Genomic DNA, 107,084 nt, shown 5'->3' with positions numbered 1-107,084 from the left:
ATGACAGTGATAGTTCTTGTGATATTTTAGTTCACAATGCATTTTCACCTAATAATGATGGGGATAATCAAGTCTTTACTATTGATCGTATAGAAAACTATCCAGAGAATACCGTAGAGATCTACAACCGTTGGGGTGTATTGGTTTTTGAAGTAGAGGGTTATGACAATGCATCGAAAGTGTTTGTCGGAATTTCCGAAGGTCGTGTAACGGTAAACAAAGCCGATGCTTTGCCTAATGGTACCTACTATTATGTGGTAAAATATAAAAAACCACTTAGTGGCGTGATGAAGCAAAAAGCAGGATTTTTATACTTATCACGATAGTTAACTCAAAAAAAAGAAAAAAAAGCCTGAGAGCTTGCTCTCAGGCTAAAAATAAAAGCATATGAAAACAAGATTAACCTCTTTCATTTTATTGTTAGTAGCGGCGGCGAGCTATGGTCAACAAGACGCACAGTTTACCCAATACATGTACAATACCATTAACATCAATCCAGCCTATGCCGGAAGTCGTGGTGCTATGAGTATTTTTGCCTTACACCGTACCCAATGGGTAGGGCTCGATGGTGCACCCACGACCAATGCCGTTTCGATAAATACTCCAATTAGCAATAGCAATTTAGGATTGGGCGTGTCGTTTGTGAATGACAAAATAGGACCAACCAATGAAAATACTATCTCGGCAGATTTATCCTATAGCATTCAAACATCAGCGGATTTCAAATTGTCTTTTGGAATGAAAGCTACGGCTAATCTGTTTAATTTGAACGCGAGTAAATTGAATCCAGTGAACCAAGGCGATGCACAATTTCAAAATTTGCGAAATGTATTTACTCCTAACGTAGGAGCGGGGATTTACTACCATTCCGACAAAGCCTACTTGGGACTTTCGGTTCCAAACTTCATTCAAACCAATCGCTATAATGATAATGAAGTAGCGATTTTCAAAGAAAAAATAAATTACTATTTCATTGGAGGTTATGTTTTTGATTTGTCGAACGATATCAAATTCAAACCCGCTTTTTTAACCAAAGTAGTAGAAGGTTCTCCTTTGCAAGTGGATGTTTCGGCTAACTTTATGTTTGTTGAAAAACTCACGCTTGGAGTGGCTTACCGATGGAGCGCAGCCATGAGTGCTATGGTTGGTTTTCAAGTTAGTGATGGAATGTATATTGGCTACGGTTATGATTTAGAAACGACCAATTTAGAGAATTACAATTCAGGCTCTCATGAGATATTCTTACGCTACGAGATTTTTAAGAACAGTAACAAAATACTAACGCCTCGATTCTTTTAAAAATTGATTATGAAAAATACTATCCTCTTCACAATATTGGCGCTAATTTTTTCTTCATGGAATAGTTATGCTCAAAAAGCCAAAGTTTCTTCGGCCAACAAAAACTACGGTAACTATGCCTATGTAGATGCGATTCAAACCTACGAGCGATTAGCTAACAAAGGGTATCAATCTGCCGAGATGTTCGAGAAATTAGGGAATGCCTATTATTTTAATGCTGATTTTGAGAAAGCAAAAAACCAAACTTCATTCAAACCAATCGCTATAATGATAATGAAGTAGCGATTTTCAAAGAAAAAATAAATTACTATTTCATTGGAGGTTATGTTTTTGATTTGTCGAACGATATCAAATTCAAACCCGCTTTTTTAACCAAAGTAGTAGAAGGTTCGCCTTTGCAAGTGGATGTTTCGGCTAACTTTATGTTTGTTGAAAAACTTACGCTTGGAGTTGCTTACCGATGGAGCGCTGCCATGAGTGCCATGGTTGGTTTTCAAGTTAGCGATGGAATGTATATTGGCTACGGTTATGATTTAGAAACGACCAATTTAGAGAATTACAATTCAGGCTCTCATGAGATATTTTTACGCTACGAGATTTTTAAGAACAGTAACAAAATACTAACGCCTCGATTCTTTTAAAAACTTTACCCTATGAGATTACGACCATCACAAGTCACGGTTCTTATACTCATAGCTCCCATGTTGTTGTGTGGTCAAAACAATCTAGTCCCAACGATCCATTCCGATAAAGAAATTAAGTCGAAAAGGTATGAAGTAACAGAGACCATTCATTCTGGATTTGGAAGTACCAAAGTCATGTATACGGTGAGTAATAAAAACTTGATTAATACTAATGATTTGGGACCCAATAACACTAGAGAAGTTAAAGAAATCATAGTGTACAAGAAAAAAAGTAGAGATCAAGAATCTATTTACAATACAAAAGAAATAAAAGAAGTCGACCAACCAAAAGTAATAAAAGAAGATGTGCTTGTTGTGGATCAACAAATTAATGCTGTAAAAACGATATCCATTGATCCCTTGGATACCTATGAACGAATGGTAGATCAGGGAATACGTTCAGCAGGATTATTGAGTCAACTAGCCGATGCTTATTTTTATAAAAATGAGTATACAAAAGCATCTCAATATTATCTTGAGTTCTTTAAAATTGGCAAAAAGATTAAACCTGAATATTACTTTAGATATGCCATGACCTTAAAGAACATAGGGCAAGAGAAAAGATCTAAAGAATTATTAGCAACATATGAAGCTTTGTTACAAAGCGAAAACAAAAAATAAACACACCCGATTTATACCATTAGATCATGAAAAAAAGAGTACTTTTTTATTTAGTCCTAACCACTGTTTTGAGTAGCGTAAGTTATGCTCAAAAAGCCAAAGTTTCTTCGGCCAACAAAAACTACGGTAACTATGCCTATGTAGATGCGATTCAAACCTACGAGCGATTAGCTAACAAAGGGTATCAATCTGCCGAGATGTTCGAGAAATTAGGGAATGCCTATTATTTTAATGCTGATTTTGAGAAAGCCTCTCAATGGTATGGACAATTGTATGAAATGGCAACAGAATTGGCGCCAGAATACTACTATCGTTATGCACAATCGTTAAAGGCCGTGGGCAAGACCAAAGAAGCAGCGCAAGTTTTATCCAAATTTGAAGCAAAAGCTAGTAACGACAGCCGCGCCAAGCGCTTACAAAACAACACGGATTATTTAGAAGACATCAAAGCCAATGTAGGAATGTATACCATTGCCAATGCGGGTATCAATTCTAAATATTCAGATTATGGCAGTGCAGTTGTGGACAATAAATTGGTTTTTGCTTCAGCTAGAGATACCGGCGGAGTAGGCCAACGCAAACACGCTTGGACCGGAGAACACTTTACCAATTTGTACGCAGCAGCCGTAGATGGTGAACTGGTGCCAACCCTTGCACAACGCTATGATGCGAATGTGAATTCTAAATTTCATGAAGCTACCCCTGTGTTTACCAAAGATGGGAACACCATGTATTTTACCCGAAACAACTATTTGGATGGTAAAAAAGGTAAAGATGCCAATAAGGTTACACTACTTAAAATATACAAAGCCACGCTAGTGAACCAAAGATGGACCAATGTTACCGAATTGCCTTTCAATAGCGATCAATTCAGTACGGCTCACCCAGCGTTGAGTCCTGATGAGCAAACCCTTTATTTTGCTTCAGATAGACCAGGTACTCTTGGACAATCTGATTTGTATAAAGTAGCTATTAATAGCAATGGAACTTTTGGCGAACCGACCAATCTAGGTCCCGAGATCAATACCGAGGGGAGAGAAACGTTTCCTTTTGTGACCAATGACTTTTGGCGAAGTAGAGAATGATGGAGCAGAGGTGAATTCTCCCAAAGATGATTTTTCATATTACCGCGATAGCGAGACCAATAAAGGATTTTTCACCTCGAATCGTGAAGGAGGTATGGGTTCCGATGATATTTATCGCTTTACCAGCAAGAGTCGTTGCCAACAAGTTTTAAAAGGAAAAATCACCGATAGCGATACTGGAGAAGTTTTAGCAGGAGCAGCAGTTACGTTGCTCAACAAGCAATACAAAGTTATTGGTACCACCACCTCAGATGATCAAGGTAATTATACATTTGCCATTGAGTGTCGACGTACCTACAACGTAAGAGCAAGTAAAACCGACTATAAAACCAATGAAAGCAAGATAAAAATCCCAGCCACATCAGGTGAAAGTATGGTGAATTTGGCATTAGAAAGTGCTATATGCAAAGTCGCTATTGGCGATGATTTAGGGAAATGTTTTGGGATCAAAATGATTTATTTTGACTTAGACAAGTCTAATATTCGTAGTGAAGCGGCTTTGGATTTGGCCAAAATACTCGATGTTTTGCAACAAAACCCAACGATGAAATTGGATATTCGTTCCCATACCGATTGCAGACAAACAGCCAAATACAACATGGCTTTATCTGAACGTAGAGCCAAAGCAACAATTGCTTGGTTGGTCTCAAAAGGTATCGACAAATCCAGATTAACCGGACGCGGATACGGAGAATCACAATTGGTAAACGACTGTGGTTGCGAACCAACAAACCAGTCTAACTGCACCGAAGAGCAACATCAAATGAATAGAAGAAGTGAATTTATAGTGACAAGCTTGTAGCTTTTTCAAAACAATAAAAATGCCCTCTGAAATACATCATGAGGGCATTTTTTATGGATTGAATTTTTTATTCATGAACTAAATCGGCAAGTAGTTTTTTATCTCCAACAATCCAAAGAATATCATCTTGTTCAAGTACAATATTCGATTCTGGATTTAATAAACGTTTGCCTCGTTTTTCAATTCCCACTACAAGTCCTTTGGTTTTTTCTCGGAGTTTGGATTCTTTGATACTTTTGCCAATAAAAACATGGTTTTTAAGTTCAATTTGTCGTAGTACAATATCGGGTTCTGAGATTTCTGGAGAAGCTTCAATTTCGTGCTGATCCAAGTATTTTTTGAATTCCTGTACTTGAGCATCGGTGCCAATAACGTTGATTTCGTCGCCAGGAAACAAGCGCTCATTAGCATCAGGAATATGTATGGTAATTTCTCCTCTTTTTATGGAAGCAATATTAATTCCGATACTTTCTCTTAATTGTAAGTTTTTTAAGGTTTCTCCAGCTATATTCGACTCAGCCGCGATATCAAAGATAGCCATGTGTCCGTCCCATGGTGATAAATCGCTTCGGCTTCTTTTGGCGAGACTTATTTCTCTATCATTTAAATTGGATAAAAAATGATTTTCTATTTTGTGATAGTGATGATTTAATCTTTTTTGAAACAGAAAATAAAGGGTAATCGCTACAACAAAAGCCACCAATGCAATTTTCGGAGAAAAGAAAATATTAAGTAAAAAACCAATATAAACCACCGCAATTAGGATTCGTAGCAGGAACAACATTGCCATCGGTCCTCTTGATTTTCGATCTTCTAATAATAGCGTTACTTCAGCAATCGCCACTCTTCTTAGCGATAAAGCCCAAAGAAAAGGAGCTAAAAACAGCAGCGTTATAAGCGCACCCAAAACGGAACCAAAAGGGAAAGTTTTTACCAAAGGTAAAATATAGGAAGACGATAGCAGTATTACAGCTATAATGATAATGGAATGTACAATAATTTGCATTAAATAAGCATTAATTACCGTTTTCCAGTTGTTTACCGTTTTGATGGCTTGCGTACTTGCACTGTATCGTTCGATTCGTTTTAGCCATTTTCGAGGTAATTTTAAGCTTAAATACTCAGAAAACGGACCAGAAAATTTAATCATATAGGGAGTCGTGAATGTAGTAATCGCCGAAACAGCAACGACTATTGGATACAAAAATGAACTCGTAACATTTAAGGTAATTCCCAAGGTGGCTATAATGAATGAAAATTCGCCAATTTGAGACAAACTCATACCAGTTCGTACCGATTCTTTTAAGGGCTGACCTGAAATAAGGGATCCAATGGTTGAACTTATGGATTGTCCAAATATGGTTACTACTGATAAAATAAGTACGGGTATTGCATGTTCTACTAGCGTATTTGGATCTATTAACATTCCGACTGAAACAAAAAATACGGCACCAAATAAATCTTTTACGGGTTTTAGTAGATGTTCAATATGTTCAGCTTGAGTAGTTTCGGCAATGATAGATCCCATAATGAAAGCACCCAAAGCAGGAGAAAATCCAACTTTTGCAGCCAAAATTACCATCATTAAACATAAAGCAATCGAGATGATTAGTAACATTTCGTCGGTTAACAAGTGTTTTGCTTTTTTAAGTACGGTTGGAATGATGAAAATTCCGCTCAAAAACCACAACACTAAAAAGAAAACTAACTTTAATATGGATTGTAATAACTCACCACCAGAAAAATTTTCGCTTACAGCTAAGGTGGACAATAAAACCATCAACAAAATTGCCACAATATCCTGAACAATCAACGAGCCAATTACATTTCCTACGAAGCGTTGTACTTTTACTCCCAATTCGTCAAAACTTTTTAGAATAATGGTAGTAGATGAAATTGATAATATCACTCCGAGAAACAAACAATCCATTCTGGACCATCCCATTAAATCGCCTATGGTATAGCCAAAATAGACCATAAAGCCTATTTGCGTTAGTGCCGTTATCGAGGCGGTTCCGCCAACTTTTATAAGCTTTTTAAAGCTAAATTCAAGTCCTAAACTGAACAACAAAAAGATGATACCAATTTCGGCCCAAACTTCGACACTTTTAATATCTTGAACCGATGGAAAAAAATCAAAGTGATTGCCAGCCAAAAAACCAGCTACTAAATATCCTAATACTAAAGGTTGCTTTAGTTTTTTAAAGATAAGTACTGCTATTCCAGCAGTCAGGAGTATTAAACCCAAATCCGTAATCAATGGTTCTAGATGGGTTGATGCTTCTGCAACTGCACTCATTGTTTTTTATTTTCAAAGTTATACAATCTCTATTTTTGCTAATTTACAAAAATCGTTTTTGAAATCCTGTTTTTGAGCTACAACAAAAAGTTAAAACTAAAAAAAAGCTATCGATTAGGATAGCTTCTTTAGGTAAAAATATTTTTTTGGACGATTAAATCCCAATAAAATTACTTGGTGTGATTTGTAGTAATTCAGCTTTTATAGCATCAGAAACATCTAACGTAGCAATAAATGCATGCATAGAATCTTTAGTAATTGCCTCATTCGTTCTGGTCAAACCTTTTAGCGCTTCATAAGGATTTGGGTAGGCTTCGCGACGTAAAATCGTTTGAATAGCTTCTGCAACTACAGCCCAATTGTTTTCTAAATCTTCGTGGAATTTACTTTCGTTCAATAACAATTTGTTCAATCCTTTCAAAGTCGCTTCAAAAGCAATAAGTGTATGGCCCATTGGCACACCAATATTTCTCAAAACCGTACTGTCTGTTAAATCACGTTGTAGTCTTGACAAAGGTAATTTGGCAGACAAATGCTCAAAAATCGCGTTGGCAATGCCTAAATTTCCTTCAGAGTTTTCAAAATCGATAGGGTTTACTTTATGTGGCATAGCCGAAGAACCAATTTCGCCCGCTTTGATTTTTTGTTTGAAATACTCCATCGAAACATACGTCCAAATGTCACGATCCAAATCGACAATGATAGTGTTGATTCTTTTTAAAGCATCGAAAAATGCAGCGAAATGGTCGTAATGTTCAATCTGAGTCGTTGGAAAAGAGTGGTGTAATCCCAAAATATCTTCCACGAATTTTTTACCAAATTGTCTCCAATCAATTTGTGGATACGCTACATGATGTGCGTTGTAATTTCCAGTAGCACCACCAAATTTTGCCGCAAACGGAATGTTGAACAACAAACGCATTTGTTCTTCCAAACGCTCCACGAAAACCCCAAGCTCTTTTCCTAAGCGAGTAGGAGAGGCAGGCTGTCCGTGCGTACGTGCTAACATAGGAACGTGAGCCCATTCTTGACTTAACTCTTTCAATTTGGCGATTAAACCAATCAAAGATGGCATATATACTTTTTCAAACGCTTCTTTTGTAGAAAGCGGAATAGCCGTGTTGTTGATGTCCTGAGAAGTCAATCCAAAATGAATAAACTCTTTGTGTGCTGAAAGACCCAATTTTTCAAAAGCGTCTTTTATAAAATATTCAACCGCTTTTACGTCGTGATTAGTAACTTTTTCAGTTTCCTTAATCCAAAGCGCATCTTCGGTACTAAAGTTTTTGTAGATGTTGCGTAAACTCTCAAATACATTTGGGTTTACTCCAGTTAATTGTGGTAAAGGTTGTTCGCATAAAGCAATGAAATACTCAATTTCAACCAAAACGCGGTATTTAATCAACGCTTCTTCTGAGAAAAAAGGCGCTAATGCAATTGTTTTATTTCTATATCTTCCGTCAATAGGAGAAATGGCATTCAATTCGTTTAAAGTAGTCATTGTTGTGTTTTTTGTTCGAAAGGCACAAAAATAAGCATAAGTGTTCAGTATTCAGTTTTCAAGACTTAGTTTTTTTTCTCTAAATTCAATAACTTTTGTTGCAATACAAGAATTCCTTCAGTAGCCTTAATTGCAATACAAGTCAGCGGATTTTTTACATTCGAAATCTTGGTCGCTTTGGGGTCAATATAAAAAATAGGAACATTTTTGGGCGCAAAATCCGTCAGTCCCGCCGCAGGATATACTTGCAACGAAGTCCCAATAATCGCGATATAATCCGCTTGTTCTACCAAATCAATCGCAGCTTCTAGCGCAGGAACCGCTTCGCCAAACCATACAATATGTGGGCGCAATTGGTTGCCACTCGCATCACAATCCCCAAGTTGCAAGTCACCTGTCCAATCCAAAACATAGGACTCATTTCGCGTACTTCGTACTTTAAGCAACTCACCGTGCAAGTGTAATACGTTTTGACTTCCCGCACGTTCATGCAAATCATCTACATTTTGTGTGACAATATGAACTTCAAAATCCTGTTCCAAATCCACCAAAACCTGATGCGCCAAATTAGGATGTACTTCCAACAATTGTTTTCTACGTTGATTATAGAAGTCCAAAACCAAGGTCGGATTCTTTCGCCATCCTTCTGGCGTCGCTACCTCCATTACATCGTGCCCTTCCCACAATCCATCGCTATCTCTAAAGGTTTTTATGCCGCTTTCAGCACTTATTCCGGCTCCTGTTAATACCACTAATTTCTTTTTCATATAAGTTATTCTTTAATTTTTATTTGGGCGTGACCACAGCTTCACAAAGGGGCTTATAGCAGTTGTGTTAGGCGCCCCTTTGCGAAGCTGCGGTCGGGCTATCCATACTACTTCGGTAGTTTATTCCTATCCCTCACGCAAAACAACAACTCAAATAAAATCATTTTTTCAATCAATTCCCAATTCCCAATTCCAAAATCCAAAACTCAAATACTATACTTCAACCACTTCTCACTTCTCACTTTTCCCATTTCCCATTTCCCATTTCTTATTTCACTTCTCACTTTTCACTTTTCACTTCCCACTTAAGACCATTCTTTTCTTATTTTTGTCCAAATAAAAAAAACGTTACATGATCGATTTAGACTATCTCCATTTTCTAGAAAATATTTTGACCGATAACCGAAAAGAAAAATTCCTAAAAGTACTTCAAGAAAGAACCAATCACTTTACAGTAGTAGTCGAGGACGTGTTTCAAATGCACAATGCTAGTGCTGTAATGCGTAGTTGTGAAGTTTTTGGAGTACAAAATCTGAACGTAATTGAGCAACGCTATGGTAAAAGTATCGACAAGGAAATTGCCATGGGTGCTCAAAAATGGGTAGATATCAACTCTTTTGATTCGGTAGGGAATTGTATGGATACTTTAAAAAACAAAGGTTACCAAATTATTGCTACCACACCACATACTGATGATTGTTTGTTAGACCATTTTGATATTTCTAAACCTAGTGCTTTTTGTTTTGGTACCGAAAAAGAAGGTTTATCCGAAGAAATCATGCAAAAAGCCGATGGATTTCTCAAAATCCCTATGGTAGGTTTCACCGAAAGTTTGAATATTTCAGTATCCGCAGCAATTATTTTGCAAAATCTAACCAATCGATTACGCAATTCCGATATTCCTTGGCAATTAACCGAAGCCCAAGTTCTCGAAAAACGACTCGATTGGGCACGAAAATCAATCAAAGACATCAAACGCATCGAGGCGCGCTATTTTGAGAAGAATTAGAAATTTATTTCACTAATTAACTTTATGTTTTTAATGTCGGTTGGATCCAATTCGTATAGATAAACACCATTATATCCTATGGCGTAAAGAGAGTTGTTTTTGATAATTAAGTCAAAGCATTTTTTTTCAATTATATTTTCTAAAACAGGTTCGGCTGGGTTTTGAATATTGAAAATTTTAATAACATCATCACACACTAAAAGATAGTTTGTTGAAAAAAGTGTAATTCCTTTGGGTTGTATGAGATTTCGACTATGTATTAGCTTTGGGTTGCTAAGGTTTTTTGTGTCATATACTTGTAAAACATTCACATTATTTCCGCATAATGCATTTGAATTTAAGGTTACAAAGGCATGTGTACTATTAGCAATCACTGGATCACATGCGGTAAAATGTTGTACGCTGGAAAGTTTTGTCGGGTTTTCAGGATTTGTTATGGAATAAATAAACATTCCGTTTCTAGAACCTATATATAAATTGTCTCCAAACGAAAACAAAGTTTCAATATTAAAACCAATTTGAGTTTCATTAACTTTTACTGGTTTTTGAGGATTTATTAATGAAAAAACATTGAGTTTCATCTCATCCACGCAATACAAGTAATTTCCTTTTATTGTAAAAACAGCCAAAGAACCTCCTTGACCAATCTCTGGTGTTGAGTTTGAGTCACTATCAGAACAGCCTATAACAATAAATATAATTAGTAAGGATATTATTTTTTTCATTTATTTCCAGTCTATAATTATTTGATTATTTGTTGGATTTCCGAAGCTTCCATCAGGAGCCCTTTTTTGAGGAAACACATTTTTATTTCTATTGGTTACCAGTAATTTATTGTTGCTCGTATCAAAAGTTGCAGTTACTAAATCTACAGCTTGGTTAATGAAAATGATTTCGTCAATGATTGCCAAATCAGTGGCGCCAGGCGCTTTTATAAAATGGATGAGAGTTGGCTTTTTAGGATTGGAATAATCATAGACGTGAAATCCTTTATTGACATCATTGATAAACATTAAATCTCCTTTAATGTATATTTTTCCAGATTTGATAATAGGTTGTGGATTTTGGAGAGCTATCGATTTTTCAAATGCGATTCTTTCCATTGTAACAGGTTTGTAAACAGGTTCACTAGTATCTCCTCCAGTTGTTGGCCAACAGGAATAAAAAAGGAAAGGAAAAATAAACAGTACTATTTTTTTGCTCATTGTTAAATGTTTTACTAAAGGTAAGAAAATAAATAAACAAGCTTTCGTTGTTTTTTAATTTTCACATTATCAAATAGTTATTTTTCAAAAAAAAACCGCCTCACAGTTGAGGCGGTTTTTAAAACTTATTTTAAAATATTTAGCTTACTAAAACCCAAGTTCCAGCTGCCAATAAGCTTTCAGCTTTTTTGTATTTCATCGTTTCTGTTTTGCCAGTAGCTACTTCTTGAATAGTTACCGTGTCATTACGATTAATTTTAGGCTGGTCGCGAACAATAGTTTCAGTCACTTGGCGGGCTTGTGTTTGTCCTGCCTCACGATTGATACTTTCGCTGTTCTCGATTTCGTCTTTATTCAATTGGTAATCGTCTTTTGGACGTTCTACTTCTTTAGCTTCTTGAATTCTTTGGTTTTCTTGAGCAGGTAAGTCACCTTTAAACAAGAATGAAATCACTTCTTTATTCACATTATCCAACATAGAACGGAATAAGTTGAAGGCTTCTAACTTGTAAATAAGCAATGGGTCTTTTTGTTCGTGAACTGCCAATTGAACCGATTGTTTCAATTCGTCCATTTTACGTAAATGTTTTTTCCAAGCTTCGTCTACAATCGCTAAAGTGATGTTTTTCTCGAAATCAGCTACCAATTGAGTTCCTTCAGAATCGTAAGCTTTTTTCAAATCAGTTACCACATTCAATGATTTGATTCCGTCAGAGAAAGGCACTACAATACGTTCGAATTGATTGTTTGGGTCCTCATATACACTTTTGATAATAGGGAAGGCCTCTCTAGCGCTTCTTGCTGTTTTTTCAGTGTAAAAATCCAAAGTAGCTTTGTACACTTTTCCAGTTAATTCCATTTCATTCAGTTTGGCAAAATCACTTTCGCTTACTGGTGACGTGATAGAGAAGTAACGAATCAATTCAAATTCGAAGTTTTTGAAATCGTTGCTAAGTTTATTGTTTGAAACAATTAATTCGCAAGTATCATACAACATATTGGCAATGTCTAGTTTTAGACGCTCTCCATGTAAAGCATGACGGCGACGTTTGTATACTACCTCACGTTGTGCATTCATAACGTCATCATATTCTAACAAACGTTTACGAACACCAAAGTTGTTTTCTTCTACTTTTTTCTGTGCGCGTTCAATAGATTTGGTCATCATAGAATGTTGAATCACTTCACCTTCTTGTAAGCCCATTCTATCCATTACTTTGGCTACTCTTTCTGAGCCAAACAAACGCATTAAATTGTCTTCTAACGAAACATAGAATTGAGAACTTCCTGGGTCTCCTTGACGACCTGCACGACCACGTAACTGACGGTCCACACGACGTGAATCGTGACGTTCTGTTCCGATAATGGCCAATCCGCCTGCAGCTTTTACTTCTGGTGTCAATTTGATATCCGTTCCACGACCCGCCATATTGGTAGCGATAGTTACCACGCCTGGTTTTCCTGCTTCTTCAACAATTTGAGCCTCTTGTTTGTGCATTTTTGCATTCAATACGTTGTGAGTTACACCTCGCATTTTAAGCATTCTACTCAGTAACTCTGAAATCTCTACGGATGTTGTTCCAATTAATACCGGTCTTCCTGCTTTAGATAATTCGGTAACATCTTCGATAACGGCATTGAATTTTTCACGAGTGGTTTTGTAAATCAAATCGTCTTTGTCAATTCTAGCCATTCCTCTATTGGTAGGAATTTCAACAACGTCTAATTTATAAATTTGCCATAACTCGCCTGCTTCTGTTACGGCTGTTCCGGTCATACCACCTAATTTGTTGTACATTCTGAAGTAGTTTTGCAACGTAACAGTAGCAAAAGTTTGAGTAGCTGCTTCAATTTTTACGTTTTCTTTGGCTTCAATAGCTTGGTGTAATCCATCAGAATAACGACGGCCATCCATGATACGACCGGTTTGCTCATCTACAATAAGAATTTTATTGTCCATGATCACATATTCTACATCTTTTTCGAAAAGAGAATAGGCTTTTAATAATTGTGTCAAAGTATGAATACGCTCGCTTTTTACTCCAAAATCTTGGAACAATTTTTCTTTAGCTTCCGCTTCAGCATCTTTGTCTAGTTTTTGTTTTTCGATGGCGGCAATTTCAGTTCCAATGTCTGGAAGAACGAAAAAGTCTGCATCTGTATCACCAGAAAGGAATTTAATTCCATTATCCGTCAATTCTACTTGATTGTTTTTCTCTTCAATTACAAAATACAAAGCTTCGTCAACAATATGCATTTCGCGATTGTTGTCTTGCATGTATTGGTTTTCGGTTTTTTGAAGCAATTGTTTGATACCTTCTTCACTCAAAAACTTAATCAATGCTTTGTTCTTAGGTAAACTTCTGTAAGCTCTCAATAAATTGAAACCACCGTCTTTGGTGTTACCTTCTTTGATTAATTTTTTAGCTTCTGCCAAAAATCCATTAGCCAATTGACGTTGTAAACTTACAAGGTTTTCAATTTTCGGTTTCAATTCATTAAACTCATGACGGTCTCCTTGTGGAACTGGACCAGAAATAATCAAAGGTGTTCTAGCATCATCAATTAAAACAGAATCCACCTCATCGACTATGGCGTAATTGTGTTTGCGTTGTACCAAGTCTTCTGGCGAATGCGCCATATTATCTCTTAGGTAATCAAAACCAAATTCATTATTAGTTCCGTAAGTAATATCCGCTTCGTATGCTTTTTTTCTTTCTTCAGAATTCGGTTGGTGATTGTCAATACAATCTACCGTCAAACCATGAAATTCGAACAAAGGAGCTTTCCAAGTGCTATCACGTTTTGCTAAGTAATCATTTACCGTTACCAAGTGCACTCCATTTCCTGTCAAAGCATTCAAATACAATGGAAGTGTTGCCACCAACGTTTTTCCTTCACCCGTTTGCATTTCAGAAATTTTCCCTTGGTGCAAGACCATTCCGCCAATCAACTGAACGTCATAGTGAATCATGTCCCAAGTGATTTCTTTACCAGCGGCATTCCATGAATTAGCCCAATTAGCCGTATCGCCCACAATGTTGATGTAGCTTTTGGTAGCTGATAATTCTCTGTCTTTTGGAGTAGCAGTAACGCTAATGGTAGTGTTTTCTTTGAATCGCCTAGCTGTTTCTTTTACTACTGCAAAAGCTTCAGGAAGAATTTCCATTAAAGTTTTTTCAGAAATATCATAAGCTTCTTTTTCTAAAGCATCTATAGCGATATAAATATCTTCTCTTTTGTCGATATCTGAGATGGTTTCTACTTCTGCTTTCAAAGCAGTGATTTTGGCATCTTTCTCGGCTCTAGCTTGTTTGATTTTTTCTTTGAAGAAAGCGGTTTTAGCTCTTAATTCATCGTGTGACAAGGCCTGTAAACTACTCTCAAAAGTTTTGATTTTAGTTAAATAAGGTTGTAATGCTTTAACGTCTTTTTGAGATTTATCGCCTACAAATACTTTTAGTATGCTGTTTATGAAACTCATGATTTATCGGTATTTCTGTTTTATTTTTTGTGTTATTTATAACAAAAAAAAAGCCTCTTTTTGGAGACTTTTTCTTGGGGTTGTTTTTTAATACTCATCCTCGTTCCAAAGATAATCTTCGTCGGTTGGATAGTCTGGCCAAATTTCTTCCATTGATTCATATATCTCGCCTTCGTCTTCTATAGATTGAAGGTTTTCTACTACTTCTAATGGAGCACCAGCTCTAATAGCGTAGTCAATAAGTTCGTCTTTGTTAGCAGGCCATGGTGCATCACTTAAATAAGATGCTAATTCTAATGTCCAATACATATTTTGTCGATTTAATTTGTGCAAAAATAAATTTTTTACGGAATAAAACAAGTAAAAAGTAATTTATTTTTGCGTAAAGTTAAGAACGTTATTTTTAGGAAAAAATTTACTTTCTAGGAATCCATTTTACTTCCTCAGCGTTTAAATCTAGAGTCAACTTTCGTGCCAACACAAAAAGGTAGTCAGAAAGTCGGTTCAAGTACTGAATAGCAATAGGAGCAACGGGTTCATTGTGACTCAAATGCACAGCCAACCGCTCGGCACGTCGACATACGCAACGTGCGATATGACAATATGACACGGTTGTATGTCCGCCAGGTAATACAAAATGGGTCATAGGAGGAAGAAGCGCTTCCATGGTGTCAATTTCAACTTCTAAAAATTCAATATCTTGATCTACAATACCTAGTTTTTTCAATCGTAATTCTCCATTTTTCATGACCTCTTTTTCGGGTGGCGTTGCCAATATCGCTCCAATAGTAAACAAACGATCTTGAATTTCGATGAGTGTGTTTTTGTAGTGATTGTCCATTTCTTGGTCCCGAATTAGGCCAATGTATGAGTTGAGTTCGTCTACAGTGCCGTAGCTCTCGATGCGAGCGTGATCTTTCGGTACACGGGTACCGCCAAATAGGGCTGTGGTTCCGGAGTCACCGGTTTTAGTATATACTTTCATTTTGATGGAATAGTGCTAAATGTATTGAGGATAACAATGTTTGTTAAACGCTGTAAATGTAAAAAAGACTGCCGAAAAGCAGTCTTTTTTTTGGTATTAAATGAATGTTAGAAGCCAAAAATTTCTTCTAACGATACTTTTTTAATTTCTCCTAATTTTTTCATTTCATTCATATCAATCTTATTTTCAGAGGCTACAATCGCATAACTGTAAGGTTTGTTGGCTATGAAGTTGTTGTGAAAAGTTTTGAGGTCAGTCATAGAAATTTGATCTACGGTTGAGAATATTTTTTTTCTTGCATCCTCTTTTAGTCCAAGTTCTTTGGCGGCTAAGTAATTAAAGATGATATTGTCTTGGGTGATTCTTTCGGTTTGAATGTCTTTTTTAACTTGACCTTTGGCTAAATTTAAATTTTCGCTTAATTCAGGTAAGTTGTTCAAAAGTTCATTCATCGCTTTAGAAGCTTCTTTGAATTTGTCAGCTTGACTTCCAACGTAGTTTAAAACTCGGTAGTATTCGTCTTTCTTTTGAGGTTCTACATAATATCCATAGGTGCTATAAGCTAAGGCTTTACTTTCTCGAATAGTTTGAAAAACAATGTCGCCAAAATAGTTGTTAAATACAGTAATGATTGCATTTTTATTAGCATCATAGGTTTCTGTATTTCTTACCCAGCGAGTTTCGGCTTGCACCATATCATAATTAGTAAAAAATACTTGATTTTGAGTTTGAAGTAATGGTTTGAAAACTTTAGCTGCTGGTGTAGCAGTGAATGAAGCAGGAACTTTATGTAGATCTTTTATTTGTTTAACAACAGTAGCTAGAGGTGCTGGTCCATAATAAATAATCGTTTGCTCGTAATTGTTCATGTTTTTCAAAAGACTCATTAATTCCTCAGTAGTTAAGGACTCTAATTCAGAATTACTTAGAACAGCATTGAACTTATTCACTGGACCATAAATAGCATAGTTAGTTAATCCTTGTAAAATAGCATTTTTGTTTGCTTTTAAATCTTTTCTGGATTTTGCTATTCTTGCTTTAAGTGCTATTAAAGCCTTTTCATCTGCTTTTGCATTTGAAATCACTTCTTCATACAATTGAACTGCTTTTTCAAAATTTTCTTGCAACCCTTCAATGCTTACGGTGGTGTATTCTTCGCCACTTGAGATATTGAAACTACAAGCTATTTTATAAAATGCTTTTGAAATTTGTTCAGCAGTCATTGTATCAGTACCTAAAAATTGGATGTATTGAGCAGCTAGTACTTGTTTTAAATTATGTAGGCCTCCAATTTTATAACGATATTTTAACCTAAAAATAGAATTGTCTTTGTTTTGAACATAAAGTACTTCTGCTTTTTCGATTTTTGATTTCTGAATGTCTTTGTTGTAATCCAAAAATACTGGTGTAGAAGCAATGCTTGGAATAGCGTTGACTTGTTTTAAGAACTCAGATTGTTTGTCCGCATTCGTCTCGACAGGAGTAATTTGTGGTTTTTCAATTTTAACTTTGTTTTTGTTTTCGCCTTTTCTTTTGTAAATCACTACATAATTTTCGCCGAAATATTTGTTAGCAAAAGCTACGATGTCTTCTTTTTTTAATTTTGACAAATCGTTTACATAGGCAACTTGATCTCTCCAGTCTAATTCTGAGGTAAAATTGCTCATTAAATTACTTGCGCGATCTCCGTATTTTTCAGTTTCGTAGATTTTACTTTTTTTAATGTTATTGATAATCGAAGGGATTAAATCATCATCAAAGTTTCCTTTCTTTAAATTTTCAATCTCAGCTAAGACTAATGCTTTGGCTTCTTCTAAGGTTTGACCAGTAGTAGGTGCTGCTGATAAATAAAGAACACTATAATCGATCAGGCTGTAGTTGAATGCGCTCGCGCGAAGCATTTTTTGTTTCTTAACTAAATTAAGATCCAATAGACCAGCTTTACCATTGGTAAACACTTGCCCAACTAAATTTGCTAATAAGGCATCTTTATCTTTGTTGCCAGGAAGACGGTAACCGATGGCAAAACTCTCTGCATCAGGACCAACAATTTCAACTGTTATTGGTGCGGTTATTGGTGCTTCTGGTTCAAAAGTGTATTTTTCAATGGCTTTAGGTTGCATATACCCAAAAGCCTTGTCTATTTTTGCAATTACTTCATCCGGATTAAAATCGCCTGACATAATTACTCCCATATTATTGGGTACATAATATTTGTTGAAATACTTTCGGATCTCAATTAGCGAAGGGTTTTTTAAATGCTCAACTGTTCCAATAGTGGTTTGTAAACCATAATTGTGTTTCTTGAATAAGTTGGAAAATAAAGCTTCCGAAACTTTTCGACCATCATTGTCTAGTGTTCTGTTTTTTTCTTCATAAACCGCTTCTAGTTCGGTATGAAAAATTCTTAGAATTGGATTTCTAAAACGTTCCGCCTGTACGGCTAAGTATTTATCCAAAGAACTACTTGGAACATCATCAGTATATACTGTTTGCTCAAAAGAAGTAAAGGCATTCGTTCCTTGTGCGCCCATAGCAGACATCATTTTATCGTACTCATTGGCAATGGAATATTTACTGGCAACTCCCGAAGTTTGATCGATTTTCTTATAGATTTCTTTTCTTTCTACACTGTCTTTGGATTGATTGAATTGCTCATACAAAGCATCAATTTTGTCTAATTCAACTTTTTCTTTAGCCCAATCTAAGGTTCCGTATTTATCTGTTCCTTTAAAAAGCATGTGCTCTAAGTAGTGCGCTAATCCAGTATTGGTAGCGGGATCGGTTTTGCTTCCGGCTTTAATAGCGATGTAAGCTTGGATACGAGGGTCTTTTTTGGTAGGACTCAAAATTACCGTTAACCCATTTTTTAAGGTATAAAAACGGGCTTTGGTAGGGTCGTTGGTTACTGTTTTATAAGTATATCCATTGCTAGTAGTTTCTTTCCATTCTATTTGATCTTGCGCAACCGTTGAGGCTACGCTGCATAAAATGAATAAGGAAAAAAGGGCTTTTTGTAACATAGTTTATGGTTTTTGGGTTAGTGGCTTTTTTAATAGTTTAATCGGTGAACTGTTTAATTATTCAATCTTTTAATCATTTAGTGGTGTCGGTTTCGATTAATCCGTCTCGTAAACGGATCACGCGGTGCGCGTAGGCAGCAATATCTTCCTCGTGCGTTACTAAAATTACGGTATTGCCTTGGGCGTGAATGTCTCCAAACAATTTCATAATTTCTACTGATGTTTTACTGTCTAAGTTTCCTGTGGGCTCATCGGCTAAAATAATCGATGGTTTATTGACTAAGGCTCTAGCAATGGCTACACGCTGACGTTGACCTCCCGAAAGTTGGTTAGGTTGATGATCCATGCGGTCGCCAAGATTCACTTGGTTCAATACTTCGGTGGCTCTTGTGGTGCGTTCCGTTTTTGAATGTCCTGCATAAATCATTGGTAAAGCTACATTGTCTAGTGCGGTTGTTCTTGGCAAAAGGTTAAAAGTTTGAAACACAAAGCCAATTTCTTTGTTTCTAATTTCGGCCAATTCATCATCCTTCATTTTACTGACATCTTTGCCGTTCAAAATGTAAGTTCCAGAAGTTGGGGTGTCTAAGCAACCCAAAAGATTCATCAAAGTTGATTTTCCTGATCCCGAAGGTCCCATTAAGGCCACGTATTCGCCTTTGTTTATTTCTAAATCAATGCCTTTTAATACATAAACCGTTTCGTTGCCTAGTTGAAAATTTCGCTTAATGTTGGTGATTTTTATAAGTGGTTCTGTCATTAGAAAGTATGTTAGAATGAGTGACTTTTATTTTTCCCTAAATGTAAAAGGTATTTTTGAAAGTATAAGTATCCAAAAGCTGATTTTTGTTACACCATCGTTTTGCATCTTGCAGACGTGGCTGATTGAGGGAACCAAAACTTTCGGTTAAACGCTGACTTTGCAAGTATAAAACCAACTTTTAAGTAAGCTCAAAAACCAACGTTTCTGAAAAGTGCTATTTCTGTTTTAGTAACCACTTTATTAATTTCTCATTATCCACAATACTCCAAGCATGAGGATGTCTTCTATTGTCAGGTTTTCTGTAACCTTTATTTTGTGTTGTTATTAATTCTGCACTTTGATTTCCAAGTTTATTTAGTTCATTAATCATAGCGGAGCATTCTGTCGCATTCATACTCGTAAAGTCTGTACCACGTTCTTTCATCCACCAATTTATGTCAGGTTCTGTGTAAATTCTCAAAGGTATTTTTGTCAATTTTTTAATTGCTTCTTGAGTTGTGTCTGAAAATGAGTAAGGCGAAATATTATAGTATTCAGTTAGTTTCGTTGTTGGACTTCCTCCAGTTTCTTTTTCAAGTCTTTCTATCATATAAACATTCTCTTGATTGGCTGAGTTATCTTTTGAAAGTCTAATTTCTCTTTTTGCGGAATTATAAAATCTTTCAAAGTCTAGTGGTGGGTCAATCGCAAAAACTGCTGTTGGTTTAATTTCTGCGTTTTCAGTATATTTAAGAACACAACTACCACCAATTGAAAATCCACCGACATAAAATTTCTGGTCAATCAGTTTGTGTTTAGAGGTTACATCTTCAAGAATTTTTTCAAAAGTTTGTTGGCTTAAATTGTCTACACCAAAAGATAAAACTCCATCTTGAAAGGTTGGTATAATTGTTAAAATTCCGTTTAATGCTAGTTTATTGGGTAAGTCAGTTTGTTGTAAAACGTTTTCGGCTGTTTCACCAAAACCTGGAATTAGAAAAATATATCCAGTCCAAGGAAGTTTTGGCGGATAAATTATTGTATAACAATTTTTTGTTTTATCGGTTTCGTCAAGAAAAACTTTCTCAATTTTTGGGATAAAGACTTTCTGTCCATTACAATTGATAGAAAATAATGAAAAAGCCAAAATTATCAAAATAAGTCTATTCATAATTGTCTGTGCTTTTTTTGTTTCGATGTGCCACTCTTAGAGGTAACTAATAACTTATTGACTTACAAAATCTATTTAATGATATTGTAAACAGTGGTAATTCTTTGTAAAATGGCATCAAAATCAATTTTTAAATCTTTCAATTCCCCTGTTTTTAAATCAAATACCCATCCATAGACCACTAATTTTCGCTCCAGATTGGCTTGCTGTATTTCGGCCATTTTTATAATATTAATGCATTGTTCTTGTACATTAAGTTCGACTAATCTTCGGTTTCTGGCTTCTTCATTAGGTATGGCTTCGAGTTCTTTAAAATGCAATCGATACACGTCTCTAATGTTTCTCAACCACGGATTTAATAAGCCCAAATCCGACTGTTGCATTGCGGCAGCAATTCCTCCGCAACCATAATGGCCACACACAATAATGTGTTTTACCTTCAAATGATTTACAGCATAATTAATCACTGACATGGAGTTCAAATCGTTGTTAGGTACCAAATTGGCAATGTTGCGATGCACAAAAACTTCTCCTGGGCGCAAACCCATCAGTTCTTCTGCCGTTACTCGACTATCGGAACATCCAATATATAAAAATTCGGGTGTTTGTTTTTTAGCTAAATTTTCAAAAAAGTCAGGATCATCTTTCATGTGTTTTTGGATCCATTCTTTGTTATTTTTAAAAAGTTGTTCAATCTTCATGCTCTTCTTTTTTATTTAGATCGTGATTAGATGTCGGCTGCTCACTTCGTTTCTTGTTTAAACCAAAGGTGTTGGTTTACATTTATATCCTAATTACAAAATGCTCTTTGGCTTGTTCTTTTCTAAAAAAAACCAAACCCCATTGATGCGTATCAATAGTTACTGTTACTTTAGGATGATTTTGTATCATTGCCCAAGCCTCTTGCATCTCTTTTGACCAATGAATGTCGTCAAAAATCCAAACCGTTTCATTGTGAGTCGTAGGTAGTAATTGCTCAAAATACCTTACAGTTGCTTCTTTGGCATGATTTCCGTCAAAATAAATCAAATCATATTTTTTGGCAGCCAATTGGTCTTCCTGTAAAAAATCCTCAAATCGAGTAGTTATCGCTTCAATCTGATGGAAATGGAAATTTTTGAACAGGTTTTTGGCTATTTTTCCCGTTTCAGGACAACCTTCAAGCGTTGTAATTTGGGCTTTTTTGTTTCCCAACACCATTGAAGCGGTTGCTAAACCCACGGATGTTCCTAGTTCTAAAATCGAGTTGGGCTCAAAGTAACGGGTAATTCGATACAGTAATTGCGCTCGTTTTTTCGAAATCCCAGCCGTTGCCGCAATTTGCGCAATGCTCCGATTAGCAGATTTAAAAACTCTTGATCCCGCGCCGAAATCCGTCACTTCAATCGCGTTTTTATCGGCCAAAAGGGACGATCTGTATTGGTTTAAAACGGCATAATCAGCATGTTTTGCTTTGTCATAAAAGCATTGCGTGACCAAAGTAAACACAAAAGGCGAATGTACCCCGTGTTCATTTTTGGAGAGCCATAGAAAGTGTAGGTACGATTTGAGTTGAAAAAACATACTATTGGTTTTTTTTGAAGCAACCCACAAAAGGCTTATTTACTAGCAAAGTCCCGCTATCCGCTATATCTTTGCTTTGAAAAAAAAGCAAAGGATGCCGCTGCTATCGGGGCTATAGACGAAGCTTGGGTGCTTTTTTATTTTTCATTATTAAGTATCCGTAAAAACAACAACACTACTGCTGAAGTTGATAAAAAAAAATAAGCCATAACAAAAAAGTAGTATGGCTTATTTATAAATGTTGTCTCCAAATTAATTAATCGAAAGTAATTTTACGTCAAAAATCAAAACGGATCCACCCGGAATTGGACCGTATCCAAAACTGCCATATCCTAAATGTGCAGGAACAAACAGTTGTCCGCTTCCACCTGTTTTAAAATAAGGGATGCCTTCTGTCCATCCTTTAATTACTTGATTTAATCCAAAAGTTGCGCCTTCGTCTTTGCTCTTGTCAAATTCTTTTCCGTCAGTAAAATATCCTTTATAAATTACCGTAACATTAGAAGTGGCTTTAGGATGTTCTCCCGTGCCTTCTTCATTGATGATATAATATAGGCCTGATGAAGTGCGTTCGGCCTTTAGGTTGTTTTTGGTCAAATAATCTTTAATTTCTTGTTCGTTTTGTGCGCTGTAATCAATAGCTTCTGTTTTATCCAAGCTGCAAGAAACAAATAAGGTTAGGAGCATAAATGCTGATGCTAATTTTTTCATTTTTACTGTAATTTTTAATAGTCGCTAAAATAAGCATTCATTATTTTAAGCAAGAATCTTTAAGAAAATTTTAAAAGTGTTATCCTTCTAATTTGGCCGAAAGTTCAAACCAACGCTCTTCTTTGGTTTCGATTTTCTGAATAATGACTTCTAATTCTTTCGCTTTTTTCTCAATTTCAACCACTTGGCCATCGGCAAAAAGCTGCTCTATTTTTGCTTTTTCCAGTTCCAAATCTTTGATCTCTTTTTCTATTTTTTGAAATTCTTTTTGCTCGTTAAAAGTCAGGTTACCTGTTGGATTGTTTTGTTTCCAATCTTTTTTCTCGGCTTTGTTTTCTTCTTTTTGTGCCACATCAGCGCTGTCTTCATAGGCTCTAAAATCAGAGTAATTTCCGGGAAAGTTTTCAATTTCGCCTTGTCCTCTAAATACAAATAAATTGTCGACAATCTTATCCATAAAATAACGATCGTGCGACACCACCATCAAACATCCAGGATAATCTAGCAGAAAACTCTCGAGCACATTCAAGGTTACAATATCCAAATCATTGGTAGGTTCATCTAGAATCAAAAAGTTAGGATTCTGTATCAAAACGGTACACAAATACAAACGCTTCAATTCGCCACCACTTAATTTTTCTACAAAATCATATTGCTTTTTGGCATCAAACAGAAAGCGCTCTAGCAATTGCGAAGCCGAAATAATGCGCCCTTTGCTTAGTGGAATGTATTCTCCGTATTCCTTAATAATATCTATAACCCTTTGATTGGGTTTCGGATTGATACCTGATTGCGTGTAATACCCAATTTTGATCGTGTCACCCACAATTACTTTTCCGCTATCCAGAGGTAAAGTGCCCGTTAGAACGTTCAAAAAAGTAGATTTTCCTGTCCCGTTTTTTCCAATAATCCCGATGCGTTCACCACGTTGAAAATCAAAACTAAAGTTATCCAAAATCACATGATCCTTAAATTTTTTCGAGATTTTGTGCAGCTCAATGATCTTGCTGCCCATGCGCTCCATGTTGATTTCGAGCTCTACTTTGTTCTCGCGACGGCGACTTTGAGCTTTTTCCTTAATCACATAAAAATCATCTTGACGCGATTTCGACTTGGTGGTGCGGGCTTTAGGTTGTCTGCGCATCCATTCCAATTCTTTAACAAACAAGTTTTGGGCTTTGTCCACACTAGCGTTTTCAGAGGCAATACGCTCTTCTTTTTTCTCTAAATAATAGGAATAATTGCCTTTGTATTGGTGTAATTTCCCGTTGTCTAATTCTATAATTTCGTTGCACACACGCTCCAAAAAGAAACGGTCGTGCGTCACCATAAACAACGTAATGTTTTCTTTGGCAAAATAACTTTCCAACCATTCAATCATTTCTAAATCCAAGTGGTTGGTAGGCTCATCCAAAATCAATAAGTCTGGACGATTGATCAAAATGATAGCTAAAGACAATCTTTTTTTCTGTCCACCTGACAAATTTTTAACCTTCAGCTTAAAGTCTTCTAACTTTAATTTGAACAAAATCTGCTTAAACTGCGTTTCAAAATCCCAAGCATTGTATTGATCCATTTGATCAAACGCTTTTTGGTAGGCTTCTTCGTCTTCGGGATTTTCCAACGCTTTTTCGTAGCGTTCAATCACTTTCAAAATTTCATTATCCGAAGCGAAAATACTTTCCTCAATCGTCAATTCGTCTTGCAAATTATGATCTTGCGACAAAAAAGCCATTTTAATGTCTTTACGAATCACCACTTGTCCCGTATCGGGTTCGTCTTCGCCGTTAATAATTTTCATGATGCAGGTTTTTCCTGAACCATTTTTGGCAATAAAGGCAATTTTTTGGTCTTTATTAATCCCAAACGAAAGGTTTTCAAAAAGGGTTCTTTCTCCAAAAGACTTAGAGATATTTTCGACAGATAAGTAATTCACTTGATAAGGTATGAGTTATGAGTTATGGGTTAGGATTGGTTTAAGAATCGTAACATTTGGCAAAAGTAAGCTATTCTATAGCCATTTGCGAATTATTTCTGAAAGGGTTAAGGTTGTTTTTAGGAACATCGGCAAAAGGCATTGTCAGGAAACATGGGTCCCGCTGTCGTTAAGTTAAAGATTAAACGAGGAAATGATTGCTGATTTTTGATTAATGATTTTTGATTGCTGATGTAAAAAATACTGAAAATCATTTGATTTTTATTTACTTGACCAAAATCAAAAATCGTTACTCTTCAATCAAAAATCTTTTAACTTAATGACATTCGTGTTAAGGAGTATCAATGGTTTTTATACATTAGTCTGATTTGTCAGTTCGAGCGCAGTCGAGAACCAATAGTGCCTTTCGACTGTACTTCGACTTCGCTCAGAATAAACTGCTCGATGTGACTTAAAAAGTGTAGTGCTTAATTGTAGTTGTTATTCGTGTTATTACTCTTTCAATCCTTCAGCTTTACCACATGCCATTGTTGCGGAATCTTCAAAAAAGGTTTTCTGACCAAAGCTTCATTGGTTAAATAAAAGGTATTGCCATCCATCGTAGCAATGCTCTCAATTTGATGAAATCGCATTTTTAGATTGATCCTTCTTTTGCCACCCGAAAAAAATTGATTTCCCGTAAAATCAGACAAAAGATATAAAAAAGGGCTTCCTTTTTTAGTGTAGCCACACAGTACTATTTTTTTTTCACGCTCCAAATAAGTAGCGCCAGTGATTAAGCCTTTGCAATCCCAAGAAGCTTTTAGTTGTGCCATTTGGTGGCCTGTGGTGTTGGGCAAAGCATAAAGGTTTGTAGTCGAAGTTTTCCATACTTTAGTGAACAAATAGATACTGTCTTTCGTTGCTATAAAAGCTTCGCAATCCCACTCGGTGGTGTTGGGTTTTTGTGGATTAAAATCCGTTTGATCACTATACGAGAAAGTGATGGTTTCAATATGAGGTTGCTCTTTCAGAAAGGATGTCTTCTCTATTTTTAAAATACTCAAATCTTTTCGATTCCCAGAATTGTTGTTGCCAAAGTCTCCTATATATAGGTAGGAACTATCTTGAGTGATTTCTTCCCAATCCTGATTCACTACTCCGTGCAGTTTGATTTTCTTTTTGATTTTTCCTGACCCGTCCAAGCCATAAAGCGTGGTGTCTTGGTCGTCATTGTGTGTCCAAAATAAACCCTCAAAAAATACTAACCCAGAAGTTTCTTTTAAGGAATCGGATAGTGGAGCAGAATGCAAGTGTTTTGTTTTGATCCTTGAGTGCTTATTTTTTTTGTTTTTTAGGATAGCAACATCATTAAGTTTATTCGTTTGAGGGTAAACGAACGAAAAACAGCATAGTAAGTACAACAAGAATTTCATAAACATTGATGCTAAGGGAAAGGTAAAAATACGGAAATATAGTTGTAATAAACTTTTAATAACAAGAAGGATTGGTAACGCTTTTGAAAGCATTTTATCTCATTATATTTGCATCATGCAATTATCTGTTATCATTCTCAATTACAACGTGCGCTATTTCTTGGAACAATGTGTACTTAGTGTTCAAAAAGCGTTAGAAAATATCGATGGCGAAATTATTGTGGTCGACAATGCGTCCTCTGACGATAGTTGCGTGATGATGCGAACACGATTTCCAGCCATACAATTGATTCAAAATAAAGAGAATCTGGGTTTTTCAAAAGGCAATAACATTGGAGTTGCTGCTGCCAAAGGGGACTATCTTTGTGTTTTGAATCCCGATACTGTTGTAGCCGAAGATACTTTTGAGAAGGTATTGGCTTTTGCTAAAGCTCAAAAAAATCTTGGCATTGTTGGTGTAAAACTCATTGATGGTTCCGGAAATTTTTTACCCGAAAGCAAACGAGGGGTTCCCACACCTTGGGTAGCTTTTACAAAAGTCATGGGATTGTACAGATGGTTTCCTTTTGTTTCAATTTTCACGAAGTATTATGCGCAACATTTACAGCCTGATCAAACCGGTAAAGTCGATATTTTAGTGGGTGCTTTTATGTTCCTCTCTCGTGAATTGTACTTAGAAGTGGGTGGTTTTGATGAAAATTGCTTTATGTACTCAGACGATATTGACCTATCCTATCAGGTGTTGCAAAAAGGAAAAGACAATTTTTATTTTCACGAAACGACAGTCTTGCATTACAAAGGCGAAAGTACCGTAAAAGATGGTACTTACATGAAGCGCTTTCAAGAAGCCATGCGTTTTTTTTATCAAAAACATTTTAGAATTTCCTTTTTCTTTGAAATTTTTATGGAGTTAGGGATTATTTTGTTTTCCATTTTAAAAATGTTTCAAGGAAAACCAAAACATAAAAAAGAATTCAATGCCTATTGTTTTTTTTCTGAAGATGAAAAAGTGGCGCAGGAATTACAGTTGGCTTTGGGAAAAAAAGTGGCGTTTCATGCTTTAAAAGGAGAAAAAATGGTAAATTCGTCTTCTTTTATAAAGGAAAAAGGAATCGAAATACTTCTGGATAATAATTATATTTCTTTTCAAGAATGCATCGCTTTTTTGGAATTACTAAAGAATAGAGGATTTACTTTTAAAATTCTTCCTAAAAGTTCTAATTTTTTAATAGGAAGTGATAATAATAACGAAAGAGGTACGGTTTTGAAAATTCCGAATAATTTATATAAAATGTAATTTACATTCGATTTATTTGTTAATTTCGCAAACAGAAAATAAAAAACACCGTTTAGGTTACTGATATGGCAAGATTTGAATTAAAACTTCCAAAAATGGGAGAAAGTGTTGCAGAAGCAACCATTACCAATTGGTTGAAACAAGTAGGGGAAACAATTGAAGCAGACGAAGCAGTATTAGAAATTGCTACAGACAAAGTGGATAGCGAGGTGCCTAGTGAAGTTTCAGGGGTATTAGTAGAACAATTGTTTCAAATTAATGATTTGGTTCAGGTGGGTCAAACCATTGCTATTATTGAAACCGAAGGTGGTGCAGTTGCAGAATCTGTTGTTGCTAATGCAGTTCCAGAAGAGGTGGTAGCAATCGAAAAGTCAATTGAATTGGCTAAAGAAGCCGTGCTTGCTCCAGTAGATTTTACGGAATCGGATAAGTTTTTGTCTCCTTTGGTAAAAAATATTGCCAAAGAAGAAGGAGTATCTGTTGTAGAATTACAAACTATTTCTGGAACAGGTAAAGAGGGTAGAATTACCAAAGTTGATATTTTAGAGTATATTAAAAATAGAGGAAATCAACCTAAAGTGGTTGCTACACCATCATTAATGGTGGATACAGTGTCGTCTGTGTCGCCAACTCCTGTGGCTACAAAAGCTGCTCCGGTTTCTGTTAATGGTGGAGACGAAATTGTAGAAATGGACAGAATGCGTAAGCTAATTTCGGGTTATATGGTAGCTTCTGTTCAAACCTCGGCTCACGTGCAGTCATTCATTGAAGTCGATGTAACTAACATTGTAAAATGGAGAGATCGTGTAAAAACTGCTTTTGAAAAGAGAGAAGGGGAGAAATTGACTTTTACTCCTATATTTATGGAGGCTGTGGCGAAAGCTTTGAAAGATTTTCCAGGAATGAATATTTCAGTTGATGGTGATTTTATTATCAAAAAGAAAAACATCAATTTGGGTATGGCAGCCGCTTTGCCAAACGGAAATTTAATTGTTCCTGTTATCAAAAATGCCGATCAATTGAATTTGGTGGGAATGGCAAAAGCAGTAAATGATTTAGGAAATCGTGCGAAAGCCGGAAAATTAAAGCCAGACGATACACAAGGCGGAACCTATACGGTGACCAATGTGGGGACTTTTGGTTCTGTTTTTGGAACACCGATTATCAACCAGCCGCAAGTAGGTATTTTGGCGCTAGGGGCTATTCGAAAAGTGCCAGCGGTAATCGAAACGCCAGAAGGTGATTTTATTGGAATTCGTCAAAAAATGTTCTTGTCTCATTCGTATGATCACCGTGTGGTAGATGGCGCATTAGGAGGAAGTTTTGTGAAAAGAGTAGCAGAATATTTAGAGGCATTTGATCCAAATAGGGATTTTTAATAAAAAACTAACAATCCAAAACCGACATAATGTATTTTATGTCGGTTTTTTTATTTTAATTTTTTTGTAAAGATTTGGATTTCATTCTGTTTGTTCCATTTTATTAAAGAGAAGTCTTTTTAGTCCTGCTTAAAAAAGTATATTTGCAATTGTAAATAATAGGATGAAATGGAACTGAAATTAAATAGACCCATTTGTTTTTTCGATCTTGAAACAACAGGTATTGATATTGGGAAAGATCGCATTGTAGAGATTTCAATTTTTAAAGTTTTCCCCAACGGAAACAAAGAAAGTAAAACCTGGTTGGTCAATCCAACCATTCCTATTCCTGCTGAGACAACTGCGGTGCATGGGATTACTAATGAAAAAGTAGCCAACGAGCCCACCTTCAAAGAATTGGCTTCGCAGGTGTACAATATGATAAAGGATGCTGATTTGGCTGGATTCAATTCAGATCGTTTTGATATTCCTTTATTGGCTGAGGAATTGTTGAGAGCAGGAGTTGATTTTGATATGAAGAATAGAGTTTCTGTAGATGTACAGACTATTTTTCATAAAATGGAAGAACGTACGCTAGCGGCGGCATTGAAATTTTACACCGGTAATTCGCTCGAAAATGCTCATTCAGCCGAAGCAGATACGATGGCTACTTACGAAATTTTAAAAGCACAATTGGATCGCTATCCTGAGTTGGAAAACGATATGAAAGTGTTGTCCGAATTTACGACAAGAAAAAAAATAGCCGATTTCGCTGGAATGATTGCTTTTGATAAAGACGATGAAGAGATTTTTACTTTTGGAAAGCATAAAGGTGTTAAGGTTGAAAAGGTATTAGAGACGGAGCCTGGTTATTTTAGCTGGATTCAAAACGCCGATTTTCCTTTGTATACCAAAAAAGTACTTACAGCCATTAAATTAAGAAAGTTAAACACAAAATAGAGTGATTAGTGAAAAGTAATTAGTGAATAGTATGTGTTTGCTAATTACTTTTTACTAATTACTATTCACTTAAGTTATGAAAATAATTTGCATTGGCAGGAACTATGTCAACCATATTGAAGAGTTAAAAAACGAACGTCCAGAGGAGCCAGTGGTTTTTATGAAGCCTGATTCGGCTATTTTACTAAAGCAGCATCCTTTCGTGATTCCAGAATTTTCAGAGGATATTCATCACGAAATTGAGTTGATTGTAAAAATTAGTAAAGTTGGAAAATACATCGAACCTAAGTTTGCACATAAATATTATGAAGAAATTAGTGTTGGAATCGATTTTACGGCAAGAGATTTACAGGAAAAACTAAAACAAAAAGGATTGCCTTGGGAAAAAGCAAAGGCTTTTGATGGTTCGGCAGTGATTGGAGATTTTTTGCCTAAAACTCACTTTAGTTCACTTGAAAATCTTACATTTGAGTTAACTAATAACGGACAAAGCGTTCAAAAAGGTTGTTCTAGTCATATGTTATGGTCTATTGATGAGTTGATTGCTTATGTTTCGCAGTTTTTTACGTTGAAAATAGGAGATATCATTTTTACCGGAACACCAGCTGGAGTTGCTGCTGTGCAACCCAATGATGTTTTAGAAGGATTTTTAGAAGGACAACAATTATTTAGAATACAAGTAAAATAATGGCTTTAAAATACAACCTTTCCAAAGTGTATGCGCTTTCGGACAATGATCCAGAATTTGTGTTGCAAATTTTAACTCTTTTTGTTACTGAAGTTCCAGAAGATTTGAAAAAAATCAAAGAAGGAATTGATGAGAGCGATCATAAATTAGCATACGCCTACGCGCACAAGACCAAACCTACTCTTGATTTAATCGGATTAAATGTCGCATTTGAAGAAATTCTCCAAATAGAAGCTTGGACTAAAACCGAAGGTCGAAAAAAAGATATTATAGAAACTTTCAAGAGCCTCAAAAAAAGGGTAAAAGATGCTATTAAGGAAATCAAAAAGGATTTTGACTTGTAATAGCTGATTCGAAAAGGATATTCATTTCAATTTTATTAGTATATGAAAGCAACCATAATTACTATCGGTGACGAAATTCTTATTGGGCAAATTATTGATACCAATTCAGCTTACATTGCAAAAGCACTGGATCGAATAGGGGTTGAGGTTAAAGAGATGCTTTCTATTAGTGATGATAGAAAAGCTATTTTGGATACGTTTGCTTCTTTGCAGAATAAGGTGGAGTTGGTGGTGATTACTGGTGGTTTAGGGCCGACAAAAGATGATGTTACTAAAAAAACGATTTGTGATTATTTTGAGGATACGCTTGTTCGTAATGTTGAGGTTGAGTTGCATGTTGTAGCTTTAATTGAAAAAGCATTACAGCGAAAAGCTTCGCAAATGAATATCGACCAAGCTTTGGTGCCCTCGAAGGCTACGGTATTGCATAATGAAGTGGGTACGGCTCCGGGAATGTGGCTCAAAAAAGAAAATACCGTTTTTGTATCGCTACCTGGAGTGCCTTATGAAATGAAATATTTGGTGGATTATCTAGTGGTACCTAAAATAGTTAGCGAATACGAGCGTCCTTTTATTATACATAAAACTGTGCTTACTTATGGTCAAGGCGAAAGTTTGGTGGCTGAACGCATTGAGCAATGGGAGGATGATTTGCCTAACTTTGTGAGCTTAGCGTATTTGCCAGCTCCAGGTCGGGTGCGTTTACGGTTGACGGCAAGAGGAAAAGATAAGCAGTTTTTGGAAGCGGCGTTGCACGATTTGTTGGCATCTTTACAAAATCTTATTGGTGATATTATTGTGGGGTTTGATGAGGAAGAAACTTTGGAAGTTGTTGTTGGTCGTATGTTAGTTCAAAAAAATAGGACAATCGCTACGGCTGAAAGTTGTACGGGAGGTAAAATAGCACAATTAATCGCAAGTGTCCCTGGGGCTTCTGGTTACTATAAAGGGAGTATAGTGGCATATGCTACTGCGATGAAAATTAAGTTGTTGGAAGTGCGTCCTGAGACGATTGAACAGCATAGTGTGGTTAGTGGAGAGGTGGCAAAAGAGATGGCGGTGAATGCTCAAAAAATATTCCAAACGGATTATGCTATTGCGACTACTGGTAATGCTGGACCAGCAAAAGGTGACTCTGAGGCTAGTGTTGGTAGTGTTTTTATTGCCTTGGCTACACCAAATGGTGTACTAGTGGAAGCGTTTAATTTTGGTCAGCCCCGTGAGAAAGTTATCGATAGAGCGGTAACTAAGAGTTTGGAAATGATGCAAAAAGAAATTTTAAAAAATGTGTAATAATTTTTTGTTTCATCCGTTTATTTTTCTTTTCTTTGCACCCTGATTTTGAATAACGATAAAAGATAAGATAATGTCAAGAGTTTGTGACCTTACAGGTAAAAGAGCGATGGTAGGAAATAACGTTTCTCACGCTATGAATAAAACTAAGAGAAAGTTTTCTGTAAACTTAGTGAAAAAGCGTTTTTATCTTCCAGAAGAAGATAGATGGATTACTCTTAGAGTAGCAGCATCTACGATAAAAACAATTAATAAAAATGGAATTGCTGCTGTTTTGAAAAAAGCGCAATCAGAAGGATTTATCAAATAATCTTTTTCCAATAATAACTATATAGCAAGATGGCAAAGAAAGGTAATAGAATCCAAGTAATTTTAGAATGTACTGAACACAAAACAACTGGTGTTGCAGGGACTTCAAGATACATCACAACAAAGAACAAAAAAAATACTCCAGACAGATTAGAGATTAAAAAATTTAATCCAATCTTGAAAAGAGTAACTGTTCACAAAGAAATTAAGTAATAACAAGTGGTTTTAAAGTCTCAATTGTTTAATTAGAGATTTTTAAAATACAAATAACATTTGAATCATGGCAAAGAAAACCGTAGCATCGTTACAAACCGCTTCTAAGAGATTATCAAAAGCCATTAAAATGGTGAAATCTCCTAAGACTGGTGCTTATACATTCGTAGAATCTATTATGGCTCCTGAAGCAGTTGATGAATTCTTGAAAAAGAAATAATTTTCATACAATTTATATAAAAGCTACTTTCTTTCGGAAGTAGCTTTTTTATTTTTTATATTTACGCTTTCAAATATTGCATTGATTTTTTTCATGACCTACTTAAACTAGCCCAAATGAGTTTTTTTAAACGTATTTTTTCCTCCGATAAGAAGCAGTCTTTAGATAAAGGACTCGAGAAAACAAAGACTAATTTTTTTACAAAATTAACAAAAGCTGTTGCCGGTAAGTCAAAAGTAGATGATGATGTGCTTGATAATTTGGAAGAAATTTTAGTAGCTTCAGATGTTGGAGTTGCTACTACTTTAAAAATTATTACTCGTATTGAAAATCGTGTTGCAGCAGATAAATATTTAGGGGTTGATGAGTTAAATGCAATTCTTCAAGAAGAAATTGCTGGCTTGTTATCTGAAACTAATAACGGAGAAGCTTCAGAATTTGTAGTACCAATCAATACTAAACCTTATGTATTGATGGTGGTAGGCGTAAATGGAGTGGGTAAAACCACTACTATTGGTAAATTGGCTTATCAGTTTAAAAAGTCAGGATACAATGTTGTTCTTGGAGCGGCGGATACTTTCCGTGCGGCAGCTATCGATCAGTTACAAATTTGGGCAGATCGTGTTGGAGTGCCTATAGTGCGTCAGGAGATGGGAAGTGACCCAGCTTCTGTAGCTTTTGATACTTTGCAATCAGCGGTGGCACAAAATGCCGATATTGTGATTATTGATACCGCTGGACGTTTGCATAATAAAATCAATTTAATGAATGAGCTATCAAAAGTGAAACGTGTGATGCAAAAAGTGGTTGCTGATGCGCCTCATGATGTACTTTTGGTACTAGATGGTTCTACAGGTCAAAACGCTTTTGAACAAGCCAAACAATTTACGGCTGCTACCGAAGTTACTTCTCTTGCGGTTACTAAATTAGACGGAACGGCCAAAGGTGGCGTTGTTATTGGTATTTCGGACCAGTTCCAGATTCCAGTAAAATATATTGGAGTAGGTGAAGGAATTGAAGATTTACAAGTCTTTAATAAGTATGAGTTCGTAGATTCTTTCTTTAAATAGTTTGATGTGAAAAATTTTAGCCCTTTATATTTGTACTTCATCAGTATGATTTGTCTTGTCTTGGCTAATTTTGTTAGAGGTAAAATGGATTATGCGTATGGCTTTTTTCTAGGAGCTGGCGGGGTTCTTTTTTTAATTGGTATTTACAAGAAGTTTAGTGCTAAGTAAAATTTGATAAAAGCTGATTTTTCCTTGCTTTTTCTATACTAATTTATTGTTTTTCCATCTTTTTAATTTTTTTTTAGTTGCTTTCCTTTTTGTTTTAAAATGTGGAATGCGAACTGTTTTTCTTTGTTTCTTTACTTGATTTACGCGTACTTTGTAATTAGAGCAGAGGTGTTGTTGTGCACTGTTTTTCTAGCCCTGATGGGAACGGCATCCTTTTGGTCCCGGGGTTCGGGACGACAAGATATAGTGGACAGCAGGAAATAGCTCCTTATAAAAATTAAAAATATTCTATGAAAAAAGTAGTTGTAGTAGTAACCCTTTGTTTGTTTTTTTTAGGGTGTCAATCTAAAGTTGAGAAAGAATCGGTGACTTTGTTGAATGGGTATTGGGAGATTGAGAAGGTGGTTTTTGAAGAGGGTGCGGATAAAGAATACCCGAGCAATGATAGTTTTGATTATTTTGAAATAAAAGGCGATACTGGATTTAGAAAGAAAGTAATGCCGCAATTGGACGGTACGTTTCAGGCGAATGATTTGGTAGAAACGATTCGTGTTCGAGAGAAAAATGATCAAATTTTTCTAGATTTCAAGACTGATTTTGCGCAATGGTCAGAGGAATTGATAAAGATTGATGCAAAGGAATTGGTCTTAAAAAATGCAGAGCAAAAAGAGTATCACTATAAAAAAACAGGTCCGATAAAAATTATTGACAATGGCAAAACGACTAAATAATCAGAATACGGTAGGGGATGTGTTGAAGCATATTATTGAGGCGAATAAACTGCAAACAGGTCTTAATCAGATTGATGTTCGTGAGGCTTGGAAAAATTTGATGGGCAATGGTGTAAATTCATATACTCAAGATGTGGTTTTGAAAGGTAATATATTATATGTAGCCTTAACGTCTTCAGTACTGAGGGAGGAATTGAGTCACGGGAAATCGAAAATAATTGCCATGATTAATGAGGAATTGCGTCGTGATGTGGTTAGAGATGTGGTGTTGAGGTAGAATGTGAGTGTTCAGTGGTCAGTAATAAGTATTCAGTTTGCTGTAGCGACTATATACTCTTTATTGAATTATAATTTTCAGGTAATAAAAAATCCCATTTTGTTTATAGCAAAATGGGATTTTTTTATGAGATAATTATTTTTAGTGCATTTTACAGCCCACTAAAAACTGTTTACTGAACACTGATTTAGAATTGCTCTCTTCCAGCAAAGTGGAAAGCACTTTCGATAGCAGCATTTTCGTCGCTATCAGAACCGTGAACAGCATTTTCACCGATAGAAGTTGCGTAAGCTTTACGGATAGTTCCTTCAGCAGCTTCAGCTGGATTAGTCGCTCCGATTAAAGTTCTGAAATCTTCCACTGCATTTTCTTTTTCTAAAATGGCAGCAACGATAGGACCACGAGACATGAATGCTACTAATTCTCCGTAAAAAGGTCTTGCAGCGTGTACAGCGTAAAAAGCTTCTGCATCAGCAACCGTTAATTGCGTTAATTTCAAAGAAACAATTTTGAAACCTGCATTGGTAATCATTGCTAAAATGTTTCCGATGTGTCCGTTTGCTACAGCATCAGGTTTGATCATTGTGAATGTTCTATTCGTAGTCATTATTTGGTTTTTTTTAAATTCGGAGCAAAAATATACTTTTTTATCAATTCCGATTAGTAAAAGACGAATTTAATTAACAATCTATATGCTTTAGAATGTTATTATTGTGAAATGCGTTGCTAGTGGCTGTATTTTTTGGATCAGTTTTGGAAGTAGTTGTTCACCATTTTCTAAATAGAATTCGGCAAAATTAGCTTGACGTTCTTGCAAACTTTGGTTAGGAAAAAGTTCATTTTGAAGTGCTGTGATTCGGCTCAAACTATCGGCTAATTTTCGTTTTTGTGCTTTTAGCAATCGTTTTTCAAGTTGTTCTAGTCCTTTGGTTTGTTTTACTTCTTGCGCTTTTACGGCGCCTTCAAAAGAACGGTCGGTTTTGTAAGCGAGTTCATTGAGAGCTTGAAACTGCTGTTGTAATTGCTGTTTCAAATCGCTCAAATCGATGGCGAATTCGGATAATTGTTTGGTTTTGTTGTTGATTAATTGCGCTTGTTTTTGGAATAAATCGCTCCAAGTCAAGGCTAAGGCATCGGCTTTTTTTAGCTGTTTTTCAGTAGCCAATACTACGGAGTTACGTACAATGAGTATTGGAAAAGTCACCTCTACTGCATCAAAAAATGATTTCAATTCTAACCAATACGCTATTTCTCCACCACCACCAATATAGGCTAGATTTGGTAGAATAACTTCTTGATATAAAGGACGCATCACTACATTGGGGCTGAATTTTTCAGGATGGAGTTCCAATTCAGCGAGTAGTTCTTGTTCTGAAAACTGAATTTTAGTATTGTTTATTTTGTACATTCCATCTTCAAAAATAATACGCTCTCTCAAGTTGTCTTCTATGTAAAACAAATTGATTTCACGAGGATTCACTTGAACAGTGTAATTACCCATTTGATGGATAGTTTCATTCACTTTTGAAAAAGCTGTTTGTTTGAGTAATTCTTCTTTTATGAATGGAATAAATTGTCTTTTTAGATTGGCATCATCAGCATCTAAAATGACTAATCCGTAATCGCTAAATAGAGCATTGGCTAAATATCTGGTCGCATCAGCTAAATTGGGATGCTTCAAATAAGCTTCTTGAAATAGTGTTTTTAGCTTTTCGGCATTGGTACTGCTTCCTAATTCTAGCGCAAAAATGGTTAAAAAATCTTCAAGACCTTCTGTAGATAATCGGCCTACTGGTCCAGTACTTTCTTTGTTCCAACAGAATTTTTTTCCTTTAAAAGTAAAGTAATTGATTTCTTCAAAATCGTGGTCTTCGGTAGCCATCCAATATATTGGAACAAAATTTTGTTCAGGATATTTTTGTTGTAATTCCTTAGTCAGATTGATGGTTGAAATGATTTTATATAGAAAATACAAAGGCCCAGTGAATAAATTCAGTTGATGACCTGTTGTAATCGTAAACGTATTCGATTGGTTTAACAGTTTAATGTTATGAAGCGTAGTCTCAGAAGCATTTATTTTGGCATATTGGGATTCTAGAGAAGCAACTAAAACAGCTCTTTTAGAGTCATCGAAGTTGGCTTTCTTTTCATCTATTTGAGGGCCAAAGTTTTCAAGAGTTGGGAATCGATGGTACAAAGGCTGTACGTTTGGTTTTTGGTCTAAATAGTCATTGATTAATGAGGAAAAATACCCAGAATTTTGAAAGCTGATACAGTCGGATGGCATAATATTGTTATTTGATGCTAAAATATCAAAAAATATTATAAGACATTGTAAAAAACTTCTCTTTAATAGGAGTGCTTATTTTAATTCATGAATATTTATTTGAATCGTTTACTGTGAAGTTGCTTCTTCTAAGTTAAGTTTTATAAATTGTAAAAATTGATTCATCAGATAAGATTAAAATAATAAAGCAACTCAATTTCAGTTGCTTTATGTTCGAGATAATTATAGTTGTAAAATTCACAACTAATTATGCTTACTAATGAAAAAGAAAACGATTAGTACTGCTACCATAAAAAGCATTCTGTATATTGATGCCTTAAATGTTGTCGTGCCATTGTTTTGGTCTTCTTTTCTTTGTTTAATTATATTAATAATCATGAATGGTACTATTGCAATTATAGATGCCGAAGTTTTATTAAATGTTTTTCAGTACAAAGTTTGGATTCTTTTTTTTTCTAAACTTTTTGCAAAAAAAAACCATCCCGATTTGTCAGGATGGTTTCATTATTAAAATATTAATTCTTAGAAACTGAAGCTTAATCTAGCAAAAACGAAACGACCGTTTTGACCAAATTGAGATACGTTTCTGGAATATACATACATGGTGATATCAGCCATTAAATATTATATACTGAAGCTAAAATTAAAAGTATGAGAACTAGCGTTAGAATAATTATTGAAATGAAATAATATGATTTTAATTTCCAACCTTCTTTGTACATTTTGTAAAAATTATAACAGTATAGAGAAACACTCAAAATCATCAGAGGGATTGTAAATAATTCTACAAAAGCACCCTCAATTTTTGTTAAATTTATATTTAAGTAAGAAATGCTAACTAAACAGGTAAAATAAAATAAAATAATTACACTAAATAAAGTGTTAATAATTCCAGTTTTTCTTTCTTTTTTCATATTCTATTTTTTTTAAGTTCTATATTATTCCCTATCAGCCCATGGTAAAGATGGTAATATTGGCAAGTATGGGACTGCTTCCAATTCTTTGTCAGGAATGCAACCGCTTAAGCAGAACCAACGAGGGTTACATCTTTTACATATTTTGTCATGGACATAACATGCCCAATGAAAATATAAACATGGCCCACTATAGTTGCCACAACACCCATGAGTAGAGCCATTTGGCCATCCAAACTCGTCAAATTCGTTAGGGTTATCTTTAGTATATTCTCTTAGATTAATTATTAATTCTGTGATAGATATTTCATCAGTTGTAATGTTCTTTAAAACTTCTTTATAAAAATAGCCTCCTTCCTGAATTGCTAACTCTGGATTTTGATTGATTTCGTCAAGAAAACTTTTAACATCTAATTTGAGATCTTCTTCAAGAATAAATGAGGATAGACCTTTTTCGAAACCAACATAAACCAAGAGGTAAAGATTATTTGAGTATAAAATAGGCTGTCTTTTGTGACAGCCTGCTTAAAAAAAATAAATTATATTTTATTGAAACGCATAAGTTGTTAATCTAAAATTACTAGATGCGCTTGTGAAAGTATAAATAGTATTAGAAAAAGTTATTTTAAATAATTCTTTTTTTACATACAGCCCTTTATCATCTAGAAGTTCTTTATCTATATTTTTCAAAAGTGCAGGTTCAGCGATAATTGCGCCTAAATTATTTTCCCAAGATACATGATTTAATTTCATCGTTTTATTTACTGTATCTTCCGTTACCGTCACATTATGATATATAGTAGTTTTACCTCCGTTAAATCTATATTCAATAAAACTACCAAAAGCTGGGTTGTTGAAAGTAAATTGAACTCTACTAAGTTTTTGGGTAGAAGATAATTGTGCATTTACTTGGTTTAAGAGCGTATTACATAAAAATGAATTAGATGGAGCAGTTGCTAGATTTGCTGCAATGTAAGCAAACCCAGTTGCAGGATTTCCTTTGCCTTCTATAAGAATTTTATAATCATCTGTTAAGATCAATGGTTTGTTACTATACTTGATGGTTGCAGTAACATTGTTTGTTCCTGTGGCAGTAAAGGCTCCGCTCGCACTATCATAAGTAAAGTCGGTTAGTTTTTGATTACCAACTTTGACAGGCGGACTTACAATAATACCAGTTGGCGTGTAAGCGATACCCATATTACTAGTCAAGTTAGTACCTGATTCTATCGAATTAGCTGTTGCATACCTAGTGGCTCCAGTGAAATTAAAATCAAATTGACTTGTTTTTGAACCATCGAAAGTTTCGAGAAGCCTGAATAGAGGTCTTGTGTTGCTACCAATAACATTAGGGATCATAGCGATGTTTTTAGCTAAGTTTGACCAGTCTTCGGCCGTAGCTTTTACAAAACGCAATTCTTTAAAACTTCTATTCGTTTTGAAAATGATTTGATCATTCTCTTTACCATAATAAAGGAATTGAAAGTCTCCTTTGTACCCCTTTCCTCTCAAACTTGCTACAGGATAATTGTTAGAATCAGACAATAAATGTATTCTGTTTTTTGTTGTAAAAACAAGACTTACTGTACTTCCTAATTCGATGCTGTATTCGCTAGAATACGTTCCAGTATCGCTATCGAAATCTGAGGCCATGTCTACTTTTCCCTGTTTAAATTTAAATAGGTGTGTGTAACCTCCCAACTGTGTAGTATCTGTAAAATAAACAGCTTTCCATCCGTATTGTGCGGATTCTAATAGGTCATTAAGCTCTTTTTGTTTTGCATTTAATCGTTCCGATGGAGTAGCGTTAAATGGAGAATCTAGTGATTCTTTATTATCACAAGAAAGAAATTGGAATACTAAGAAAGCAACCAATAAGTGATTAAATATTTTCTTTAATTTCATAATTTTTAAATTTATATTTATAAATTGTGTAGTTGAAATATGTTTTTTGGTTAAACAAATTGTGTTTAGAAACTAACATTATCCATTAATTACCGCATTAGTGTTTTTTTCAGCTTCATCTCTAAGTTTGTAGAAATCGATGCCAAAAGCGTCCTTGAAATACTTTACCACAACAGCTTCTTTACTTTTTATGCTAGCTTTTGCGGTGGTGCTTGTTATGGCATTTAGGATAGCTTCGTATTCTGCTTTTGAGTTAACCAACATAATAGATGCCATTTCTGCAAAATCTTCATTAATGTTTGACCTTGCATAGTCTGTAATGAAACCTTGTTCTCTAGCTACAGCTGTAGAAGTCGCATACCAGTTAGAGGTATATCCTGTAGGTGTAATTTTTGAAAATGTTTTTTCATCAAAAGGTTTAGTCTGGTTGAGAATATGTATGTATTCATGCTGTATTGTATGAATAAAACGTTTCACGTTTTCACGATTTTTTTTGTTGACATTGTCGGTTTCAAATAATGTAATGCGTTGACCACCTTCAGCTAAACCTAGTGTTATGGTTCCTGTAGTATTTAAGTTAATTCCCCCCACAAGCACAAATTCTCTTGGAGCAATTTTTTTTACAAAATCAGGACCTGCTATGGCTTTATAGCTTTCCAACCATATTTTTTGAACGATTTCTAGTGCAGGTTGTACTTTTGTTTGCAAAGGAGGGTATAAGAAGCGATTATTATCGACAACGTTTTGATTCCATTTATAAATAATATTAATGTTATATGTATTCAAATAATTAGTATCAATCCAGTTGTCTAATTCTGATTTAGCGGGTGTTGACAAATCTAATTGACTTTCTTTAAGGCCTTCCTCACTTGAACAGGCATTAAACAGTAGTGCTACTAAAGTAAGTAATGCTATTTTTTTTACTTGTTTTAATATTTTCATAGTTCTGTGGTTTTGTTAACGTGGATTTTTTTCGATTCCTGTATTAGATACGTGTAATGGGATTTGAATAGCTTTTCGTTTATCGTCTTTTGTTAAAATATTATCCGCTTGATTATATGATTGATGGGTTACTTTTAAAGCAAACCTTTTAATATCAAGCCATCTTAAGCCTTCGTGAATAAACTCTCTTCTTCTAATTTCAGCAATTGCTTTTATGTAAGAAGTTTGTATTGGAGTTAGTGAGTAAAACGGAGTGTATTCATTTTCTATGACCGGATACTTGGCTATAACTTTAGCTTGTGTAATTTTGTCAGTAGTGGCATTATAATTTTTTACACGAATAGATATGAAATAATCTAATTCTTGATTGGCTAAATCGATTTGATTCGTCATAATCAGTGCTTCGATTCGATTGAGGTACAATTCGTCATTACTTAATAATACAAGACCGGTAAACGGAAGACCAATTCCTGCATTTGCATTGGTGTATCTGAAGTATTCAGTAAATTTAGGAACGAAAATAGTGATTTGACCATTATACGATAACGGGCGATATAAATATTCTTTGTTTACTAAATTCGTTGTTGTTCCAAAAAGCTCGTCTCTATTGGCGCCTGTTAATTGATATCTGTTACGTCTAAAACTTCTAGAGTAAGTAGATGAAGCAGAAACAATCAATAGGTTAGTGTTTTCACTTTCTTGAGAATATTTTCTTGTACCTGTTTCAAAATCAACATCTAAATAGGATTGATAGTTTCTTAATTGATCAATTTTATTTGCAGATAATTCATTAGAAACTTCTAAAACCTTATTCCATTCGCCTGTAATGGCATAAAAACGACTTGCAAAAGTGTTTGCTGCAGCTTTGTTAAAGTGGAATTTTGGCAATTTGTAATCACTATTGACATATTTAAGGCCTTCTGCTAAATCTGCTTTAATGTAATTGAAAACTTCTTCTACGGTATTTCTAGTGTATTTTTTTATCAATACGTCCTCGGGCTCTAATACATAAGGTATTCCCAAATCAGTTTTTGCTGTTGCAGGATTATACCTTTGAGAAAAAAAGCTAACAAGCATAAAGTGAGAATAAGCTCTGGCCATAAGTGCTTCTCCTTTTTGAGGATTTAAATTACTTGGGTTGCCTAATTTTTTTATGGCATCTAGTGCTTGATTGGCATGTGCAATAGCATCATAACAAGCATCCCAATAAAAAGAAGGAGTGTCTCTTTGAATATCATCCTGTATTTCCCAGTTGTAATTTTGACTATTTTTTATAGTTGTCAGTGTTAAATCACCACTGTCAAAAACATTATCCGTCATTGTTTCAGCAAATTCCATATAGTTGGCTTGTGGATATGCATTAACTAATATTTCAGATATTTTTTCTGGTGTATTTAATTGTGTTCTGTTGTCAGGAATCTCAGAAAGGAAATCATCGCAACTAGTTGAAAGTACTAATGTCAATAAGAGACTTAGTGTTATATTTAGTTTTCTCATTTTTTTGGTTTATTAAAAAGATACGTTAAGAGAGAATGTATACTGGCTAGTTATCGGCTGAGATACTCCACCAGATCTGTAAAATTCAGGATCTTGTCCGTTTAGTTTTTTGTCAGAATAGATTAAAAGAGGGTTAGCAGTTGATGCTTTCATGGTAAAGATATTAAGTCCTAATTTTTTCTTTAAATCTTTAGGGAATTCATAGCTAATTGCTACATTTTTTAATCTTACAAAAGTACCATCAGCAACACGTTCGTCAGAAAAGTTATAGGCATTGTATGCTCTTGTTAAATCTTTTGATTCAGCCGCATAGTTGGCAATTAATCGTTTGTCAGCAATAACTGGAATTGTTGTTAATGCTTCATCACCTGGATTAATCCATCTATTTGTGAATTCTTTAGTAAAAACAGTTAAATCGTCATAACTGTCAGAGTATATAGGATTCAAACGAACTTTGTTTCCTCCTGCTGCAACAATAAGAACACTTAAAGACCAATTGTCATAAGTAAAGGTGTTGGATATACCTGCAGATTTGTTAGGTTCAATGGATCCTTCGTATTTTAAATACTTAGTTACATTATCTGAATCTTGAAAATTTGCTCCAGATACATTATCTAATTGACCTTCAGGCATGATGAAAGTAGGCAATCCTTGGCTGTTTAATCCTGTAAATTGATAAGAATACAAGGCATTTCTTGGATGACCTATTGTGTTTCCTCCAGTTCCATCTACTAAACCTAATACTGATGGTGTGTTTTGTAATTTTGTAATTTCTTGATTAAATATGGAGAAATTAAAAGAAGTTGACCATTTTAGTCTAGTATTGTTTAAGTTTCTTGTTGTAATGGCAAGCTCGATACCTTTAGTTTCCATATTGGCATTATTTCCTTGCTTTAATTTTTGACCTCCAATACCGGAAGTAGTAACAAAATCAACTAAATCAAACGCTTTACGTCTGTAAACATCAGTTGTGAATTGTATTCTATTATTAAATACACCCAAGTCTAAACCAATATTGGTTTCAAATTGTTTTTCCCAAGTTAAGTCTCCGTTTTGAAGTTCATCAATATTCAAACCAGTTTCTCTATCTCCAAGATTAAGACGGTCAGTTACAAAACTTCTATAGATAGCTAATGAATTTGTTGCTGGTCCAGCCGTAGCAGTTAAACCATATGAACCTCTTAAGCTTAAGGTGTTCAATTTTTCCATATTTTTCATGAAGGATTCCTCCTTAATATTCCATTTTCCACTAAAAGTATAGGTTGGCAGCCATCTAGAAGAACCGCTATTTCCTTGTCTATTAGAACCATCATATCTTCCTGTGATAGATGCTGTATAACGTCTATCGTAAGTGTATCCTACTTTTCCGAAGAAACCAACGGTTCTCTCTCTTTCTTCATTAAAACCAAAATATGATTCGCCACCATTTATTAGTTTTTCTAATATTCTAGGATCTGTAAATGCGGTTAAACCTTTATTATATTGTATTCCGTATGATGTGAAATTGTTACTATTTCTATCAACTGATCTAAGTTCTTGACCAAATAAAGCATCAAATTCATGAATCTCATTAAACACATTTTTGTAGCTAAAGCTATTACGAATATTAAATGAGGTTAAATCATTAGAAAATTTTCTTAATATTCCTCCATTTGGTAATACTGAAACTTTTGGTGCTGTTAAGTTGTCTGGATCTTGGTACAAAAAGATGTTTTGATCTCTTACAATAGTAGTTTCTTGAGCATTATAAGCACCAACTATATTAGATTTTTCTAAAATATTATGTTCTCTTGTTGTATTAGCACTTCTAATATTTCCTGTGAAATTGTAAGTGAATTTTGGACTTATTTTGTATTCTAAATCTGCTTGAAAACGAATGTCTTTCACCTTGATGTCCATATAATTGTTTTCTAATTCTTCAATTATATTTATGGGCGCCCAGTTGTTTCTATAGTACTCATAATTACCATTTTCGTCATATGGTCTTAAAGTTCTGTTGGTATTCAATACATAATTAAATGGGTTGATATCAAAGTCTCTTGTTGTGCTTCCGCTTACGCCATCTCTGAGGCTGTCATAACTTCCTGGCGCAGACTGGTTCCTCAAAGAGGCTTGTGTTGATAATGTAAGACTTAATTTATCATTAATAAAAAAAGTGTTTTTAATGTTTGAAGTAAATTGTTTTACATTGTCTGCTAATGTCCATCCAGGATCATTGTAAAATCCAAGTGATGCAAAATAAGAATTGTTTACACCTCCTCCAGATAAGTTCAAAGAGTGATTTTGTGTAATTGAAGGTCTGAATAAAGCGGCGAACCAATCTGTATTTGCTAATTCATACTTTTGTAAGAAAGCATTTCTGCCTGCTGCATCATTTTTAACTCCAAAAGTACCATTAGTTGTGTTGTAGGTATTAATTGCTCTAGAAAGAATATTATAAACACCTCCATATCGGCCTTGAGAAGTCGAAGGTAAGTCTAGGAACCCTTTTGCTTCAATCTCTTTAAGAATACTCATAGTTTCTTGAGAATTTAAAATGTCATATTGACTATAATTAGGTACTGTTCTTACAGTTTGTTCTAACGAATAGTTTATGTTTAATGGAGATTCTCTTTTTCCTTGTTTAGTGGTAACTACAACTACACCATTTAAGGATCTTGAACCATAAATAGAAGTTGCAGAAGCATCTTTCAAAATTTCAATACTCAAAACGTCATTAGGATTCAATCCAGCTATTGAAGAGCTTAGTAGTGTTTCTGAGTTACCAGAAGCTAGGTCTTGAAAAGATAGATTCACAATATCTTCCTGAACAATACCGTCAATTACCCAAAGTGGTTTTGTGTCACCAAAAATAGATGAAGATCCCCTAACTGTAATTTTTGGAGCAGTTCCAAAAGTTCCAGTTACGTTTTGAACTGTTACACCAGCTGCTTTTCCTTCAATCATTCTGCTGATATCAACAACTCCTTCAACTAATAATTCTTTTTCAGTGATTTTACTTACTGCACCAGTAAATGTTCTTTTAGATGTTTTTTCGTATCCTGTAGTTACAACTATTTCTTTAAGTTTTTCACCAACTTCTTTTAGAATAATAGTTGGAGGTAAGTTGTTTATGCTTACTTCTTTTGTTTCCATTCCAATATATGAAATGACAAGTGTAGTGTTGTTTTCAGGTACTGAAATCGCAAATTTACCATCATAGTCGGTAAGCGTTGTAATTTTAGTTCCTTTAACTAGAATGGTTGCTCCAGGTAGAGGGTTTTGGTCTTCGTCTACAACTTTTCCTTTAATGGTTCGCTTATCTTGATTAGTCGAATTCAATATTTCAAATTCAGTTGAACTTACTTTTTGTGGTTTGTTTTGTAAGATGATTTGATTGCTGACCTCAAAGTATTCTATATCAAGAGGACTTAGAATATTTTTTAGTACGCTAGAAAGTGACTCATTTGTTGCTTGGTAATTTACTATAGAGTTAAGTTGACTAATTCTAGAATTATATGAAAACTTTACATTGGCGGATTTTTCTAGTTTCTTAATTACTCTGTTTAAGTTCATGTTATTTAGGCTAACAGAAATCTTAGTGTCTAATTTTTTTTGTCCTTTAGCACTATTTGCAAGGGTAATTGTTGAAAACACAAATGCTAACAGGATTTGATATAATGTTATTTTCATGATTCGATAAAGTAATCGTTGTTTAACAACAGGTTTTTTCATAATTTTGGTTGGGTTTTTATTAGTACTTATTACGGGTATTTTAAACTCTTTTAATTACTTTTTACAGAAAGTAATTTAGTTTTTTAACAGGTGTCAAAATGTTACAGCATGTTGGCACCTTTTTTTTATAAAAATTTCACATAGGCATTAGTTTAATTACAACCCTCGGTTGTTATGATTATTTGATTTTCATTCATTTCGTAGCTGGTATTTTTTCCTAATGCATTGCATATAATCTTAAGTTTTTCCTGCAATGGTTCGTCGCTAAGGGATGTGGTAAGAAAGCAATCTTTAAGTTTTTGTTTTGGATAGACTATCTTAACTTGATAAGCTTGTTCAATAGTGTTGAAGATTTGAGAAACCGGAATGTCATTAAATTCAAAACTTAGTTGTTCAATATTTGTACTAGATTGAAATAAAGATTTGTCTTTAATGATATTAGTAACTTTGTTAAATGTTGCATCCTTTTTAGTAAAACGAACTGCTTCATTAGGTAATAAAGTGATTTCTTCATTTTTAATAGTACTATTTTTTTGTGACTTCACTTTTACTTTACCAGTCCTAACTAAAACTTCAATGTTGGGTTGGTTTTCAAAAGCACTAATTCTGAAGCTTGTCCCGACAACTTTTGTAACAATTTCATTAGCAAAAACAAGAAAGGGTTTCTTGGGATTTTTACTAATTTCAAAAAAACCTTCACCCGATAAATAAACTTTTCTTTCATTTCCAGTAAAATGTATTGGATAGCTTAGTTTACTGTTGGGCTGTAGTAATACTGAACTTTTATCAGATAATGTTATGATTTGAGGTTTGTTACTGTTGTTAATTTGCACAATAATGCCGTCATGAATGTTTTTTGTTAAAACATTATCGATTTTTGAAGCAGTATTTTTAAGATGTAAATTGTAAAAGCTGTATCCGATAAAAACGAAAAGTAATAGGGATGCTGCTAATTGTGTCCATTTAATATGTTGTATATTGAAGGTTCTTTTGCCTTTTTTTTGCTTCTCTTTTATTTCAATTTTGTCCCAAGTAGAAAGTAGTGCAGATTGCAGTTCTTCTCGGGTCAGTTTTTGTTCATTAGTTTTTAATGCTAAAATCCAAAGCCTAGATTCTTCTACTAATTTGGCTCGTTTTGGGTTTTCTAAAGTCCATTCTTCCCAGTTTTTATTGTCTTGGTTGTTATGTACCCATAACTTGAATGATTCGTCCATTAAAAAATCATCAATCTCAGTATAAAAGTCTCTTTTTTGCATCAGTGAAATATAGTTACTAATACATAAAGGGTAATATCTTTAAAATATACTCATCAAATTGTGAAAAAAAACAAAAAAAATAATATTATTTTGAGAAGTTGTTGCAGATAGGTTTTTTTTGAGGAAAACACTGATATTTGGTTGATAAAGATTTCACCTTTTCTAGTTTTTTTAAATTAAAACAATAAGATCTTGATTTGAATTTTTAATATCAAATGTTTTTTACTAAAAGGATTGAAGAGTCTCTTTTTCTTACAAAAGAGAAGAAATTTTTGAAAAAATGAGTAAAGTATAAATAATGGAACTCCAATCTTTACGAAGTTTGAGTAGCGATCTATGTAGTAAATTGCTTGTTGATTGATAGTTGATATTTAAAATTTCGGCTATTTGATCAATACTTAGTTCTTGATGATATCTAAGGTATAAAACTTCTTTCTGTTTTGAAGGAAGTAGGTTTATTAATTTGTTTAATTGAATTACTTTGTTTTTACTATCCTCATCTATAATTAGCTTGTGTTCAACAGAAAAGTCGAATAGAAATTCTAATGTTTTTGTAGAAGTAGCTTTTGTGAAAATTCTATCACGTCCGTGTTGTCTAGCAATTCTTTTGCGTACACAAGATAAAAGATAAGTTTTTGGAGCAATATTTTCATTTAAAGAGTTTCTGTACAACCAAACATCAACGAAAACGTCTTGTATACAATCTTTTACTTTTTCTTCATTTGAAGAAAAGGAATTTCCGTACAAAACTAATTGGTTAAAGTATTTATCAAACAGAGTTGAAAAAGCTTTTTCATTGCCATTAATTAATTGTTTCCATACTATTGCATCGTCAATTTCTTTGATATGTTCGGTGGTTGATTTCAATTTTACTTTTAGTATTTAGTGTTAGGTTTTTGTTAATATTTTGTAATAATACAATTAATATCAAAAAAACACAAATTAAACTATTTTTGTGTGTTTGTAATTTAAAATAATATATTTTTCTAATACTAATAATAGTAATACTGCTAATTTATTATTGTTTTATTAATAGTGTCTGCAATAGTGCTTTTGTAATTGATTTTAATAACATAGTTTAGCATAAACAACTATTTAGGCTGGAACTTTATTGATGGAGCGTTTTATTATTACTTTTGATTAGGTTTTAGAAGTTTTTTTAATGTTAAATTTTGTTATTTTTTTTATCATATGAATTTGAAACCAGAACATTGTCGGAAAAACTCGTTAAAATATGTACTTTTTGGCAGTTTGATAGGAACGACCATTGAGTTTTTTGATTTTTATATTTATGCTAATGCCGCTGTATTGGTGTTTCCCCAACTTTTTTTCCCGAGTACAGATGCTACTATGGCTACGTTGCAGTCACTAGCTACGTTTTCTATTGCTTTTTTATCGCGTCCCTTGGGTTCGGCTTTTTTTGGACATTTTGGGGATAAGATAGGTCGTAAATTTACCTTGGTAGCCGCATTACTAACAATGGGAGTTTCTACGGTCGCCATTGGTTTTCTGCCAAGTTATGCTAGTATAGGTATAGCCGCACCTTTATTGTTGATGCTGTGTCGTTTTGGGCAAGGCGTTGGTCTTGGAGGAGAGTGGGGAGGAGCTGTTTTACTGGCCATCGAAAATGCGCCACCGAATAAAAGAGCTTGGTACGGAATGTTCCCACAGTTAGGTGCTCCTATAGGTTTGTTGCTTTCGGGAGCTACTTTTTTGCTTTTAACAGACAGTATGAGCAACGATGATTTTATGAATTATGGTTGGCGAATTCCTTTTATCGCTAGTTCACTTTTGGTAGTGGTTGGTTTTTATATTCGAACTAAAATTTCTGAAACACCTTCTTTTGAGCAGGCTAAAAAAGTAGCAAAAGAAGTGAAAATCCCATTTCTTACGTTACTCACTTCTTATAAGAATCAATTGATTTTTGGAACATTGGCGGCAGTGACTACTTTTTTGGTTTTTTATTTAATGACGGTATTTACTTTAAGTTGGGCGACCTCTGATTTGGGTTTTACCAAAAGAGATGCTTTGTTGATTCAGTTGTTTTCTGTGCTCTTTTTTGCGCTGTTTATTCCTGTTTCGGCAGTGGTAGCAGATGCCATTGGGCGTCGCAAAATGCTGGTTTGGGCTACTATTGCCATAGCTGTTTTTGGTTTTTTCTTCCAATTTTTTCTTAGTTCGGGAAGTGCGGTAATGGTAACGGTTTTCGTTTGTATCGGCATGGCGTTGATGGGATTTACCTATGGTCCTTTAGGTACTTTTTTATCTGAGTTGTTTCCAACACAAGTCCGCTATTCAGGAGCTTCCTTGACCTTTAATTTAGCCGGAATATTTGGTGCCGCTTTTGCTCCTATGATTGCCATTTGGTTGGCTACGGATTATGACATTTCGTATGTGGGGTATTATTTGACGGGGGCTGCTTTGTTGAGTTTAGGTTCTCTTTTTATGATTTCTAGAAAAAGTCATCAGTTTTAGTGTCAGATAAAGTTTAGTTTTATGAAAAGTTAGGTTTTCATTGCATTGCTATCTGCTTTTTTGCTCTTACTTTTGCATCAAAATAATACCGTCTTGAAACCAAAACTCTTCCTCATCACGCCACCGTTTACGCAACTGAATACCCCATATCCAGCGACGGCGTATATCAAAGGATTTTTGAATACCTTTGAAGTGCCCTCAGAGCAAGCGGATTTGGGTATTGAGGTGATTTTGAAATTGTTTTCGAGAGAGGGATTGCAAGGAGTTTTTGCTCAAGCAACAACAAACCATAAACCAAAAAACATAAACAGTCAACGTATAATTGCTCTACAAGACGAATATCTCAAAACCATAGATTCAGTGATTGCTTTTTTGCAAGGCAAAAATCCAACGTTGGCTTTGCAAATTTGTCAAGAAGACTATTTACCTGAAGCGTCACGTTTTGCGCAATTGGAGGAGTTGGATTGGGCTTTTGGTACGATGGGAACACAGGATAAAGCCAAACATTTGGCAACTTTGTACCTTGAAGATATTTCGGATTTTATAGTGGAATGTGTCGATGAAAATTTTGGTTTTAGTCGCTATGCCGAGCGTTTGGGTCGAAGCGCGAATTCATTCGACGAATTATACGAGGCTTTGCAAAAGGAACCAAGCTATATTGATGGTATTTTACTATCTATTTTGGAAGAAAAAATAGCCAGAATTCAGCCTGAATTGTTTCTGATTTCTGTGCCTTTTCCTGGGAATTTGTATAGTGCTTTTCGTTCGGCACAGTGGGTGAAAAAGCACTATCCGAATATCAAAATTGCAATGGGAGGTGGTTTTCCTAATACCGAATTGCGCTCGCTTTCTGATGCTCGAGTGTTTGAGTTTTTCGATTTTATTACTTTGGATGACGGGGAGCTTCCGGTTGAATTACTAATTTCTAATATTCAAAATCCAAATACCAAAGAATTCAAACGAACTTTTATTCTAGAAGAAGGAAAAGTCGTTTATAAAAACAATGCTTCAAAACCTGATTATAAACAATCGCAAGTTGGTACTCCGGATTATACGGATTTGCTGTTGGATAAATACATTTCGGTAATAGAAGTGGTAAATCCGATGCATCGAATGTGGAGCGATGGGCGTTGGAACAAGTTGACGATGGCGCATGGTTGTTATTGGGGTAAATGTACTTTTTGTGACATTTCTTTGGATTACATCAAAATCTACGAACCTATAGCTGCCAATTTGTTGTGCGACCGAATGGAAGAAATGATGACACAAACAGGTCAGAATGGCTTTCATTTTGTTGACGAAGCAGCACCACCAGCTTTAATGCGAGCTTTAGCACTCGAAATTTTACGCCGAAAATTATCGGTTACTTGGTGGACGAATATCCGTTTTGAGAAAAGTTTTTCGGCCGATTTATGTCGATTACTCAAAGCTTCAGGTTGTATAGCAGTTTCGGGTGGTTTGGAAGTAGCTTCTGACCGATTGTTGCAATTAATTGATAAAGGAGTAACGGTTGAGCAAGTGGCCAAAGTGACTCGCAATTTTACGGAATCAGGTATTATGGTGCATGCGTATTTGATGTACGGGTACCCAACCCAAACGGTTCAAGAAACGATAGACAGTCTCGAAATGGTGCGTCAATTGTTTGAAGCGGGAGTGTTGCAATCCGGATTTTGGCATCAGTTTGCCATGACGGCCCATAGTCCAGTGGGATTGAATCCAGAGCAATTTGGTGTTACGCCAGAACTACTTCCTTTACAAGGTTCAGAGAAGGGGATTTTTGCCATCAATGACATTAATTATACAGACAAGACAGGTATTGACCACGAAAAATTTAGTTTCGGACTGAAGAAATCGTTGTTCAATTTTATGCACGGTATTTGTTTCGACTTTGAGCTGCAAGAATGGTTTGACTTTAAGATTCCAAAAACCAAAATTCACCCTGATTTTATTTTTAATGCACTTCAAGAAGAAGAAAATTTCACCACAAAACCTACAGCCAAAGTAGTTTGGTTGGGAGGAAAACCTTCGGTTGAAAATTTTACTAAATCCAAAAAAGGCAATTCGTGGGAACTCGCTAAATTAACCTTTCACGATAAAAAAGAAAGTTTTGCTATTCAAACCAATAAAGCCGAAGGCGAATGGTTGGTGGCTATTTTAGATAAAATTGCGGTTTCACAATCCAAAGTGTATTCTTTTCAAGAGATTAAAACTGATTTTGAACAACATTTACCCGATTTTGAGTTGTTTTGGTACTCAAAGCCGATGCAAACGTTGCGTGCCTTTGGATTGTTGATTTTATAGAGAGAACATTTTTCCTTTGAATCTATTATATATACCCATACCAATCAAAGCAGTTTCCTTGCTACCACGAAAATGACGGCGATTTTTTCAAATCAAATTAAAAGATATAAAACTGCTGCTGGTTTAGTTATTTATTTGATTTCTCTTATTGGGCAAACGCTTCTAAAACAGCCGCTAATCCGAGGGTCGTACCAAAAGGAATTGCAGATAAATCTACCCAAAAATCTGGATTATGATTCGAAAAAGGGAATTGTTTTCCTTCTTTCAGTGCCTTTTCAAAAACTTCATGATTAGCAATACCAACAATAAAGTAATTGTAAGGTACTTCTGGATGGTCTTTTAGTAATTCTTGAACATCTTCCGATCCCATAACTGGCGGAATGGATAAATTCTTATTCGGTCCAGCCATTTTCTCTAGCGCACCGTTAATTTTAGCTGTCAATGCCTCATTATTTTTCAACGTGCCAAGGTTTTGTTTGATTACTGTTTTGGGATATAGATCCTTAGGAAGATTATTGGCAACGGCGATACCTTCGTTTATCTCACTAATTCTTTTTAATAGAAGTTCTTTGTCTTGTTGTCTATACCAACGTAGGTTCAATTTCAATAACGCTTTATTAGGGATTACATTGTTGTCTATTCCTGCTTCAACAGCGCCAACCGTTAATACTACTGGAAATTGAGGGTGGGAGTTTCTGCTTACAATAGTTTGATATTGAAGAATAGCATTAGCTGCCATAACGATAGGATCTTTAGTTTGTTCGGGCGTCGATCCATGTCCGCCAACTCCAAAAAAGGTAACATCTAATTGTACTGCACCTGCCATTCGCTCACCCGGTCTGTTCAAGTATACTCCTACTGGGGCAGGGCCTGTGTGCATACCTAAAAGTAAGTCTGGAACTGGGACTCCTTTGGTATACATTTCATTTGCCATGGCTATTGCACCAAATCCGTTTTCTTCAGCGGGTTGTCCAACTAATACGAGGGTGCCTTTCCATTTGTCTTTTAACTTTACCATTTGTTTGGCAATGCCTAGCATCCAAGTGACATGAGCGTCATGCCCGCAAGCATGCATTACTGGTAGATCTTTACCCTCTTCATTTTTTCCTTTTTTGATGCTTTTGTAGGGAAGATTTGTTGCTTCTTCGACTGCAATACAATCCATGTCAGCACGATACATAATCGTTGGTCCATTACCGTTTTTCAGGACACCAACAACGCCAGTTTTGCCAACTTTTTCTGTAATTTGAAAACCTAATGCTTTTAACTCTTTAGCAATAATTCCTGAGGTTCGCACTTCCATAAAAGGAAGTTCTGGATTGCTGTGTAAATCTTTAAAAATAGCCTCCAATCTTGGCGTATCATTTCTACAGAGCTCTTTTAATTCTGTAATCGGAATGCCATTGATAGTCGCTTTTGAAGTTTCTGAATTCGCGGTCTGACTAGCTGAAAAATACGAAACAAAGCAAAAAACAAAAGTGGAAAGGATGGTTTTCATGTTTATTTTGGTTTTAAGTTGTTGAAAGTTAGTAAATTATTTTTATATATAGAAAGTCAAAGCAAATTTTAGTTCAGTAAATTGAAAAGAAAATGGAACTTATAAGGGTAAGCTGTTTTAGATAATTACAAAAAAAGAACTACTTAAAAATTCTCTGTGTTGAACTTATAATAACAAAGCAGGTAGTTTTGTATCTTATGTTTTATACTCCTTTGGATTATTAATTTTGTAATTTATTTACATTTTTCTTTCGAAATCTATCGTTAGAAAAACCAATTTTCATTATTTCTTTTAAAACAGTTTGCTACTTAGTATTTTTTGTATAAAACTTACTTTAACCGTGTTACGAAAACGTTTTCTTTAATTACATTTACCAGTACTAAAAACGTAAACATGAGTAGTAGTTATCAACTAAAAGTAAATGATACTTTTCATTTCGAATGCGATGCAGCCTCAGCCAATGCGCTAGATGTGGTTGCGACAACTGACAATCAATTTCATATTTTAAGTGAAAACAAGCGGTATCAAGCTCAGATTGTAGCTGCTGATTTTCATAAGAAGGAATACACTATTGAAGTGAACAATTCAGTGTATACTGTCGCCATTGCTGACGCTTTGGACCTTTTGATTAAAGAAATGGGATTTGATACCAGCACGGTACAAAAAGTAAATGCCATAAAAGCACCTATGCCAGGTTTAATTTTAGAAATCAATGTGAGTGTGGGACAAACCGTTCAAGAAAACGATAATTTACTCATTTTGGGAGCGATGAAAATGGAAAACAGTTTTCAATCGCCACGAAATGGAGTAATCAAATCGATTGCGGTAGCTGTTGGCGATGCTGTAGATAAAGGACAATTGTTGGTAGAATTTGAATAGAAGAAAAAAATAAAAAAAATACTAGTTGCCAATAGAGGAGAAATCGCGATTCGCGTGATGAAAACTGCTCGAAAAATGGGAATCAAAACAGTAGCGGTGTATTCTACTGTAGACCGAAATGCACCTCACGTAGCCTTTGCAGATGAGGCCGTTTGTATCGGTGAAGCGCCATCTAACCAGTCCTATTTGTTAGGAAATAAAATTATTGAAGTGGCCAAAGCGGTACAAGCTGATGCCATTCATCCAGGCTATGGTTTCTTGAGTGAAAATGCTGAATTTGCCGAAGAAGCCGAAAAAAACAACATCATCTTCATTGGTCCAAAATCCAAAGCCATTCAAATAATGGGTAGTAAATTGGCCGCCAAGGAAGCTGTTCTACAATACGATATTCCAATGGTTCCAGGAGTGGACCACGCGATTATTGATATTGATGAGGCTAAGCGAACTGCGAAAGCAATTGGTTTTCCTATTTTAATCAAAGCTTCTGCAGGAGGTGGAGGTAAAGGAATGCGTGTGGTGGATAATGAAGCCGATTTTGAAGCGCAAATGAACCGCGCCATTAGCGAGGCAGTGGCTGCTTTTGGAGATGGAGCGGTTTTTATTGAAAAATATGTGGCGTCGTCAAGACATATCGAAATTCAAGTGATGGCGGATAGTCACGGCAATGTGTTGTACTTGTTTGAAAGAGAATGCAGTATTCAGCGTCGTCATCAAAAAGTAGTGGAGGAAGCACCCTCTGCGGTTATCACGCCTGAAATTCGAAAAAAAATGGGAGAAGCTGCCGTATTGGTAGCCAAATCTTGTGATTATTTAGGTGCAGGAACGGTTGAGTTTTTGGTGGATGAACAGCTGAACTTTTATTTCTTAGAAATGAATACGCGTTTGCAAGTAGAGCATCCTGTGACTGAAATTATTGCTGGAGTTGATTTGGTCGAAATGCAAATTCGTGTGGCGAGAGGCGAAGCGCTTACATTGCAACAAGAAGATTTGAAAATTCACGGTCACTCTGTAGAATTACGTGTGTATGCTGAAGATACTTTGAATGGGTTTTTACCGAGTGTAGGTAATCTAGAAGTGTACCAATTACCCGAAGGCGAAGGTGTCCGAGTGGATAACGGATATGCTCAAGGAATGGATGTCCCTATTTATTATGACCCGATGTTGGCCAAATTAATCACTTACGGAGCTACTCGTGAAGAAGCTATTCAGCGCATGGAGCAAGCTATTGCGGATTATAAAGTGGTGGGTGTGCAAACGACCTTGCCATTTGGTGCTTTTGTAATGCAGCACGAGGCCTTTCGTTCTGGAGATTTTGACACCAATTTTGTGAAAAAGTATTACAATCCTGAAATTTTAAAAGAGCAAACCCAAAAAGAAGCATTGATTGCAGCAAAATTGGCGTTGAAACAGTATTTACAGGACCAAAAAGTGCTTCGATTGCCTAATTAAATAGGCGATAGGTACATTTTAATAACAACAGAAAAGTATGGAATCTAAAATTAAAGTATTAAACGAAAAAATAGCACTAGCCCAATTGGGCGGTGGCCAAGCGCGAATTGATAAACATCACGCTAGTAAGAAACTAACCGCAAGAGAGCGTGTGATGTATTTGTTGGACGAAGGTTCTTTTGAAGAAATTGGGATGTTGGTTACCCACAGAACTACCGATTTCGGTATGGAGAAGGACTTGATTTACGGTGATGGTGTAGTTACGGGTTACGGAACTATTAATGGTAGATTGGTGTATGTTTTTGCCCAAGATTTTACTGTTTTTGGAGGTTCTTTGTCTGAAACGCACGCTGAGAAAATTTGTAAAGTGATGGATATGGCGCTCAAAGTGGGTGCGCCAATGATTGGATTAAACGATTCTGGAGGTGCCCGAATTCAAGAAGGTGTCCGTTCTCTGGGAGGTTACGCTGATATCTTTTATCGCAACGTACAATCTTCTGGGGTTATACCTCAGATTTCTGCGATTATGGGACCTTGTGCGGGTGGTGCGGTGTATTCCCCAGCGATGACCGATTTTACTATGATGGTAGAAAACAACAGTTATATGTTTGTTACAGGACCTAATGTTGTGAAAACGGTAACCAATGAGGAAGTAACTTCAGAAGCTTTAGGTGGAGCCGTAACGCACGCTTCCAAATCGGGAGTGGCACATTTAACAGCTCCCAACGGAGTGGCTTTGTTGAACAGTATTAAAAATCTTTTGAGCTATTTGCCACAAAATAATAAAGAAACGACTCCAAAAGTTCCTTATGTTTTGAGTGATGAAGTACGAATGGAATTGGCTACAATTATTCCAGACAGTGCCAACAAACCCTATGATATGCACGAAGTGATTCGAGGAATTATTGATGCCGATTCTTTTTATGAAATTCATAAAGAGTATGCCGAAAATATCATTGTTGGTTTTGCCCGTTTGGGAGGAAGAAGTATCGGAATTGTAGCCAACAATCCAATGTTTTTAGCAGGTTGTTTGGATGTGAAGAGTTCTATCAAAGCTGCGAGATTTGTTCGTTTTTGCGACAGTTTCAATATTCCGTTGCTGGTATTGGAAGACGTTCCAGGTTTCTTGCCAGGTACCGATCAAGAATGGAACGGAATCATTGTACACGGTGCTAAATTATTATATGCTTTTAGTGAGGCGACCGTGCCAAGAGTGACGGTGATTACTCGAAAAGCCTATGGAGGTGCTTATGATGTAATGAATTCAAAACACATTGGTGCCGATATGAATTTTGCTTGGCCTACGGCAGAAATTGCGGTAATGGGTGCCAAAGGAGCCTCTGAAATTATCTTCAAAAAAGAAATTAGCGAAGCCGAAGACCACGAAGCAAAACTATTAGAAAAAGAAGCTGAATATGCTGAGTTATTCGCCAATCCGTATACCGCAGCACAACGTGGATTTATAGATGAGGTTATTCTTCCCGAAGATACACGTCGAAAGTTGTTGAAAGCCTTCAGTATGCTCGAAGGAAAAACAGTCAACAGACCAGATAGAAAACACGGCAATATTCCGTTGTAATGTTTTGTTTGAAAGATTACAATTGTGAGCGTTTATTAGTAAAAAATCCAAAGCTACTTTTCCCTAGCTTTGGATTTTTCATTAATATATCAATTTGAAATTGTTGATCAATAAGGTACTATTTGTGCCTCCTTCTAGCTGGTCACCATTAAAGCTTGATGAGAAAACTACTGAAATGTGAGTGACCGCTTCGTTTGCATTCGCATACAAACCGTTTTTAGGTTTTTGATATGCTGGGAAAGAGCTATTTAATTCGCCATAGGTTAGTGCTATGGTGATGGTTTTAAAAGCGTCGATTACTTTTTCCTCTGAACGAAACCAACCTGTAGCTACTCTTTTGACTTCTGTTCCACTTCTGTTTTCTAATAAAACATAAATATCGCAAGCATCTTTAGTGGTTAAAGTTTGTCCCTTTTTATCTAAATAAGGTGTTCCAGGGCTATAGGCATATTCCACAGAGAATTTTTTAGGTCTAGCGGCAAATGGGATTCCAAATTTTGCAGAATTTATTGGATTCGATAGATCTAATTCAAATTTACCCGTAAACATGGAGCCAGCAGCCATTCGTTGGTTGACTAATCCTGCTAAACCTCCCATATCTTGGGTAACCAACTTAGCAGCCAAATTGGTTCCATTAATAGTGAAAGGACTAACATTTGCATTTCCTAATGTTGTAACTCCAGCATTTCCGCTAGTCCATACGGAGTTGGCGTCTTTTCCGGGTTCGTAATAGTTTTTCGGTGTCATATACCAATCATCAAAAGTGCTGTTTTCCAGTTGTGGCTCGCTTCCTTCTTGTTTTACGGTTACAGTATAGGTCTTGGTTGAGCCATCTTCGGCTGTTACTGTATACTTTACGGGGTTGGTAAAATCTACTGTTTCCTCGATAGTTGGACTAACGGTTGCGAAGGTAGAAAGCTGTAGTTCTTGAGGTTTTAGTTGTTTAATATTTGCGCTAGCTGCAACGTTTACATTGATTGTTCCTAAAGATTCCTCAATAATAGTATTCCCAACTTGGTTGTTCAAAACAAAGCTCAATATTTTCTTTTGATTTGATTTTCCAAAATAATCCTCTGAGACACAGTTGGACAAAACGAGGCAAACAATCGTTAAGAATAAAAGTTTTGTTCTCATATGGCTAGGATTTGAAGAAATAAAAAAAGCTAATGTTTAACGATAAAATGTTTAGTTTTAAATCTAAATCATTGCTTTTGATAACTGTGTTTTCTACTTCGTTTATGGTAGTCCTTTTATAAGTGTGCGAAAGTCCTGCTAGATTTACTCCTACTTCAGTCGCAAAACCTTTAATGATAAATACTTGTATCCCAGGATTGATTCCAAGATTGTAATTGTTGGTAACAGCATAATAACGGGTTAATACATCATTGCTGGTATTTTCGGTTACTTTATTCTCCTTGTTCATTCCAAGGCTCACCACATTAAAAAGATTAAATCGCCCGTTGGGAGTAATGGGGATATAGTTTTTAATGAAGAAATATCCGCCAAGGCTACTTTTGGCTTCTTTGACAAAGGTTTGAACGCCATCCGTGTCTTCTAAAATCTGATTGAGTTTGGCCCAGTCATAACGCAAGGCAGTTCCAATGGCAAATGTTTTACTTAAAAAATAACCACCATTAGCTTGAATATTGAACCCATCTTTTTGTTTATCAATGACATTGGTGATTAAGAAATTTTCGTTTTGACTCGATCTGGTATTAGCACCTCCTGTAATTCCTATAAATGCCAATCCTTTTTGTAACGAAGTAAAAGGCGAAATTTCCATAGTAGCAGTAGATTGAGCAATGCTTTTGGAAGAAAAAAATAGCAGTTGAGTAGCTAGAAGTAAAAACAAGATGTTATTTTTAAATGGCATCATTAGAGGTATTTTGTGCTGTTATACTCCAAATTTCCAAAAAAAAATCGAACAATTGAATTTATTCATCCATAAATCTAAATCCTATACCATGGATGTTTTCAATAGTAATGTTGTTTTGGTGTATTAAAATTTTTCTTAAGCGAGATATAAATACATCTAAACTTCTGCCCATGAAGTAATCATCATTGCCCCATAATGCTTTCAGAATTTCCTCTCTTTTCAGTATAACATTTTTATGGTCTAAAAAATACTTCAATAGTTCGGCTTCTCTTTGGGTTAATTTAATTTTCTCAGTACTATTCCAAAGCAAGTAGTTTTTGGTGTCAAAAGCATACTTTCCTAGGTGATATTGCTCTTTTTTGGTTTGCGTTGATTTTCGACTTCTTTGTAAGAAAACTTTAATTTTGAGTAATAATTCTTCAATGCTAAAAGGTTTCACCAAATAATCGTCGGCTCCTAGACGCAATCCTTTGATCCGGTCTTCTTTGAGCGTTTTGGCCGAAAGGAAAATAATGGGAATATGAGTGTTGATTTTTCGTATGGCTTCGGCCAATTCAAAGCCATCTTTTTTGGGCAACATGATATCCAAAAGGCATAAGTCAAAAGATTCCTTTTGAAAGTATTCCAGAGCCATTTCTCCATCGCTACAGTGTTGTACATGGTATTGATGTTGTTCTAAATTGTCTTTTGTTAAAAAAGCCAAAGTGGCATCATCCTCGACATATAAAATTTTTGGATTATTCATTTTTGATTGGCAATAGTAAAGTTATGGTTGTTCCCAAATTGTCGTTGTTATGGGCAGTTATTTTCCAATGATGCAAGTCGCAAATTTTTTTTACATAATACAATCCGAGTCCAAAACCATTGATTTCATTGCTTTTTTTGGATGGAATACGGTAGAATTTATCAAAAATAAAAGGAATTTTTTGAGGTTCAATACCGATTCCGTTATCGACGCAGTCTATTTGTAAATGCTGTTTGGTATCGGTAAAACGCAAGGTGATTTCGGGTGTTTTTTCGCAATATTTTATGGCATTATCGAATAGATTATAAATGAGGTTCGAAAAATGAAAAACATCTGCATTTAGCTGATTTTTGGAGCTTTGATTGTCTAATCGAAACACCACTTTAGGATGTTTAAGTTGGTAATTTTCGATGATTTCTTTTACGATAGGAACAAAATCAAAATTAGTTTTTTGAAGTTGTAACGGAGTAGCATCCGATTTTGCAACCGTTAAAATTTTCTCGATATGCTGGTTGAGTTTGTTACTTTGTTCAATGATGATTTGGGTGTATTGTTCTAATTTTCGATCGTTTGTAATGGGTTTTTGTTGTTTTAAATAGTTCGAAGCGATTAGGATGGATGACAGTGGTGTTTTGAATTCGTGAGTCATGTTGTTGATGAAATCACGTTGCAATTCGGAGTATTTTTTTTGTTGCAAAAGTGTGTAAATCGAATAGACATAGATCAAAAGTATCAAGATGAGCGCTAATGATAACACAAACCAAAATTTTAACGAACTGAATAAAAAATTAGTTTGGTTGGGGAAACGTATGGCAAAGTAGTATACTAAATTTTTGTGCTTAGAAAAATGAATGGAGTGCGTAGAACGGTCTTTGTTGTCCAAAGAAACGTAGTTGCCATAAACCATTTCGTCGCTTTGACAATTGTAAATGGCATATTCAAAATCGGTAGTAAGGCCAATTTTTTTAAATTCTGATTTGAGGTAAAATTCTAAAATGGAGGCTTCGAAATCATTCTCAACATTGACAATATAATAGTCATTTGCGATTTTTTGAACCGGATTTTGCACAGGGATTTCTTGGTTGTTGCCTTTGTATATTTTTTTGGCCACTTCATAAAGTGCGATATAGGCTTTTTGATTGAATTTTTTTTCTTCAATTCTAAAGGCTTCTTTCGTCCATAGCAATTGCGCCAATAAAATACCAATAATGGCTAGTAATCCTATTACAATGATGCTATTAAGGCGATTGATTTTCACAAATGATTTTTTAATTCTGCTGTAATATTAAGTAAAATTATATTTAAATTTGGCCATTAACAAGTCGTTAACAATCATTTGAAAATGTTTAACAGCCACATGAAATAGAGTGAGTATATTTGAATCGAATAAAAATAGCATATTAAACAATTAAATATTAAAACTATGAAAATTTTAAAAATCTCCTTAATGGCAGTAGCTTTTGGATTAATGTCCTTCACTACTAGTGCTCCGGTACAATCTATGGTAAGCAAAGTGGCAGGTTATGCTAGCGCTTTGGTTTGGAAATCAGAAACGATTGATGTAGGTTCAATTCCTCAAGGAACGCCAAAACCGATTGTTTTTGAGTTTAAAAACACTGGAAAAACGCCTGTGATTTTAACTAATGTACAAGGTTCATGTGGATGTACAGCTACTAATTATACTAAGGAACCAATCGCTCCAGGTAAATCAGGAACTGTTACAGCTACTTACAATGCAGCAGCTATGGGTGCTTTTACCAAAACAGTTACTGTAACTTCTAATGCAGAAGCGACTCCAAAAGTATTAACCATCAAAGGAACAGTAGTTGCAGCTACAGCAAAAAGCTAAGACGAATTATTTATAATACAAATAGCCGTTTCAAAACTGAAACGGCTTTTTTATTGAAAACAATGTGGTATTTAGTAAGCGTACATGGTTGCGCTTGATTCTGCTCTGTTTTTTTTAACGATAGCAACAAACGGAAGTCCTTCTTTAGCTGCTTTTCTCTTCAGTGCAACGATGTTTTGTTGTTGAACTGATAGAGGTGTTTGTCCTTTTATTCTATTGGATACTACAGTATTTTTGGTAGTCGTTAATCCAGTAGATGCTTTAGGGGCAATTACCATTACTTTGTTGTAATCTTGCTCACCATTAATTACAATCTTATCTGAAACTTTAGTAGATTCATTAGTTGCGTTGTTAATGATTTCGGCAACAGCAAAAGCACTTATAGTTTGCTCTACTTGATCTTTTCCAGAATTAAAATAAAGCGTGTTGTTTTCGTTTTTGATGTAATTAACATTTAATTTTTCACCGTTGTGTTTAACTATAACATGTGATTGAGCCATTACTGTTAATGAGAAAGTAAAGAATAAAAATGTGATAAAATTTTTCATTGTATTATATGTATTGAGTTATGTATATTTTTTTGTTCTAAATAAGTGTTGCGTGTTGTTTCCTTTTCTTTCCGGTGGCGGATCATCTTTTTTTAGGTGTATACCTGTTAGTTGTAATGTGTTCCAAAAAGCGATTGGCTTTTGCTCTTCTTTTAAATGGTATCCAATAGCAAAAAGTGATTCAGTTCCGTTTATGTACAATGTTTCAAGTTCTTTTTCTGAATTAGTTTCACTACTAAAAGACCATTCAGATTGGTGTTTATTAGTGAGTTCAAAATAAGAGCATATTGTCCATATTAAGGAATATAAAAATATTAAGGTTAAAATCGCTATTTTTTTTGCTTTTTTCACATTGTAAAGGTATATAATTCGTTAAATGTGTACAATTTCAAAGTGGTTAAATATTAGTTAATCTGTTTCGGTTTTTCGATTTTTATTGATAAAGGTTCGATTTTTGTTTAGGGGCTCTTTAAGGGGGGCTGAATTTGAAAAAGCATCAATTTCAAGATTTTTTTGTCTTACTTATAGGGTGGTATAATACTTGTGAGCGTATTTTGCTTTGTTTCAATAAATTGTTGATTTGGACTTCTGGACTTCTTACTTTTTATAATTTTTTGTTAATGCTTTTTTGAGCTGTTTTTTTTCGTCTAGAAAGTAGGGAATGGGCATTCAAAAGCGTTGATTTTGAATCTTATAATGGAGTTTATTCGTGGTGTAGTAGGATTGATGTTTTTTTCTCTCGTTAGAGTGTTAGAACTGTTAAAATGTTAAGTATTTTCTAATCCATTAGTATAAAATCAGAAATAGATTAGTTTTGTAGACGGTTATGTCATATTTTTTTAGATGAATAGCTCAGTAATGATTAAAGATGTAAAGTATATGAAGAAAATCATATTCGTTTTTTTATTATTTGTATTGGCCTCCAACGGTTATGCACAAGTGGAATTTGGACCTAAGTTTAAACCTATTCCTCCAGCAAAGTTTCCTGCGGCTCCTAAGAAAAAAGTAATTCCTCCTGCTGAGTTGCCTAAAATTGATCAACCCAACGTTTTTAATTCACCTGAAAATCCTACTAAAACATCTACGACTATATCGAAATCAAATGATGTGTCGATGTTTCCAAAAGAAAAATTCATCAATCCTGGAGAAGAATACCTCAAGAAGATGCAAAAGGATGTGGATAAAACCTTGAACGAAAATAACATGCCGTTATTACGACGTAATTTTGATTTTGGACAAATCCATACCAAATCGAAATATGTGATTGTGAAGGTGAGAGATTATATTTATGTAGATGGTGATTTGCTGCGTATTTACCAAAATGCTACTATACTAAAAGAAGAGGTGTATTTGGGTGGCAATTACACGGAAATAAAAATTTTATTAGGCGAGGGCTTTAATAAATTGGATTTTGAAGCACTCAATACAGGGACAAGTGGTGGAAATACGGCTGAAATCATCATAATTGACGATCAGAAAAAAGTACTTTCTAAAAACTATTGGGACAATTTAGCGGCTGGTTTTAAAGGAACTATACTTTTGGTAAAAGAATAATTTTTGTGGTTTTCTAAAAAAATAAAAATTTTCAAAATTCAACTTTTCATTTCCGAAATTTAAAAGTATTTTTGCGCATGCAACACAACGTACTTATTTTAGATTTCGGATCGCAATATACTCAACTTATTGCGCGAAGAGTTCGAGAATTAAACATATTCTGCGAAATCTTCCCTTACAATCACTTTCCAAGTGATCTATCTCCTTACAAAGCAGTAATTCTTGGCGGTAGCCCATTTTCTGTTCGTTCAGAAGATGCGCCTCACCCTGATTTATCTCAAATTAGAGGAAAACTACCCTTGCTTGCCGTATGTTACGGAGCACAATATCTTTCGCATTTTAGCGGAGGTGAAGTAGCTGCTTCAAATACAAGAGAATATGGTAGAGCCAACTTGTCTTTTATCAAAGAAAATGAAGTCTTTTTTGAAGGCGTTTCTGAGAACAGCCAAGTGTGGATGAGCCACAGTGATAGTATCAAAGCTTTGCCTACAAACGGTGTTAAATTAGCAAGTACGCACGATGTTGAATTTGCGGCTTATAAAATTGAAGGCGAAACTACTTATGCGATTCAATACCATCCAGAGGTTTTTCACTCGACAGATGGTTCCAAAATGCTAGAGAATTTCTTGGTAAAAATTGCTGAGGTCCCTCAGAATTTCACACCAGGTGCTTTTGTTGAAGAAATCGTAGCGGAAATGAAAGAGAAAATCGGAAACGACAAAGTTGTTTTAGGACTTTCAGGAGGAGTAGATTCAACAGTAGCAGCGGTTTTATTACATAAGGCTATTGGTAAAAATCTATATTGTATTTTCGTAAATAACGGATTACTCCGTAAAAATGAGTTCCAAAGCGTTTTAGATCAATACGAAGGAATGGGATTGAATGTGAAAGGAGTAGATGCTTCTCAGCGTTTTTATGATGCCTTGGCTGGAGTTACTGATCCAGAATTAAAAAGAAAAGCAATTGGGAATGCCTTTATCGAAGTTTTTGATGATGAGTCACACAAAATTGAAGATGTTACTTGGTTAGCCCAAGGAACTATATATCCTGACGTAATCGAGTCGGTTTCTGTAAAAGGACCATCAGCAACTATCAAATCACATCATAATGTAGGTGGTTTGCCTGATTATATGAAATTGAAAATAGTAGAGCCTTTGCGTATGCTTTTCAAGGATGAAGTACGTAGAGTTGGTGCTACTTTAGGAATCGACCCAGAACTTTTGGGAAGACATCCTTTCCCAGGGCCAGGTTTGTCGATTCGTATTTTAGGCGATATTACCCCAGAGAAAGTACAAATTTTACAAGATGTTGATAAAGTATTTATTGACGGTTTAAAATCTTGGGGCTTATACGATAAAGTTTGGCAGGCAGGAGCTATTTTGTTGCCTGTAAATAGTGTTGGTGTAATGGGTGATGAGCGTACTTACGAAAAAGTAGTGGCGCTTAGAGCAGTTGAATCTACCGATGGTATGACGGCAGATTGGGTTCATTTGCCTTACGAGTTCTTGATGAAAGTTTCTAATGATATTATCAATAAAGTAAAAGGAGTGAATCGAGTGGTGTACGATATTAGTTCGAAACCGCCGGCCACAATTGAGTGGGAATAAAAAGTTTTTCTTTTTTACCACTACATAATTTAGTTGTTTAAATACAGTTACGGTGTTAGATTTATATAAAATCTAGCACCGTTTCGTATCTTTGAAAGTCTTTAATTTTTTAATGTAATCCAATGAATCGTTTTTTTGCTTTTTTATTAAGTTGTGTGTTTTTTGGCACTGCTGTGTTTGCTCAAGAGAAGGTGATTACTCATAAAGTAGCCAAGGGAGAAACTATTACTCAAATTGCACAAAAGTACAAAGTGAGTCCTCATGAAATTTATCAATTGAATCCAGATGCACAGTCCGGAATTAGTACCAATATGGTATTGTTGATTTCAAAAGCAGCCGTTAAAAATGATTCCAAAACTACTGCCAAGCCAATGGTTGCAACCAAAACAATCATGCATGAGGTTGTGGCAAAAGAAACGTTATTCGGTATTCAAAAAAAATATGACATTTCTGAAGCTGCTTTGTTTAAAGCAAATCCCTTTTTAGAAAAAGACGGCTTGCAAATAGGTCAAAAGTTGTTGATTCCTAATGCTGTTATGGCTAAAGCTGCTACACCAGCCACAGTAAAAGTTGTTGCTCCAGTTTTGCATGTAGTACAAGCTCAAGAAACTAAATTCTCTATTGCTAAAAAGTATAATATTACTATTGAAGAATTAGAGAAAAAAAACCCTGAAGTAGCTACAAATCTTCCTATTGGATTTACTTTGTTAATTAGAGGGAATCGACCTAAAGAAATAAAAGATGTCTCCGTTACTGCTTCTAAAATAGAACCAGAAAAAAATGATATCGATGCTAAAAACACAAGCCCTTTAGTGTATCAAAATTATACGGTCAAGCCCAAAGAAACCTTCTACAGCTTATCCAAATTAACAGGGTTGTCGCAAGAGGAATTAACAGTTTTGAATCCTGATTTGAAAAATGGAGTACAAGAAGGCATGCTTTTGAAATTGCCTTCAAACGTGAAAATTGAAACGCTTTCGTTGATTCAAAAAAACAAGACTCAATTGAGTGTGCAAAATGCAGGGACTGCTAAAAAATTAGTGTTGTTACTGCCTTTTAATACGGCTAAAATTGCAAATGACACCGTAAATTCAAGTATTGAGCGTTTGAAAAAAGATAAGTTTTTAAACATGACTTTGGATTTTTATGCTGGCGCTTTGATGGCAATTGACTCAGCAAAACAAATGGGAATTCAGGTTGATGTACAAGTTTTTGATTCTCAGGAAACTAAAAACAGTTCTCAAGTTCCTACGTTAATAAAAAACCATGCCATTAACACAGCGCAAGTAGTAATTGGTCCGTTTTATCAGAATAATGTTGAAAAAGCAGCTGAATTATTACTGGATGATAATGTAGCAGTGATCTCTCCATTGTCTAAGGATTATGGTAAATCGTATGCTAATTTATACCAATCTATTGTTTCTTCTGATGAATTGAAAAATACCGCTTTTGATTTTATGAAAAAGAAAAACGGGAATATGATCGCAGTTATTGATAAGAAAAAAGAATCGTCTAGGATTTATTTTGCTCAACAACAAAAAGACGTCAAAATTGCACCTTTGACTCCAACAGGAGGTGTAAATGTAGAAGCACTGAAAAGTTTGTTGAGTTTGGATCGCATGAATTATGTGATTCTTGAAACCGGCAGTACAACTATGATTAGGGCGACAATTGCTGCCATGATTTCAGTAATGAAAACTCATAAAGTGCAACTGGTGGTCTTGGAGCCTAACCCTACTTTGGATACGGATGAAATTTCATTTGCAAATTTAGTAAAGCTGCAATTGTTGTATCCTTCTGCAATTAGAGAAAATAATTCGGATGAAGCACAAGTTTTTGCGCAAAAATACCGTAAAGAAAACAATGTCTATCCTAGTTCATTTGCTACTCGTGGATTTGATGTGACTTTTGATACACTGATGCGTATGGCGCAAGATGTAACTTTCCAAGAAACTATGGAGAGTAAGGCAACGGAACAAGTAGAAAATCGATTTGATTACTCTAAAAATGAGGGTGGAGCGTATAATAATAAAGGGGTTTACATGCTCTATTATGATGCGGATATGACCATCAAACAAGCCAATTAATCGTTTTGGATCAAAATCAAAAACAACTCATCAAGTTGGCTCATACCAAAATGCCTTTTGGTAAATACGAAGGCTGGCATCTTATTGACATTCCAGAATATTATATCGTTTGGTATAGTAATAAAGGTTTTCCAAAAGGAGAATTAGGCGAACAACTGCAATTAATTTATGAATTAAAACTCAACGGTCTCGAAGATTTAATTCGCAATATCAAAAAGAAATATCCAAAACCGTGATCTTACTATTAGGAGCAACGGTTTTGAATATTTGCAAAGTATTCTAATGATTGGTTCAAACAAGGCTTTTGAAATTCTACTGAAACAAGCGCTAGTGTATTCCAATTAAATTTGTACTTTTGCCACGTTTTTTACACAACTACTTTACAAACACAACAGAATGAATCAAACGAAATATATTTTTGTTACAGGCGGTGTGACTTCTTCTTTAGGAAAAGGAATTATTGCAGCTTCATTGGCAAAATTATTACAAGCAAGAGGCTATAGGACAACCATTCAAAAATTTGATCCCTACATTAATGTCGATCCTGGTACTTTAAATCCTTATGAACATGGGGAATGTTATGTTACCGATGATGGAGCCGAAACAGATTTGGATTTAGGTCACTACGAACGTTTCTTAAACGTTCCTACTTCTCAGGCGAATAACGTTACTACGGGTAGAATTTACCTTTCGGTTATTGAAAAAGAAAGAAGAGGTGAATTTTTAGGAAAAACGGTTCAAGTAGTTCCTCATATTACCAATGAAATTAAAGACAGAATGCAATTGCTAGGTAAATCTGGCGATTATGATATTGTAATTACAGAAATTGGTGGAACTGTAGGAGATATCGAATCTTTGCCATACATCGAGTCTGTTCGTCAGTTGGTTTGGGATTTAGGAGAAAACAATGCTATCGTTATTCACTTAACCTTGGTGCCCTTTTTAGCTGCCGCTGGTGAGTTAAAAACGAAACCAACACAGCATTCTGTAAAAACCCTAATGGAAAGCGGAATCAAAGCTGATATTTTGGTGTGTAGAACTGAGCATGAAATTTCAGACGAAATTCGCAACAAATTGGCTTTGTTTTGTAATGTAAAAAGAGAAGCAGTTATTCAATCTATTGATGCTTCTACTATTTATGAAGTGCCTAATTTAATGTTAGAAGAAGGTCTAGATGTAGTAGCTTTAAAGAAATTAGACTTACCTAAAAAAGCAGCGCCAGATTTAAAAAATTGGAACACCTTCTTGAAACGTTTAAAAAATCCTAAGCATACCGTAAATATTGGTTTGGTTGGTAAATATGTCGAAATGCAAGATTGCTACAAATCTATTTTGGAAGCCTTCATTCACGCAGGAGCGGCAAATGAAACAAAAGTAAATGTGATTTCGATTCATTCAGAGCATTTGGATCCTTCAAATATTGCTGAGAAATTAGCTGGGTTGGATGGGGTTTTAGTGGCACCAGGTTTTGGTGAAAGAGGAATTGAAGGTAAAATAGAAGCGGTTCGTTATGTTCGCGAAAATAACATTCCATTTTTTGGTATTTGTTTAGGAATGCAAATGTCAATTATAGAATATTCAAGAACTATTTTGGGTTACAAAGACGCCAATTCTACTGAAATGAATGAGAATACGCCTCATCCAGTTGTGAATTTGATGGAAGATCAAAAAACAGTTACGGATAAAGGTGGTACCATGCGTTTAGGTGCTTGGAAGTGTGAAATTAAACCAGACTCGTTAGCGCATAAAATATATGGTAAAACCGAAATTTCGGAGCGTCACCGTCACCGTTATGAGTACAACAATGCTTATGTAGAACAATTGCAAAAAGCAGGTTTGATGGCTTCTGGAGTGAACCCTGATACTGGTTTGGTAGAAATCGTTGAGATTGAAAATCATCCGTTTTTTATTGGTGTTCAGTACCATCCAGAGTACAAAAGTACGGTAGCTAATCCGCATCCAATTTTTGTGAGTTTTGTAGCGGCGGCAGTTAAAGCTAAAAAGAAATAATGCAATAGCTGTAACAAAGTATTTGAGTTAGATTCTAACACTAAGCAGGGGTAAACTACTCTTGTTTTGAATTTTGAAGATAGATTATAATGGAAGAAAAAAAGATTGACATTAATTCAATTATCGGTTTTATACTGATTTTTGGTATTTTGGTTTGGATTATGTTCCAAAACCAACCTGATCCTAAAGTGGTGGCTGCAGAAAAAGCCCAAAAGGAATTGGTTTTAAAAGCTCAAAAAGCAAAAGAATTGGCAAATAAAGCAGTTGAAAAAGCAACTGTTGCAGTAGCCACTGGCGATTCTACTCAATTGGTAGCTTTGCAAAAAACATTAGGAAATTTTGCTTATTCTGCGACTTTGCCTTCTGCAAAAAATGATTTTACTACGATTGAAAATGAAGTGATAAAATTAAAAATTGCTAATAAAGGTGGTTATATCGCTGAGGCAACTTTGAAAAACTTTGAAAAGTTTAAAAAAGGTTCTGGTCAGTTGGTAGAATTGATAAAAAACAATAATGCTAATTTGAATATTGTTTTGCAAACCAATGACAACAGAACTTTAAATACCAAAGACTTGTTTTTTGAGCCTACTTTAACCAAAATAGGAGCGGATCAAGTGTTGTCTATGAAGTTAAAGTCAGGTCCAAATTCATTTTTGGAATATAAATACATAGTGAAGCCAAACGATTATATGATTGGTTTTGATTTGCGTTCTCAAGGCTTGAACCAAGTATTGAATACAGCTAAGCCTTTGGATTTAGAATGGGATTTGAAAGCTTTCAGAAATGAAAAAAGCATATCTTACGAAAATAAATACACTGAGATTTATTTTGAACATAAAGAAGGTAAAGTTGATTACGCTGGCTTAGGTGCAAAAGAAGAAGAAACTCTTGAAAAACCTACATTTATTGCTTTTAAACAACATTTCTTTGCTTCAATTTTAGTATCGAAAACGCCTTTTGAAAAAGCACAATTGGTTTCAACTAATCTTATGAATGATGAAAAAGTGGATACTACTTTTACAAAATCATTCAAAGCGAATTTACCTTTGACGTTTACTAATGGCGAAATTGATCATAAATTAAGTTGGTATTTAGGGCCATCTGATTATGAGACTTTGAATAATTATGATCAAAATCTTGAGAAAATCATCTCTATGGGTTGGGGTATTATTGGTTGGATCAACCGTTTTATCTTTGTGCCTTTATTTGGTTTATTAGGTTCGTTCATGGCGTATGGTATTGCGATTATTCTTTTTACTATTTTAATCAAATTGGCAATGTCGCCTATTACTTTCAAATCATTCTTGTCACAAGCCAAAATGAAAGTATTGCGTCCTGAAATTACTGAGTTGGGTGAAAAATTCGCCAAAGATCCAATGAAAAAACAACAAGAGACGATGAAGTTGTACAACAAAGCCGGTGTAAATCCAATGGCAGGTTGTATTCCAGCTTTGATCCAAATGCCGTTCTTAATGGCTTCGTTTCAATTTTTTCCTTCGGCTTTTGAGTTAAGACAAAAAAGTTTCCTTTGGGCAGATGATTTGTCTTCATTTGATGAGATCGTGAAATTGCCTTTCCATATTCCATTGTATGGAGATCATATTAGTTTGTTTCCAATTTTGGCGGCCATCGCAATTTTCTTTTACATGAAAATGACTTCAGGTGATCAACAAATGGCAGCTCCACAACAAGAAGGGATGCCTGATATGGCGAAAATGATGAAGATTATGATCTATGTTTCGCCATTGATGATGTTATTCTTTTTCAATAGCTATGGCGCTGGATTGAGTTTGTATAACTTTATTTCTAACTTGGTAACAATTTTGATCATGTTGGTCATCAAAAATTACTTCATTGATAGCGATAAAATTCACGCACAAATTCAAGAAAATAAATTGAAAGAACCTAAAAAACAAGGTAAGTTTCAAAGAAAGTTGCAAGAAGCAATGGAACAAGCTGAAGCTCAAAAAGCAGCTCAGCAAAAGAAAAAATAATATAGTATAAATTTTTTTGTATATGAAAGAGGCTGTCCAAGTTAGGACAGCCTCTTTTTGTATAAATCATTTTAATAAGTATTGCAACTAATTTTATTATTTTGGCAACAACACTTTGTCTAATACGTGAATCACACCGTTTGAACATTGTACGTCAACAGCAATAATATTGCAGTTTCTTGCACTTGCATCTTGCAATCGAGTTGGAGTAAATTTTACCGTTACATTTTGACCGGCAAAAGTATTAATTACCTGATCGTTTGTTAACTGCGTTGATAAAACGTTTGCACCAGTAACAACATGGTATTTCAATACAGTTTCAAGCAGGGTTGGAGGTATTGCAGCTAGACCAGAAAATTTAGTTTCGGTTAAAAATGATGCAAATGCGTCATTTGTAGGTGCAAAAACGGTGAAAGGTGAACTAGCTGTACCCGATAAAGTTGCTGCAAAACCAGAAGCTGGGTTAAAAGTAAGAGTAGCAACTAATGTAGTAAAATTTGGATTTGCAGTAGCATGCGTAACAATGGTTGGTAGATTGATTACAGCGTCTACGATATGAATCACGCCGTTCGAAGCCATTACATCAGCTGTAGTAACTTTGGCACCGCCATTCAATTTCACACCCGAAGTAAGGTCTACATACATACTCATGGTATTGCTTCCTGAAGCCGTACTTTTTGCTAATGTTTTAACGTATCCAGTAGTCAATGCTGTTGATTTTACAGTACCACTTACTACATGGTTTAATAAAATTTGTGTCAAAACATCTTTTGGTACATCAGCAACAGAAGCAAATTTGTTATCGGTTAAAAATTTTGTAAAAGCTGCATCTGTTGGAGCGAATACAGTAAAAGGACCAGCGCCTTGAAGAGTAGCGGCTAACTCAGCTCTTGTTAGCGCTTGTACTAAAATTTTTAAGTTGGAATTGTTCACCGCAATACCAGTAATAGTATTGTCTACCGGTTTTGGATCATTATTATCATCATCGTCGCAAGAAACTGCGAATGATAAAAATGCAATACAAGCCAAAGCCATTTTTAATTTTGATGCAATTTTCATAATCGTTTTTTTTTAATTGAGTTACAGTTAATGTTTTTTTGTTGTTCAAATATATTTACAAAAGACTAAACAAAATTACCTTTAAAAAATATTTATAATTTGTTGAATTGGTATAATGGATTGATAATGCATTGAATAAGCTTTTTTTGTTCAACTTAATAGTGTCAGTATTAAACAAATCTTAGAACAAAGGTTGGTTTTGTTATTTCATTTCATCTGAATAATTTTTAGGAAAGAAAGTAGTTGTACCTTTGCGTTCAATTGGAAAATATGAATTTGTATTTTTGATGTTTGAAGTAATTGATTTTTTTACACTACAATAAATTTTAAATAGTATGATTAAGAAAGTATGGCTTTTGGTTTTCTTTATACAGGTTTCAGCTTTGTTAGCGCAAACTGCGATTACAAATCAAGTTGATAGTGATGGTAAGAAAAATGGGCTTTGGAGAGGCTATTATGAAGAATCCAAAAGGTTGCGTTATGAAGGAACTTTTTTACACGGTAAAGAAGTAGGCGTTTTTAAGTATTTTGATGATACGAAAGCAGCCGATGTGATTGCCACTCGAGAGTTTAACGAAAAAGACAATTCGGCGTATACTATTTTTTACAATCAAAATAAATTTAAGGTAAGCGAAGGCAAGGTGGTGAATAAACTTTTTGAAGGAGAATGGATTTATTATCATTTCAAGTCGAAAGTAATAATGACGAAAGAGTTGTATAAAATTGGTAAATTATCAGGATTGAAAACGGTTTATTTTCCTGATGGCAAAGTGGCTGAAGAGACCCATTATGTTGATGGGCTAAAGGATGGAAGTAGTAAGATTTATTCAGATAAAGGTATTGTTTTAGAAGAAACAGTGTATCAAAAGGGGCAGTATAACGGACCAGCTATTTTTAGGGACACTAACGGTTTTATTGCTTCCAAAGGGAATTTTGTATGGGGTAAAAAAGAAGGGGTTTGGGAGTTTTATGAAAAAGATAAGTTGATAAAAAAACGAAATATGAGTTTTCAAGAGCCACTATCTAATCGCAAAACGAATTAACTTTTGCTTGGATAATTTCTCAACTAAATCTTTTGTAACTTTGCACCCTATTTTAAAAAAGGATTCTGATGAAAAAGAGAGTGGTTGTTGGTCTATCAGGTGGTGTAGATTCTAGTGTTGCAGCTTATTTGTTGCAACAAGAAGGATATGAAGTTATTGGGCTATTTATGAAAAATTGGCACGATGACTCTGTAACGATATCCAACGAATGCCCTTGGTTGGAAGATAGCAACGATGCTTTGTTGGTAGCCGAAATATTAGGAATCCCTTTCCAAACGGTTGACCTTAGTGAACAATACCAAGAAAAAATTGTGGATTACATGTTCAGTGAATATGAGAAAGGACGTACTCCAAATCCTGATGTATTGTGTAATCGCGAAATTAAATTTGCTGTTTTTTTAGAAATTGCTTTGAGTTTAGGAGCAGATTATGTGGCTACTGGACATTATTGCCAAAAGCGAACTACTGAAATAGACGGGAAACCGTTGTATCACCTTATTGCAGGTGCTGATACTAACAAAGACCAATCGTACTTTTTATGTCAATTGTCGCAAGAACAGTTGGCTAAATCTTTGTTTCCAATTGGAGCATTAACGAAACCTCAGGTTCGTGAAATAGCAACTGAAATGGAATTGGTTACCGCAGAGAAAAAAGATTCTCAAGGACTTTGTTTTATTGGTAAAGTACGTTTGCCAGAGTTTTTACAACAAAAACTGCAACCTAAAGAAGGTCAAATTATACAAATCGATAAAAATCATCCGATTTATACTTCAACAGATGAAGCTGAAACTTTAGCTTCTTTGTCTCATAAAATCACTTATACTCCAGATATGGGCAAGGTAGTTGGAAAACACCAAGGCGCTCATTATTTTACGGTGGGTCAACGAAAAGGACTTAACGTTGGCGGTACTACAGAGCCTTTGTTTGTTATCGCTACTGATGTGGTGACCAATACAATTTACACAGGTTTGTCTAGTAATCATCCGGGATTGTTTAGAAGAGGATTGTTTATTGATGCTTCTGAAACGCATTGGATTCGCACCGATTTAGCCTTGTCAGTGGGTGAGTCTAAAGAAGTAATGGCTAGAATTCGTTACCGTCAGCCGTTGCAAAAAGCCACGTTGCATCAAGAAGAAAAAGGAATGTATGTGATTTTTGACGAGCCACAATCCGCTATTACTGAAGGACAATTTGTGGCTTGGTACCAAGAGGACGAGTTGTTAGGTTCTGGGGTTATAGCTTAGTTTTAGTTCTTAGTCCTTAGTCCTTAGTGATTGGTTTTAAGTAAAAACTATAAAAAAATCTTCTGAAAAAAAGATAGTGTCGCCTAGCCCCGATGGGAGGGAATATCCTTTTTATCCTTTTTCGGGATAAAAAGATAGGAAGGACAGCGGGACCAAACGTGATGAAATCCCAAATTTTGTGCTCCTAAAAACGCTTAAAATTATAATTCATGATGTTTTTTTGAGTACATTTCGGCATGAAAAAAATAGTTTTTTTATTTTTCTTATTCCAATCTTTTTTGGTTTTTTCACAACAAGATGCTTGGGTGTATTTTGGGGATAAAACCAATGTTCAGAACTATTTGGACAACCCTCAATTGATGCTCTCACATCGCGCTATTGATAGAAGAACGCGACAAAAAATCGCTTTGGACAGTAAAGATGTTCCCATTCCGGCTTCGTATATAAAAGCTGTAAAAGCGTCCGCTGGAATTACAGTTATGGGGCAATCAAAATGGTTGAATGCGTTGCATGTTCGCGGTACTCAAGCGGATATTACTTCCTTAAAAAATTTAGCTTTTGTTGCTAAAATTAGCTTCGCAGATAAGTCCTTAAATGCGACAGAAAAGACAACTGCTGTGTCAAAAAATCAGCAGGTTCAAAAAAAATACAACACCGCAATTACTTATAATTATGGCGCTTCAGCCAATCAAATCCAGATGTTGAATGGGTATTTATTGCATCAGCAAAATTATACGGGGAGTGGTAAAATCATTGCTGTTTTAGATGCGGGTTTTCCTGGCGTGGATACCCAATTACCGTTTAAAAAATTGAGAGATAATAATCAGATTTTGGGCGGTTATAATTATGTAAACAGAAGTACGAATTACTATACTGGAGACAATCACGGTACATTAGTGCTTTCGACTATGGGAGGGAATCAAGACCAAGCTTTGGTCGGAACGGCTCCAGATGCGTCTTACTATCTTTTTGTTACCGAAAATGATGCTTCAGAAAATCCTGTTGAAGAGACGCTTTGGGTAGAAGCGGCAGAGAAAGCGGATAGTTTGGGTGTAGATATCATTAATAGTTCGTTGGGCTACTTTGATTTTGATAATTCTAAATATAGCTATACTTATGCCGATATGAATGGTGCTACAGCATTTATTAGTCGAGGAGCCGAAATTGCTTTTAGTAGAGGAATGCTTGTAGTGGCTTCTGCAGGAAACTCAGGGAACACAACTAATCCCAATATTGCTGCACCAGCAGATGCGGTTTCTGTTCTTACGGTAGGTGCAGTTAATGCTTCGAAAACTAGAGCTGTATTTAGTTCAATTGGCCCTTCTTTTGATGGTAGGGTAAAGCCAGAAGTTATGGCACAAGGAAAATCTTCTGTGGTTTCTAATGAATTTGGAAATATTGGTACAGCCGACGGAACTTCTTTTTCGAGTCCAATTTTGGCTGGAATGGTGGCGTGCTTATGGCAAGCTTTACCCGATAAAACCAACAAAGAAATTAGAGATTTGATTATTCAATCTGCTGATAAATATTTTACACCAACGCCACAACTAGGTTATGGAATTCCGGATTTTAGTGCGGCAGTAAATAAAGGGCTTCTAGTTACAATAGACAATCAAGATGTTTCATTTTCGTTGTACCCCAATCCTAGCAAGGGAACGGTTTGTATGACTTTACCTTCAACAGTAGAAGAGGTGCAGCTTACAATTTATTCTTTATTAGGACAAAAAATAATGGAGGTGCCTTTTTCAAAATCAACACCTTCTTTTTCTGTAGAAACCTTGTGGAATGGAGTATACTTGTACACTATTCAAGGAGGAAATTTTTCAGCTCAAGGAAAAATCATCAAATATTAATTTACAATTCAATGAATTCAGTTATACAGCTTTTTGGCATTCAATATCCAATTATTCAAGGAGGAATGATTTGGAACAGTGGTTATAAATTGGCAAGTGCCGTTAGCAATGCGGGAGGATTAGGCATTATAGGTGCTGGTTCTATGTATCCTGACGTACTTAGGGAACACATTCAAAAATGCAAAAAAGCGACTAATAAGCCTTTTGGCGTGAATGTTCCAATGTTGTATCCGAATGTGGAAGAAATAATGAATATCATTGTAGAAGAAGGTGTAAAAATCGTTTTTACTTCAGCTGGAAATCCCAAAACTTGGACCGCTTTTTTGAAAGAAAAAGGAATAACAGTGGTGCATGTGGTGAGTAGTTCTGTGTTTGCTTTGAAAGCACAAGATGCAGGAGTAGATGCTGTTGTTGCCGAAGGTTTTGAAGCTGGAGGACACAATGGTCGAGAGGAAACAACGACATTGACTTTGATTCCGATGGTGAAGCAAAAAATCAGTATTCCGTTGATTGCTGCTGGTGGAATTGCCACAGGAAGGGGAATGCTTGCGGCAATGGCTTTGGGCGCCGATGGTGTTCAGGTGGGAAGTCGTTTTGCTGCTTCGGTAGAATCTTCAGCTCACGATAATTTTAAAGAAGTAATTGTGAATGTAAAAGAAGGGGATACCCAATTGACATTAAAAGAATTAGCACCTGTTCGTTTGGTTAAAAATAAGTTTTACAATGACGTACAAGAATTGTATGCAAAATGTCCTACCAAAGAAGAGTTAGTTACTTTGCTGGGTAGAGCCCGAGCCAAACGCGGGATGTTTGAAGGTGATTTGGTCGAGGGCGAATTAGAAATTGGTCAGATTGCGGGATTAATTAATGAAATTCAACCTGTAAAAGAAATTATTGATACCATGATTGCCGAGTTCAAGCAAGCCCAAATTGAAATCGGACAACTCCAGTTTTAACTCCAACCCCAAAAGCCTCCCCATGTCAAAACCTACTATTTTATTTTTGTCTTTTGTCCTGTTTTTTTGTTTTCAGCTGTCAAACGCTCAAACCTATAAGTTTCAAACTTCGGGTTACAGTGTTCTACAGAAAAATGAAAAAGGAAAATGGGGAGATTGGTCCGAATTAGATTTAATCAATATCCCAATTACGTTAGATACTTCTAAACATCGAATTGTGGTCTATACCCCAATGCTTCAATTGTACAACATTCTTTCGTATGCAGAAATTGAAGAAAACAAAACCGATATCATTTATTCTTTTGAATGCAAAGACGAAAATGGTGATGCCTGCACTTTGATGATTATTACTCGCAAACAACAAGGCAATCGCAAGCAATTGTATATCAATTATGAGAATAGGATTTATTTGTATAATATTTAGTCCTTAGTTATTAGTGAATAGTAATTAGTCATTAGTGAATAGTAATTAGCTTAGAAACCACAAACCATAAACCACAAACCAAACCCTTTACCCTTTCTCAATATCTTTTATAAACTCATCATATTCAAGATAGAAAAGTTCTAAAGCATTCATTTTTTCGAAGAAAAAGTCAAAAATGTAGTCCCAGTGATTGCGATTACTCATACTGTACCCATTTTTTTCAACCCATATGCGGCTGATGGTTTTGCCATTTTCTAAAGTGTAGTCTTTTTCAAAAACCAAATCTTTGATGAATTCATCTTCCAAAATACCTTTCAAAGCTTCTAGTTTTTCGAAATATTGAGAACGTAAGTCATCATTTCGGTGCTCGATATCAATAAGTACTTGTGCTTTTTTATTATCTGCAAAAAATTTAAAAGAGAAATCTTTAATTTTTGTATCATACAACACCCATTTTCTTGGGTATTTCTCGGCGAAGCCTACCCAAAAATCGTGTTTTAACCGCTGATTTTCTGCTTTACTGTACATTTGAATTGAATTTAGAAAGTTTGGTTTGTATTCCAAACAAAACTATAGTATATTTATTGGAATGCTTGCAAAAATAAGTTTTACCTATGAATTTTCAAGATTTTCAGCAATATATCCCTCAAATACTTGAGGCTCCGCTTCCTGCTTTTGCTTCTCATATAAAAATGGCGCCAAAAGAACGAATCGAATCGTTGAAAGCGTTTAGTTATACAGATAAAAATCCACGAAAAGCTGCGGTTTTGATGTTGTTGTACCCAAAACAAGAGCAAACGCATTTGGTATTGATTGAAAGAAATTCTTATGAAGGCGTTCATTCGGCTCAAATTGCTTTTCCTGGTGGTAAGTTTGAAAATGAAGATGTGGAATACGAAACTACAGCTTTGAGAGAGTCCGAAGAAGAAATTGGAGTATCGCGTGAGCAAGTAGAAGTAATCAGACCTTTTTCTCCTTTGTATATTCCGCCTAGTAATTTTTTAGTGCATCCTTATTTAGGTATTGCCGTAGAACCTTTGCAATTTACTTTAGACTCCAAGGAAGTAGCCAGTGTTATCGAATTGCCATTGTCTGATTTTTTAAGTGATGCGCTTTTACATGAGACGAAACTGACGACTTCTTATGCTACAGATATTGCAATTCCAGCATTCAAAATCAATGACCATATCGTTTGGGGAGCTACAGCTATGATGCTGAGTGAGTTAAAAGAAGTCTTGTGTTTTGTGCTTAAAAAATCATAAATAAGCGCTGTTTTTCTTGATTTATTGTAAATTTATTGCAAGTTTAGCGTTTTCTAAACGTTAAGAAAATATGTCGTATCTTTGCACTCCAATTTTAAAAATAAAGTATAATGGGATTATTTAAGAGAAATCCTTTTGGTCACATTCTTTTTATCAAGAAATGGTTAATTCGAATTTTTGGGGTTATTACCCACCGACGATATAGAGGTTTTAATGAATTGCAAATTGAAGGTTCTGAAATTATTCGCAATTTACCCGATAAAAATGTGCTTTTTATCTCCAATCATCAAACCTATTTTGCCGATGTTGTGGCGATGTTTCATGTGTTCAATGCTAGTTTAAGTGGTCGAGATGATAGTATTATTAATGTGGGGTATCTATGGCAACCCAAAATGAATATTTATTATGTAGCTGCCAAAGAGACCATGAAAGCAGGTATTCTTCCAAGAATTATGGCTTATGTAGGTGCGATAACCGTAGAACGCACTTGGAGAGCTAAAGGGAAAGATGTGACAGAAAAAAGAGAAGTAAATCCTAATGATACAGAGAATATAAAGATTGCTTTGGCCGATGGCTGGGTGATTACTTTTCCTCAAGGCACGACCAAATCTTTTAAGCCTGTTCGAAAAGGCACTGCTCATATCATTAAAGAACACAAACCTATTGTGGTACCCATTGTGATTGACGGTTTTCGACGTTCTTTCGACAAAAAAGGGTTGCGATTAAAAAAGAAAGGCATCCTACAATCGTTTATCATCAAAGAGCCCCTCGAAATTGATTATGAAAACGAAACCATTGATGAAATTGTAGAAAAAGTTGAATATGCCATTGAACAGCATCCATCGTTCTTAAAAGTAATACCCGCAGAGGAGTTAGAGGCGGAAAACGAGTTGAACAAATTGAGAAAATGGGAATATTAATATAAAAAAAGCGGTCAAAATTTTGACCGCTTTTTTTATAAATCTATTTTCTTTAATTCTTTGTAATTATCTAGTAATCGTTTCAATAATCGTCCATATATAATTCGGTACAAGAACCAAAAAACGACCAAAAATAGCGCGACAAAAAGTATTAAAAATAAGAATGTAACTATCGTGATTGTCATGTTGTTTCCAATTTTGTTAGTGAGTTCAATCGTTTCTGGATTGTATTTGAAAGCAATATAAAAACCAATGAAGAATGCTAAAACTATTTGAACCAATTTGTAATATACGTAATAGTTGACCGTTTTTCTAGTTTTAATAATGTCTAGCATCAGCTGTTTGGTAGATGCTGTACTAGTTATAGTGCGATAATTTTTATAAAATAGATAAATAAATACCAATAAAACAAAGTAATCGAAATAATCATACATCTTAAAATACAATGTGAATTCTTCGTGTTTCATTTTTTTGAAATAGTCATCTATATTAACACCTATAGATAAGAGTGACCATAGAACCAGTTCCAAAATACTCAATATCAAAATCCACTTTACAGTTGAAGAAGATTTTCTATGAATCATGTTGTAAATGTCCTTTTCACTAACTTGTACAAAAGAAGCTTCGTTCTTTTGCCAATCTTTTTTTAACAAATCCAGTTCTTTCATTAGGCTAATGGATTTAGTATTTTTTTTAATTTTCCTTTAATTCTATTCATTTTTACTCTTGCGTTGACCTCGCTAATTCCCAATGTTTCGGATATTTCAGTATAATCTTTGTCTTCAAGATACATAAAAATTAATGCCTTTTCGATATCGTTCAATTGGTAAACGGCTTGGTACATTAATTTTAATTGTTCTTCCTCTTCATAGTCATATTCAACTTCTGGAGTATAATGTTGCCTTGCTTCAAATTCTGTTGTAGTCACTGCTCTTTTGTCTTTTCGATACAGCGTAATGGCGGTATTAAGAGCGACTCTGTATGCCCAAGTAGAGAACTTACTGTCGCCTCTAAACTTTGGAAAAGCTTTCCATAACTGAATGGTAATTTCTTGAAACAAATCCTTATGCGCATCCTCACCAGACGTATACAACCTACAAATCTTGTGGATGATATTCTGGTTTGCTTGCAATTGCGATACAAAGGATTGTTCTAAATTATCGGCCATATAAACATTAGTGGTTCAAAACTAATTTTTGTTACAAATAAAAATATTTTTTAGTAGGAGCACAACTTTTAGGAGTACAAAAACGAGTCGTCCCGCTATCCGTTACAATCTTTTATGGCAAACACTGCCATAAAAGGATTTTCACTACTATCGGGGCTATTTTACGCGTTTTGTTTTCATAAGAAATACGAGTTACAACGAATGCTGCTTAAAATAATTAACCATCAAATCCACATATTTACTGTAGCCTTCCATTCCATCTTTTTGTTGGTTCATTTTTAGGAAGTTGTCGTAAAAAATATGAAATCCTTTGTCGATAAAAGTGTCGTATTGTTTCCAGAAGGTTTCACTTTCTTTAAAGTTGGCTACTACTCCAGGATGAATCGTTTTTAAAAATTGCGCCACTTTTTTTTCATCACGTGCTTGCCAATTTCGCAAACAATAGCGCAAGGCCAAACTATACCCCGAATATTGAATGTAAGCATCTTTATTTTTTATCGAAGCCAAAAAGCCAATGAAATTGCATTCACTTTCACTGGCAAAACCTATTTGATGCGCCATTTCGTGATTCGCAGTCATCGGAAAACTGTACAAAGGTCCCAAACCATTCACTTGCGCTTCATTGGTAAACGGATTCAAATAGCCACCAAATCCCATATACGTCAGCGGAATACTAAAAAGCGATTTCTTGATACTTAAATTACTGTATTGAAACATCGAATGTTCTCGAGCCAAGTTTTGGTATCCATTCGCATTCATTTGAAACAATTGAGATTTAGAATAAGGGACAATTACTTTACGATTTTTGTCTTTCATTAGTTTTAACTGAATCGCATTGGTTTTGGCAATGAGTTGTTGTGTAAAACGAAGCAAATCGGCATCTGAATATTCTCTTTCAATTTTCATTTTTTCATACAGCGGTTCTCTATAGTAATTGAGTCCCCAAAGCAAATGAAAAAGAAAATAAACCACCGATAAAAAACTTAAAATAGAAAGCGAGAGTTCTTTCCATTTTTGTCTTGGTGCTACACTTTGGTTTTTCTTATTTTTTTTGAGTAACCAAAACCAACGAATTGCCCAAATAATTAGCAAAGCATACAAAACATCGCCCAACGAAAAAGGAACTTTCCCTAAACTGATTCGTAAACTATTCGAGATAAAGACATAGAGGCCATTGCTGTACCAACGTTCGATGGATTCTGGAAAAAATCGGATGATTTTTAGTACTACAATCTGAAATACGAGGAATAACGGTAAAAGGTATTTTCTTTTCAAGGCTTGACTTTTGGTATAAAAATAAGGATTAAATCCGTCGTGCACTTTCTTTTTTTGTAAATTTGAACCTTAAAATACTTCACTATGGAAACTATTGCTGATAGAATTACAATTGACGATAGAATTTGCAACGGAAAACCTACCATCAGAAACAAGAGAATTACCGTTAATACTATTCTTGGGTTTTTGAGTTCTGGAGATTCTAGAGAAGAAATTTTGTTGCAATATCCAAGCCTCGAAAACGAAGATATTGATGCCTGTCTTAAATTTGCATCTGAATTAATGAACAGGAATTTTACTATTAAAGAGGTTGCCTAAATGTTAAAATTTTTAATAGACGTCAATCTACCGTACCACCTTTCCATTTGGAATTCGGATTATTTTATTCATCAAAAGAATATAAACGATGAATGGTTTGATGAACAAATTTGGGTATATGCAAAGGAAAACAACCTCACTATAATTACTAAAGATGTTGATTTTTCCAATAAAATGATGTTAAGCAATCCTCCTCCTAAAGTAATTCATATCCGATTTGGGAATATGAAGATGAAAGATTTTCACGAGAACATTTGTAAAGTTTGGGATAGCGTTGTAGAAATGAACGCTAGGCATAAATTAGTCAATGTTTTTAAAGATAGGATAGAGGGAATCGAATAAGTAACACTACAAAATAATGAGTCAAGAAATAAGAAATTTAGAGCCTAAAGCACTTTGGAATCAATTTACTGATTTGAATGCCGTACCACGTCCTTCCAAAAAAGAGGAGCAAGTGATTCAATTTATGAAAGATTTTGGGAATCGTTTGGGGTTGGAAACCTTTGAAGACGACATCCGAAACGTAATCATTCGCAAACCGGCTACTCCAGGAATGGAAAACCGTAAGCCTATCGTGTTGCAAGGCCATTTGGATATGGTACACCAAAAAAACAATGATACCGTTTTTGATTTCGAAGCTCAAGGAATCGATATGTATGTTGATGGCGACTGGGTTCGTGCTAAAGGAACTACTTTGGGAGCCGATAACGGTTTGGGTGTAGCTGCAATTATGGCTGTTTTAGAAAGTACTGATATACCACATCCTGCTATTGAAGCCTTGTTTACTATTGATGAAGAAACAGGAATGACAGGGGCGCTGAACCTGCAAGGCGGGATTTTACAAGGTCAAATATTATTGAATTTAGACACCGAAGAAGATGACGAAATCGACATTGGATGCGCAGGTGGTATCGATGTAACCGCTACAGCCGAATACGACGAAGAGAATACGCCAGAAGGTTCTGTTGGCTATAGTATTACCGTAAAAGGTTTGCAAGGCGGACATTCGGGTATGGATATTCATAAAGGGTTGGGGAATGCCAATAAAATAATGAATCGTTTGTTGTTTGACGGCTTTGATAACTTCGGATTACAAATTGCGTCAATTGCTGGAGGAAGTTTGCGTAATGCGATTCCGAGAGAGAGTGTTGCCAAAGTGATTATTGCCGCAGTTTACGATGAAGCCTTTGTTTTTGATATGCAACAAATCGTGAATGAGATTAAAGCGGAGTTCAAAACTACTGAGCCTAACCTAGAAATTGTTTTTGAAAAATTAACTGAGGTTCCCGCCAAAGTAATGCCTTCTATAGCGCAGTTTTATTTTGTACGTTCGATGTATGCGGCGCACAACGGCGTGTATCGTATGAGTGCTGATTTTGACAATTTAGTAGAAACTTCTAACAATATTGCCAAAGTAATGGTAGGCGAAGGACAGTTAACTGTACAATGTTTGACCCGTTCTTCGGTAGAGTCCTCTAAAATGGATTTGGCGAATGCTTTGCGTTCTGCCTTTGAATTGATGGGATGCGAAGTAGAGTTTTCTGGAGCTTATCCGGGATGGACGCCTAATCCAAAATCTGAAATTTTGGATGTGTTGGTTGGTATTTATGAAAAACAAAACAATGCTAAACCTAATGTAGTGGCTTGCCACGCAGGATTAGAGTGTGGAATTTTAGGAACCAATTATCCAGAAATGGATATGATTTCTTTTGGACCAACGATTCACGGAGCCCACTCGCCAGACGAAAGAGCAAGTATTCCTTCTTCTCAAAAATTCTGGAAATTCTTCTTAGAAATTTTAGCAAGTATTCCTGTGAAATAATTAGTTTTTCAGTTGTATAGTGTTCAGTGAATTGCTGAACACTATAAACTGATAACTGAACACTAGTTTAGTCCCTTTTGGGACTATTTTTTTTATCTCGTTTTTCTTCTTTCTTTTCCTTAGCCGTTTTTAGCGGCTCTTTTTTTGCTGTTTTTTTAGCATTTAGACTTTTTGCCATAATTGTTTTCTTTAGTGAATCAAGTAAAGGTAGGTTAATTTAGTGCAGTTAGTACAGATTAAGAAGAACCTAGTTTGAAAATGAGATTGGGAAAGAAATTTTTTGTAAATGTAATTATGGTTATGTTTTTTATAAACTATAATTCAAGTGAATACTCCAACGATAATTGGCTTCCATTTTACTATTGGCCAAGTGTTGATTGATAGGGAGCATAGCATTAATTCCAAGAGAAAAATTGTCTTTTCCTAGTTCTACACCAAGTTTGCTAAACAAAACATCTCCAGCAGTATTAGGTAAATTCAACCCATACTGTTTATTGGTAGCATAAACTTCTCCCGCAATTCCTAATTGAGGTACAAATTGAACAGCGGAAGTATCAAATAAATAAAACAGCGTGCTGCCATAATTGAACTGATTTCCAAATTGGTATTGCTTTTTGTTTTCTGTTTTTACGGTATAATTGGCCATAGTATGCAATCCTAATTTTCCTTTTTTAAGGATGTATTCTGTAGCTAATAAAAAATCCCAACTCCCAGTTCCGACTTGAAAACTTTGGTTGATATTTCCAGCATTGTTAGTTTCGTTAAACTTCCCAGTGGGCATTTTTACCCCACCTCCAAGCTGTAATTTATGAATCAAAAGAGTGCTGTCTTTGTGTGTTTTATAAATAGTATACAATCCCATAAGGGTGATGTCGCCCAAACCTTTGATGGATTCGTTGCCAGTGGTCCTCTCTCTGTTGTGAAATTGGTACGGAACCAGTAGCGAAAGTTGTAATTGCTCTGTAATGGGAATTTTACTCCAAATTTGAAGGGTATTAAAGTGTTCGTCTACCCAAGGCGAATTAGCAAATATGCCGTCTTGGCTAGCGTAACTTTGATAAAAATACCGAATTCCAACAAAATTAGAGTTCAGCATAGAACTGAAGCCCATACTTCCGCCACTTGCTGAACAGCCGCAAGCATCACAAAAATCGTCATAGCTTTCTATGAGCATCTTTTGAAAGGTAAATCCCGAGATTGGATCTTCTGTCGTTGCACTAAATCCTATTTGATGGCATAAAATAAGAAGTAATAGGAATATTTTTTTCATTCTTGATGGGTTGTTTTTATGTGTGTTGACAATTTTTACTAACTTTTTAAAATTCCGAGAATCGTTTATCGGTGAGGTATTCGTAATCGGTTAATGTTTTCAAGAAGGCAATAAGTTGTTCTTTCTCCTTAACGGAAAGTGTGATGCCTATTTTTCCATTTTGTTTTAAAATAGGATCCAAAGTTGTTGCGTTTTCGACTCCATTGGCATAATGATCTAAAACGGCTTCTAGTGTACCAAAGCGTCCGTCGTGCATATAAGGTGCTGTTTTTTCGATGTTTCTTAAACTTGGTACTTTGAATTTGTATAAATCGGTGGCTAGTTCTGTCACTCGGTAACGTCCCACATCGTTTACTGCTGGATTTACGGGTAGGCCATTGTTTCTAAAAGAATGGTCGGTCATTAAATCTGTAGCGTGACAAGAGGCACATTTGGCATTAAAAACAGTATAACCTTCTTTTTCGGTTGTGCTGAGTGTGATGCCTCCTTCATTTCTTCTGAATTTATCAAATTTTGAATTGCTTGAGGTAACCATTACCATAAATTGTCCCAAGGCTTTTAGCATATTTTCAGAATTAATTAATCCGTCAGTGAAAGCGGATTTGAATAACTTTCGGTATTCAGGGTCATTTTTCATCATTGCAAGCGCTTTGTTGAAATCGCCATTCATTTCTATTGGACTGGTAAAAGGAATGATGGCTTGTAAGTCCAAATGATTGGTAGCGCCATCAAACATAAAGGTAGTTTGATAGGCTAAATTTTGAATGGAAGGCGTATTTCGTGTGCCTACAGCACCGTCTACTCCGTGACTTACGGTGTGTCCGTGGTGCGTAAACGCTGTTTCTTGTTCGTGACAAAAACCACAAGAAACGATTCCGTCTGAAGCCAATCGTCCGTCATAGAATAATTTTTTTCCTAATTCGAATCCTTTTTCTGTCAATGGATTATTGGCAAAATTATAGGCAACTGGAGGAAAGTTGGATGGGACTTTGAAGTCGATGGGTACATTTTGATAGTCTTCGTCGTTGTCATTGGAACAACTCAAAAGAATAGGAAAAATGAACAACAATAGGTATTTTGCTTTCATTTGTATGTGTACATTTTGTTATTAAAAAGGGAATCGCGATAACTTGGGTTAGCGATTTTGGTGAAAAAACGATTGAAAGCAGTTTCCTTTTGAATGTTTCCAAAATATCCTAAATGTTGGTCTTCTAGCCCCGACAGAAGGGAAAAACCTTGTGAGCTGGCGTTCAGCTCACAAGTTTTGGAATGATGGCGGGAATCTTGTTGACAAAAATGCCTGATGATTCGCTCCTTATTCTTAATAGATGAATACTTTCAATCGCTTTTTGTGAAGTGGATTAGTCGTTATGAACGTGATCTACTTTGAACATTTGGTTAACATTAGTTGTAATTAAGGCTAATTTTGAACCACTCATAATCATAGCACCCATAGCACCCATATTGTTGTCTGTCAATTTGATGGTGTTGGTTCCGTCTACCACTTTAGAGATATCTGTGATGATATGTACTTGTGGGGTAATGTTGGTTCTCACTAATGCTTTGGTAGCTAAATCCAAAGTGATTTCAGTGTAGTTGTAATCGGTTCCTGTTTGTCCAGTGTGAATCATAAACGAAGTAGGAGTTGTTACTGTACTTGAAGTAAAAGTACCTTCGAAAGCTAAGAATTTGTATCCTGCAGTCCAGCTCCACATCATTTTTGCTGCTTGTGCTTTGGCTAAGAAATCGCCTTGTCCTGTGGCACCAAGTTCCCATTGTGCTTTGTCTACTCCAATTCCGAATTTTACTTTGGTGTAGTTAGCCGCTGGAATGTTTTTTAATTGAGCTTCTAAACTAGCTGGAGTAGCTTCGTCTATAATGAAATAGCTTTCGCTTTTTGGGTAAGTGAACGTTGTTCCGTCTTCTTTGGTCAACACAATGTTACTAACGATGTATTTTACTGTGCTGATTTTTAAGACTTCGTTGTTGGCTGTTGTATTCGCTTGTGAAGTTAGAATAAGGTCATTTGCTTTGAAAGCGTTATCAAATTCAAGTGTTAAAGCTCCTGTTCCTGTGATTGCTTCGTCGTTATCGTTAGAACATGCGGTTATAGTTATTATTGCTGCTAAAGCTAAAGTTGCTTTTAAAATATATTTTTTCATGAGTTGGTTTTTTACTATTATGATATTCATTTGTTTTTTTGCATGATTGTATTGAAAAAGAACTTGATATATGTACTTTTTTGAAATGACAGAAGTGCCTTTTCGAATTAAAACGCACGAAATCTTTCAGATGCAATCATTGCTTGACATTGTATTTTTCATACAAGTCAACGCCTTTCAATTGAGATTGAAATCGATTTTGAATAAGATTATAGTAAAAAGGAGGGAGGTCTGAAAGTTGAATTTATTTTGGAAATAGTTTTTCCAGACGTATGAAAAACGTTCAACTTGGTTGTTGAAGTTATCAGAGTGTTACTTACAAATGATGTAGGTGTTGAATGAATGAGATAAACGAAATCTGCTTTTTCTTTCAGAATATTTTCCATTTTTTTCTCATTCTCATCAAATTTTTTTAGGCTTTTTTGTAATTCACAACGACCATTACAAGTATTGTTGACTAATTTTCGCTGTACACAAATGGTTTTGATGATTTGCTCTTGATTGGCTTTAAATTGGGTGTATATCACTATATTCCCAAAAAAAGGGAATAGCAATGTGAGGGTTAAAAGATATACGCCAATTTTTTTCAATTGCAAAAGATGGAATAATTATGGCGCAAATGTAGAGCAACAATTTAGAAAACAAAATTTTTTTTACAAAAACTTTAATACTTTGAGCGAGTGAAAATTACAATTATATTAACAATAAGTTTTTAATAAATGATATAGTACTTATGTTATATTGATAGATAAATTGGTTAAATTTAGCTCAAAATAAATAATACCACACTTTATTTCCATATAAAAAATGAATCACTATTCTGTAGTTATTGTTGATGATGAAATGATCAACATTGAAATTTTAAAAAAGATAATATCCACGCATTGTTTAAAACTTGAAATTGTTGGAACAGCCAAAACAATTGAAACTGCTATGCTTGAAATCACTCAAAAAAAGCCTGATATTGTTTTTTTAGATATTAATATCCGTGAAAAACAGATATTTGAGTTATTAGATCAACTTGAAGAAGTTGATTTTCAAATTGTTTTTGCTACGGCATTTCCAGGTTATTTTTTTAAAGCTAAGGTGTATGATCCTGCTGATTTTATTCTTAAGCCATTTAGTGAAACAGCAGTGGTAGATGCAGTTAAAAAAGCAGCAAAACGAATTAAGAAGTTGCGAAAAGCAGTGGGGGAGTAATTACTTTTTTTTGAGTATTTTATATTCTTCGTAGCAACCACTTATAGCATCCATAATTTGTAAGTCGTTAGCAGTTTGTATGAATGAATCTGAGTAACTGCAACGCTTCAAAATATCAGGAATTTCATTTTTGTCAATCCCTAATAATGTAGCGATCATTTCGCGATCATATTTAGATTCCAGTGCTTTGCGCACGGTATCGTCCTTTTTTAGTTCCTTTAGACGTTTTAATTCTTTAGGTTTTTTTCCGAAAAAATTATACAGCATATCTGCTGGATTAAAAATTGAACCGAGTACTTTTCCAAAGGCATCTGGTGAGTATTGGCCTCCTTCGTATCCTGCAGTTAGTCCTGAGATACTGTATCTGAAGTTTTCTTTGATGGGTATTAATTTAGAATCCACCTCTAAATATCCTGTTAGGTTAAAAGGGCGTATGACTACTTCTTCTAAAGCAATCGCCTTTTCGGTAAGTTTGATGGTTGTAGTTTTGTTTTTTACCCAGTCGTTAGTAACACGAACTTTAATGGATTGAAAACCAAGTAACGAAACGTGTATTGTGTCACTGACTGAAATCTCAATTTCAAAATTTCCTTTGGTATCAGTAGTTGTTCCTTTTACTTTGTTGACATTGATGATGTTGGCATACGACAAAGGTTGGTTGGTATTGTCATTTACAATAGTTCCAGAAACTTTTAAAGATTCATTAGATTCTTGTCCGAATCCGATAGCGGTAAGTAATAAAAAAAAGAAAACTACAAAATGTTTCATATACGAATTTAAAGTTTTAAAAGTAGTAAATCGCAATTGAATATTTTGTAGTTTTCTTGGATATTTATAAGAAAATTAACAATGCATTATTAATCTCTTCTTGGTCTTCTTGGACGTGGTGTGTCGCCAAAACCTTCAGATCTTCTAGGGGCTCTTCCTGATGCGTCACCTTCTCTTCTTGGAGCACTTCCTCTTTCGCTTCTGAATCCTCCCTCTCTTGGAGCTGAGTTTCTGTCGCTACGGAATCCGCCTGATCCTTCTCTTCTTGGAGCAAAGCTACCTTCTCTTCTTGGAGCAGCACTTCTACCGCCAAAACCTCCAGAACTTCTGCCATTATGGTCGCGTCTTCCACCACCATCATTTTTAGAAATCTCTACATTGATACGACGTCCTTCTAATTGTACATTATTCAAGATGTCCATTACTTTATCAGTATGTTCAGCATCAGTATTAAAGAAAGAGAATCCTTCTTTTACATCTACTTTGAATACGTCATCGCGACCTAAGTCTAAAGTCTCTTTTAAGAAATCTTTCAAAGTCATCCAGTCAAAGTTATCTCTAGAACCGATGTTTACGAAGTAACGAGTAGCACCGCTATTGTTTTCTCTTGAAGCACCGTCTCTATCGTCACGTTCACGTCGGTCTGAGCCTGATGATTGGCTAGATAAATCTCTGTTTTTCTTATAGTAGTTGATAAAACGGTTAAATTCTACCGATACCATTTTCTTGATTAATTCTTCTTTGCTCAAGCCTTCTAATACATCATTGATTGCTGGAAGGTAGTTGTCAATTTCGTGATCTACTTCCGTTTCTTTGATTTTGTTGGCTAAGTGCAATAATTGAATTTCGCAGATTTCAATTCCAGATGGGATTGTTTTTTCTTCAAATTTTTGTTTGATGATTCTTTCGATAGAAGAAATTTTGCGCAATTCACTTTTGGTAACAATTACAATCGATGTACCTAATTTACCAGCACGACCGGTACGGCCAGAACGGTGGTTGTAGGTTTCGATTTCGTCAGGAAGTTGGTAGTTCACTACGTGAGTAATGTTGTCTACGTCAATTCCACGTGCTGCTACATCGGTAGCTACTAGCATTTGGATTTGTCTTCCTCTAAACGATTTCATTACCCCATCACGTTGTGCTTGTGATAAATCTCCGTGTAATGCTGCAGCGCTGTATCCGTCTTCGATTAATTTTTCAGCTACTTGTTGCGTATCTCTTTTGGTACGACAAAATACTACTGAGAAAATGTCTGGATTAGCATCGGCTAAACGTTTCAAGGCTTCGTAACGATCTCTTGCGTTTACCAAATAAAATTCGTGTGATACTGTTGCAGAACCTGAGTTCTTAGTTCCCACTGTAATTTCAACTGGGCTGCTCATGAATTGTTTTGCAATTCTTGCTACCTCGGCTGGCATGGTTGCAGAGAATAACCATGTGCTTTTTTCGTCTGGAGTATCTGATAAAATAGAGCAAATGTCTTCGTAGAATCCCATGTTCAACATTTCATCTGCTTCATCAAGTACACAGTAATCAATGTTTTTGATGTTTACCAAACCTCTATTGATCATGTCTTGCATTCTTCCTGGAGTAGCTACAATAATTTGTGCTCCTCTTTTAATTTCTCTAGCTTGCTCTGTAATACTAGCTCCACCATAAATAGCTACTACGTTGATACCTTTTTCGTATTTTGCGTAGTTTTTTAACTCGTTGGTAATCTGTAGGCAAAGTTCGCGTGTTGGCGATAAAACTAATGCTTGTGTATTTCTGTTGTCGGCATCAATTTTTTGGATTAGCGGAAAACCGAAAGCTGCCGTTTTCCCTGTCCCTGTTTGAGCCAACGCAACCATATCTGTGTCTTTTTCCAATAATAGGGGAATCGCCTTTTCCTGTACCTCTGACGGATTTTCAAATCCTAGATCTAAAATCGCCTTCAGTAACGATTCATTCAATCCTAATTGTTCAAATTTGTTCATTATGTATTTTTAAAATAGGGTGCAAAATTAGTGTTAATTTATCAGATTAACTAATGCTATTTTAAGTTTTAATGAATTATTATAAATTGATTGTCAGAAAGTTAGCTTTTTGATTTTTGATTTTTATGTTTTAATAGTCTTTTTAGATGTGAAATTACAGCAAGAAATTGTAAAAAATGTTATAAAAAAAGGTACAATTTTGATTGTTAATGAGTTGTGTTCAGAAAAGTAAGTAAGGATTGTGTGGCGATACCTCGGTGACTGATTTTGTTTTTAGTTTCAAGTGAAAGTTCTGCAAAAGTCTCTTTGTAATTTTCAGGCTGAAAAATAGGGTCGTATCCAAAACCACCCTCACCTTTTTTTTCTGAAGTAATGTTTCCTTTGGCAATGCCAGTGAATAAATATTGTTCTCCTTTAAGATTCAGGCAAATCACCGTTTTGAATTGAGCGTTTCTGTTACTTTTATCATTTAAAAGATGTAATACTTTGTTCATATTGTCTTCAGCGGAACGTTGTTCTCCGGCATAACGAGCAGAATAAACCCCAGGCTCGTTGTTTAAAGCTTCTATTTCAAGGCCAGTATCATCAGCAAAGCAATCATATCCATACTTTTCGGTGATGTAATTCGCTTTCATAATAGCGTTTCCTTCGATAGTTTCTGCCGTTTCTGGAATTTCCTCAAAACAACCAATGCTTTCAAGACTCACAATCGTGACGTTATCGGGAAGCATACTTTGGATTTCTTTGATCTTGTTTTCGTTGTTGGTGGCGAATACTATTTTCATTTGGGTTAAGATTTATAATGATTTAATAACGAAGCCTTACATAGACGTGTTTAATTCCTTTTTTATCCGAATCTCTTTCGTCGATTTCGAGAATGTCGGTTAGGGATTTGAGCATTGGGGTAAGTTTGCTAAAGCCATAACTTCTAGGGTCGAATTCGGGTTTGTTTTTGACGATTAGATTTCCCACATCGCCTAAAAATGCCCAGCCATCATCATCGCTTATGGCGTCTATAGCATCTTCAATAAGGTCAATAGTTGGATTGTCTATTTTGATAGTTGTTTCTTTTTCTACTGCTTTTTTGGTGTCAGATGGAGTGGTAGTGGCTTTAGGTTTTTTCTTTTTGGTAGCACCTTCTAAAACTTCTATAAAGACAAAACGATCACAGGCCACAATAAAGGGGTTTGGGGTTTTCTTTTCACCTATACCAATGACTTTCATACCTGATTCTCGTAACCGAATGGCGAGACGGGTAAAATCGCTGTCGCTTGAAACAATACAAAAACCATCAACTTTATCGGAGTACAACAAATCCATTGCATCGATTATCAAAGCGGAATCGGAGGAATTTTTTCCCGTGGTATAACTATATTGTTGAATAGGTGTAATGGCGTGTTCTAATAAGACCGATTTCCATCCATTAGAATTGGGTTTTGTCCAATCGGCATAGATGCGTTTGGTGGTTGGTGTGCCGTATTTGGTGATTTCTTCCATCATGCCTTTGATGTTGCTATACGGAACGTTGTCGGCGTCAATAAGGACGGCTAGTTTTAATTCTTTGGTGTTGTTTGACATTTTTGATGCTTTGGTGTTCAAAGATACAAACTTTATGGTTGGTGCTTTCTGTTGATTGGTTCGAACAGATAAAATTTTTAAATACTGATTTTGAAATTAAATTATCGGATACAAAAAAAAGAATAATAGTTTTTAATGTAATTTTAATTCTTTTAATCTGTAAATCAGGTAATTATACTTATTTTGTGTTTGTAGTTTAAATTTTAGTTTTGAAATATAATATCAAATCTATTTAATTAACCTTAAAAAAAAACACTATGGAAGATTTTACAAAAACAAAATGCATTGATCTCCAATTAGTAGGAGGTGATGGGGGAGGAGTATTTGACAACTTCAAAGAAGATGGAAGTCTTATCTCTCGAATTGATACCTGGGCAGATGATAATCGAATGCGTGGGATTAAAATTTATTATGCTAATTCAAGGAATGGATACAGTGATAGTGATGAGAGTTTTATGTTTGGACAACAAGCAGGAGGACAACAAGGTAGTTTTATCTTTCAACCAGGTGAATTGATTAAATCACTTTCGATTTGGAATACAAAATGGGATGGTAATACATTTGTTGGTGCATTTAAAATGGTAACTTCTTTGGGTAATGTTTTTTATCCAAAGGAAAAAACCAGTTCGCATAAGGAATATGTTTTGAATGTAGGATATGGAGCGGTTGTAGGTGTTGCAGGAAGATCTGGGAATGCTTTAGATAAATTAGGTTTTTATCTTATTAAAGATGCAAGAGCTCTTGAACTTTCTGATGTGATTTATGAGAAAAAAGAGCTTCCGGAACCTAATAATGTTGACTTAACAAATATTACATATAATAATGACACCTCTGAACCACAAGAGTATGAGTATAGCTATTCTTATACTGAGTATGATAGCTATAGTTGGGAATCAAATAGTGGTTTTGAACAAAGTTATTCAGTATCTATTTCTGCTGAAGTGCCCGAGCTTGAAGTTGGTGCAGAAGCTACAGCTAGTTGGGTTTATTCATACGAGACTATGGAAAGCACAGAAAAATCTACCACCAAGGAAGTAAATTCAGTCTATCCAGTAATTGTTCCTCCATACACTTCTGTTTCACTTGAAATGAGTTACTATAGTGGTCATTGTAAGTTATCGTACACAGGGCTTGTAGAAATTACATTGGTAGGAGGAAATGAAACTTTTAGCTATTATACTTACGGAGAATATGCTGGAGGTAATACTACAGATATTATAGTGACTGTTATAGAAACTCCAATAGATGCGGAAGGAGATGCCGTTGGAGAGAGTTTAGAAAAAAGCATGGTTGTTTAATTAGCTTAATGGCTATATAAAATTTTATGAATTGACAATTTTTAAAATTTAATATTGTTACATTGAACGAAAATAGATTAATTTGATTAGGCTGTCCAATAGTAAGGACAGCCTTTTTTTATGCAAACTATTAGGTTGTTTGTGTAAATATAAATTTTATAAATGTGAAATTCTCTAAAGTTGCATTTGTTTTTTTTTGGAACTCCAATTTTTAATATAATTTATTATTAGTATTTTAATTTAAAAAAGGAGATAATTTGTGGTTTGAAGAATGAATTTTTATGTAGTATAATCCAAGGGTATTTCTTACGATTAATTATTTGTAATAAGAGTATTTTCTATATAGATAATATGGGGTAAAAATTTATTGTTAAATAAAAAGGTTTCTTAAATTAAGCTTTTTTTTTAAATAAAATAAAAGGAGTTAGGGAGTAATTATAAATTTTAAATATTTAATTTTGCGCATTAATAAAAATGTAGTATTAAGTCATTATATTATGGTAAAAGATTTATTCGAAAGAATCCAAAACAATAAAGGGCCTTTAGGGAAATGGGCTTCTCAGGCAGAAGGTTATTTTGTTTTTCCTAAACTAGAAGGAGAATTGGGACCAAGAATGCAATTTCAAGGAAAAAATATATTGAATTGGAGTTTGAACGACTATTTAGGTTTGGCCAATCATCCAGAAGTGCGTCAGGCAGATACGGATGCTGCTATCGCTTACGGTGCAGCTTACCCAATGGGTGCGCGTATGATGAGTGGGCACACGAAATATCACGAGCAGTTGGAGCAAGAATTAGCTGCTTTTGTGATGAAAGAATCGGCTTATTTGTTGAATTTTGGTTACCAAGGAATGGTGTCTATTATTGATGCTTTGGTGACTAAAAACGATATCATTGTGTATGACGTAGATTCACACGCTTGTATTATTGATGGGGTGCGTTTGCATATGGGGAAACGTTTTACCTACAAACACAATGATTTAGAAAGTATGGAGAAAAACCTGCAACGTGCTACTAAAATGGCGACAGAAACAGGTGGAGGAATTTTGTTCATTACTGAAGGTGTTTTTGGAATGCGTGGACAACAAGGTAAATTGAAAGAAATTGTAGCCTTGAAAGAAAAATACAATTTCCGTTTATTGGTTGATGATGCACATGGTTTTGGAACGCTTGGAAAAACAGGTGCTGGAGCAGGTGAGGAGCAAGGTTGTCAAGACGAAATTGATGTGTATTTTTCTACGTTTGCTAAATCAATGGCGAATATTGGTGCTTTCGTTGCAGCAGATAAAGACATTATCGATTATTTGAAATACAATTTGCGTTCTCAAATGTTTGCCAAAGCGTTGCCAATGATCCAAACTATTGGTTCGCTGAAACGTTTGCAATTGTTGCGTGAGTCTTCTGCGATTAAAGATAAATTGTGGGAAAACGTAAATGCGTTGCAAAACGGATTAAAAGAAAAAGGCTTCAATATTGGAGATACTAATACTTGTATTACTCCTGTTTACTTAGAAGGAAGTATTCCAGAAGCGATGGTGATGGTGAACGACTTGAGAGAAAACTACGGTATTTTCTTGTCGATTGTTGTGTATCCAGTAATCCCGAAAGGCATTATTTTATTACGTATGATTCCAACAGCTTCTCATACTTTAGAAGATATTGCAGAAACTTTGGCAGCTTTCGAAGCGATTCGTGAGAAACTAGTTAGCGGTACATATAAAGAAATTGCAGCACGCACTACAGTAGATATGGAAGCTTAATTTTTTTAGGTTTTCACTTATATAGAAAATCCATTCGTTTTGGCGAATGGATTTTTTTTGTTTTACTGAGGTTAAAACTGACCACTGAGGACTGAAAACTGACTACTTTTTTCTTAAAGAAGTTCTTTTCTAAACGTTTTTCTTCTACAATGAATGGTGGGGTTGAAGTTTTTCCATAGCAATTGAATGGCTAGATTGTCTGCCAATTCAGGAGTGCGGATGCAGTTTTGAATACCTTTTTCGGTAAAAGTGGTATGGTATTCTTTAAAAATAATAGCGTGAACTCCTTTGTTTTGGTAGTCGGGATGAACGCCAATTAAGTAAAAAAGAACGTCTTTGCTGTTTTTTCTTGCTTGTAATAAATGAATGAAACCAAAAGGAAATAATTTGCCTTTAGCTTTTTGTAGCGCCTTTGAAAAACTTGGCATTACTATGGCAAAAGCGACTAGATTTCCGTCTTTGTCTTCTACATATTTGATATATTCTGGATTGATGAAGTTGATGTATTTGTTTTTGAAATATTCCTTCTGAATATCTGTAATCGCTACAAACGAGGAAAGTTTGGCATACGATTCATTGAATAAATCAAACATTTTGTCTACATACGGAAGTACATCTTTGGTTTTGGTGAAATTGATGGCTTTTAATTGGTATCGCTTTCTAATCAATTCCTCTGCTTTCTCGAAAGTTTCTGGTTTTACATTCGAAAAAGGGAATTTATTTTCGACATATTCTTTTTCGGTAATGTAGCCCAATTGCTCAAAATGTTGCGCATAATAAGGATGATTGTACCAAGTAATCATCGTGCCAATTTCTTCGAAGCCTTCAGTTAGTACGCCCACTTTGTCTAGATTAGAAAAACCCATTGGGCCTTCTACGTATTCTAGGTTGTTTTTGCGCCCCAATTCATACACTTTTTCAAGTAGAGCTTGGGTTACTTTTATGTCGTCAATAACGTCAAACCAACCAAAGCGCACCTTTTTTTTCTGTTGATTATTGACTTCATCCCAATTGATAATAGCAGCGATTCTTCCAACAATTTCTTGATTTCTTTTGGCTACAAAAAAATAGGCTTCGGCATTTTCAAAAGCAGGATTTTTTGATTTGTCAAAAGTTTCTAATTCATCTGCAATTAGTGGTGGTACCCAATATTTGTTGTCTTTATACAGAGAAAAAGGAAATTTGATAAACTTGGTAATTTCTTTTTTGCTTTTGGCTTCGTGAATCGTAATCATGTGTTTTTAATGTAATGTGCAACTGCGAATATAGCTTTTTGTTCTTGAAAAAAAGCCCTATTTAGGGCTTTTGAATTAATTAAACTGTGATTTTTTTTTCTTGGTTTGAGAAAGGTGTTCTTTTCGGTCTTTTGCTTCTGCTTTTTTGTAAAAGCCATCATAACGCCAAGAAACCCCAAATCCACCATAAACAAAGGAAGGTGTGTCTTTGAAAGTGGTACTTACAGAGGCATCAATTTGGAAGTTGTTGTTCACTAGATACGCTGCTCCACCACGAACAATCATGTCGCTATAAAAATCGGAATTGTAGCCTTGATTCTCAATAAAACCGGACCATCTTTTACTGAATCCACGAGTTAAAGTGACTACGTAGCCATAACTTGGATAGTCTGTACCTATGTAATCGGCAATGATATTAGTTACAAAAACCCAACGACCATCGCCAAAATGATTTTGAGTAATCAGCATGGCTTTTGGAGAAATGCCAGATTCCAGTGAAAAAGCATATGGATTTCCCTCGAACACAAAATTGGCGCCTGCATACACGGAAACTGCAGGTACTAATTGCCTCCAATTAAATCGTTGGTTGGCTTTCCAGCTGTATAAATTTATTTTTTTCTCGTAGTTTTTAAAAGGATCATAAATTAAATATTTCGCTCCTAAATTGGTTTGTCTGAAATTGGCTCGGTTGATCGTGCTAAAATTAGTCACATATTGGTCGTTTTGGTATTGTATATCAGCAATAACTTCTAATCGTTCTAAAAAAGCTCCCCAACGTAGAGTGGCATCTATACCAAATCCATTTACATCATAATTTAGTAAACTATGATTGGAAGTGATACCATACACACCCGTTTCTATTTGAATAACATGTTTTCCTACGCCATAAGCCGACATGGTTTCGCCAGGACGATTGGAGTTAATTTGATCAGTATATTGACCGTACTGTAAAAAAGGAGTAAGACTACATGCGAATAAAAGTAACGTTCTAAATGAATTCATAGTGGTCATTGTTTTATTGTGAGATAACGTAATCAAATGTACTATATTTTGGTAATTTTTTTAAAAATATTTCAGAAGCTGTGCTCTACTCTTTTTTTGACATAAAAAATGCCCGCAGCAAAAACCGCAGGCATTAAATTTTAATATAAAAAACTGTTATAATCTGTATTTCAAGGTCGCCATAACTTGAGTTGGCGCAATTGGATTTATACTATAGTTTTCGTGTACGGTGTAGTTCAATTCGTTGGTGATGTTGGATACTTTGCATAACAATGAAACTTTTTTCCATTCATATCCTATCGATAAATCTACGGTAGCATAACCTTCCAAAGGAATATCTCTATCTTCGATAGTAACAGTATAGGATTTTGGATTTGTTGCTGGCTTGTTTTCAGTCCATACGTAACGGTCATTCCAACCTCCTACACGGTCACCAATATAGCTGGCCATAGCGCCTAAGCTTATACCTTTAAAAAAGCCTTCTTGAATTTTATAAAAAACGCTAAAATTAGCCGTATGCTTTGGAGTTCTGGTTAATAAATCTCCCTCTATTAAACTTCCACTTGTGCCTGAAGTTTTGGTGATTTTTGTTTCATTAAAGCTGTATCCTGCCATCAAGTTAAGTCCTTTCATCGGATTGGCATTGATATCAATTTCAATTCCTTTTCCTTTAGTTCCACCAACTAATTCTTTTAAATTGGTATTTACGTTTGGTGTAACACCATCTGAACCAAATGCTGCAGTTTGCGCTAGATTATTGTTTTCTATAATGTAAGCAGTTACATTTGTAGTAATTAAACCTTTCATAAAGTCTTTTTTGATTCCAACCTCGTATTGGTCAATAATTGAAGGATCAAGTGGTTTTAAATCTACTGTCGTACCAGTGTTTGTTGTGAAGGAGTTGGAATAACTAGCAAACAAACTTGTTGTTTTGTTAGGTTGAATTACAATACCACCTTTTGGCGAAAATGCCGTGTTGATTGTTTTTGCGCCTTCTACAGGTTTTGCGTTTTGGTATGAGGTGGTAATGGTATTAACATTGTTTATTTTTTCGATAGTTTCTTTGGTAGTCGTAACATAATTTTCTTGCCATGACCATCTAATTCCAGCCAAAACTTTAATATAATCATTAATCGTGATTAAATTTTGCGCATAAACACCAAAACGTTGAGTGAAGGTTGTAGCTAGCTGTGTAATTCTGCTGTCGTAAGGTACATTTCTACTTTGAGTATTGTAATCGTAGTTTAAGATATTAATAGCAGTCGATTCAGTTGTTATTAAGTCAGCAGGTTTTGAAGGGTTAAAGAATCCAAAAGTATAATTAGGTGCCATTGAGTCTTCGAAATCTGCACCTGTAAAAATTTGGTGTTTAATTTTTCCTGTTTTAAATGTTCCTTGTAAACTCAATTGATTTCCAAATATATTTTCTGAAGCATCTAAGCGAGTTAAACCACGTTTCCAATTTACTTCTTTTACTCCAGCAGCATTTGTAGTGTATACTAAACCAGACATTTGAGCTGTAGATAGTTGCATTCTTCTGTAGGTTTGATAGGAACTATTGAAATTCAATTTCCAATTGCTGTTAAAATCATGTTCTACTAAAACAGAAGCACTTGAGGATTTCGTATTTCCATTGGACCATTTGGCGCCAAAGAATTGATTTCTTGGTAAATCTAAAATTTCTTTTCCAACCAATCCTGTTCCAAAATCCGGTGTCCAATCGGCACTTAGATAATCTCCCTGTAATGTAATTTGTGTTTTTTCAGAAAGTAAAAATAAGAACGAAGGATTAAAATAAATTCTATCATTAGTCACAAAATCTCTAAAACTTTCTGATTTTTCATAAGAACCATTGAAGCGATAGGCGATGGATTGATTCAAAGGACCATATACATCAAAGGCTGGTTTGTAATAATTGTAGCTTCCCATTTGCATAGAGAATTCCCCGCCTTCATTAAATTTTGGTGTTTTGGTAATCATGTTTAGGATACCGCCTGGAGCTACATTGCCATAAAGTAGAGCTGCACCACCTTTTAAGAATTCTACTTTTTCAAGTCCTGAAATTTCTGGTATAGATCCGCCGTTAAATCTGAATCCGTTTTTGAACATATTGTTCGCGGTCATATCATAACCTCTGGACCAAAATGACTCTTGTGCTCCGCCTCGTGCTGATCCAACATAAATACCATTAGCATTTTTGATAACATCACTCATACGAATGGATTGTTGCTGCTCGATAATTTCTGCACCAATTACCTGTACAGTTTGTGGATTATCCATAGGTTTTAATCCTGAACGAATGGCAGAAACTGGCTTTCTTTGTTTATGTGCCGTAACGATAACTTCGTTCAAAGTACCACCTTTCTTGTTTTTTACCGTATCATTTTCAAACTCGTACGATTCAATTTCAGTTTTTTTATCGGCTGTAGTAGCCTGTGCTTGATTTGTATCTTGTGCACTACTAGCAAAATAGCTTAATAGTATTGCGGGGAGTAAAATATATTTCATTTTGTTTATTTGGAATAATTAAAAATAACTATGCAAATATAAACTCCTTCTATGAAATCACAAAGCTTATTTAGATTAAATACCAATAAAAACTTAAAAAACATGTAAATTACTGATTAGTAACGGTTTGTGAGGTTGTGTTTTTTGTTGAGTTGAATTTTATAGTAACGTCATGTCTCTTTTTTATGATAAAAGATTGCTTTTTTAATGCTTAATTGAAATGAAAATGGCTACAATCGCGTCTTCAATTTCTTTTTGAAGTTTTTGGACCGAATCGCTTTTCCTTTATCCGTAATCATAATGCAGCTGTAGTCCGCGAATTTTTCGAGCAAAAGCAATCCTTTTTGTTGTCCCAAAACAATAAGCGAAGTGCTCAAACCATTCGCAGTTTCGGCATTGGGACCAAAAACGGTTACGCTACACAAACCCGTAGCAGGATAACCCGTAGAGGGATTAATGATGTGCGAATAGCGTTTGCCATTAAAAACGACATATTTTTCATAACTCCCAGAAGTGGTTACGGCTTCTTGCCTTAAGGGAACGACAGACATAATTTTTTCTGGTCGAAAAGGGTTTGTGATGCCAATATTCCAAGGTTTGCCATTAGGCTGCGTTCCCCACGTACTCATATCGCCAGAGCCATTAATGATTCCAGCGGGAATGCCTTTTGCAAGCATCATAGCGCGACATTTATCGGTGGCGTAGCCTTCGCCCAAAGCGCCAAAACCAATTTTCATTCCTTTTACTTTCAAGAAAATGGTCGATTGAACGGAGTCTAATATGATGTTTTGGTAGCCCACTTTTTCAACCGATTTTTTAATGGCTTCTGCCGTTGGCATCTCGGTCATCGACCCGTCAAATTTCCAAATCCTATCCATAGCCGCAAAGCTAATGTCAAATGCACCCTTGGTAATCTTTGAAAATTCAAGCGCTCTTTGCGTCAATTCAAATACTTCTTTGTCGACTTTTACGGGGCGAATACCCGCATTTTGATTCACTTCCGAAACTTGAGAAGTGGGTTTCCAGTCCGAAATCAAATGCTCAATACGAGTGATTTCGGCAACAACAGCATCGATATTTTCTTTTGCCGTGGCCGAATCTTGGGCAACAATCGTAATGTCAAAACGCCCGCCCATAAGCAAAGTCGTTTTTTTTCGTAGCACCTGACTGTGACACGAAACACTCCAAACGAGTAGCAAAAGGAAAAGATTTTTGAGTGACATATTTTTTATTTCAGATAAATATATTGATTTTGGGTGTGCCCCTCCCGAAAAGGTCGGGTCGGGCTGTACGTTCCCGCTTTTTTTGAGCAAAAAAAATGCTCAAAAAAGAGCTCCACTACCATCCCTCACACAACCGTTCCTAAAGAAAATGAGTTGATAACCATTCGAATTGTATCGAAAAACGGGACGATGTAAAGCGCTACAAACTATCATAGACGCTTCTTTTTTTTGTATTCCTGCAAGGTCTCTTTTTGACCTTGTAGGTATTTCAATTAAACAAAGATAAATACAAGGTTTTGAAAACTTTGCAGGAAATTGTTACAACACGATTAATCTTTAAATAGCTTCTCCCGTTCCTTTGTAGAGGGTCAGGGTGAGGCATTCTAATAACAATCGGTCAAAATTTGCCCTTTGGCTTTATAATCTGAAACGCTTGTATTGGATTCCTCTAAAAGGGTTTCGAACACTTTTTCTACATCTTTTTGCATCGTCAAAGAACCGCAAATCATAATAACACCATTTTCATTCAACAGCGCTTTGAAAAAAGCAGCATCACGCTCGACCAACTGTGTTACACGACAGCCGTTTGCTGTTCTAGATAAGGCCAAATTAAAGCTTTGGAGTTTTTGTTGCTCCATCATTTCTTGGGCTAGTTTTGTATAACTGGCAACGCTTTTAGTCTCGGTTCTAAATCCGCAATACAAATGCGTTTCCGTTTTGGGTGTCGACTCTTGAATCATTCCTAAGAACGGCGCAATTCCAGTTCCATTAGAAATTAAAGCAACTTTGGTAGCTTGTTTAGGGAAGTGAAAAGCGGTATTCGTGATTACTCGTGCTTTTATTTTGGTACCTATTTCAAGTTGATTCAAATAACCCGAACCTAATCCGTATTCGTGTAATTTGACCACCAATTGTAGTTTTCCGTCGTGTTTACCGATGGAATATAAACGCTCTCTACTATCGTTGGCAGGATAAATGGCTAACAAATCTCCCGACTGGAATTTGGTCGTCCAAGGCGTTTTGAAGCTCACTAAAAAGGTATCTTCGTCTGTGGACACTTGTGTTTTGGCTACAACTTCAAAAGTTTTTAGTCCCTTTGGTATTTCATTGTAAAGCGATGGAGTAGTGGCAAGCGGTAAGGAAGTTACGGCATTCCATAACTGAATCCAAGCCACAAATTCTTCTGTTGATTTGTTGTTTATGGTATCTAACGGCACTATGGTTTCGCTCCAATTTTGTTTTGCTAATGCAGCTTCTACATCATAAGCAAAACCACAAAAATCCGCATAGGATTTAGACCCAAAACCAATAATAGCGGTTTTGATTTTTTGTTTTTGTGTAGTTTTGCTCAGTAATTCAATAAATTGATTCGCATTAGATGGAGCATCGCCCATACCGTGAGTTGCTGCAAAAAGAAGCAATTGTTCTGCTTTTGGAAACAGGGTATAGGAATTCATCTCGGCGAGATACGCCTTTTTGCCAAGAGCAATAAATTGTTGTTGTACAGCATTGGCAAATCGCAAGGTACTTCCGTTTTCGGAACCTACAAGTAGAATGATTTCGCTGTCTTTGGCCTTGAACTTGTTTTTGATGCGGCTGGCTCTGCGTCGCAACGTCATCGCAAATCCAGAATAAATAAAGAACAACAGATTGATACTAGCCAAACCTAGAACAACAGCCCATAAAATGCTAGTTCTTCCGGTGTGTAAATCGAGACTTAGGTCTTTCAATTGTGTGGTGGTTGCCGTTGGTTTTACGGTAACTACAGCTCCAGTTATTTGATGTACTTCTATTTCTTTATCTTTTAGATGAATGATAAAGTATTCTTCAGGATCATCCGAAAAAGGAAATTCGATTTTGGTGACATCGGACAAAAGTGTGGTGTTGAATATAGAAGTATTTTGTTTTTTGGACGAAGGCAGGGCTACCGTTTCGGTTGCTGAAGCATCGTTTTCTATAAAAAAATGAAACTTTTCAAGGGTAAGATACGCACCAGTAATCGCAATGATAAGTATTGGAACTAGCGCTAATCTTCCAGTAATAATGTGATAATATTGGGCGAAGTTTTCTTTTACAACTTTTGAAAACACACTTCGAATGCTTCTTTGACGATTAATGATTAAGGCCAATCCAGAAAGCGCAATAAGCGCCAATAAAAATGAAATAAAACCAACGATAAATCGTCCAGTTTCCTTTAAAAACAAAGAGCGGTGTAAAGCCGTAGTCCATTTAATGAATTCGCTTTTTGGACTTGGTTTCCCCAGAATTTTACCATTGGTTGGATCTACAAAGGCATTAATATCATTACCTTCTTGATCGATACCTTGTAAAGTAACAAATTGATTGTGATCTACACTTACCGCTGTTATTTCAGGATAGGTTTTTCGTAAAACAGGAAGCGTTTCTGCTAACGTAATTTTATCGAAGTTACTAACCTGGTAAGAAGGGATCTTTTCTTGAATGGCATCTACAGCTAGAATGGTACCTGTTACGGAGGCTAGTACTAAAAAAAGGGAAGAGAAAATCGCTAGGACCAAATGGGCGTAGCGCCAAAAGGAAAGAGTCATAGAAAAAGGACTTTTAGTTTTTATGATGTACAAATTAAAAAAAACGAAGTCAAATGAGATTAAGGATATTCCTCAATCTTAAATGACTTTGTCTATTTTTTCAAGATGTTTTTAGATTTTATTGAAACGTACGTAGCGGATATATCCTTTACCATCTGTTTTGGCAGTTAAACCTTCGGATGTTAATGGGATTTCGGCATCGGTAACATAGTATTTGTTATCTTCTACGGCGCTTTCAAAACGGAGTTTGTAGCCTTTGTTGATTTTAGCATCTTCTATCTCGATAGTGGTAATGCTACGGTCTCCACCAGTTACAGAAGCTCCAGTTTTGGCACTAATGTTTTCTTTTTTCTTTGATTGGTATTTATGCCATTCTTTTAGCGTGTTGTACCATTTTTTATCATCACCCATTAGATAAAGGGTTTTTTCGTATTCACCTTTTGGATTGATTAACGATACCACAATGTAAGCTCCTTCACCCACATAATTTGACATTTGCAACATGCATTTGTATTTGCTAGTTTGGGCTGTGGCTTGAAACGATAAAAAACTAATTAGTATGAGTAAACTTATTTTTAAAAATGATTTCATTATGAGGGTAAATTATGAGTTATGAATTATGAGTTATGAATTATGTTGTTGACTTTACTTGCTAGTTACTAAGGACTAATCACTAAGTACTAACTCAACTATTTCAAAAACTCTAAATCGATGTTCTTTTTGGTTAACGTTTCGTTTTCTTTAGCTAGTAAATATGCAGTTTCGTCAAATTCTGTTTTGCTGTCTTTTTGTGCACCGTTAGCAACTAAGTATTTCAAGATGGTTTCATCTTTGGCTAGCATAGCGGCTTTGTGTAAAGCTGTTAAGCCATCATTGTTTTTTGCATTAATGTCAATTTTTAGTTCGGCCAATTTTTCAATCAAAGCTAAATCATTTTTGACAACTGCAAAGTGATATAAGGTACTTCCGTCTTTTTGAGGACTAGCCAAATTGAA

94 protein-coding genes and 2 pseudogenes (1 of these 96 only partly in view) are annotated in these 107,084 nt (G+C 35.2%); 45 read left to right on the top strand and 51 right to left on the bottom strand.

From position 1 onward, the window contains the following. The 6 genes and pseudogenes from AO58_RS16890 to AO58_RS18435 form a co-directional block, all read left to right on the top strand. The coding region (locus AO58_RS16890) for a T9SS type B sorting domain-containing protein (protein WP_035717264.1) at positions 1 to 326 on the top strand (326 nt) is incomplete at its 5' end. Between the two features lie 61 nt (positions 327 to 387). Beyond that, the gene (locus AO58_RS0103035) at positions 388 to 1,299 is read left to right on the top strand and encodes a PorP/SprF family type IX secretion system membrane protein (protein WP_024980289.1); all 912 of its coding nucleotides are present in this window, start codon (positions 388 to 390) and stop codon (positions 1,297 to 1,299) included. A gap of 9 nt (positions 1,300 to 1,308) precedes the next feature. Continuing rightward, a complete protein-coding gene (locus AO58_RS17930) occupies positions 1,309 to 1,581 on the top strand; it encodes a hypothetical protein (protein ID WP_024980288.1) in 273 nt (90 codons plus the stop codon). Beyond that, positions 1,539 to 1,940 (top strand): annotated as a pseudogene (locus tag AO58_RS17925) (PorP/SprF family type IX secretion system membrane protein); the annotation flags it as partial. The gene AO58_RS17930 and the pseudogene AO58_RS17925, both read left to right, overlap by 43 nt. A 12-nt stretch (positions 1,941 to 1,952) precedes the next feature. Beyond that, positions 1,953 to 2,603 (top strand): tetratricopeptide repeat protein, encoded by a 651-nt coding sequence (locus AO58_RS0103020; protein WP_155959405.1) that lies wholly within the window; start codon positions 1,953 to 1,955, stop codon positions 2,601 to 2,603. Between the two features lie 26 nt (positions 2,604 to 2,629). Beyond that, positions 2,630 to 4,490 (top strand): annotated as a pseudogene (locus AO58_RS18435) (OmpA family protein). 67 nt (positions 4,491 to 4,557) lie between these two features. Here AO58_RS18435 and AO58_RS0103010 read toward each other — a convergent pair. The 3 genes from AO58_RS0103010 to AO58_RS0103000 all read right to left on the bottom strand — a co-directional run bounded on the left by AO58_RS0103010 (position 4,558) and on the right by AO58_RS0103000 (position 9,057). Then, positions 4,558 to 6,789, bottom strand: coding sequence for a cation:proton antiporter domain-containing protein (locus AO58_RS0103010; RefSeq protein ID WP_024980285.1), 2,232 nt, complete (start codon positions 6,787 to 6,789; stop codon positions 4,558 to 4,560). 154 nt (positions 6,790 to 6,943) lie between these two features. Beyond that, positions 6,944 to 8,290, bottom strand: a complete 1,347-nt coding sequence (purB, locus tag AO58_RS0103005) for an adenylosuccinate lyase (RefSeq protein WP_024980284.1) — start codon at positions 8,288 to 8,290, stop codon at positions 6,944 to 6,946. Between the two features lie 65 nt (positions 8,291 to 8,355). Next, positions 8,356 to 9,057, bottom strand: a complete 702-nt coding sequence (locus AO58_RS0103000) for an SIR2 family NAD-dependent protein deacylase (protein WP_024980283.1) — start codon at positions 9,055 to 9,057, stop codon at positions 8,356 to 8,358. Positions 9,058 to 9,409: 352 nt separating this feature from the next. On the opposite strand from AO58_RS0103000, the gene AO58_RS0102995 reads away from it, so the two are divergent. After that, entirely contained in the window at positions 9,410 to 10,066 is a 657-nt protein-coding gene (locus tag AO58_RS0102995) for a TrmH family RNA methyltransferase (RefSeq protein ID WP_024980282.1), read from the top strand. Here AO58_RS0102995 and AO58_RS0102990 read toward each other — a convergent pair. The 13 genes from AO58_RS0102990 to AO58_RS0102925 all read right to left on the bottom strand — a co-directional run bounded on the left by AO58_RS0102990 (position 10,063) and on the right by AO58_RS0102925 (position 26,178). After that, positions 10,063 to 10,791, bottom strand: a complete 729-nt coding sequence (locus tag AO58_RS0102990; RefSeq protein WP_024980281.1) for an LVIVD repeat-containing protein — start codon at positions 10,789 to 10,791, stop codon at positions 10,063 to 10,065. The two genes, AO58_RS0102995 and AO58_RS0102990, sit on opposite strands and share 4 nt — an antisense overlap. Continuing rightward, positions 10,792 to 11,271, bottom strand: coding sequence for a hypothetical protein (locus tag AO58_RS0102985; RefSeq protein ID WP_024980280.1), 480 nt, complete (start codon positions 11,269 to 11,271; stop codon positions 10,792 to 10,794). It lies immediately after the preceding gene. Between the two features lie 139 nt (positions 11,272 to 11,410). Beyond that, the gene (gene secA, locus AO58_RS0102980; RefSeq protein WP_024980279.1) at positions 11,411 to 14,755 is read right to left on the bottom strand and encodes a preprotein translocase subunit SecA; all 3,345 of its coding nucleotides are present in this window, start codon (positions 14,753 to 14,755) and stop codon (positions 11,411 to 11,413) included. An 87-nt stretch (positions 14,756 to 14,842) separates the two neighbouring features. Further along, on the bottom strand, positions 14,843 to 15,064 hold the full coding sequence (locus tag AO58_RS0102975; RefSeq protein WP_007138072.1) for a DUF2795 domain-containing protein: 222 nt from the start codon (positions 15,062 to 15,064) through the stop codon (positions 14,843 to 14,845). A gap of 106 nt (positions 15,065 to 15,170) precedes the next feature. After that, on the bottom strand, positions 15,171 to 15,740 hold the full coding sequence (locus AO58_RS0102970) for a cob(I)yrinic acid a,c-diamide adenosyltransferase (RefSeq protein WP_024980278.1): 570 nt from the start codon (positions 15,738 to 15,740) through the stop codon (positions 15,171 to 15,173). A gap of 107 nt (positions 15,741 to 15,847) precedes the next feature. After that, positions 15,848 to 18,763: a M16 family metallopeptidase gene (locus AO58_RS0102965; protein ID WP_024980277.1), complete on the bottom strand. Its 2,916-nt coding sequence runs from the start codon at positions 18,761 to 18,763 to the stop codon at positions 15,848 to 15,850. Between the two features lie 73 nt (positions 18,764 to 18,836). Further along, positions 18,837 to 19,523, bottom strand: coding sequence for an ABC transporter ATP-binding protein (locus tag AO58_RS0102960; protein ID WP_024980276.1), 687 nt, complete (start codon positions 19,521 to 19,523; stop codon positions 18,837 to 18,839). A 217-nt stretch (positions 19,524 to 19,740) separates the two neighbouring features. Next, on the bottom strand, positions 19,741 to 20,676 hold the full coding sequence (locus tag AO58_RS0102955; RefSeq protein WP_244530685.1) for an alpha/beta hydrolase: 936 nt from the start codon (positions 20,674 to 20,676) through the stop codon (positions 19,741 to 19,743). Between the two features lie 71 nt (positions 20,677 to 20,747). Next, complete coding sequence (locus tag AO58_RS0102950) at positions 20,748 to 21,377, bottom strand: carbonic anhydrase (RefSeq protein ID WP_024980274.1); 630 nt, start codon at positions 21,375 to 21,377, stop codon at positions 20,748 to 20,750. Between the two features lie 82 nt (positions 21,378 to 21,459). Beyond that, entirely contained in the window at positions 21,460 to 22,239 is a 780-nt protein-coding gene (locus AO58_RS0102945; RefSeq protein WP_024980273.1) for an O-methyltransferase, read from the bottom strand. A gap of 252 nt (positions 22,240 to 22,491) precedes the next feature. Continuing rightward, the gene (locus AO58_RS0102940; protein WP_024980272.1) at positions 22,492 to 22,950 is read right to left on the bottom strand and encodes an FKBP-type peptidyl-prolyl cis-trans isomerase; all 459 of its coding nucleotides are present in this window, start codon (positions 22,948 to 22,950) and stop codon (positions 22,492 to 22,494) included. Between the two features lie 79 nt (positions 22,951 to 23,029). After that, a complete protein-coding gene (locus AO58_RS0102935; RefSeq protein ID WP_024980271.1) occupies positions 23,030 to 24,886 on the bottom strand; it encodes an ABC-F family ATP-binding cassette domain-containing protein in 1,857 nt (618 codons plus the stop codon). Positions 24,887 to 25,386: 500 nt separating this feature from the next. Next, positions 25,387 to 26,178: a T9SS C-terminal target domain-containing protein gene (locus AO58_RS0102925; RefSeq protein WP_139225533.1), complete on the bottom strand. Its 792-nt coding sequence runs from the start codon at positions 26,176 to 26,178 to the stop codon at positions 25,387 to 25,389. Between the two features lie 238 nt (positions 26,179 to 26,416). On the opposite strand from AO58_RS0102925, the gene AO58_RS0102920 reads away from it, so the two are divergent. The 12 genes from AO58_RS0102920 to AO58_RS0102860 all read left to right on the top strand — a co-directional run bounded on the left by AO58_RS0102920 (position 26,417) and on the right by AO58_RS0102860 (position 35,229). Further along, positions 26,417 to 27,598, top strand: coding sequence for a glycosyltransferase family 2 protein (locus tag AO58_RS0102920; protein WP_024980269.1), 1,182 nt, complete (start codon positions 26,417 to 26,419; stop codon positions 27,596 to 27,598). A 65-nt stretch (positions 27,599 to 27,663) separates the two neighbouring features. After that, complete coding sequence (locus AO58_RS0102915; RefSeq protein ID WP_024980268.1) at positions 27,664 to 28,977, top strand: dihydrolipoamide acetyltransferase family protein; 1,314 nt, start codon at positions 27,664 to 27,666, stop codon at positions 28,975 to 28,977. Between the two features lie 168 nt (positions 28,978 to 29,145). Next, entirely contained in the window at positions 29,146 to 29,916 is a 771-nt protein-coding gene (locus tag AO58_RS0102910) for a 3'-5' exonuclease (RefSeq protein ID WP_024980267.1), read from the top strand. Positions 29,917 to 29,992: 76 nt separating this feature from the next. Further along, positions 29,993 to 30,604 (top strand): fumarylacetoacetate hydrolase family protein, encoded by a 612-nt coding sequence (locus tag AO58_RS0102905; protein ID WP_024980266.1) that lies wholly within the window; start codon positions 29,993 to 29,995, stop codon positions 30,602 to 30,604. Then, positions 30,604 to 30,948, top strand: a complete 345-nt coding sequence (locus AO58_RS0102900; RefSeq protein ID WP_024980265.1) for an Hpt domain-containing protein — start codon at positions 30,604 to 30,606, stop codon at positions 30,946 to 30,948. Before AO58_RS0102905 ends, AO58_RS0102900 begins: the two co-directional genes overlap by 1 nt. A gap of 42 nt (positions 30,949 to 30,990) precedes the next feature. Beyond that, positions 30,991 to 32,241: a CinA family nicotinamide mononucleotide deamidase-related protein gene (locus tag AO58_RS0102895; RefSeq protein ID WP_024980264.1), complete on the top strand. Its 1,251-nt coding sequence runs from the start codon at positions 30,991 to 30,993 to the stop codon at positions 32,239 to 32,241. 73 nt (positions 32,242 to 32,314) lie between these two features. After that, on the top strand, positions 32,315 to 32,551 hold the full coding sequence (gene rpmB, locus AO58_RS0102890; RefSeq protein WP_024980263.1) for a 50S ribosomal protein L28: 237 nt from the start codon (positions 32,315 to 32,317) through the stop codon (positions 32,549 to 32,551). Positions 32,552 to 32,580: 29 nt separating this feature from the next. Beyond that, positions 32,581 to 32,763, top strand: coding sequence for a 50S ribosomal protein L33 (gene rpmG / locus AO58_RS0102885; protein ID WP_007805817.1), 183 nt, complete (start codon positions 32,581 to 32,583; stop codon positions 32,761 to 32,763). A gap of 67 nt (positions 32,764 to 32,830) precedes the next feature. Then, entirely contained in the window at positions 32,831 to 32,983 is a 153-nt protein-coding gene (locus tag AO58_RS17720; protein ID WP_066310049.1) for a DUF4295 domain-containing protein, read from the top strand. Positions 32,984 to 33,099: 116 nt separating this feature from the next. Then, complete coding sequence (gene ftsY / locus AO58_RS0102875; protein WP_024980262.1) at positions 33,100 to 34,053, top strand: signal recognition particle-docking protein FtsY; 954 nt, start codon at positions 33,100 to 33,102, stop codon at positions 34,051 to 34,053. A 458-nt stretch (positions 34,054 to 34,511) separates the two neighbouring features. Beyond that, on the top strand, positions 34,512 to 34,952 hold the full coding sequence (locus AO58_RS0102865; RefSeq protein WP_024980261.1) for a lipocalin family protein: 441 nt from the start codon (positions 34,512 to 34,514) through the stop codon (positions 34,950 to 34,952). Then, positions 34,933 to 35,229 (top strand): DciA family protein, encoded by a 297-nt coding sequence (locus tag AO58_RS0102860; protein ID WP_024980260.1) that lies wholly within the window; start codon positions 34,933 to 34,935, stop codon positions 35,227 to 35,229. The genes AO58_RS0102865 and AO58_RS0102860 overlap by 20 nt, the downstream gene beginning before the upstream one ends. Positions 35,230 to 35,416: 187 nt before the next feature. Here AO58_RS0102860 and AO58_RS0102855 read toward each other — a convergent pair whose 3' ends face one another. Both AO58_RS0102855 and bshC read right to left on the bottom strand, forming a co-directional pair. Next, positions 35,417 to 35,836 (bottom strand): nucleoside-diphosphate kinase, encoded by a 420-nt coding sequence (locus tag AO58_RS0102855; RefSeq protein WP_024980259.1) that lies wholly within the window; start codon positions 35,834 to 35,836, stop codon positions 35,417 to 35,419. Positions 35,837 to 35,926: 90 nt separating this feature from the next. Beyond that, the gene (gene bshC / locus AO58_RS0102850) at positions 35,927 to 37,516 is read right to left on the bottom strand and encodes a bacillithiol biosynthesis cysteine-adding enzyme BshC (RefSeq protein ID WP_024980258.1); all 1,590 of its coding nucleotides are present in this window, start codon (positions 37,514 to 37,516) and stop codon (positions 35,927 to 35,929) included. 259 nt (positions 37,517 to 37,775) lie between these two features. On the opposite strand from bshC, the gene AO58_RS17920 reads away from it, so the two are divergent. Beyond that, positions 37,776 to 38,027, top strand: coding sequence for a hypothetical protein (locus AO58_RS17920; protein WP_139225534.1), 252 nt, complete (start codon positions 37,776 to 37,778; stop codon positions 38,025 to 38,027). Between the two features lie 427 nt (positions 38,028 to 38,454). Here the strand turns inward: AO58_RS17920 and AO58_RS0102830 are convergent, their stop codons facing one another. From AO58_RS0102830 to AO58_RS0102800, 7 genes are all read right to left on the bottom strand, one after another. Further along, positions 38,455 to 38,904, bottom strand: a complete 450-nt coding sequence (locus tag AO58_RS0102830) for a hypothetical protein (RefSeq protein WP_024980256.1) — start codon at positions 38,902 to 38,904, stop codon at positions 38,455 to 38,457. Between the two features lie 72 nt (positions 38,905 to 38,976). After that, entirely contained in the window at positions 38,977 to 40,335 is a 1,359-nt protein-coding gene (locus AO58_RS0102825; protein WP_024980255.1) for a DUF4302 domain-containing protein, read from the bottom strand. A gap of 78 nt (positions 40,336 to 40,413) precedes the next feature. After that, complete coding sequence (locus AO58_RS0102820; protein WP_024980254.1) at positions 40,414 to 41,277, bottom strand: zinc-binding metallopeptidase; 864 nt, start codon at positions 41,275 to 41,277, stop codon at positions 40,414 to 40,416. 15 nt (positions 41,278 to 41,292) lie between these two features. Next, positions 41,293 to 42,774 carry a RagB/SusD family nutrient uptake outer membrane protein gene (locus AO58_RS0102815; RefSeq protein WP_024980253.1) on the bottom strand — a complete coding sequence of 494 codons (1,482 nt, stop codon included), beginning with the start codon at positions 42,772 to 42,774 and terminating at the stop codon, positions 41,293 to 41,295. Positions 42,775 to 42,786: 12 nt separating this feature from the next. Next, positions 42,787 to 46,488 (bottom strand): SusC/RagA family TonB-linked outer membrane protein, encoded by a 3,702-nt coding sequence (locus AO58_RS0102810; RefSeq protein ID WP_024980252.1) that lies wholly within the window; start codon positions 46,486 to 46,488, stop codon positions 42,787 to 42,789. 152 nt (positions 46,489 to 46,640) lie between these two features. Beyond that, entirely contained in the window at positions 46,641 to 47,744 is a 1,104-nt protein-coding gene (locus AO58_RS0102805) for a FecR family protein (protein ID WP_024980251.1), read from the bottom strand. A 252-nt stretch (positions 47,745 to 47,996) separates the two neighbouring features. After that, the gene (locus AO58_RS0102800) at positions 47,997 to 48,611 is read right to left on the bottom strand and encodes an RNA polymerase sigma factor (protein ID WP_024980250.1); all 615 of its coding nucleotides are present in this window, start codon (positions 48,609 to 48,611) and stop codon (positions 47,997 to 47,999) included. A gap of 324 nt (positions 48,612 to 48,935) precedes the next feature. On the opposite strand from AO58_RS0102800, the gene AO58_RS0102795 reads away from it, so the two are divergent. Together AO58_RS0102795 and AO58_RS0102790 are read left to right on the top strand one after the other, a co-directional pair. After that, positions 48,936 to 50,219, top strand: coding sequence for an MFS transporter (locus AO58_RS0102795; protein WP_024980249.1), 1,284 nt, complete (start codon positions 48,936 to 48,938; stop codon positions 50,217 to 50,219). 93 nt (positions 50,220 to 50,312) lie between these two features. Next, entirely contained in the window at positions 50,313 to 52,520 is a 2,208-nt protein-coding gene (locus tag AO58_RS0102790; RefSeq protein WP_024980248.1) for a B12-binding domain-containing radical SAM protein, read from the top strand. A gap of 145 nt (positions 52,521 to 52,665) precedes the next feature. On the opposite strand, the gene AO58_RS0102785 is transcribed toward AO58_RS0102790, so the two are convergent. Continuing rightward, entirely contained in the window at positions 52,666 to 54,018 is a 1,353-nt protein-coding gene (locus AO58_RS0102785) for an amidohydrolase (protein ID WP_024980247.1), read from the bottom strand. A gap of 393 nt (positions 54,019 to 54,411) precedes the next feature. Here AO58_RS0102785 and AO58_RS0102780 point away from each other — a divergent pair, with 393 nt between their 5' ends. From AO58_RS0102780 to AO58_RS0102770, 3 genes are read left to right on the top strand one after another with little or no spacing between them, the layout of a single operon-like run. Further along, a complete protein-coding gene (locus tag AO58_RS0102780) occupies positions 54,412 to 54,897 on the top strand; it encodes an acyl-CoA carboxylase biotin carboxyl carrier protein subunit (protein ID WP_024980246.1) in 486 nt (161 codons plus the stop codon). A 9-nt stretch (positions 54,898 to 54,906) separates the two neighbouring features. Continuing rightward, positions 54,907 to 56,346 carry an acetyl-CoA carboxylase biotin carboxylase subunit gene (locus AO58_RS0102775; RefSeq protein WP_024980245.1) on the top strand — a complete coding sequence of 480 codons (1,440 nt, stop codon included), beginning with the start codon at positions 54,907 to 54,909 and terminating at the stop codon, positions 56,344 to 56,346. 37 nt (positions 56,347 to 56,383) lie between these two features. Continuing rightward, positions 56,384 to 57,925, top strand: coding sequence for an acyl-CoA carboxylase subunit beta (locus AO58_RS0102770; RefSeq protein WP_024980244.1), 1,542 nt, complete (start codon positions 56,384 to 56,386; stop codon positions 57,923 to 57,925). Positions 57,926 to 58,006: 81 nt separating this feature from the next. Here AO58_RS0102770 and AO58_RS0102765 read toward each other — a convergent pair whose 3' ends face one another. Genes AO58_RS0102765 through AO58_RS0102750 form a run of 4 tightly spaced genes read right to left on the bottom strand, consistent with a single transcriptional unit; the run spans position 58,007 to position 61,804 of the window. Continuing rightward, the gene (locus tag AO58_RS0102765) at positions 58,007 to 59,059 is read right to left on the bottom strand and encodes a PCMD domain-containing protein (RefSeq protein ID WP_024980243.1); all 1,053 of its coding nucleotides are present in this window, start codon (positions 59,057 to 59,059) and stop codon (positions 58,007 to 58,009) included. A 4-nt stretch (positions 59,060 to 59,063) separates the two neighbouring features. Continuing rightward, complete coding sequence (locus AO58_RS0102760) at positions 59,064 to 59,801, bottom strand: hypothetical protein (protein WP_074917575.1); 738 nt, start codon at positions 59,799 to 59,801, stop codon at positions 59,064 to 59,066. A 58-nt stretch (positions 59,802 to 59,859) separates the two neighbouring features. Continuing rightward, positions 59,860 to 60,546 (bottom strand): response regulator transcription factor, encoded by a 687-nt coding sequence (locus tag AO58_RS0102755; protein ID WP_024980241.1) that lies wholly within the window; start codon positions 60,544 to 60,546, stop codon positions 59,860 to 59,862. Beyond that, positions 60,539 to 61,804, bottom strand: coding sequence for a sensor histidine kinase (locus AO58_RS0102750; RefSeq protein ID WP_024980240.1), 1,266 nt, complete (start codon positions 61,802 to 61,804; stop codon positions 60,539 to 60,541). The genes AO58_RS0102755 and AO58_RS0102750 overlap by 8 nt, the downstream gene beginning before the upstream one ends. A gap of 165 nt (positions 61,805 to 61,969) precedes the next feature. Here AO58_RS0102750 and AO58_RS16875 point away from each other — a divergent pair, with 165 nt between their 5' ends. After that, on the top strand, positions 61,970 to 62,395 hold the full coding sequence (locus tag AO58_RS16875) for a DUF1573 domain-containing protein (RefSeq protein WP_024980239.1): 426 nt from the start codon (positions 61,970 to 61,972) through the stop codon (positions 62,393 to 62,395). Between the two features lie 71 nt (positions 62,396 to 62,466). Here AO58_RS16875 and AO58_RS0102740 read toward each other — a convergent pair whose 3' ends face one another. Then, entirely contained in the window at positions 62,467 to 62,943 is a 477-nt protein-coding gene (locus AO58_RS0102740) for a hypothetical protein (protein ID WP_024980238.1), read from the bottom strand. Between the two features lie 18 nt (positions 62,944 to 62,961). Beyond that, positions 62,962 to 63,294 carry a hypothetical protein gene (locus tag AO58_RS0102735; RefSeq protein ID WP_024980237.1) on the bottom strand — a complete coding sequence of 111 codons (333 nt, stop codon included), beginning with the start codon at positions 63,292 to 63,294 and terminating at the stop codon, positions 62,962 to 62,964. 528 nt (positions 63,295 to 63,822) lie between these two features. On the opposite strand from AO58_RS0102735, the gene AO58_RS0102730 reads away from it, so the two are divergent. The 6 genes from AO58_RS0102730 to yidC all read left to right on the top strand — a co-directional run bounded on the left by AO58_RS0102730 (position 63,823) and on the right by yidC (position 72,195). After that, entirely contained in the window at positions 63,823 to 64,497 is a 675-nt protein-coding gene (locus tag AO58_RS0102730; protein WP_024980236.1) for a hypothetical protein, read from the top strand. Between the two features lie 77 nt (positions 64,498 to 64,574). Next, positions 64,575 to 66,104 carry a glutamine-hydrolyzing GMP synthase gene (guaA, locus tag AO58_RS0102725; protein WP_024980235.1) on the top strand — a complete coding sequence of 510 codons (1,530 nt, stop codon included), beginning with the start codon at positions 64,575 to 64,577 and terminating at the stop codon, positions 66,102 to 66,104. Positions 66,105 to 66,226: 122 nt separating this feature from the next. Next, positions 66,227 to 68,191 carry a LysM peptidoglycan-binding domain-containing protein gene (locus AO58_RS0102720; RefSeq protein WP_024980234.1) on the top strand — a complete coding sequence of 655 codons (1,965 nt, stop codon included), beginning with the start codon at positions 66,227 to 66,229 and terminating at the stop codon, positions 68,189 to 68,191. Between the two features lie 5 nt (positions 68,192 to 68,196). Then, positions 68,197 to 68,427 carry a DUF3820 family protein gene (locus AO58_RS0102715; protein WP_024980233.1) on the top strand — a complete coding sequence of 77 codons (231 nt, stop codon included), beginning with the start codon at positions 68,197 to 68,199 and terminating at the stop codon, positions 68,425 to 68,427. Between the two features lie 160 nt (positions 68,428 to 68,587). Next, complete coding sequence (gene pyrG / locus AO58_RS0102710) at positions 68,588 to 70,201, top strand: CTP synthase (RefSeq protein ID WP_024980232.1); 1,614 nt, start codon at positions 68,588 to 68,590, stop codon at positions 70,199 to 70,201. 89 nt (positions 70,202 to 70,290) lie between these two features. Next, positions 70,291 to 72,195 carry a membrane protein insertase YidC gene (gene yidC / locus AO58_RS0102705; RefSeq protein ID WP_024980231.1) on the top strand — a complete coding sequence of 635 codons (1,905 nt, stop codon included), beginning with the start codon at positions 70,291 to 70,293 and terminating at the stop codon, positions 72,193 to 72,195. A gap of 96 nt (positions 72,196 to 72,291) precedes the next feature. Here the strand turns inward: yidC and AO58_RS0102700 are convergent, their stop codons facing one another. Next, on the bottom strand, positions 72,292 to 73,254 hold the full coding sequence (locus AO58_RS0102700; protein WP_024980230.1) for a fasciclin domain-containing protein: 963 nt from the start codon (positions 73,252 to 73,254) through the stop codon (positions 72,292 to 72,294). A gap of 335 nt (positions 73,255 to 73,589) precedes the next feature. Here AO58_RS0102700 and AO58_RS0102695 point away from each other — a divergent pair, with 335 nt between their 5' ends. The 5 genes from AO58_RS0102695 (at position 73,590) to AO58_RS16870 (ending at position 78,774) form a co-directional block, all read left to right on the top strand. Next, positions 73,590 to 74,297, top strand: a complete 708-nt coding sequence (locus AO58_RS0102695; RefSeq protein ID WP_024980229.1) for a toxin-antitoxin system YwqK family antitoxin — start codon at positions 73,590 to 73,592, stop codon at positions 74,295 to 74,297. A 68-nt stretch (positions 74,298 to 74,365) separates the two neighbouring features. After that, complete coding sequence (gene mnmA / locus AO58_RS0102690) at positions 74,366 to 75,541, top strand: tRNA 2-thiouridine(34) synthase MnmA (protein ID WP_024980228.1); 1,176 nt, start codon at positions 74,366 to 74,368, stop codon at positions 75,539 to 75,541. A 236-nt stretch (positions 75,542 to 75,777) separates the two neighbouring features. Next, the gene (locus AO58_RS0102685; RefSeq protein ID WP_024980227.1) at positions 75,778 to 77,394 is read left to right on the top strand and encodes a S8 family serine peptidase; all 1,617 of its coding nucleotides are present in this window, start codon (positions 75,778 to 75,780) and stop codon (positions 77,392 to 77,394) included. Positions 77,395 to 77,405: 11 nt separating this feature from the next. Continuing rightward, on the top strand, positions 77,406 to 78,350 hold the full coding sequence (locus tag AO58_RS0102680) for an NAD(P)H-dependent flavin oxidoreductase (RefSeq protein WP_024980226.1): 945 nt from the start codon (positions 77,406 to 77,408) through the stop codon (positions 78,348 to 78,350). A gap of 22 nt (positions 78,351 to 78,372) precedes the next feature. Then, positions 78,373 to 78,774: a hypothetical protein gene (locus AO58_RS16870; protein ID WP_035717258.1), complete on the top strand. Its 402-nt coding sequence runs from the start codon at positions 78,373 to 78,375 to the stop codon at positions 78,772 to 78,774. An 87-nt stretch (positions 78,775 to 78,861) separates the two neighbouring features. Here AO58_RS16870 and AO58_RS0102670 read toward each other — a convergent pair whose 3' ends face one another. Continuing rightward, on the bottom strand, positions 78,862 to 79,302 hold the full coding sequence (locus AO58_RS0102670; RefSeq protein ID WP_024980225.1) for a DUF4268 domain-containing protein: 441 nt from the start codon (positions 79,300 to 79,302) through the stop codon (positions 78,862 to 78,864). Between the two features lie 86 nt (positions 79,303 to 79,388). Here AO58_RS0102670 and AO58_RS0102665 point away from each other — a divergent pair, with 86 nt between their 5' ends. Both AO58_RS0102665 and AO58_RS0102660 read left to right on the top strand, forming a co-directional pair. After that, a complete protein-coding gene (locus AO58_RS0102665) occupies positions 79,389 to 80,036 on the top strand; it encodes an NUDIX hydrolase (RefSeq protein ID WP_024980224.1) in 648 nt (215 codons plus the stop codon). Between the two features lie 110 nt (positions 80,037 to 80,146). Next, complete coding sequence (locus tag AO58_RS0102660) at positions 80,147 to 80,956, top strand: lysophospholipid acyltransferase family protein (RefSeq protein ID WP_024980223.1); 810 nt, start codon at positions 80,147 to 80,149, stop codon at positions 80,954 to 80,956. Positions 80,957 to 80,991: 35 nt separating this feature from the next. On the opposite strand, the gene AO58_RS0102655 is transcribed toward AO58_RS0102660, so the two are convergent. The 3 genes from AO58_RS0102655 to AO58_RS0102645 form a co-directional block, all read right to left on the bottom strand. After that, positions 80,992 to 81,624 carry a DUF8845 family protein gene (locus AO58_RS0102655; protein WP_024980222.1) on the bottom strand — a complete coding sequence of 211 codons (633 nt, stop codon included), beginning with the start codon at positions 81,622 to 81,624 and terminating at the stop codon, positions 80,992 to 80,994. Then, positions 81,624 to 82,124 carry an RNA polymerase sigma factor gene (locus AO58_RS0102650; protein WP_024980221.1) on the bottom strand — a complete coding sequence of 167 codons (501 nt, stop codon included), beginning with the start codon at positions 82,122 to 82,124 and terminating at the stop codon, positions 81,624 to 81,626. Before AO58_RS0102650 ends, AO58_RS0102655 begins: the two co-directional genes overlap by 1 nt. Positions 82,125 to 82,316: 192 nt before the next feature. Continuing rightward, positions 82,317 to 83,399 (bottom strand): DUF3810 domain-containing protein, encoded by a 1,083-nt coding sequence (locus AO58_RS0102645; protein WP_024980220.1) that lies wholly within the window; start codon positions 83,397 to 83,399, stop codon positions 82,317 to 82,319. A gap of 84 nt (positions 83,400 to 83,483) precedes the next feature. On the opposite strand from AO58_RS0102645, the gene AO58_RS0102640 reads away from it, so the two are divergent. The 3 genes from AO58_RS0102640 to AO58_RS0102630 are packed head-to-tail and all read left to right on the top strand — an operon-like array spanning position 83,484 to position 85,539. Next, positions 83,484 to 83,717, top strand: coding sequence for a DUF433 domain-containing protein (locus AO58_RS0102640; RefSeq protein ID WP_024980219.1), 234 nt, complete (start codon positions 83,484 to 83,486; stop codon positions 83,715 to 83,717). After that, complete coding sequence (locus tag AO58_RS0102635; protein WP_024980218.1) at positions 83,718 to 84,059, top strand: DUF5615 family PIN-like protein; 342 nt, start codon at positions 83,718 to 83,720, stop codon at positions 84,057 to 84,059. It abuts the gene before it with no gap. Between the two features lie 16 nt (positions 84,060 to 84,075). Further along, entirely contained in the window at positions 84,076 to 85,539 is a 1,464-nt protein-coding gene (locus AO58_RS0102630) for an aminoacyl-histidine dipeptidase (protein ID WP_024980217.1), read from the top strand. A gap of 307 nt (positions 85,540 to 85,846) precedes the next feature. Here the strand turns inward: AO58_RS0102630 and AO58_RS0102620 are convergent, their stop codons facing one another. The 3 genes from AO58_RS0102620 to AO58_RS0102610 all read right to left on the bottom strand — a co-directional run bounded on the left by AO58_RS0102620 (position 85,847) and on the right by AO58_RS0102610 (position 88,971). Next, positions 85,847 to 86,809 carry a transporter family protein gene (locus tag AO58_RS0102620; protein ID WP_024980216.1) on the bottom strand — a complete coding sequence of 321 codons (963 nt, stop codon included), beginning with the start codon at positions 86,807 to 86,809 and terminating at the stop codon, positions 85,847 to 85,849. Between the two features lie 46 nt (positions 86,810 to 86,855). Continuing rightward, on the bottom strand, positions 86,856 to 87,896 hold the full coding sequence (locus tag AO58_RS0102615) for a cytochrome-c peroxidase (protein WP_024980215.1): 1,041 nt from the start codon (positions 87,894 to 87,896) through the stop codon (positions 86,856 to 86,858). Between the two features lie 274 nt (positions 87,897 to 88,170). Next, positions 88,171 to 88,971: an MbnP family protein gene (locus tag AO58_RS0102610; protein WP_024980214.1), complete on the bottom strand. Its 801-nt coding sequence runs from the start codon at positions 88,969 to 88,971 to the stop codon at positions 88,171 to 88,173. Positions 88,972 to 89,778: 807 nt separating this feature from the next. Between AO58_RS0102610 and AO58_RS0102600 the strand changes: the two genes are divergently transcribed. Further along, positions 89,779 to 90,171 carry a LytR/AlgR family response regulator transcription factor gene (locus AO58_RS0102600; protein WP_024980212.1) on the top strand — a complete coding sequence of 131 codons (393 nt, stop codon included), beginning with the start codon at positions 89,779 to 89,781 and terminating at the stop codon, positions 90,169 to 90,171. Here the strand turns inward: AO58_RS0102600 and AO58_RS0102595 are convergent, their stop codons facing one another. The 4 genes from AO58_RS0102595 to AO58_RS0102580 form a co-directional block, all read right to left on the bottom strand. Further along, positions 90,172 to 90,939, bottom strand: a complete 768-nt coding sequence (locus AO58_RS0102595; RefSeq protein ID WP_024980211.1) for a carboxypeptidase-like regulatory domain-containing protein — start codon at positions 90,937 to 90,939, stop codon at positions 90,172 to 90,174. A gap of 89 nt (positions 90,940 to 91,028) precedes the next feature. Further along, positions 91,029 to 92,918, bottom strand: a complete 1,890-nt coding sequence (locus AO58_RS0102590; RefSeq protein ID WP_024980210.1) for a DEAD/DEAH box helicase — start codon at positions 92,916 to 92,918, stop codon at positions 91,029 to 91,031. Positions 92,919 to 93,124: 206 nt separating this feature from the next. Further along, entirely contained in the window at positions 93,125 to 93,703 is a 579-nt protein-coding gene (locus AO58_RS0102585; protein ID WP_024980209.1) for a non-canonical purine NTP diphosphatase, read from the bottom strand. 22 nt (positions 93,704 to 93,725) lie between these two features. Continuing rightward, positions 93,726 to 94,496 (bottom strand): NYN domain-containing protein, encoded by a 771-nt coding sequence (locus tag AO58_RS0102580; protein ID WP_024980208.1) that lies wholly within the window; start codon positions 94,494 to 94,496, stop codon positions 93,726 to 93,728. A gap of 257 nt (positions 94,497 to 94,753) precedes the next feature. Here AO58_RS0102580 and AO58_RS0102570 point away from each other — a divergent pair, with 257 nt between their 5' ends. Both AO58_RS0102570 and capB read left to right on the top strand, forming a co-directional pair. After that, positions 94,754 to 95,794, top strand: a complete 1,041-nt coding sequence (locus AO58_RS0102570) for a jacalin-like lectin (protein WP_024980206.1) — start codon at positions 94,754 to 94,756, stop codon at positions 95,792 to 95,794. Between the two features lie 497 nt (positions 95,795 to 96,291). Then, complete coding sequence (capB, locus tag AO58_RS0102565) at positions 96,292 to 97,554, top strand: cysteate-C-fatty acyltransferase (RefSeq protein ID WP_024980205.1); 1,263 nt, start codon at positions 96,292 to 96,294, stop codon at positions 97,552 to 97,554. A gap of 113 nt (positions 97,555 to 97,667) precedes the next feature. On the opposite strand, the gene AO58_RS0102560 is transcribed toward capB, so the two are convergent. The 7 genes from AO58_RS0102560 to AO58_RS0102530 all read right to left on the bottom strand — a co-directional run. Then, entirely contained in the window at positions 97,668 to 98,789 is a 1,122-nt protein-coding gene (locus AO58_RS0102560) for a hypothetical protein (RefSeq protein ID WP_024980204.1), read from the bottom strand. 75 nt (positions 98,790 to 98,864) lie between these two features. After that, on the bottom strand, positions 98,865 to 99,791 hold the full coding sequence (locus tag AO58_RS0102555) for a transporter (protein ID WP_024980203.1): 927 nt from the start codon (positions 99,789 to 99,791) through the stop codon (positions 98,865 to 98,867). Between the two features lie 156 nt (positions 99,792 to 99,947). Beyond that, complete coding sequence (locus tag AO58_RS0102550) at positions 99,948 to 102,299, bottom strand: TonB-dependent siderophore receptor (RefSeq protein ID WP_024980202.1); 2,352 nt, start codon at positions 102,297 to 102,299, stop codon at positions 99,948 to 99,950. A gap of 230 nt (positions 102,300 to 102,529) precedes the next feature. After that, positions 102,530 to 103,522: an FAD:protein FMN transferase gene (locus AO58_RS0102545; protein ID WP_035717254.1), complete on the bottom strand. Its 993-nt coding sequence runs from the start codon at positions 103,520 to 103,522 to the stop codon at positions 102,530 to 102,532. A 383-nt stretch (positions 103,523 to 103,905) separates the two neighbouring features. Then, a complete protein-coding gene (locus tag AO58_RS0102540; protein WP_024980200.1) occupies positions 103,906 to 106,089 on the bottom strand; it encodes a PepSY domain-containing protein in 2,184 nt (727 codons plus the stop codon). Between the two features lie 111 nt (positions 106,090 to 106,200). Beyond that, the gene (locus AO58_RS0102535; RefSeq protein ID WP_024980199.1) at positions 106,201 to 106,680 is read right to left on the bottom strand and encodes a DUF2271 domain-containing protein; all 480 of its coding nucleotides are present in this window, start codon (positions 106,678 to 106,680) and stop codon (positions 106,201 to 106,203) included. 98 nt (positions 106,681 to 106,778) lie between these two features. Next, on the bottom strand, positions 106,779 to 107,084 hold the final stretch of the coding sequence (locus AO58_RS0102530; protein ID WP_024980198.1) for an ankyrin repeat domain-containing protein. Its footprint extends 1,209 nt past the window's final position; 306 of the gene's 1,515 nt are visible here — the last part of the coding sequence; its start codon lies off the right edge, out of view — the gene reads right to left on this strand; the stop codon is at positions 106,779 to 106,781.

This window comes from Flavobacterium succinicans LMG 10402 (assembly GCF_000611675.1).
Lineage (GTDB): Bacteria > Bacteroidota > Bacteroidia > Flavobacteriales > Flavobacteriaceae > Flavobacterium > Flavobacterium succinicans.
This window is presented reverse-complemented; position numbering and strand designations above follow the sequence as displayed.

What these genes read in the sequence shown, in the direction of transcription:
- AO58_RS0103035 (WP_024980289.1), top strand. Translation starts at nt 388, where the DNA reads ATGAAAACAAGATTAACCTCTTTCATTTTATTGTTAGTAGCGGCGGCG.
- AO58_RS17930 (WP_024980288.1), top strand. Translation starts at nt 1,309, where the DNA reads ATGAAAAATACTATCCTCTTCACAATATTGGCGCTAATTTTTTCTTCA.
- AO58_RS0103020 (WP_155959405.1), top strand. Translation starts at nt 1,953, where the DNA reads ATGAGATTACGACCATCACAAGTCACGGTTCTTATACTCATAGCTCCC.
- AO58_RS0103010 (WP_024980285.1), bottom strand. Translation starts at nt 6,789, where the DNA reads ATGAGTGCAGTTGCAGAAGCATCAACCCATCTAGAACCATTGATTACG.
- purB (WP_024980284.1), bottom strand. Translation starts at nt 8,290, where the DNA reads ATGACTACTTTAAACGAATTGAATGCCATTTCTCCTATTGACGGAAGA.
- AO58_RS0103000 (WP_024980283.1), bottom strand. Translation starts at nt 9,057, where the DNA reads ATGAAAAAGAAATTAGTGGTATTAACAGGAGCCGGAATAAGTGCTGAA.
- AO58_RS0102995 (WP_024980282.1), top strand. Translation starts at nt 9,410, where the DNA reads ATGATCGATTTAGACTATCTCCATTTTCTAGAAAATATTTTGACCGAT.
- AO58_RS0102990 (WP_024980281.1), bottom strand. Translation starts at nt 10,791, where the DNA reads ATGAAAAAAATAATATCCTTACTAATTATATTTATTGTTATAGGCTGT.
- AO58_RS0102985 (WP_024980280.1), bottom strand. Translation starts at nt 11,271, where the DNA reads ATGAGCAAAAAAATAGTACTGTTTATTTTTCCTTTCCTTTTTTATTCC.
- secA (WP_024980279.1), bottom strand. Translation starts at nt 14,755, where the DNA reads ATGAGTTTCATAAACAGCATACTAAAAGTATTTGTAGGCGATAAATCT.
- AO58_RS0102975 (WP_007138072.1), bottom strand. Translation starts at nt 15,064, where the DNA reads ATGTATTGGACATTAGAATTAGCATCTTATTTAAGTGATGCACCATGG.
- AO58_RS0102970 (WP_024980278.1), bottom strand. Translation starts at nt 15,740, where the DNA reads ATGAAAGTATATACTAAAACCGGTGACTCCGGAACCACAGCCCTATTT.
- AO58_RS0102965 (WP_024980277.1), bottom strand. Translation starts at nt 18,763, where the DNA reads ATGTTACAAAAAGCCCTTTTTTCCTTATTCATTTTATGCAGCGTAGCC.
- AO58_RS0102960 (WP_024980276.1), bottom strand. Translation starts at nt 19,523, where the DNA reads ATGACAGAACCACTTATAAAAATCACCAACATTAAGCGAAATTTTCAA.
- AO58_RS0102955 (WP_244530685.1), bottom strand. Translation starts at nt 20,676, where the DNA reads ATGAATAGACTTATTTTGATAATTTTGGCTTTTTCATTATTTTCTATC.
- AO58_RS0102950 (WP_024980274.1), bottom strand. Translation starts at nt 21,377, where the DNA reads ATGAAGATTGAACAACTTTTTAAAAATAACAAAGAATGGATCCAAAAA.
- AO58_RS0102945 (WP_024980273.1), bottom strand. Translation starts at nt 22,239, where the DNA reads ATGTTTTTTCAACTCAAATCGTACCTACACTTTCTATGGCTCTCCAAA.
- AO58_RS0102940 (WP_024980272.1), bottom strand. Translation starts at nt 22,950, where the DNA reads ATGAAAAAATTAGCATCAGCATTTATGCTCCTAACCTTATTTGTTTCT.
- AO58_RS0102920 (WP_024980269.1), top strand. Translation starts at nt 26,417, where the DNA reads ATGCAATTATCTGTTATCATTCTCAATTACAACGTGCGCTATTTCTTG.
- AO58_RS0102915 (WP_024980268.1), top strand. Translation starts at nt 27,664, where the DNA reads ATGGCAAGATTTGAATTAAAACTTCCAAAAATGGGAGAAAGTGTTGCA.
- AO58_RS0102910 (WP_024980267.1), top strand. Translation starts at nt 29,146, where the DNA reads ATGGAACTGAAATTAAATAGACCCATTTGTTTTTTCGATCTTGAAACA.
- AO58_RS0102905 (WP_024980266.1), top strand. Translation starts at nt 29,993, where the DNA reads ATGAAAATAATTTGCATTGGCAGGAACTATGTCAACCATATTGAAGAG.
- AO58_RS0102900 (WP_024980265.1), top strand. Translation starts at nt 30,604, where the DNA reads ATGGCTTTAAAATACAACCTTTCCAAAGTGTATGCGCTTTCGGACAAT.
- AO58_RS0102895 (WP_024980264.1), top strand. Translation starts at nt 30,991, where the DNA reads ATGAAAGCAACCATAATTACTATCGGTGACGAAATTCTTATTGGGCAA.
- rpmB (WP_024980263.1), top strand. Translation starts at nt 32,315, where the DNA reads ATGTCAAGAGTTTGTGACCTTACAGGTAAAAGAGCGATGGTAGGAAAT.
- rpmG (WP_007805817.1), top strand. Translation starts at nt 32,581, where the DNA reads ATGGCAAAGAAAGGTAATAGAATCCAAGTAATTTTAGAATGTACTGAA.
- AO58_RS17720 (WP_066310049.1), top strand. Translation starts at nt 32,831, where the DNA reads ATGGCAAAGAAAACCGTAGCATCGTTACAAACCGCTTCTAAGAGATTA.
- ftsY (WP_024980262.1), top strand. Translation starts at nt 33,100, where the DNA reads ATGAGTTTTTTTAAACGTATTTTTTCCTCCGATAAGAAGCAGTCTTTA.
- AO58_RS0102865 (WP_024980261.1), top strand. Translation starts at nt 34,512, where the DNA reads ATGAAAAAAGTAGTTGTAGTAGTAACCCTTTGTTTGTTTTTTTTAGGG.
- AO58_RS0102860 (WP_024980260.1), top strand. Translation starts at nt 34,933, where the DNA reads ATGGCAAAACGACTAAATAATCAGAATACGGTAGGGGATGTGTTGAAG.
- AO58_RS0102855 (WP_024980259.1), bottom strand. Translation starts at nt 35,836, where the DNA reads ATGACTACGAATAGAACATTCACAATGATCAAACCTGATGCTGTAGCA.
- bshC (WP_024980258.1), bottom strand. Translation starts at nt 37,516, where the DNA reads ATGCCATCCGACTGTATCAGCTTTCAAAATTCTGGGTATTTTTCCTCA.
- AO58_RS17920 (WP_139225534.1), top strand. Translation starts at nt 37,776, where the DNA reads ATGAAAAAGAAAACGATTAGTACTGCTACCATAAAAAGCATTCTGTAT.
- AO58_RS0102825 (WP_024980255.1), bottom strand. Translation starts at nt 40,335, where the DNA reads ATGAAATTAAAGAAAATATTTAATCACTTATTGGTTGCTTTCTTAGTA.
- AO58_RS0102820 (WP_024980254.1), bottom strand. Translation starts at nt 41,277, where the DNA reads ATGAAAATATTAAAACAAGTAAAAAAAATAGCATTACTTACTTTAGTA.
- AO58_RS0102815 (WP_024980253.1), bottom strand. Translation starts at nt 42,774, where the DNA reads ATGAGAAAACTAAATATAACACTAAGTCTCTTATTGACATTAGTACTT.
- AO58_RS0102810 (WP_024980252.1), bottom strand. Translation starts at nt 46,488, where the DNA reads ATGAAAAAACCTGTTGTTAAACAACGATTACTTTATCGAATCATGAAA.
- AO58_RS0102805 (WP_024980251.1), bottom strand. Translation starts at nt 47,744, where the DNA reads ATGCAAAAAAGAGACTTTTATACTGAGATTGATGATTTTTTAATGGAC.
- AO58_RS0102795 (WP_024980249.1), top strand. Translation starts at nt 48,936, where the DNA reads ATGAATTTGAAACCAGAACATTGTCGGAAAAACTCGTTAAAATATGTA.
- AO58_RS0102785 (WP_024980247.1), bottom strand. Translation starts at nt 54,018, where the DNA reads ATGAAAACCATCCTTTCCACTTTTGTTTTTTGCTTTGTTTCGTATTTT.
- AO58_RS0102780 (WP_024980246.1), top strand. Translation starts at nt 54,412, where the DNA reads ATGAGTAGTAGTTATCAACTAAAAGTAAATGATACTTTTCATTTCGAA.
- AO58_RS0102770 (WP_024980244.1), top strand. Translation starts at nt 56,384, where the DNA reads ATGGAATCTAAAATTAAAGTATTAAACGAAAAAATAGCACTAGCCCAA.
- AO58_RS0102765 (WP_024980243.1), bottom strand. Translation starts at nt 59,059, where the DNA reads ATGAGAACAAAACTTTTATTCTTAACGATTGTTTGCCTCGTTTTGTCC.
- AO58_RS0102760 (WP_074917575.1), bottom strand. Translation starts at nt 59,801, where the DNA reads ATGATGCCATTTAAAAATAACATCTTGTTTTTACTTCTAGCTACTCAA.
- AO58_RS0102755 (WP_024980241.1), bottom strand. Translation starts at nt 60,546, where the DNA reads ATGAATAATCCAAAAATTTTATATGTCGAGGATGATGCCACTTTGGCT.
- AO58_RS16875 (WP_024980239.1), top strand. Translation starts at nt 61,970, where the DNA reads ATGAAAATTTTAAAAATCTCCTTAATGGCAGTAGCTTTTGGATTAATG.
- AO58_RS0102740 (WP_024980238.1), bottom strand. Translation starts at nt 62,943, where the DNA reads ATGAAAAATTTTATCACATTTTTATTCTTTACTTTCTCATTAACAGTA.
- AO58_RS0102730 (WP_024980236.1), top strand. Translation starts at nt 63,823, where the DNA reads ATGAAGAAAATCATATTCGTTTTTTTATTATTTGTATTGGCCTCCAAC.
- guaA (WP_024980235.1), top strand. Translation starts at nt 64,575, where the DNA reads ATGCAACACAACGTACTTATTTTAGATTTCGGATCGCAATATACTCAA.
- AO58_RS0102720 (WP_024980234.1), top strand. Translation starts at nt 66,227, where the DNA reads ATGAATCGTTTTTTTGCTTTTTTATTAAGTTGTGTGTTTTTTGGCACT.
- pyrG (WP_024980232.1), top strand. Translation starts at nt 68,588, where the DNA reads ATGAATCAAACGAAATATATTTTTGTTACAGGCGGTGTGACTTCTTCT.
- yidC (WP_024980231.1), top strand. Translation starts at nt 70,291, where the DNA reads ATGGAAGAAAAAAAGATTGACATTAATTCAATTATCGGTTTTATACTG.
- AO58_RS0102700 (WP_024980230.1), bottom strand. Translation starts at nt 73,254, where the DNA reads ATGAAAATTGCATCAAAATTAAAAATGGCTTTGGCTTGTATTGCATTT.
- AO58_RS0102695 (WP_024980229.1), top strand. Translation starts at nt 73,590, where the DNA reads ATGATTAAGAAAGTATGGCTTTTGGTTTTCTTTATACAGGTTTCAGCT.
- mnmA (WP_024980228.1), top strand. Translation starts at nt 74,366, where the DNA reads ATGAAAAAGAGAGTGGTTGTTGGTCTATCAGGTGGTGTAGATTCTAGT.
- AO58_RS0102685 (WP_024980227.1), top strand. Translation starts at nt 75,778, where the DNA reads ATGAAAAAAATAGTTTTTTTATTTTTCTTATTCCAATCTTTTTTGGTT.
- AO58_RS0102680 (WP_024980226.1), top strand. Translation starts at nt 77,406, where the DNA reads ATGAATTCAGTTATACAGCTTTTTGGCATTCAATATCCAATTATTCAA.
- AO58_RS16870 (WP_035717258.1), top strand. Translation starts at nt 78,373, where the DNA reads ATGTCAAAACCTACTATTTTATTTTTGTCTTTTGTCCTGTTTTTTTGT.
- AO58_RS0102670 (WP_024980225.1), bottom strand. Translation starts at nt 79,302, where the DNA reads ATGTACAGTAAAGCAGAAAATCAGCGGTTAAAACACGATTTTTGGGTA.
- AO58_RS0102665 (WP_024980224.1), top strand. Translation starts at nt 79,389, where the DNA reads ATGAATTTTCAAGATTTTCAGCAATATATCCCTCAAATACTTGAGGCT.
- AO58_RS0102660 (WP_024980223.1), top strand. Translation starts at nt 80,147, where the DNA reads ATGGGATTATTTAAGAGAAATCCTTTTGGTCACATTCTTTTTATCAAG.
- AO58_RS0102655 (WP_024980222.1), bottom strand. Translation starts at nt 81,624, where the DNA reads ATGAAAGAACTGGATTTGTTAAAAAAAGATTGGCAAAAGAACGAAGCT.
- AO58_RS0102650 (WP_024980221.1), bottom strand. Translation starts at nt 82,124, where the DNA reads ATGGCCGATAATTTAGAACAATCCTTTGTATCGCAATTGCAAGCAAAC.
- AO58_RS0102640 (WP_024980219.1), top strand. Translation starts at nt 83,484, where the DNA reads ATGGAAACTATTGCTGATAGAATTACAATTGACGATAGAATTTGCAAC.
- AO58_RS0102635 (WP_024980218.1), top strand. Translation starts at nt 83,718, where the DNA reads ATGTTAAAATTTTTAATAGACGTCAATCTACCGTACCACCTTTCCATT.
- AO58_RS0102630 (WP_024980217.1), top strand. Translation starts at nt 84,076, where the DNA reads ATGAGTCAAGAAATAAGAAATTTAGAGCCTAAAGCACTTTGGAATCAA.
- AO58_RS0102620 (WP_024980216.1), bottom strand. Translation starts at nt 86,809, where the DNA reads ATGAAAAAAATATTCCTATTACTTCTTATTTTATGCCATCAAATAGGA.
- AO58_RS0102615 (WP_024980215.1), bottom strand. Translation starts at nt 87,896, where the DNA reads ATGAAAGCAAAATACCTATTGTTGTTCATTTTTCCTATTCTTTTGAGT.
- AO58_RS0102610 (WP_024980214.1), bottom strand. Translation starts at nt 88,971, where the DNA reads ATGAAAAAATATATTTTAAAAGCAACTTTAGCTTTAGCAGCAATAATA.
- AO58_RS0102600 (WP_024980212.1), top strand. Translation starts at nt 89,779, where the DNA reads ATGAATCACTATTCTGTAGTTATTGTTGATGATGAAATGATCAACATT.
- AO58_RS0102595 (WP_024980211.1), bottom strand. Translation starts at nt 90,939, where the DNA reads ATGAAACATTTTGTAGTTTTCTTTTTTTTATTACTTACCGCTATCGGA.
- AO58_RS0102590 (WP_024980210.1), bottom strand. Translation starts at nt 92,918, where the DNA reads ATGAACAAATTTGAACAATTAGGATTGAATGAATCGTTACTGAAGGCG.
- AO58_RS0102585 (WP_024980209.1), bottom strand. Translation starts at nt 93,703, where the DNA reads ATGAAAATAGTATTCGCCACCAACAACGAAAACAAGATCAAAGAAATC.
- AO58_RS0102580 (WP_024980208.1), bottom strand. Translation starts at nt 94,496, where the DNA reads ATGTCAAACAACACCAAAGAATTAAAACTAGCCGTCCTTATTGACGCC.
- AO58_RS0102570 (WP_024980206.1), top strand. Translation starts at nt 94,754, where the DNA reads ATGGAAGATTTTACAAAAACAAAATGCATTGATCTCCAATTAGTAGGA.
- capB (WP_024980205.1), top strand. Translation starts at nt 96,292, where the DNA reads ATGGTAAAAGATTTATTCGAAAGAATCCAAAACAATAAAGGGCCTTTA.
- AO58_RS0102560 (WP_024980204.1), bottom strand. Translation starts at nt 98,789, where the DNA reads ATGATTACGATTCACGAAGCCAAAAGCAAAAAAGAAATTACCAAGTTT.
- AO58_RS0102555 (WP_024980203.1), bottom strand. Translation starts at nt 99,791, where the DNA reads ATGAATTCATTTAGAACGTTACTTTTATTCGCATGTAGTCTTACTCCT.
- AO58_RS0102550 (WP_024980202.1), bottom strand. Translation starts at nt 102,299, where the DNA reads ATGAAATATATTTTACTCCCCGCAATACTATTAAGCTATTTTGCTAGT.
- AO58_RS0102545 (WP_035717254.1), bottom strand. Translation starts at nt 103,522, where the DNA reads ATGTCACTCAAAAATCTTTTCCTTTTGCTACTCGTTTGGAGTGTTTCG.
- AO58_RS0102540 (WP_024980200.1), bottom strand. Translation starts at nt 106,089, where the DNA reads ATGACTCTTTCCTTTTGGCGCTACGCCCATTTGGTCCTAGCGATTTTC.
- AO58_RS0102535 (WP_024980199.1), bottom strand. Translation starts at nt 106,680, where the DNA reads ATGAAATCATTTTTAAAAATAAGTTTACTCATACTAATTAGTTTTTTA.